Annotated in this window: 108 protein-coding genes and 1 tRNA gene (1 of these 109 running past the window's edge); 49 read left to right on the forward strand and 60 right to left on the reverse strand. The window is 34.9% G+C overall.

The annotated features are described in order from the left end of the window. Positions 1–237 precede the first annotated feature (237 nt). From H8B04_RS02170 to H8B04_RS02190, 5 genes are all read right to left on the reverse strand, one after another. Positions 238–1053 carry a TonB family protein gene (locus H8B04_RS02170; RefSeq protein WP_190301294.1) on the reverse strand — a complete coding sequence of 272 codons (816 nt, stop codon included), beginning with the start codon at positions 1051–1053 and terminating at the stop codon, positions 238–240. A gap of 179 nt (positions 1054–1232) precedes the next feature. Continuing rightward, entirely contained in the window at positions 1233–1640 is a 408-nt protein-coding gene (locus H8B04_RS02175) for an NUDIX hydrolase (protein ID WP_190301295.1), read from the reverse strand. Positions 1641–1656: 16 nt separating this feature from the next. Further along, positions 1657–2376 carry a ThuA domain-containing protein gene (locus H8B04_RS02180; RefSeq protein WP_190301296.1) on the reverse strand — a complete coding sequence of 240 codons (720 nt, stop codon included), beginning with the start codon at positions 2374–2376 and terminating at the stop codon, positions 1657–1659. 9 nt (positions 2377–2385) lie between these two features. Continuing rightward, a complete protein-coding gene (aroB, locus tag H8B04_RS02185) occupies positions 2386–3465 on the reverse strand; it encodes a 3-dehydroquinate synthase (RefSeq protein WP_190301297.1) in 1080 nt (359 codons plus the stop codon). A 48-nt stretch (positions 3466–3513) separates the two neighbouring features. Next, positions 3514–3720: an RNA-binding S4 domain-containing protein gene (locus H8B04_RS02190; protein ID WP_190301298.1), complete on the reverse strand. Its 207-nt coding sequence runs from the start codon at positions 3718–3720 to the stop codon at positions 3514–3516. 104 nt (positions 3721–3824) lie between these two features. On the opposite strand from H8B04_RS02190, the gene H8B04_RS02195 reads away from it, so the two are divergent. Continuing rightward, on the forward strand, positions 3825–5015 hold the full coding sequence (locus H8B04_RS02195; RefSeq protein WP_190301299.1) for a proline dehydrogenase family protein: 1191 nt from the start codon (positions 3825–3827) through the stop codon (positions 5013–5015). Positions 5016–5073: 58 nt separating this feature from the next. Then, on the forward strand, positions 5074–5679 hold the full coding sequence (locus H8B04_RS02200) for an HAD family hydrolase (RefSeq protein ID WP_190301300.1): 606 nt from the start codon (positions 5074–5076) through the stop codon (positions 5677–5679). A 13-nt stretch (positions 5680–5692) separates the two neighbouring features. On the opposite strand, the gene H8B04_RS02205 is transcribed toward H8B04_RS02200, so the two are convergent. Further along, positions 5693–7030, reverse strand: coding sequence for a hypothetical protein (locus H8B04_RS02205; RefSeq protein ID WP_190301301.1), 1338 nt, complete (start codon positions 7028–7030; stop codon positions 5693–5695). Between the two features lie 12 nt (positions 7031–7042). Continuing rightward, complete coding sequence (locus H8B04_RS02210; protein ID WP_190301302.1) at positions 7043–7657, reverse strand: RNA polymerase sigma factor; 615 nt, start codon at positions 7655–7657, stop codon at positions 7043–7045. A 196-nt stretch (positions 7658–7853) separates the two neighbouring features. Here H8B04_RS02210 and H8B04_RS02215 point away from each other — a divergent pair, with 196 nt between their 5' ends. From H8B04_RS02215 to H8B04_RS02230, 4 genes are all read left to right on the forward strand, one after another. After that, positions 7854–8705: a universal stress protein gene (locus H8B04_RS02215; RefSeq protein WP_190301303.1), complete on the forward strand. Its 852-nt coding sequence runs from the start codon at positions 7854–7856 to the stop codon at positions 8703–8705. An 8-nt stretch (positions 8706–8713) separates the two neighbouring features. Further along, positions 8714–8959: a hypothetical protein gene (locus H8B04_RS02220; protein ID WP_190301304.1), complete on the forward strand. Its 246-nt coding sequence runs from the start codon at positions 8714–8716 to the stop codon at positions 8957–8959. Between the two features lie 6 nt (positions 8960–8965). Further along, the gene (locus tag H8B04_RS02225) at positions 8966–9319 is read left to right on the forward strand and encodes a helix-turn-helix domain-containing protein (protein WP_190301305.1); all 354 of its coding nucleotides are present in this window, start codon (positions 8966–8968) and stop codon (positions 9317–9319) included. 104 nt (positions 9320–9423) lie between these two features. After that, positions 9424–10179 (forward strand): SDR family oxidoreductase, encoded by a 756-nt coding sequence (locus H8B04_RS02230; protein ID WP_190301306.1) that lies wholly within the window; start codon positions 9424–9426, stop codon positions 10177–10179. A gap of 347 nt (positions 10180–10526) precedes the next feature. On the opposite strand, the gene H8B04_RS02235 is transcribed toward H8B04_RS02230, so the two are convergent. The 4 genes from H8B04_RS02235 to H8B04_RS02250 all read right to left on the reverse strand — a co-directional run bounded on the left by H8B04_RS02235 (position 10527) and on the right by H8B04_RS02250 (position 15001). Next, positions 10527–11273 carry a menaquinone biosynthetic enzyme MqnA/MqnD family protein gene (locus tag H8B04_RS02235; protein ID WP_190301307.1) on the reverse strand — a complete coding sequence of 249 codons (747 nt, stop codon included), beginning with the start codon at positions 11271–11273 and terminating at the stop codon, positions 10527–10529. Then, positions 11261–11893, reverse strand: a complete 633-nt coding sequence (locus H8B04_RS02240) for a histidine phosphatase family protein (protein ID WP_190301308.1) — start codon at positions 11891–11893, stop codon at positions 11261–11263. The genes H8B04_RS02235 and H8B04_RS02240 overlap by 13 nt, the downstream gene beginning before the upstream one ends. A gap of 13 nt (positions 11894–11906) precedes the next feature. After that, positions 11907–13100 (reverse strand): aminofutalosine synthase MqnE, encoded by a 1194-nt coding sequence (mqnE, locus tag H8B04_RS02245; protein ID WP_190301309.1) that lies wholly within the window; start codon positions 13098–13100, stop codon positions 11907–11909. Between the two features lie 62 nt (positions 13101–13162). Beyond that, entirely contained in the window at positions 13163–15001 is a 1839-nt protein-coding gene (locus H8B04_RS02250) for an ABC transporter ATP-binding protein (RefSeq protein ID WP_190301310.1), read from the reverse strand. A 185-nt stretch (positions 15002–15186) separates the two neighbouring features. Between H8B04_RS02250 and H8B04_RS02255 the strand changes: the two genes are divergently transcribed. The 3 genes from H8B04_RS02255 (at position 15187) to H8B04_RS02265 (ending at position 18441) form a co-directional block, all read left to right on the forward strand. Continuing rightward, complete coding sequence (locus H8B04_RS02255) at positions 15187–16347, forward strand: pyridoxal phosphate-dependent aminotransferase (protein ID WP_190301311.1); 1161 nt, start codon at positions 15187–15189, stop codon at positions 16345–16347. A gap of 24 nt (positions 16348–16371) precedes the next feature. After that, positions 16372–17211, forward strand: a complete 840-nt coding sequence (locus H8B04_RS02260; protein ID WP_190301312.1) for a prephenate dehydrogenase — start codon at positions 16372–16374, stop codon at positions 17209–17211. Between the two features lie 378 nt (positions 17212–17589). After that, a complete protein-coding gene (locus tag H8B04_RS02265) occupies positions 17590–18441 on the forward strand; it encodes a hypothetical protein (protein WP_223815210.1) in 852 nt (283 codons plus the stop codon). Between the two features lie 231 nt (positions 18442–18672). Here the strand turns inward: H8B04_RS02265 and H8B04_RS02270 are convergent, their stop codons facing one another. Continuing rightward, complete coding sequence (locus H8B04_RS02270) at positions 18673–19266, reverse strand: LURP-one-related/scramblase family protein (protein ID WP_190301313.1); 594 nt, start codon at positions 19264–19266, stop codon at positions 18673–18675. An 81-nt stretch (positions 19267–19347) separates the two neighbouring features. Then, entirely contained in the window at positions 19348–19869 is a 522-nt protein-coding gene (locus tag H8B04_RS02275) for a hypothetical protein (protein ID WP_165289642.1), read from the reverse strand. 284 nt (positions 19870–20153) lie between these two features. Here H8B04_RS02275 and H8B04_RS02280 point away from each other — a divergent pair, with 284 nt between their 5' ends. Next, positions 20154–20852 carry a LuxR C-terminal-related transcriptional regulator gene (locus tag H8B04_RS02280; RefSeq protein ID WP_190301314.1) on the forward strand — a complete coding sequence of 233 codons (699 nt, stop codon included), beginning with the start codon at positions 20154–20156 and terminating at the stop codon, positions 20850–20852. Between the two features lie 69 nt (positions 20853–20921). On the opposite strand, the gene H8B04_RS02285 is transcribed toward H8B04_RS02280, so the two are convergent. Continuing rightward, positions 20922–21203, reverse strand: a complete 282-nt coding sequence (locus H8B04_RS02285; protein ID WP_165289640.1) for a GNAT family N-acetyltransferase — start codon at positions 21201–21203, stop codon at positions 20922–20924. Positions 21204–21341: 138 nt separating this feature from the next. Here H8B04_RS02285 and H8B04_RS02290 point away from each other — a divergent pair, with 138 nt between their 5' ends. From H8B04_RS02290 to H8B04_RS02315, 6 genes are all read left to right on the forward strand, one after another. Continuing rightward, the gene (locus H8B04_RS02290; RefSeq protein ID WP_190301315.1) at positions 21342–22658 is read left to right on the forward strand and encodes a BamA/TamA family outer membrane protein; all 1317 of its coding nucleotides are present in this window, start codon (positions 21342–21344) and stop codon (positions 22656–22658) included. A 13-nt stretch (positions 22659–22671) separates the two neighbouring features. Further along, complete coding sequence (locus H8B04_RS02295; protein ID WP_223815212.1) at positions 22672–24738, forward strand: TonB-dependent receptor; 2067 nt, start codon at positions 22672–22674, stop codon at positions 24736–24738. Positions 24739–24820: 82 nt separating this feature from the next. Further along, positions 24821–25606, forward strand: a complete 786-nt coding sequence (locus H8B04_RS02300) for an N-formylglutamate amidohydrolase (protein ID WP_165289637.1) — start codon at positions 24821–24823, stop codon at positions 25604–25606. Between the two features lie 6 nt (positions 25607–25612). Beyond that, a complete protein-coding gene (locus H8B04_RS02305) occupies positions 25613–27439 on the forward strand; it encodes a flavohemoglobin expression-modulating QEGLA motif protein (protein ID WP_317170631.1) in 1827 nt (608 codons plus the stop codon). 4 nt (positions 27440–27443) lie between these two features. Then, a complete protein-coding gene (locus tag H8B04_RS02310; protein ID WP_190301317.1) occupies positions 27444–28451 on the forward strand; it encodes an ATP-grasp domain-containing protein in 1008 nt (335 codons plus the stop codon). Positions 28452–28505: 54 nt separating this feature from the next. After that, on the forward strand, positions 28506–29342 hold the full coding sequence (locus H8B04_RS02315; RefSeq protein WP_190301318.1) for an MBL fold metallo-hydrolase: 837 nt from the start codon (positions 28506–28508) through the stop codon (positions 29340–29342). A 24-nt stretch (positions 29343–29366) separates the two neighbouring features. Here H8B04_RS02315 and H8B04_RS02320 read toward each other — a convergent pair whose 3' ends face one another. The 5 genes from H8B04_RS02320 to H8B04_RS02340 form a co-directional block, all read right to left on the reverse strand. Then, a complete protein-coding gene (locus tag H8B04_RS02320) occupies positions 29367–30434 on the reverse strand; it encodes a serine hydrolase domain-containing protein (RefSeq protein ID WP_190301319.1) in 1068 nt (355 codons plus the stop codon). 1 nt (position 30435) lies between these two features. Continuing rightward, positions 30436–30870: an FKBP-type peptidyl-prolyl cis-trans isomerase gene (locus H8B04_RS02325; protein WP_190301320.1), complete on the reverse strand. Its 435-nt coding sequence runs from the start codon at positions 30868–30870 to the stop codon at positions 30436–30438. Positions 30871–30934: 64 nt separating this feature from the next. Next, positions 30935–31294 carry a YkvA family protein gene (locus tag H8B04_RS02330; RefSeq protein WP_165289632.1) on the reverse strand — a complete coding sequence of 120 codons (360 nt, stop codon included), beginning with the start codon at positions 31292–31294 and terminating at the stop codon, positions 30935–30937. A 51-nt stretch (positions 31295–31345) separates the two neighbouring features. Further along, entirely contained in the window at positions 31346–32347 is a 1002-nt protein-coding gene (locus H8B04_RS02335) for a tetratricopeptide repeat protein (RefSeq protein ID WP_190301321.1), read from the reverse strand. A gap of 12 nt (positions 32348–32359) precedes the next feature. Continuing rightward, complete coding sequence (locus H8B04_RS02340) at positions 32360–33109, reverse strand: C40 family peptidase (RefSeq protein ID WP_190301322.1); 750 nt, start codon at positions 33107–33109, stop codon at positions 32360–32362. An 85-nt stretch (positions 33110–33194) separates the two neighbouring features. Between H8B04_RS02340 and H8B04_RS02345 the strand changes: the two genes are divergently transcribed. Then, on the forward strand, positions 33195–33656 hold the full coding sequence (locus H8B04_RS02345; RefSeq protein ID WP_165289629.1) for a universal stress protein: 462 nt from the start codon (positions 33195–33197) through the stop codon (positions 33654–33656). Here H8B04_RS02345 and H8B04_RS02350 read toward each other — a convergent pair. From H8B04_RS02350 to H8B04_RS02370, 5 genes are all read right to left on the reverse strand, one after another. Further along, on the reverse strand, positions 33653–34831 hold the full coding sequence (locus tag H8B04_RS02350) for an RsmB/NOP family class I SAM-dependent RNA methyltransferase (protein ID WP_190301323.1): 1179 nt from the start codon (positions 34829–34831) through the stop codon (positions 33653–33655). The two genes, H8B04_RS02345 and H8B04_RS02350, sit on opposite strands and share 4 nt — an antisense overlap. A gap of 5 nt (positions 34832–34836) precedes the next feature. Continuing rightward, positions 34837–36141 (reverse strand): ABC transporter substrate-binding protein, encoded by a 1305-nt coding sequence (locus H8B04_RS02355; protein ID WP_190301324.1) that lies wholly within the window; start codon positions 36139–36141, stop codon positions 34837–34839. Further along, complete coding sequence (gene guaA, locus H8B04_RS02360) at positions 36098–37648, reverse strand: glutamine-hydrolyzing GMP synthase (RefSeq protein WP_190301325.1); 1551 nt, start codon at positions 37646–37648, stop codon at positions 36098–36100. The genes H8B04_RS02355 and guaA overlap by 44 nt, the downstream gene beginning before the upstream one ends. 75 nt (positions 37649–37723) lie before the next feature. Further along, the gene (locus tag H8B04_RS02365; protein ID WP_165289625.1) at positions 37724–38527 is read right to left on the reverse strand and encodes a S1/P1 nuclease; all 804 of its coding nucleotides are present in this window, start codon (positions 38525–38527) and stop codon (positions 37724–37726) included. A 7-nt stretch (positions 38528–38534) separates the two neighbouring features. Then, positions 38535–38999 (reverse strand): DUF4268 domain-containing protein, encoded by a 465-nt coding sequence (locus tag H8B04_RS02370; protein ID WP_165289624.1) that lies wholly within the window; start codon positions 38997–38999, stop codon positions 38535–38537. Positions 39000–39080: 81 nt separating this feature from the next. Here H8B04_RS02370 and H8B04_RS02375 point away from each other — a divergent pair, with 81 nt between their 5' ends. Continuing rightward, positions 39081–39614 (forward strand): lipocalin family protein, encoded by a 534-nt coding sequence (locus tag H8B04_RS02375; protein WP_165289623.1) that lies wholly within the window; start codon positions 39081–39083, stop codon positions 39612–39614. On the opposite strand, the gene H8B04_RS02380 is transcribed toward H8B04_RS02375, so the two are convergent. Beyond that, positions 39615–39941, reverse strand: coding sequence for a hypothetical protein (locus H8B04_RS02380; protein WP_190301326.1), 327 nt, complete (start codon positions 39939–39941; stop codon positions 39615–39617). 41 nt (positions 39942–39982) lie between these two features. After that, on the reverse strand, positions 39983–41299 hold the full coding sequence (locus H8B04_RS02385; protein WP_190301327.1) for an OmpA family protein: 1317 nt from the start codon (positions 41297–41299) through the stop codon (positions 39983–39985). A gap of 132 nt (positions 41300–41431) precedes the next feature. On the opposite strand from H8B04_RS02385, the gene H8B04_RS02390 reads away from it, so the two are divergent. Continuing rightward, positions 41432–42841: an alkaline phosphatase gene (locus H8B04_RS02390; protein WP_190301328.1), complete on the forward strand. Its 1410-nt coding sequence runs from the start codon at positions 41432–41434 to the stop codon at positions 42839–42841. A 57-nt stretch (positions 42842–42898) separates the two neighbouring features. Here H8B04_RS02390 and H8B04_RS02395 read toward each other — a convergent pair whose 3' ends face one another. Both H8B04_RS02395 and H8B04_RS02400 read right to left on the reverse strand, forming a co-directional pair. Beyond that, on the reverse strand, positions 42899–43426 hold the full coding sequence (locus H8B04_RS02395; protein WP_165289619.1) for an adenine phosphoribosyltransferase: 528 nt from the start codon (positions 43424–43426) through the stop codon (positions 42899–42901). Next, entirely contained in the window at positions 43427–44344 is a 918-nt protein-coding gene (locus tag H8B04_RS02400) for a ComEA family DNA-binding protein (RefSeq protein ID WP_190301329.1), read from the reverse strand. A gap of 92 nt (positions 44345–44436) precedes the next feature. Here H8B04_RS02400 and H8B04_RS02405 point away from each other — a divergent pair, with 92 nt between their 5' ends. Then, the gene (locus H8B04_RS02405) at positions 44437–45045 is read left to right on the forward strand and encodes a polysaccharide deacetylase family protein (RefSeq protein ID WP_190301330.1); all 609 of its coding nucleotides are present in this window, start codon (positions 44437–44439) and stop codon (positions 45043–45045) included. Here H8B04_RS02405 and H8B04_RS02410 read toward each other — a convergent pair. The 10 genes from H8B04_RS02410 to H8B04_RS02455 form a co-directional block, all read right to left on the reverse strand. Further along, on the reverse strand, positions 45042–45833 hold the full coding sequence (locus H8B04_RS02410) for a DUF4249 family protein (protein WP_165289616.1): 792 nt from the start codon (positions 45831–45833) through the stop codon (positions 45042–45044). The genes H8B04_RS02405 and H8B04_RS02410 overlap by 4 nt on opposite strands. A 3-nt stretch (positions 45834–45836) precedes the next feature. Beyond that, complete coding sequence (locus H8B04_RS02415; protein WP_190301331.1) at positions 45837–48161, reverse strand: TonB-dependent receptor; 2325 nt, start codon at positions 48159–48161, stop codon at positions 45837–45839. Between the two features lie 18 nt (positions 48162–48179). Beyond that, positions 48180–48986: an alpha/beta hydrolase gene (locus H8B04_RS02420; protein WP_165289613.1), complete on the reverse strand. Its 807-nt coding sequence runs from the start codon at positions 48984–48986 to the stop codon at positions 48180–48182. 4 nt (positions 48987–48990) lie between these two features. Further along, a complete protein-coding gene (locus H8B04_RS02425; protein WP_190301332.1) occupies positions 48991–49863 on the reverse strand; it encodes a hypothetical protein in 873 nt (290 codons plus the stop codon). Between the two features lie 3 nt (positions 49864–49866). Continuing rightward, the gene (locus H8B04_RS02430; RefSeq protein ID WP_190301333.1) at positions 49867–51534 is read right to left on the reverse strand and encodes a PNGase F N-terminal domain-containing protein; all 1668 of its coding nucleotides are present in this window, start codon (positions 51532–51534) and stop codon (positions 49867–49869) included. Between the two features lie 21 nt (positions 51535–51555). After that, positions 51556–52602, reverse strand: coding sequence for a flavin reductase family protein (locus H8B04_RS02435; RefSeq protein WP_190301334.1), 1047 nt, complete (start codon positions 52600–52602; stop codon positions 51556–51558). Between the two features lie 86 nt (positions 52603–52688). Next, complete coding sequence (infB, locus tag H8B04_RS02440) at positions 52689–55724, reverse strand: translation initiation factor IF-2 (protein ID WP_165289605.1); 3036 nt, start codon at positions 55722–55724, stop codon at positions 52689–52691. Positions 55725–55830: 106 nt separating this feature from the next. Beyond that, positions 55831–57072, reverse strand: coding sequence for a transcription termination factor NusA (nusA, locus tag H8B04_RS02445; protein ID WP_165289603.1), 1242 nt, complete (start codon positions 57070–57072; stop codon positions 55831–55833). 1 nt (position 57073) lies between these two features. After that, positions 57074–57538 (reverse strand): ribosome assembly cofactor RimP, encoded by a 465-nt coding sequence (rimP, locus tag H8B04_RS02450; protein ID WP_165289601.1) that lies wholly within the window; start codon positions 57536–57538, stop codon positions 57074–57076. 101 nt (positions 57539–57639) lie between these two features. After that, complete coding sequence (locus H8B04_RS02455) at positions 57640–58416, reverse strand: XRE family transcriptional regulator (RefSeq protein ID WP_165289600.1); 777 nt, start codon at positions 58414–58416, stop codon at positions 57640–57642. A gap of 104 nt (positions 58417–58520) precedes the next feature. Here H8B04_RS02455 and H8B04_RS02460 point away from each other — a divergent pair, with 104 nt between their 5' ends. After that, the gene (locus tag H8B04_RS02460) at positions 58521–58838 is read left to right on the forward strand and encodes a GIY-YIG nuclease family protein (RefSeq protein WP_165289598.1); all 318 of its coding nucleotides are present in this window, start codon (positions 58521–58523) and stop codon (positions 58836–58838) included. Between the two features lie 56 nt (positions 58839–58894). On the opposite strand, the gene H8B04_RS02465 is transcribed toward H8B04_RS02460, so the two are convergent. Both H8B04_RS02465 and H8B04_RS02470 read right to left on the reverse strand, forming a co-directional pair. Beyond that, complete coding sequence (locus H8B04_RS02465) at positions 58895–62032, reverse strand: DPP IV N-terminal domain-containing protein (RefSeq protein ID WP_165289596.1); 3138 nt, start codon at positions 62030–62032, stop codon at positions 58895–58897. Positions 62033–62068: 36 nt separating this feature from the next. Beyond that, positions 62069–64363, reverse strand: a complete 2295-nt coding sequence (locus tag H8B04_RS02470) for a transglycosylase domain-containing protein (RefSeq protein ID WP_317170632.1) — start codon at positions 64361–64363, stop codon at positions 62069–62071. A gap of 252 nt (positions 64364–64615) precedes the next feature. Here H8B04_RS02470 and rpoN point away from each other — a divergent pair, with 252 nt between their 5' ends. Further along, a complete protein-coding gene (gene rpoN / locus H8B04_RS02475; protein ID WP_190301336.1) occupies positions 64616–66079 on the forward strand; it encodes an RNA polymerase factor sigma-54 in 1464 nt (487 codons plus the stop codon). A 101-nt stretch (positions 66080–66180) separates the two neighbouring features. Here rpoN and rpsU read toward each other — a convergent pair whose 3' ends face one another. Next, positions 66181–66375, reverse strand: a complete 195-nt coding sequence (gene rpsU / locus H8B04_RS02480; RefSeq protein ID WP_165289590.1) for a 30S ribosomal protein S21 — start codon at positions 66373–66375, stop codon at positions 66181–66183. Between the two features lie 151 nt (positions 66376–66526). Next, entirely contained in the window at positions 66527–67159 is a 633-nt protein-coding gene (locus H8B04_RS02485; RefSeq protein ID WP_190301337.1) for an HAD family hydrolase, read from the reverse strand. A gap of 85 nt (positions 67160–67244) precedes the next feature. Here H8B04_RS02485 and H8B04_RS02490 point away from each other — a divergent pair. The 4 genes from H8B04_RS02490 to H8B04_RS02505 all read left to right on the forward strand — a co-directional run bounded on the left by H8B04_RS02490 (position 67245) and on the right by H8B04_RS02505 (position 69916). Next, positions 67245–67318: transfer RNA gene (locus H8B04_RS02490), tRNA-Ile, on the forward strand. A gap of 445 nt (positions 67319–67763) precedes the next feature. Continuing rightward, the gene (locus H8B04_RS02495) at positions 67764–68273 is read left to right on the forward strand and encodes a hypothetical protein (protein ID WP_165289586.1); all 510 of its coding nucleotides are present in this window, start codon (positions 67764–67766) and stop codon (positions 68271–68273) included. Positions 68274–68432: 159 nt separating this feature from the next. Next, positions 68433–69176, forward strand: coding sequence for a nucleotidyltransferase (locus H8B04_RS02500; RefSeq protein ID WP_165289583.1), 744 nt, complete (start codon positions 68433–68435; stop codon positions 69174–69176). A gap of 2 nt (positions 69177–69178) precedes the next feature. Then, positions 69179–69916, forward strand: coding sequence for a metallophosphoesterase family protein (locus H8B04_RS02505; RefSeq protein ID WP_190301338.1), 738 nt, complete (start codon positions 69179–69181; stop codon positions 69914–69916). 33 nt (positions 69917–69949) lie between these two features. On the opposite strand, the gene H8B04_RS02510 is transcribed toward H8B04_RS02505, so the two are convergent. The 3 genes from H8B04_RS02510 to H8B04_RS02520 form a co-directional block, all read right to left on the reverse strand. After that, complete coding sequence (locus H8B04_RS02510) at positions 69950–70963, reverse strand: arabinan endo-1,5-alpha-L-arabinosidase (protein WP_190301339.1); 1014 nt, start codon at positions 70961–70963, stop codon at positions 69950–69952. A gap of 128 nt (positions 70964–71091) precedes the next feature. Further along, entirely contained in the window at positions 71092–73407 is a 2316-nt protein-coding gene (locus H8B04_RS02515) for an alpha-L-rhamnosidase-related protein (RefSeq protein WP_190301340.1), read from the reverse strand. 138 nt (positions 73408–73545) lie between these two features. Next, on the reverse strand, positions 73546–75015 hold the full coding sequence (locus H8B04_RS02520) for a glycoside hydrolase family 130 protein (protein WP_190301341.1): 1470 nt from the start codon (positions 75013–75015) through the stop codon (positions 73546–73548). Between the two features lie 239 nt (positions 75016–75254). Here H8B04_RS02520 and H8B04_RS02525 point away from each other — a divergent pair, with 239 nt between their 5' ends. From H8B04_RS02525 to H8B04_RS02550, 6 genes are all read left to right on the forward strand, one after another. Next, positions 75255–75968 (forward strand): hypothetical protein, encoded by a 714-nt coding sequence (locus H8B04_RS02525; RefSeq protein WP_165289573.1) that lies wholly within the window; start codon positions 75255–75257, stop codon positions 75966–75968. A gap of 13 nt (positions 75969–75981) precedes the next feature. Further along, complete coding sequence (locus tag H8B04_RS02530; RefSeq protein WP_165289571.1) at positions 75982–77631, forward strand: astroprincin family protein; 1650 nt, start codon at positions 75982–75984, stop codon at positions 77629–77631. Between the two features lie 521 nt (positions 77632–78152). Next, positions 78153–78479 carry a sensor histidine kinase gene (locus H8B04_RS02535; RefSeq protein ID WP_317170634.1) on the forward strand — a complete coding sequence of 109 codons (327 nt, stop codon included), beginning with the start codon at positions 78153–78155 and terminating at the stop codon, positions 78477–78479. Positions 78480–78782: 303 nt separating this feature from the next. Continuing rightward, complete coding sequence (locus H8B04_RS02540; protein WP_223815214.1) at positions 78783–79493, forward strand: COG1470 family protein; 711 nt, start codon at positions 78783–78785, stop codon at positions 79491–79493. 31 nt (positions 79494–79524) lie between these two features. Further along, entirely contained in the window at positions 79525–80481 is a 957-nt protein-coding gene (locus H8B04_RS02545) for an ABC transporter ATP-binding protein (RefSeq protein ID WP_165289569.1), read from the forward strand. A 1-nt stretch (position 80482) separates the two neighbouring features. Continuing rightward, positions 80483–81499: an ABC transporter permease gene (locus H8B04_RS02550; protein ID WP_223815215.1), complete on the forward strand. Its 1017-nt coding sequence runs from the start codon at positions 80483–80485 to the stop codon at positions 81497–81499. A 75-nt stretch (positions 81500–81574) separates the two neighbouring features. On the opposite strand, the gene H8B04_RS02555 is transcribed toward H8B04_RS02550, so the two are convergent. From H8B04_RS02555 to H8B04_RS02575, 5 genes are all read right to left on the reverse strand, one after another. After that, positions 81575–83872 carry a GH92 family glycosyl hydrolase gene (locus H8B04_RS02555; protein ID WP_190301342.1) on the reverse strand — a complete coding sequence of 766 codons (2298 nt, stop codon included), beginning with the start codon at positions 83870–83872 and terminating at the stop codon, positions 81575–81577. A gap of 75 nt (positions 83873–83947) precedes the next feature. Next, positions 83948–84919: an NAD(P)H-quinone oxidoreductase gene (locus tag H8B04_RS02560; protein ID WP_223815217.1), complete on the reverse strand. Its 972-nt coding sequence runs from the start codon at positions 84917–84919 to the stop codon at positions 83948–83950. Between the two features lie 3 nt (positions 84920–84922). Beyond that, entirely contained in the window at positions 84923–87604 is a 2682-nt protein-coding gene (locus tag H8B04_RS17315; RefSeq protein ID WP_190301343.1) for a TonB-dependent receptor, read from the reverse strand. Positions 87605–87815: 211 nt separating this feature from the next. Further along, positions 87816–88343, reverse strand: coding sequence for a ferritin (locus H8B04_RS02570; RefSeq protein WP_165289564.1), 528 nt, complete (start codon positions 88341–88343; stop codon positions 87816–87818). Between the two features lie 179 nt (positions 88344–88522). Beyond that, a complete protein-coding gene (locus tag H8B04_RS02575) occupies positions 88523–88885 on the reverse strand; it encodes a DUF6686 family protein (RefSeq protein ID WP_165289562.1) in 363 nt (120 codons plus the stop codon). A 134-nt stretch (positions 88886–89019) separates the two neighbouring features. Here H8B04_RS02575 and H8B04_RS16960 point away from each other — a divergent pair, with 134 nt between their 5' ends. The 4 genes from H8B04_RS16960 to H8B04_RS02595 all read left to right on the forward strand — a co-directional run bounded on the left by H8B04_RS16960 (position 89020) and on the right by H8B04_RS02595 (position 92223). Next, positions 89020–89391, forward strand: a complete 372-nt coding sequence (locus H8B04_RS16960) for a hypothetical protein (RefSeq protein WP_223815218.1) — start codon at positions 89020–89022, stop codon at positions 89389–89391. Between the two features lie 90 nt (positions 89392–89481). Continuing rightward, entirely contained in the window at positions 89482–90297 is an 816-nt protein-coding gene (locus H8B04_RS02585) for an MbnP family protein (protein WP_190301345.1), read from the forward strand. After that, the gene (locus H8B04_RS02590) at positions 90287–91318 is read left to right on the forward strand and encodes a cytochrome c peroxidase (RefSeq protein WP_165289557.1); all 1032 of its coding nucleotides are present in this window, start codon (positions 90287–90289) and stop codon (positions 91316–91318) included. The genes H8B04_RS02585 and H8B04_RS02590 overlap by 11 nt, the downstream gene beginning before the upstream one ends. Then, a complete protein-coding gene (locus H8B04_RS02595) occupies positions 91315–92223 on the forward strand; it encodes a transporter family protein (RefSeq protein ID WP_190301346.1) in 909 nt (302 codons plus the stop codon). Before H8B04_RS02590 ends, H8B04_RS02595 begins: the two co-directional genes overlap by 4 nt. Positions 92224–92292: 69 nt before the next feature. Here H8B04_RS02595 and H8B04_RS02600 read toward each other — a convergent pair whose 3' ends face one another. Beyond that, complete coding sequence (locus H8B04_RS02600; RefSeq protein WP_165289553.1) at positions 92293–92691, reverse strand: SRPBCC family protein; 399 nt, start codon at positions 92689–92691, stop codon at positions 92293–92295. A 16-nt stretch (positions 92692–92707) separates the two neighbouring features. Continuing rightward, positions 92708–93355, reverse strand: coding sequence for an orotate phosphoribosyltransferase (pyrE, locus tag H8B04_RS02605; protein WP_165289552.1), 648 nt, complete (start codon positions 93353–93355; stop codon positions 92708–92710). Between pyrE and H8B04_RS02610 the strand changes: the two genes are divergently transcribed. Together H8B04_RS02610 and H8B04_RS02615 are read left to right on the forward strand one after the other, a co-directional pair. Beyond that, entirely contained in the window at positions 93354–93959 is a 606-nt protein-coding gene (locus H8B04_RS02610; RefSeq protein WP_190301347.1) for an NUDIX hydrolase, read from the forward strand. The two genes, pyrE and H8B04_RS02610, sit on opposite strands and share 2 nt — an antisense overlap. A gap of 96 nt (positions 93960–94055) precedes the next feature. After that, a complete protein-coding gene (locus H8B04_RS02615) occupies positions 94056–94604 on the forward strand; it encodes an NADPH-dependent FMN reductase (protein WP_165289548.1) in 549 nt (182 codons plus the stop codon). A gap of 4 nt (positions 94605–94608) precedes the next feature. Here H8B04_RS02615 and H8B04_RS02620 read toward each other — a convergent pair whose 3' ends face one another. From H8B04_RS02620 to H8B04_RS02630, 3 genes are read right to left on the reverse strand one after another with little or no spacing between them, the layout of a single operon-like run. Next, a complete protein-coding gene (locus tag H8B04_RS02620; RefSeq protein ID WP_190301348.1) occupies positions 94609–95694 on the reverse strand; it encodes a DUF3810 domain-containing protein in 1086 nt (361 codons plus the stop codon). After that, positions 95678–96739, reverse strand: a complete 1062-nt coding sequence (locus tag H8B04_RS02625) for a nucleoid-associated protein (protein WP_165289545.1) — start codon at positions 96737–96739, stop codon at positions 95678–95680. Before H8B04_RS02625 ends, H8B04_RS02620 begins: the two co-directional genes overlap by 17 nt. Positions 96740–96779: 40 nt before the next feature. Next, a complete protein-coding gene (locus tag H8B04_RS02630) occupies positions 96780–97685 on the reverse strand; it encodes a histone deacetylase family protein (protein WP_190301349.1) in 906 nt (301 codons plus the stop codon). A gap of 80 nt (positions 97686–97765) precedes the next feature. Here H8B04_RS02630 and H8B04_RS02635 point away from each other — a divergent pair, with 80 nt between their 5' ends. From H8B04_RS02635 to H8B04_RS02645, 3 genes are all read left to right on the forward strand, one after another. After that, positions 97766–98425: a YceH family protein gene (locus tag H8B04_RS02635; RefSeq protein ID WP_190301350.1), complete on the forward strand. Its 660-nt coding sequence runs from the start codon at positions 97766–97768 to the stop codon at positions 98423–98425. A 10-nt stretch (positions 98426–98435) separates the two neighbouring features. After that, positions 98436–99446 carry a WD40/YVTN/BNR-like repeat-containing protein gene (locus H8B04_RS02640; RefSeq protein WP_223815220.1) on the forward strand — a complete coding sequence of 337 codons (1011 nt, stop codon included), beginning with the start codon at positions 98436–98438 and terminating at the stop codon, positions 99444–99446. Positions 99447–99579: 133 nt separating this feature from the next. Next, positions 99580–100110, forward strand: coding sequence for a hypothetical protein (locus H8B04_RS02645; RefSeq protein WP_165289541.1), 531 nt, complete (start codon positions 99580–99582; stop codon positions 100108–100110). A gap of 353 nt (positions 100111–100463) precedes the next feature. On the opposite strand, the gene pepF is transcribed toward H8B04_RS02645, so the two are convergent. Then, a complete protein-coding gene (pepF, locus tag H8B04_RS02650) occupies positions 100464–102338 on the reverse strand; it encodes an oligoendopeptidase F (RefSeq protein ID WP_165289539.1) in 1875 nt (624 codons plus the stop codon). A gap of 234 nt (positions 102339–102572) precedes the next feature. Here pepF and H8B04_RS02655 point away from each other — a divergent pair, with 234 nt between their 5' ends. After that, on the forward strand, positions 102573–104243 hold the full coding sequence (locus tag H8B04_RS02655) for a hypothetical protein (protein WP_165289537.1): 1671 nt from the start codon (positions 102573–102575) through the stop codon (positions 104241–104243). 7 nt (positions 104244–104250) lie between these two features. Then, positions 104251–105933, forward strand: coding sequence for an IPT/TIG domain-containing protein (locus tag H8B04_RS02660; protein ID WP_165289536.1), 1683 nt, complete (start codon positions 104251–104253; stop codon positions 105931–105933). Between the two features lie 52 nt (positions 105934–105985). On the opposite strand, the gene H8B04_RS02665 is transcribed toward H8B04_RS02660, so the two are convergent. Beyond that, complete coding sequence (locus tag H8B04_RS02665; RefSeq protein WP_165289534.1) at positions 105986–106399, reverse strand: OsmC family peroxiredoxin; 414 nt, start codon at positions 106397–106399, stop codon at positions 105986–105988. Positions 106400–106684: 285 nt separating this feature from the next. On the opposite strand from H8B04_RS02665, the gene H8B04_RS02670 reads away from it, so the two are divergent. Next, positions 106685–108202 (forward strand): GH3 family domain-containing protein, encoded by a 1518-nt coding sequence (locus H8B04_RS02670; RefSeq protein ID WP_165289532.1) that lies wholly within the window; start codon positions 106685–106687, stop codon positions 108200–108202. A gap of 22 nt (positions 108203–108224) precedes the next feature. Here H8B04_RS02670 and H8B04_RS02675 read toward each other — a convergent pair whose 3' ends face one another. Further along, a complete protein-coding gene (locus tag H8B04_RS02675) occupies positions 108225–108908 on the reverse strand; it encodes a hypothetical protein (protein ID WP_190301351.1) in 684 nt (227 codons plus the stop codon). Between the two features lie 123 nt (positions 108909–109031). Beyond that, positions 109032–109841, reverse strand: coding sequence for an alpha/beta hydrolase (locus tag H8B04_RS02680; protein ID WP_190301352.1), 810 nt, complete (start codon positions 109839–109841; stop codon positions 109032–109034). Between the two features lie 164 nt (positions 109842–110005). On the opposite strand from H8B04_RS02680, the gene H8B04_RS02685 reads away from it, so the two are divergent. The 5 genes from H8B04_RS02685 (at position 110006) to H8B04_RS02705 (ending at position 113779) form a co-directional block, all read left to right on the forward strand. After that, positions 110006–110566, forward strand: a complete 561-nt coding sequence (locus tag H8B04_RS02685; RefSeq protein ID WP_190301353.1) for a type 1 glutamine amidotransferase domain-containing protein — start codon at positions 110006–110008, stop codon at positions 110564–110566. Between the two features lie 137 nt (positions 110567–110703). Next, entirely contained in the window at positions 110704–111180 is a 477-nt protein-coding gene (locus H8B04_RS02690; protein ID WP_190301354.1) for an OsmC family protein, read from the forward strand. Positions 111181–111258: 78 nt separating this feature from the next. Next, positions 111259–112323: an NADH:flavin oxidoreductase/NADH oxidase gene (locus tag H8B04_RS02695; RefSeq protein ID WP_190301355.1), complete on the forward strand. Its 1065-nt coding sequence runs from the start codon at positions 111259–111261 to the stop codon at positions 112321–112323. Between the two features lie 116 nt (positions 112324–112439). Continuing rightward, a complete protein-coding gene (locus H8B04_RS02700) occupies positions 112440–113465 on the forward strand; it encodes a threonine aldolase family protein (RefSeq protein ID WP_190301356.1) in 1026 nt (341 codons plus the stop codon). Between the two features lie 56 nt (positions 113466–113521). Continuing rightward, positions 113522–113779 carry a hypothetical protein gene (locus H8B04_RS02705; RefSeq protein ID WP_190301357.1) on the forward strand — a complete coding sequence of 86 codons (258 nt, stop codon included), beginning with the start codon at positions 113522–113524 and terminating at the stop codon, positions 113777–113779. Between the two features lie 86 nt (positions 113780–113865). On the opposite strand, the gene H8B04_RS02710 is transcribed toward H8B04_RS02705, so the two are convergent. Continuing rightward, positions 113866–115343 carry the 3' portion of a glutaminase family protein gene (locus H8B04_RS02710; RefSeq protein ID WP_190301358.1) on the reverse strand. Its footprint extends 1024 nt past the window's final position, so the window shows 1478 of its 2502 coding nt (coding positions 1025–2502); the start codon falls outside the window, past its right edge — the gene reads right to left on this strand; the stop codon is at positions 113866–113868.

The raw sequence follows: 115343 nt of genomic DNA on the forward strand, positions 1-115343 counted from the left end.
CAAAATTGGGCAATTTAAACTATTCTAAAAGTAATATAGAGGGTATAATTTGACTTTAAAACAGAAAACTTATCTAGAAGCTAGATAAGGAGGTATATTATATGTCTAAAATTTTTATTTAGGACACCTGTGGTTGATTTTAATAAATTTCACTAACTAATGTAGAAAATATTCTACAATTTGAACTACAAAGAAATTTAAGTTCATATTTGGAAAATAAGATTTGAGTTTTTAAAATTATTTATTTTGAATTTCCAACTTGGCATTTATTTTAGATGCTTTTATATAAGAAGCGTCCATATAAAAATTTTTATGTTGATGAGATTTTAAAGCTTGTTTCCAAGTGTTTAAATCAACTTCTTGGTCATTGATATATAGGTTAAAGATGCTGGAGTCAATATTATTTAGCTTTGATATAATTTCTTCGGAATACATTCGATTACCTTCATTCTCTTTTATAATAATCGTGGGTTGTTTAGTGTCATTTCCTAATAAGGCTTGGGATTGTTTAAGATCCAAAATCATGATTTGATCCAAATAAATTCCATCTGCTATATACCAAATTTTATTTGTAGGAAGAATCTTACCTTCATGAATAACTTTTGCTTGTCTCAAATTAGCATTAGTAGCAATAGGAGCTTTAAAAGTTACCGTTAGCTTACATTTCATATTAGTAGTTATACCATCTCTCATCCCAGGATTCCACATTCCAGCTTCTCTCAGAATTTTAAAAGCCTCTTTCGTATATGATCTATCGGAACTGTAGACAACTTGCGCATCTTTTACTAGTCCAGCAGATGTTACGTTAAAACTAAGCGTTACTTTTCCTTCTTTTTTACCATATAAAAAAGGCTTTAGTGGAAATCGTTTACTTTCGTAAGCATATTCCGAAAAATTTGATTTCGAAAAATCACGATGTGAAGGTTCAATGATTTGAGAAATGTGTTTAGTAGAAGTCGATGCTTGTGCATGAGAATAATGGAAATGAGCACAAATTAAACTACAGCATAGTAATCCCAGCCTAAATTTCACTAAATGTTTAGCTAATAACATATATGGTAATAATTCTTGGTAGATATATAGCTACAAAAATGGTTATATTTTTTTCTTAGCCTAATACCTAAATATAGGTATTTTTAATTCTTGTTTTATGTTATCCAATAAAAAAACATCACATTCTTACTATTATGAGAATGTGATGCTTATCAAGATTTATTAAAGTATATGTAAATTTATAATTTCAACCAGATTGGTAAAGCAAATTCTTCCAGCAAATGTGCCAATTGCATTTCTTTATATTCTTCTTTCTTAACAAATCTTACTTCAGCAAGTTCTGCATGTGCGATTGGAAGCGATTCTAATGCTGTTTGCAATAAAAATATATTTCCTTGTACTATGGTGTTTTCTTCATTAACAGCCTCCGTTTCGTGCTGCCCCAAATACTTGAAGTCTGTTTCTTTAAACTCCAAATTAAGCTCCTCTTTTATTTCACGAAGTAAGGTCTGAATATAAGTCTCATTATGCTCTACCTTCCCTCCTGGCAACATATAAAATTTTGATTTGTGTTTACGTACTACTAATAATTCTTTATTCGCATTTAAAAGTAAAGCAGAAGCTATAATAATTTTTTTTGTAGACATTACAATAAGTCTGTGGTTATTTAATTTTCAAAGCGTATTTGATTCCGCCTATTATATGTTTTTGAAATAATTCAGAATCGTAGGATTCATTTGTATGGCCTAAACCGGTATAAAAAGCCCTTCCTCCATCATACTCCTGAAACCAAGCAATCGGATGGAATTTCCCCATTTTTCCACCTTTATAAGACGATTCATCCAAAGCCATTAATATATGAAGACCAGGTTTAACATCCTTGAAATCATACCATTCGTCGCGATGAATCCAGGTTTTTGGAAGATGTTTTGTAGAAATATGTTTTCGATTTTCCACCTGAATATGGGCTTCTTGAACAGCTGGGTGACTTACAAAATAGCCTCCAACTAATGCGCCATACCATGGCCAATTGTATTCTGTATCAGACGCTGCATGAATGCCAACATAGCCTTTGCCTGATTGAATAAAACGTTGAAAATTCTGTTTTTGTGTTTCATCCAGAACATCACCAGTCGTATTCAAAAAGATAACCGCATCATATTTTTTCAAACTGTCAGCATGAAAATGCACAGCGTCTTCAGTATGCAGATAATTAATGTTATTATCCGCTAATAACTTGGACACGGTTTTAACTCCTTTTGGAATACTTTCATGTCTAAAACCCGTGGTCTTTGAAAAGATTAATACAGATTTGCTCTTTTGAGCGGAAGCAAATGTCATAGTTGCCATCATAATTAGCACTAATGAATACAGTTTTCTCATTTTTATGGTTTATAATTTATAATATAATTGGGCTGCCTCAATATAATAATCTAGAGCAGATTTAATATCTTGTTCGTCTATATATACGTTATAAGTACAGTCACCTATTTCTTTTAATAAAGCAAAACCAATCTTATTGTCTTCATTCTTTTTATCATTTTTCATCAGTTCTAAGAATGAATCATAAAACTCTGCTGAATAAACGTATTGTGGATATTTAGAAAGAAATGTATTCGTTATATCATTTAATGATTCTTCCGATAAGCCTGTGAATTTATAAGACATCCAAGCCTCACAGATCATTCCAATAGCAATTGCTTCACCATGCAATAAGGGATTTGCATCGTTGTACAAAGAGTAACCTTCAATGGCATGACCAATAGTATGACCGAAGTTCAAAATCTTACGTAAACCTTTTTCTGTAGGATCCTGTGTGATTACATTATTCTTGATCTGAACAGATTTATAGATCAAATCTGCTGGTACATTATTTATATCAACAGATTTGCAAGTTTCATACAAATCTTTATCTTGAATCAATCCATGTTTAATGATTTCTGCAAAACCTGCAACTAACTGCCTTTCATCTAATGTCTTTAAGAATTCCGTACTTATAAATACAGCTTGGGGTTGGGTAAATGTTCCGATGATATTTTTAACGTTATCTAAATCTATTCCCGTCTTACCTCCAACAGAAGCATCAACTTGAGACAATAACGTAGTTGGGATTTGAATAAAATCGATACCTCTTTTGAATGTTGAAGCAGCAAACCCGCCCATATCAGTTACCACGCCGCCTCCAAGATTAATCATCAGAGCTTTGCGATCAGCGCCAAAATCCAACATTGTTTTCCATACTCCAATACAGAAATCAATATTTTTGTTTTCCTCTCCAGGATCGACTTCTATAATATCATAATGGATTAAATCAGGAATAGCATTTTGTAATACAGGTAAGCAATTATCATTGGTATTTCTGTCTACCAAAACCAAAATTTGCGAGTATCCGCGTGCTTCAATAAATGGTAAAAGTGATTCTAAATTTTCTTCGAAATATACGTTGTATCCTAAACTTTGGATTGGTTGCATGATCTTATTTTATGAGTTGATATTATACGGGTTAAAGATAGAAAAATATTAGATGATTTGGACTCTCATACCTTCAAATTCAACGATATCACCTTTGCGCACTTTTAATCTTTTACGATAATCTACTTCACCGTTGTATTTCACTAAACCTTCATCCACCATACGCTGAGCCATCCCGCCGTGCTCTACCCAATTCAAAGCTTTGAGCAATTGAATCATGGGAATAAATTCTCCTTCTAAATTGAATGTTTGCATAAACAAAAATACACCAAAAATATACCAATTCTATCCATATCGACTTAAAAAGTTCAAAATATATTAATTATAGTCTACTTTTGTTTGTATAAGAATTATAGAAGATGGCCTTGCAAAATACCTTATTGAATTTTGAAAATACAGAGATAGCATTTAAAAATAAAAGTGATAAAGACCTTGAAAGAGCATACTGGCTTTTTAAGATGGTCGCTTCCAATACACTCATCAAAATCGGAACACCTATCACTAATTTTTCCTTAAATATTGGTCTTCCTATTCAGGGAATTATTAGAAATACAATCTATAAACAATTTTGTGGTGGCGAAACGATTCAAGGCTGTGCTCCTGCTATTGCCGAACTAGGCAAAGGTAATGTCACGACTATTTTGGATTATTCTGTTGAAGGCGAAGAATCAGAAGAAAGTTTTGATGCGTGTTGTCAAGAAGTATTAGAAAGCGTGGCTTACGCTAAGACAAATAAATTAATTTCTTTCTGTGTATTTAAACCAACAGGTGTAGGGAGATTCGATTTATTAGCTAAAATTGATGCTAAAGAAACATTATCTGATGCGGAAAAAGCTGAATTTACAAAATTGTTAAAACGTTGTGATGCGATTTGTAAAGCTTGCTATGAAGCTGGAATTCCTGTTCTGGTAGATGCTGAACATTCTTGGATACAAGATACCATTGATGACATCGCAAGAGAATTAATGGAACGCTACAACAAAGAAAGACCTATAGTATATAACACGTATCAATTATACAGACACGATAAATTAGCTTCGCTAAAAGTGGATTTGGCATATGCTAAACAACAAGGTTTCTATTTAGGGGCTAAAATCGTACGCGGAGCTTATATGGAAATCGAGCGCGAGAGAGCTGCTGAAATGGGCTACCCTTCTCCTATTCAACCGAACAAACAATCGGCTGATATAGATTACAATGAAGCTATCTTATTCTGTCTGGAAAATATTGACCGTATAGGTTTTATGGCTGGCACCCATAATGATCAAAGCAGTATGCTATTGGCTACAGAAATGGACAAACGAGGTATTCCGCACAATCATCCGCACGTCTTCTTTGCACAATTGTTAGGTATGTCTGATAATTTATCTTTCAATCTAGGTGCAGCGGGATACAATGTGGCGAAATATATGCCATATGGTCCTGTAAAAGCTGTTATGCCTTATTTATTCCGAAGAGCCCAAGAAAACACTTCAGCTGCAGGACAAACTGGTAGAGAATTGAGCTTAATCATAAAGGAAAAACAACGACGTAAATTGTTAAAAAAATAAAATAATGGCTGTATATTTACAGCCATTATTTGTTTACAGCTATTACCTAAACTATTAAATGAGTATACAAGAAAAATTCCATAAACTACAAACTATTGCTGAACCTTATGAAGCTTTATTATTTGATGTAGATGGAACATTAGCAGACAATATACATGCACACAAAGCCGCTTATGTTGCGGTTTCAAAAGAATATGGTGTAGACCTAGATCCTGATTTAATTGATGAAACAGCGGGCTGGCCTACCGTAGCAGTTGCACGTGAGGTGTGCAAAAGATATAATGTGGAATTTGACGTGGAAGCCTATTCGAAACGTAAATCTCAGATTTTTATAGAAGAATTTATTCAACAAACAGAACCCGTAGAATACGTACGACAAGTTCTTTTTGAAAATGTTGGTAAAAAGAAAATTGGAATAGTATCAGGAGGAAGTCGTTCTACTCTAAACATTACTTTGCAGGTTATCGATGTCACGGGTAAATATGAAGCGATGGTATGTGCGGGTGATACCAAAAATGGTAAACCTTCACCAGAACCGTTTCTTCTGTGCGCTGAACAATTAGGTGTAGATCCGAAAAAATGCTTAGTTTTTGAAGATGGCGATCCAGGTGTCCAAGGTGCTATTGCTGCAGGTATGGGCTGGGTTCGTATTGATCAAATTTAATTGTTTATCTCTGCTAAAAAGTTGTAATAATCTTTATACCGCTATTGGTATAATCTAAATCGGATTTACGGAATTGTCCTAATGGTACTTTCACAAACGGTTCGAGTGATAAAGACATTTTATTGTTGATATTCACTTTTTTACCTATTGAAAAATTAGCAAAACCATTAAATCCATTTGGATTTACATTGTCTTGAACTGATTTTACCGTCTTCACTTCTGCTTTATTCAAACTTTGAGCAGCGCCTGGTATAAGTGAAGCTTTATCTTGAAGAGATATTATACCCGCATTTTCAATATATTGTGCTTCTCGTTGTTGATTAATAATAGCAGAATATGACACTCCTGCAGAAGAATAAAAGCCTTTATTGAAAGTATACGTAATATCTAACGGAATCTCTAAAGCTTCAACTTTTCCCATTACCGCGTTGACATTCGGCAAGATCATTTGTTGTTTGCTTGCATACGCATTCTCCGTAATGAGAGAGTTGTTTGGAGCACTTTCCATATTAATCATCTCCGCATTTGACATTTCCATTGGATCTTTCATCACGCCAACAGAATATGAATTATAAGATGTTCCAGTACGTAAACTTATTTTATTTGTTAATGCATAAGAAACTAAGAAGCCTGCACCTACATCAAATTTATCCGAAGTACGGTGAGGAGATACATATAAACCTAGTTGGAATTTATCCCCCAATGACATTTTGCTTGATGGCTTTAAGTTATCTCCATCTGAATTGAAGCCTAGATTTGCCGTCTGATGAGCCATGGCAGACACAGATGGATTCACAATTGTGGTAGATGGCGTTTGTTCAATAAACGGTTTATAAGGTAATACTTCTGTTGTGATAGTCTTCAATTGAGCTATTGAATTTTCATTCACGTCATTAGCTAATAAATCAGATTCATTTATTCCCTCTATAGTAGAAATGTGGGTTAGTTTGGCTTCTGTTGAATTATTTGAATTTGGTATGGATGTAAGAAGATTATTATCTAAGTGTGCAGACGCCTCAGCTAATCGTATTTCGAACTCATTTTGATTTTGTACATCTTCTCTAGGATCCGAATTTACATCCAAGCTATTCGAAGAAGCTATTTGTGTTTCAATCGAAGGATTCGAAGAAGTATTTTGCGTTTGATACAAATACAAAGAAACACCCAATACCATAATACCTGCGGCCGCTATAGAGGCAAGCCTTCTAAAAGGCAGAACCTTGACACCTGAAGCATTCGTAACATTCCCTTGCTGCGCCGCAAATCTTTCCCATGCTCCCTCACGATAAGGAAGTTCTTGAGAAGCTTTCAATTTAGCCTTAATATCTTCTATTAAATCTTTATTATTCATTATATGTAGATATTAACCAACTTTTATTTTGTTCAACATTTCAAATTGTTCTTGATACAACATTCTCAATCTTGCCTTTGCACGAGTGAGATAAGTTCTACATGTACTATCAGGAATGTTCAATTGCTTACTGATTTCATCGTGTGAATAACCTTCAATCTCATACAGATTAAAAATCATCCGTTGAATTTCAGGTAATTTATTCAGTAACTTCAGAATATCATTAACCTCCAAATTACTTGAGATAGCGACGCTATTATTTTCTATTTCTAGTTCATTGATATCATCAATATCTAATGTAACTTTTTGTGCACGAAGTTTATCGATAGATGTATTCACAGTAATCCGCGCTATCCAACCTTTAAAAGATTTCTCTAAGGCATTCTCATCTTCTAAAATTTCGAAATTAGATAACTTTCTGAAAATTTTAACGAAGCTCTCATTGACGATATCTTCAGCTTCCATTTCATTTTTGACATAGCGCAAAGACACAGCCATCATATATCCGTAGAAACGTTTATACAAAAATGATTGACTGCGTTCGGTTTTGTGTGCGAGACAATCCTCCAGAGCTGACTTCAAGGTCAGTGGACTATTTCTTTTGAAATATCTGGAAACTATACTCACTCTTGTATATGAACTTGGTCTATTTTCTAGTTCTAAAGTTAAAGAATTATTATTGATAACCACGAATCTATGTCATTATGTGGGTATAACGGTTAAAAAATTGAATATGCTACATCTTATTTAAAAATAAATTTTTAAAGTTTTGGGAGTTGATTTGAAGGCAATAAATGCTTAAATTTAATAGAAAGGAAGAGTTATGAAAAACATACTATTGCCTACAGATTATTCTGAACATGCAAACAATGCTTTCTTTTATGCATTGAACCTCGCCAATAAATTTGGAGTAAAACTTTATGTTTTATTTTCCTATATACCCCCTGTATTATCTTCTGTACACGCTGGCCAACCCGATATGCTGAGCACCGTATACCAAGAAATAGAAAAGTCACGGTATGAATATGGACAACGAAAAAACAAAGAATTATTTCAGCTCGCTGCCAACGAAAACATTCATACGGATAATGTACACTTTATATTTGAGCACGGAACAGTGTTGGGTAGTGTAAAAAAAGTTATTTCCGAGACTGAAATAAGTCTTATTGTAATGGGAGTTCACGGCGTTTCGGGATTCAATGGTGAATTTATGGGAAGCAATACCACTACAGTAATTCGTAATGTTACATTACCAGTTTTAGTTATACCATTACAAGCTAAATACAATCCTATTCGGAAAATTGGATTTACAACTTTATTTAAAGAAAAAGACTTACCTGCATTGACACAAATTGTAGAAATAAGTTCTTTAGTTAATGCTAAAGTTTATTGTGTAAACGTACAAAATGATTCTAATCATCCTTCTGATGTATTATTGAATGCTGAAAATTGGAACAAAATCTTTGAAGACAAAGAATTGGATTTTGTTTTCCTGGAAAAGGAAAATACAGTGGAGGAAACCATAACTCGGTTTATTTTGAATAACGATATTGATGTATTAGCCATAGTTCGTCGTAACCGAAACTTTTTCGATAGATTAATAAGTACCAGCTTATCTACAAAACTTACTTTTCACGCAGAAATACCTATATTCGTTTTTCATGAAGCGAAATAGGTAGAGATATGAATATTCAGATTATACAAGATAAACTGAAAGCACTAAAGCTTTTGGACAACAACATCACCAAATACACGCTCCTCATAGATGAAAAAATGATTGAGCAAGGTGCTTTATTTTTCATACCACTCGGTAATAAAGAAATCAAAGCGGTGATTCCTGCTCCTACACACAAAGATTTCTTGATGGATGAGGATAAAATAACCTATAAGAATTTGTTGGCACATAAAGATATTATTATTCTAAAATAGTTATTAATGTCAACATCAATTTCTAAATTATTAGTAAATCGATATTTAGATTTTTTGGATGAGCATATTCAAAATGTAGTTAACCATGTGGAAGAAGATTTTTTAGAAATTAATCAAATAGCCGATAGACTATACATTTCTCACACTCATTTGACAAATACAGTACAAAAAGAAACTGGACATCATCCCTGTCATTTCTATGATTTAAAAATAATTGAAGTGGCTAAATCTCTTCTTTCAGACCAGTCCAACACCATCGCAGGTGTGGCTAGAAAGCTAACTTATGATCCTTCCAATTTCTCCAAAATTTTCAAGAAATTTACAGGGTTAACTCCCGGCCAATTCAGAAGTCAATTTTAGATAACCTAAAATTACTATAAACTTTAAAATCCTAAAAGTTCACCATATTTCTTTTCTTTTAGAGCGTCATATTTGTCATAATATTTATCAAATTATAAAAGATTATGGCAAGAAATGCTTTAAAAGGAAAAGTAGTATTAATAGCTGGTGGTGCTAAAAATTTAGGAGGTTTATTAAGTCGAAATTTAGCAGCAAAAGGAGCTAAAATTGCAATACACTACAATAGCGATTCTAGTAAAGTGGATGCCGAACAAACTTTAGCTGACATTCAAGCTAGTGGTGGTGAAGCGTTCTTGTTCCAAGCTGATTTAACTAAAGTAGTGAACATCACCAAAATTTTTGCTGAGACGAAAGCGAAATTTGGTGGTATTGATATCGCAATTAATACGGTAGGTATGGTGTTGAAAAAGCCTTTTTTAGATACAACTGAGGCAGAGTATGACACAATGTTTGATATTAACTCTAAGGTAGCGTACTTCTTCATTCAAGAAGCAGGTAAAAATCTAAATGATAACGGTAAAATCTGTACCATAGTTACTTCACTATTAGCAGCTTATACTGGATTATACTCTATTTATGCCGGAGCAAAAGCTCCAGTAGAGCATTTTACCCGAATGGCATCAAAAGAGTTTGGGGAAAGAGGAATTTCAGTTACGGGCGTAGCTCCGGGACCAATGGATACGCCCTTCTTTTATGGACAAGAATCAGATGAGGCAGTAGCTTACCATAAATCAGCATCGGCTTTGGGTGGATTGACTGACATTAAAGACATTGCTCCTTTAGTAGAATTCTTAGTAACAGATGGTTGGTGGATCACTGGACAGACAATCTTCGCAAACGGAGGATATACGACGAGATAGCGTGTAACAAATTTTAGTTTAGCGTAAATTTATTTATTATTTTTACACTAAACTATTATTGCCAATTATTCTAATGATACTTAAATTAATAAATTCCGCTTTGATACTCGTTGCTGTATTTCTCGGAATAAAACATGGCTGGAACATGTTGATGGCAAAACCAGAAATGTTAAGCATGTTTGAAAAATGGAATTTTAGCAAAAACGCTGTGATCATAAATGGAGCCATTACGCTTTTGTCAATGGGGAACGTTTCGTGTGTTCTTCAAATTTACAGTAAATAGCGAAGGTAAAATTTCTAGATTAGATATTGGTCAAGCGAAATAAGATACAAGAAGATTTTAAAGGTTATACACCTTTAAAATCTATTTCTTCTAAGCCTTTATATAATTCCAAATATTTAGAAATTGCTTCTCTTTTGTCATCATCCAAATTGAAATCCAAATAAGCCGTAAGATATTCTTCATAGTCAAAGTTTGGATATACTTTTAAGCCAGGAATTACATCCTTAGGATGAGAAACTCCATCTTTTAATGCGGCATTAAAATCATGAACAAAGTCTTCGGAAAGCTTTTTGTTCGAAACCCAAACCGCATATGCAAAAGGTAATCCCGTAAATTGTTTCCAAATTTCACCTAAATCATACACATAAGGAACAGTTTCCTTTTGTCCAAACGTACGGTCTCCTATTAAAACATAGGCATCAGCCTCACCTTCCATGGTCACTGAGACTTCTCGCTTCCAATAATGTTTTAAAAGAATCCTTGCTAAACCATTAGACGTTCTTGACTGATAGTCTAATCGTAAGCTTTCAATTTCTTCAATAGGCTTACAAGAAAAGATAAATACAGAATCCACTGGACCGTCAGATCCTATACAAAAATCTGTTACAATGTGATATTCTGACATTCTGGATAATGCAGCAACCGGAATAATCCCTAAGTCAGCTTCGTGATGTATTACTTTTCTAGCACATTCTGCAGGAACATCTACACTTAAATCAATTTGTTCTAAAAGCTTTTGAGAAGCTTTTATTCCTTGTAAGAACGGTAAAGTATTGGTATAACTTACCGCTGAAACTTTTATTTTTCCCATTCCAACCCCTCTAAATGCGCTGTATTATAGTGATCTATGATTTTAAATTTTTTATTCTCGTATTCTAGTACATACAAAGAAGTATTAGTATGAGGAAAATCGTCCATCATCGTCACTGGCGTATCCGTCAAATGACATAACATGATGCGCAACGCTCTTCCATGCATACAAACCAATACCGTTCTTTCCTCCTTTTTACTCAACATATAATCAACGGCTTCCTTTTGACGTTTCACCAATTGATTTGGTGATTCGCCGTTTTCAATATGAACATCCAAATCATTATTTCGCCAAGAGCTCACAAGCTGCTCAAAACCTTTCATGATTGTTTCATCTTGCACCTGCCCTTCATATATTCCCCAGCTTATCTCATCCAAACCAGCCAACTGTTCCTTAGGAATGCCTAATTCCAATTCAAAACGTTCGATAGTTTGATGTGTACGAACTAATGTAGAAGTATATATTTTATCAAAAGGAATGTGTTTGTAAGCATTAAAAAAAGCATCCGCCTGCTTTCTGCCATTCTCATTTAAAGAAGTATTAACTCCTCTTCCCTGAACAATCCCTTTGAGGTTAAGATCTGTCTGCCCGTGTCTTATAAAGTAAAAAGTCTTCTTCACTAGAATAGTTTGTTTAGTTTACGACAGGCAAAGCGTAATATTTCTTTGACTTGTCTTCTTCAAAAACAACATCCTTATAATCCGTAACCACATTATACAAGGTGTCACGTTCAATAGGATGTCTTCCTACATTTTTAATTAATTCAACCAATTCTTGTGTACTCATTGCGGGAGTTTGTTCTTCTGCACCAGCCATCGAATAAATCTTAGTAGTATCATCCAATGTACCGTCAATATCATCCACTCCATACGCTAAAGACAATTGTGCGGTATCGCGCGATATCATCGCCCAATACGCTTTAATATGGGGGAAGTTATCCATGTAGATACGAGCTACAGCATAATTTCTTAAATCTTCTATAACTGTAACCTCAGGCACATGTGCCATTTGATTGTCTTTATTTCTGAATTTTAATGGAATAAAAGTTTGAAAACCTCCTGTTTTGTCCTGTAATTGACGCAAACGTTCCATATGATCTACACGATGCCAATATTGCTCAATATGGCCATAAAGCATGGTTGCATTGGTATGCATACCCAATTTGTGCGCTTGCTCATGAATATCCAACCATTGTTCCGCAGTACATTTATCATGTGCTATCTGCTCACGGATTTCGGGATGAAATATCTCTGCACCACCGCCTGGCATAGAATCCAAACCACATTCTTTCAAATATTTCAAACCATCATAATGCGAAAGTTTAGCTTTTTTGAAAATGTAATAATATTCGACAGGTGTTAATCCTTTGATATGTAAATCAGAGCGGTGTTCCTTGCAACGCTTGAAAAATTCTGCATAGAACTCCAAGTTTTGCTTAGGTACTACACCTCCCGTGATATGAACTTCCGTTACAGGTTCATTATCATACTTCTTAACCACATCCAACATCGCGTCTACATCCATTTCCCATCCTTCTTCACGTTGCTTAATCATTCGCGAATACGAACAGAATTTACAATCGTATACACATACGTTAGTAGGTTCGATATGAAAATTGCGGTTAAAATATGTATAGTCGCCGTGCTTTTTCTCACGTATATAGTTAGCGAGAACACCTAGGTAATTCAGGTCTCCCTTTTCGTATAAAATTACGCCTTCGTCAAATGTGATACGCTCTTCTGCTAGTACCTTCTCAGCTATCCTTTTCAAATCAACATCCAAATTCGGATTATTTATTAAAAAGGTTAGCTTTTTCTCAGCATTCATATATTACTCCCTTCTTACTCAAATATATTAAAAACAATACAATTTTATTGCCAAACGCTTTATTAAGCTTCAACAAATTGTTGCATGTCGATTAATCGTTTATATAGTCCATTTTGATTAACTAATTCAGCGTGCGAACCTACTTCTACAATTCTTCCTGCTTCCAACACCACAATTTTATCTGCATTCTGAATCGTACTCAAACGGTGTGCAATCACTACAGTAGTTCTATTCTCCATTAACTTGTACAACGCATCCTGAACCAATCTTTCGGATTCCGTATCTAAAGCCGAAGTAGCTTCATCCAACAACATAATTGGAGGATTTTTCAATACGGCACGTGCAATACAAATACGCTGACGCTGACCACCCGAAAGTTTGGCACCGCGATCACCAATATTAGTTTGATAACCTTCTGGAGTTTGCAAGATAAATTCGTGCGCATTTGCAATTTTTGCAGCCGCTTCTACTTCTTCTTGTGTTGCACCTACATTTGCAAAAGCAATATTATTGAAAATAGTATCGTTAAAGAGAATAGATTCTTGATTAACCGTACCAATCAAAGCACGCAAAGAATCTTGATTCAAGGTCTTAATATTCTTGCCATCAAAAAGAATCTCACCTCCCGTCACGTCCATAAAACGCGGAATCAAATCCACCAAAGTAGATTTACCACCACCTGAAGGACCAACTAGGGCTACTGTCTGACCTTTTTTAATCTCTATATTAATATTCTTTAATATCTCTTTTTCGCCATAGGAGAATTGTACATCATCAAATACCACACTTGATTCGAACGACGAAATCACTGCTGCATTTGGAGCATCTTCCACTTTATTTTGTTCATCGATAAGCTCTAACACGCGTTCACCTGCTGCAATACCATTATGGACATTGGAAAACGAATCTGTCAATGCTTTTGCAGGACGCATCACCTGAGAGAATATCGCTATATAACCGATAAATTGTGAAGCTGTCAAATCACCTTCACCACTCAATACCAAACTACCACCGTACAACAATATGATAGCGACCATTACAACACCCAAAAGCTCTGAAACTGGTGAGCCCATTTGTTGACGGCGAACCATTCTTCGCATTATCTTAGAATAGTTTTCACTTTCTCTGTTAAATCTATTTTTGATGAAATTGGATGCATTGAATGCCTTAATGATTTTGACACCAGATAAAGCTTCATCCAAATTTGATATCATTTTACCGTAAGATTCTTGTCCTTCCTTAGCTTGTGATTTTAGTTTTTTCACAATTCTTGAAATCACAAAAGCCGACACCGGAATCACTAACATCGAGAATAAAGTCAGTTTTGTCGATAAGGAAAACAAAACAACAACATAAGCAATTAACTGAAGCGGCTCTTTAAAAACAACCTGCAAAGTTCCTGTAACTGAGAATTGTACAACCTGCACATCTGATGCGATTTTGGAAATAATATCACCCTTACGTTGATTAGAAAAATAACCTACATGCAGATTCATCACATTATCAAACACTGCTTTGCGAAGATTCAGCAAAGTATGAATGCGTAAGTTTTCCATGATACGCTGCGAAAGGTAACGGAATAAATTACTAATGAAAACCGAAACAATAATTACTACACAGACATATTTCAACGCCTCGTAAGGTCCTAAATCGTAATACAATCTATCAGCATAATAGGTAAACCAATCCCCAAAATCTAACCAACTTCCTGGTTTCTCTACAATACTTTGTGCTTGGATGTTTATATCCCCTGTGCCTTTAAATAAGACTTGTAATAATGGTACTAATAAGGCTAAGTTTAATGTCCCGAAAACAACAGTTATTAATGTACAAATAATATAAGGTATAGCATATTTCTCAATAGGCTTTGCAAAGGATAATAATCTAAAATATGTTTTCATTCAATAATTCTCAATAAGCAAAAGTAGTAAAAATGACGGTCAATTAATTGCATATCGGAATTTACGTTCAAATTGTTGCATAGCAGTGATAAAATGAAAGTATACAAAAAATATAGACTTTTATGCTTTAATAGTTCAACAAACCGATTAAGTTTTTATAAATTTAGCACCAAATATTTATTTTGATGGAAATTCAAGTAGCGAAAAGATTACAACATACCGAAGAATACTACTTTTCAAAGAAATTAAGAGAGATTGATGAGATGAACAAAGCGGGTGCTGAGGTTATAAATCTGGGAATTGGAAGCCCTGATTTGCCACCTCACCCTGAAGTAGTAAAAGTTTTGAGCGAGCAAGCTGCGCTTAGTAATACACATGGTTACCAAAATTACAAAGGTGCTCCTGCCCTTCGACAATCCATGGCAGATTGGTATGCGCGATATTACGCGGTAAATCTAGACGCAAATACAGAAATTTTGCCATTAATAGGTTCTAAAGAAGGAATTGTACACATCTGCATGACGTATTTGCAAGAAGGCGATGAAGTATTGATCCCAAACCCAGGCTATCCAGCTTATACGAGTGCAGTGCGCATCACAGGAGCTACTCCTGTTCCTTATACATTGACACAAGAAAGCAATTGGCTGGTGGATTTTGAAGCTTTGGACCAATCGGATTTATCCAAAGTTAAAATGATGTGGATTAACTACCCACATATGCCTACCGGTGCTTTAGCAAATAAAGAATTTTTTGAGAAAGTCATTGCTTTTGGTAAAAAGCACAATATCCTCATCTGTCACGATAACCCGTATAGCTTTATCCTGAATGACTCGCCAGAAAGTATTATGGCTGTTGAAGGTGCCAAAGAGGTGGCGATAGAATTAAATTCTTTGAGTAAATCTTCGAATATGGCAGGTTGGCGTGTGGGGATGCTTGTGGCTAATGAAACACGTATTGGTGAGATTTTGCGTTTCAAAAGCAATATGGACTCGGGTATGTTTTTACCTTTGCAATTAGCTGCCGCAAAAGCTTTGAGTTTGGATAAATCTTGGTACACACAATTGAACGAAGCATACACTGAACGTCGCAAGAAGGTTTTTGAAATCATGGATTTATTAAATTGCCAATACGATTTAAATCAAGTAGGTTTATTCGTTTGGGCAAAAGTTCCATCAAATTATAAGGATTCGTACGAGCTAAGTGATAAGATCTTGTACGATGCTAAAGTTTTCATTACTCCTGGTGGGATTTTTGGTTCTGCTGGCGAACAGTTTATCCGTATCAGTTTATGTGCTAATAAGGATACTCTAGAAAAAGCAATCATACGCATTAAAGAAAATATTTAGGTAGAAAATAGTAAAATACAATATATGAACGTAGCTATTGTCGGAATAGGTTTGATAGGTGGTTCTGTAGCTATCCGACTAAAAGAAACTAAATTCGCTGATAAAATCATTGGCGTAGATAAGAATGAAGCCAACCAAAAGAAAGCTATTCAATTAGGATTGGTGGATGAGATTCAAGATTTGGATGAAGCTATTGCTTCTTGTAAAATCATTGTGTTAACCGTTCCGGTAGATGCGATTATGCAATTGACACCATATATCTTGAACAAAATCGCGGACCAAGTAGTTATCGACATGGGGTCAACGAAGATTAATATCTTACAAAAAATTGCGGAACATCCTAAACGTGGACGCTACGTGGCAGCCCATCCGATGGCAGGTACTGAATATTCGGGTCCTGAAGCAGCTGTGGCAGGATTGTTCAAAGACAAGAACATGGTTTATGTAGAAGCTTTCAAATCGGACGAAGATGCATTTGATTTGGCTGACGCCTTGACTGATGCGCTAGAGATGAAGACTTTGTTTATGAATGCAGAAGAGCACGATATGCATACCGCTTATGTGTCGCATATCTCGCACTTAACTTCATTTGCTTTGGCTTTGACAGTTTTGGAAAAAGAAAAATCACAAGGACGTATTTTCGAATTGGCGGGTTCGGGTTTTGAATCTACGGTTCGTCTAGCGAAATCTTCTCCGGATATGTGGACACCAATTTTTAAACAAAACCGTGAAAATGTATTGGAGGTATTGGAAGAACATATCAAACAATTGCAAAAACTGCACAATAAACTAGAAAAAGAAGATTACGAAGGCTTGCATAAGCTCATCAAGAAATCCAATAAGATTAAACGAATTATAAAATAACCAAAAGAGCGATTAGTCGCTCTTTTGATTTTATGCTTCACTTGATGATTCTAATTTTATCGACCGCATTGATGGTGCTTTATTATCTTTTTTAATACGTTAATAAAATTCTTCTTACCTCTATTCTGAGAAAATATTTTGTAGACAAAAGCATCCTTGTATCAACTGAGCCTATTAGTAGGTATAAGATTCATGTTATCTCTAAGCTTCTTATGGACAAATGAAAAGAAATAGCATCTAATTGTATCAGACTGTAGCTAAACAACAATTTTTTTCTTTAAATTTAACCTACACAAGTTTTGGCTTATCCTGCTGGACCTCAGTCATGACGAAAACTTTACGGTTATTAAACAGCATCTCTCAATCCTAATACTTTTATTGCTTGTCAACACAACATTTGGTCAAACCTATGCGAACCTTCATCAGCTAGATCATACAAAAGTATATTATAGTTCCGACGCCAAAGAAAGGGCTATTAAGATTTTAGATAATGTCGCTAAAGCTGAACATTTTTTTCAAAGCGAATTTAACGTGAAAGCCGATTACACGTTATTAGTTCTGTCTCCTGCGGATTGGAAAACATATGCTCATCCAAATGCTATTTATGGAATTCCACACTTTCTTCCCGATGGAAGACTAGTCGTAGCTGCAGAAAATAACGACTTTTGGAAAAGGAACACTCCTTTTATTGATAAAATCCCGAACGAACTTGCGACCATATTGAAAGAAACTTACACAGATAAAAATGGAGAAATAGCGCTCACCGATTTTTTTGATTTACTTGCTGTACATGAGCTAGGCCACGCTTTTCAACATGCCGCAGGAATGCTCAAACAACGTACTTGGCTCTATGAAACCTTCTGCAATGTTTTGCTTCACACTTATTTTGCCGAGAAAAATCCCGCCCAACTTCCATATCTCACTGTATTTCCACAGGTTGCGATACAATCATTTCCTGCGGAAAGACTAAAATACAACACACTCGAAGATTTTGAAAAGTATTATAACGAAATAGCCACAAAACATCCTGACAATTACGGTTGGTATCAGTGTTGTTTCCATGTTTTAGCAGCAGAAATTTATGATTTGGGTGGTAAAGATGTGATGAAAAAAATGTGGGATATACTAATGAATCAAAATGAAAAGCTAAATGATGATGATTTGACAGACTTATTGATTAAAGCTCACCCTGCATTAGAGCAAGCTATAACAAATTGGAATAACCAATAATCTTCCCTAATTCGCATAAATAATATTCTTCTAGTCGCACTTTAGGTGCTAATTAGTATTATTCACGAAATGAAGATTTCACTAAAGTAAATAACAGTGATGCGTTGTTTCGGAAAGAAGTCATAATAGATGAGATTTCTCATTTCGTTCTTCTTCATTAGAAATGACGTAATTATTAACCTCTAATTTTTTGATTCCTCCTATCGTCGAAATAACAATTTATATAATTCGCTATCCCCTACTTCGTTCATTTAATACCATCAATGCTAAGCTTAATACCATTCTTTCTTCGTTGACTTCTTTTTCTGTGATCTTATGTACGGTAAACTTTCTCCCGAAAAAAGAAGGTTCTTTGTTTAACTCAAAAAGCTCTTCCCCTTCGTTTGCAGAAAGTATATAGGATGGATTAAAGACATAACCAGAAAGCATTCCTATAATTGGAATTTCGCCAAAAATCCCATCCCATAGTTTTACGAAGGCATTCTTCTCTTGTATAGTATGATCATGGTTGTCGTAAGTATCCATTAATTTGAACGTGGATTTCCATAAAGAATGAATGCTTTTGCGTCTTACTTTTCCTATTATATTTCCTTGTGGATTGGTAATAGTAAATGTCTGCTGAAAATCAATAAGTTTATTAGACTTGATCTCATAGAGCAATTCTGATTTTGAAGAATCACTATACACTTTCATTTGATCTCTCCAAGTCAATATCTTTTCCCGAACATAAAAAATAGTATTTCCTAAAGCATCTGTTGCTTCGAAATCGTTCGAGAAGGTGGTGATTTTAAATTTAAAATGAAGTGGATAATTATATAAACTCATTATTTTTCTAGTTTTACTTATCACAAAATATAAAAAATCCCGAATATTTTGCTTTTCGGGATTACAATGTTTATATAAAGATTAATATTTTAGCTTAAGTTTATCAAAAACTTTTGACCATAACCAAATCGGACCGAGCGTTAAAAGTTGCCAAAACATCTTCCCTGAAAATTCTTTTTCTTTTTTGCCCATAAACCACAAACCTAACAATCCTACAAAAGCTATGATTGCGCTAACCAAATACACCGCAGGACCTCCATCTTTTTCTACATATTCTAACTGTACGATAAAAAAGCTCATAATTCCAATGCTAAACAACATGGCATAGGATAAGGTTGGAGCCAATTTGAGATAGAGATAAATAATGATTGCAATATAAAAAGATCCCCAGTTTAAAAATGTTTGCGCATTCATCTTTTGTAAGAAATCTAACTGTGGAAACGGTATCATCCACACCAATCCCATAACTCCAAAAAATGCCAACGTCATAAAAAAGGTATAGCCTAGCTTTGATCCTAAAATTTGCTTATCCAATTCTTCGAAATATACTTCAACTGGTCTTTTCGGCTCAGTTTTAACGCTTTTCTTACTCGATTTATTCATGCTGCAAATCTAAGGAATATATTCAAATTTCTATTGTATGCAAATTTTTACAAAAGCGACTTCTAACCGATGTAAAATAATTTTTAAAAATACTATAGAGTCTAAATTACTATTTAAAAACATGAAAAAGCAATGAAACTATTATCCTAATAAAATATTTTATACATGATCAAAATATTACATTTACCTAATGTTAATTTTATTTTTATCCAGCAAATATCAATTCCAAATTCGGACAAAATGCGATAACATTAGGTATATTTGCGTACCAAACACTACCAAATATGTCTATTGAAATTAAAAATGAAAGATGGAAGGATTTATTCCATAAACAGAATTCTATTACAACAAAAGAACAAGAAAATAAATCCCTAGTTGATAGCTACTATTTTATATTCGACTGCGATTTAAATGTAATTTCATTTATGAATGCTGCATTTAATACTATAACTGGCTACGACGAGAAAACTTTTACCGTGGAAGATCTTATTGAGATTATTCACCCTGATGACAAAGATTATTTCTTTGAATGTGAAGAGAAAGATTTACTATTTAAGAACAAATTAAGATTCAACGAACACTTTAATTATCTCTACTCTTATACTTATAAAATAAGAACAAAAGAAGGAAATTATATTACTATAAAACAAACTTGCCAGGCTTTAGAAGTTAGTAATACAGGCGATTTAACCAAGACTTTAGTCATTCACCAACGAATAAATGATTATCAGGAGCGTCCTATAAATGACCGTCGATTATACGATAAGACGCGTAACATTTATTTAGATATGGAAAACTGTTATAAACTAACAAAGCGAGAGCTTGAAATTTTGAAATTGGTACAAGAAGGATTGAACAGTACAGAAATTGCAAATAAACTTTGTACAAGCAAGTATACAGTGGATACGCATAGAAAAAATATTTTGAACAAAACGAACTCAAACAATTTTATTGATTTGATTCGTAAACTGTCTCAAGCGTAAGAAGGTGAAAATAAAAAGAGTTCTTGAAATTTCTTTCAAGAACTCCACTAACCCCAAATTACATAAATTTTATGCCCTAACATCACGAATATCGATGTCCTTATCGAATACCGATTTTGCAAATGGACATAACGGAACTATCTTAATATTACCTTCTCGAGCGAAATCTACCGCTTTCGACAAAAGTATTTTTCCTACGCCCTTACCTTTTTGATTCTCATCTACTTCGGTGTGGTCTATTATTATTTTATCTGTTCCCGCCTTTGAATAGGTCATCTCTCCTATCTTTACTCCGTCTTCCAACGCAATAAATGCACCTTTGTAACCACTATCTTCATGTTTTACTATCATATCTTATTACCTAAATATAGATAGGTAACAATTTAGTATTTTGAATTGTTTTATTAAACTATATAATCGTGATTATCATTTGTTTATTCTATTTTTACAGATTGAATAAACATGCACAACGCTTATAATTTAATGTACTTGGAAAATCTACTTAAATATTTTATCTGCTTACTTATATTTTTTTTAATTGGTTTTAATACGTCAGTAGGGCAAATTAATGGTACTCATCATCATTTAGATTCCTTAAAAAACACTTCTGACACAAAATCATCAACCTCACAACACACTGACTCTCTTTATGATATAGTCGATCTTTTAAAGGATATAAATCCGTTTAAGAATAAAAGTAAAGAAAATTTTGCAAAAAAACGTTCTCCAATTTCATATTTACCAAATATTAATTATAATCCTAGCATAGGTTTCCAGATTGGGCTTAAAGCTGTAGGCGGTGTTCACTTCGGAGAAAAAGAAAACACGAGCATGTCTGTGTTTGCAACAGCGCTAAATTATACAACTAAAGGAATTATTATAGGCTATCTTTTTCACGACACTTATACCAAAGAAAATAATTGGAATCTCAAAGGAAGTCTTCATATTGCCAAAATGGTCGGCTTGGATTATGGATTAGGAATCGGTGTTCCATTGGAAAATCCTTCTCCAGAAGAATACATTTTGAATAATCCCGACAGAATAAGATATGTAAATAATTATACCGTCTATGGATTGAGTGAACGAATTTATCGCCAGCTTTCAGAAAACTTATTTTTAGGTGCTGGGGTATACTTTGATTTGAAAAGAAATATTACCACACTTGGTTCGGATGAAAATAATCCATTAGAAATCTACAGCCAACAAAAAGGTTACAGTTCTACCATGAACAACAATAATGGATTGATGTTCAATGTGCAATATATGACACGAGATAATCCAAATAGCGCATACAAAGGAACTTACACTGATATCGTACTACGAGCTAACCAAACCTGGCTGGGAAGTTCTCAAGAAGGTTTTCAATTGCTTACTGACTTTCGTAAATACTGGCAGTTATCAACCATGAGGCCTAATCATGTACTTGCTTTTTGGTATTACGGTTCTTATAACGTGGGCGGTGATTTAGGATATTTAGATTTACCTGGAACAGGAAAAGATCCATACGCGCGATCTGGAAGAGGTTATACGAATGGTTATTTTCGTGGTAAGTCCTATGCTTATGGTGAGATAGAATATAGATTTCCTATTCTCCGCAACCAATTTTTAAGTGGTGTTGTATTTGGAAATTTACAAACTATCGATGACGAAATCGGAAGTAAAATGTTCAGGCAATGGCAGCCTGCTGGAGGTGCTGGATTACGTATATTGTTTAATAAACTGACACGAACAAATTTATGTGTGGATTACGCCTTTGGTAAATTTGGCCAAAGAGGTTTATTTTTAGGTTTAAACGAAGCTTTTTAATTCTTATTTATTTATGAAATATTGTTTTTTGTTAGGACTCATTTCCTTTTCAAATGGATTATTTGCACAATCTGATACCACTTCTACATCTCAAATTAGTTTGCAACCCGTCGAGGTTAAACAATATTTTACCAATCAATCTATTCTAGAATTAACAAGTAGCGCGCATACTGTTTCTTCCACTATTATCCAATCACAAAGTCCCACTACACTTACTTCGGCTATGAATAGTGTTCCAGGAATTCGTATGGAAGAACGCTCGCCTGGCTCTTATAGACTGGCTATGCGTGGAAGTTTAATTCGCTCTCCCTTCGGAATACGTAATACAAAAGTTTATATAGATGAATTACTTTTTACCGATGCAGGAGGTAATACCTATTTTAATATTTTGGATCCGCTAGCTATTTCGCAAGTACAAGTAATAAAAGGTCCAGATGGTTCTCTTTTTGGGGCAAATTCAGGAGGGGTGATCCGTATTCAGCCATTAGGCCTTACGAATGCACCTAATGATATTTCATTACAGATAACAGCTGGTTCTTTTGGTTTGTTTAATCAAAATTTAGGGATTACAAGAAAGGTTTCCGATAAATATCAATTTGCGTTCAATCAATCGCTGTTATCTTCGGACGGATACCGTGAGAATTCTGCTTTTAATCGGAAAACATTTCAAACGGCTCATCAAATAAATTATAATTCGAAAGGCGTCTTAAAAGTTTTTGTATTGTACACTGATTTAGACTATCAAACACCAGGAGGATTGACCTTAGCACAATATGAAGAAAATCCTCAATCCGCACGACCTGCCGCAGGACCAAATTCGAGTGCTACAGACCAAAAAGCAGCCATTTATAACAAGACTTTTTACACTGGTATAGGACACGACTATCAAATTTCACAAAAACTCTCTCACTTCTTGGGCATTTTTGGTTCGTATACGGATTTCGAAAATCCCTTTATTACGAATTATGAGTTCAGAACAGAAAAGAATATTGGATTAAGAACATTTTTATCTTATCAAGAATCAAATGCAATAATACCTTTTCAAATACAAGTTGGCGTAGAAGGAACGAAAGGCTGGAATAAAATTGACAATTTTGATAATAATAAGGGAACAGTTGGCGATCCGCAGGCTAATGATTTACTAGACAATGATCAACTCAATTTCTTTTCTCGTATTCAGCTTAATTTATCTAAAAACTGGCTGCTGGAAGGTTCTCTTGGTTTGAACAAAAACAGTATTCACTTCGAAACACTATTTCCAGAAGATGCTGCCAGTAAAGGTGATATCGATTTTGAAGATGTGTGGATGCCTCGCGTAGCCACATCCTATCAAATCGGAAATCAAATGGCTTTTCGGGCGTCTGTATCCAAGGGCTACTCCACACCTACACTAGCAGAAGTGCGATCATCTGATAATATGATTAATCTATCCCTGCTAGCAGAAAGTGGAATTAATTATGAACTCGGTTATAAATTAACGCCTACAAATAAAAGTTGGCTAATCGACTTGGCTATCTATAACTATAATATGGATAATGGTATTGTACGAAGATTGAATGAAACTGGTGTAGAATATTATGCAAATGCTGGTGAAATGCATCAAAAAGGCGTAGAATTATCATTTTGGTCATATTGGAATATAAGTGATAATTTCCTGAAATCCATCCAGTTCAATACAGCCTTTTCCTACAATCATTATAGATTTGGAAACTATAGTAACGGAACGAATGATTATTCCAACAATAAAATAACTTCGGTTCCGGATTGGACGCTTACAAATTCCTTAATTTTCAATTTTGACAAACAGATTCAATTAAACGTATATCATAATCATACAGCAGAAATTCCTTTAGATGATGCAAATATCGTATTTGCGGATAAATATGATTTGGTTCAAGCAAAATTAAATTGGACAACACCACTCTCTAAGTTGGCCACAACGCTTAAACTCTTCGTGGGAGTTGACAATTTATTAAATCAAATATACAGTTTAGGAAATGATATAAACGCATTCGGAGGAAGGTATTTTAATGCCGCTTCTCCACGAAATATGTATTTTGGTGTAAAACTTTCATTTTGAAATAATTAATTAATTTTAAATACAGATTATTTCAAACCTTTTCATTGGTCGTTTGTTCTTAAATTAATCAACTAACGGTCCAATGTCTTTAGAAATTCTATATCAAATTAAAAATGAAGAAAGCCCATTTTGGGCATTTGCAATTCATGATGGTCACCAAATCTGCGAAGAACTGATTCCCTACATCGCTCTTACGGATACGGAGCGTTTACGCGAGGAAGACCCTTATACTGCCGCCATTGCAGATTTACCTATCAATCAATTTATAGTGGACACCTCACGGTTTCAATTAGATTTGAACCGTGATCTGGAAAATGCAGTATATTTACATCCTGACCAAGCGTGGGGATTAAATGTATTTCGGGCAAACCTTCCCTCTAATTATTTGTTAGAATTATACAGAGAGCATCAATCTATTTATTATATCATTGAAAGACATTTATCGACAACGATTAAAAAATTCGGGTATTTTATAATTTTTGATATTCACAGTTACAATGCAAAAAGAAAAAGTACTTCAGAAGAAGTCGACGAACAGGCGAATCCTCAAATTAATCTGGGCACCTATTACAACCATGAAAAATGGAGAGGATTAATTGACGAAATGAGTGCTTCTTTCCAAAAATTGAAACTTGATAATAAAAAAATTGATGTGCGTGAAAATGTAAAATTCAAAGGAGGTAATCTTGCTCAACACATCATCAACCAATATGGCGAGTTGGGATGTGTTATCTCAATTGAATTTCGTAAAGATTTCATGGATGAGTGGACTGGAAAAGTTTATCCAGGAAAAGTTGAGGTTTACAACCAACTTTTGAAAAATGTCTTGCAATCCATGAATTTGTACCTACAAAAAATTCAAGTGTAAGCACGAGTGGAAGAAAAATTATTAAAACATATCAAAACATCGATCCGCAATAGGGAATCTTTCCATGAACAGATTCCCCATGTGGGCAAAGTAGTATTCAACAAAGTAGTTCCTTATTTCTTTTTATATCGTATTCCATATTCTGAAACTAAGCAAAGCATGATTTCAGATCTTGCAAAATCGCAGCTTTCCAGCATTATTTTTAAATATGAGTCCGATGCGGTAGATCAATGGATTAAGGATATTGCACTTACAATAAAAGAAGAGTTCGGGAGCTGCCTGATTGTGGAGATTTGGACAGAAACAACAAATAATGATGATATATCTATCTACGTAGCCCAAAAGGTCGCTTTGCCTTTAGTGGAATACATCCATAAAAATATCAAGCTCGAAGCCCCAGACCTGTCCTCAAATATTATTAAACAAAGAAAAACACCGAATAATCCGCACTACAAACCCTTATTTTCACTTAATCAATTACAAGAGGATAATATTTACCTCATTGGATTAGGAGTTAAAAATTCATTTATCAATGCCGCTGGAGATATTTTTCCGTTATTGGAAAGACATTTTCGAGAGTCTATGAGTAAGACTCTTTCACGGACATTTTTCGAATATCTCCGCTTGTACACTAATTTGAATCCAGCAAAGTTCAAATTAAATGTTCATAAGGAAATAACACCTAATATTTTTGAGATTGACAAAGCACTATTAGTGGAAAGTCAGCGTTTTGATTTCTTAATGTTGGTTACACCTACGAATGTGCAGGAAGCTTGGCAAACTTTCAAAAACAATCGATATGCTAAAGCTCCTGTATTTCAATATAGGCCAATGCCTATTGATCCAGATCTTGTGAAAAGAAATCTATATAATCTACCTATTGAAGATATTCACGATCCGAATATAGCATACTTATTTAGAGATAAACGAAGAGAATTGGATGAAATGATGAGTATGCTGGATGACAGAAATACTCCTGATTTTGTTCATGGAAGTTTACAAGTTTTTGGAAACGTGAGTGACAAATTAATGCATGTTGCGGAGGCTCTCATCACTGTCATAGAAAATAACAATGTAAAATCTATCAAAAGTGAAGATAAAATCAATGCGCAACAGTTCGCGCAAATGGCGACGGCAGAAATTGAATATTTAAAATCACAACATCCTGAACTAAATACCTCCGTACGTGTTCGTAATGATGTATCAGGTGTAATGGTAAATCGCGGGGTGCTTAATATAAGTTCCAATTATAAAATCACCAAAGAAAGAGCCGAAGCACTGATACAGCATGAGGTAGGAACACATATTGCAACTTATTTTAACGGAAAATCACAATCCCTACAGTTATTTAGTTTGGGAGTGCCTGGATATGAAAAATTGCAAGAAGGTTTAGCTGTATTTGCCGAGTATATGGTCAATGGATTGAACAATGAAAGATTAAAAATCCTGGCTGCTCGAGTAATTTGTGTGCGACATATGTTGATGGGAAATACCTTCATCGATACATTTTCGATGTTAGTTGAACAATACTGTTTTACTGAAGATGTAGCTTTTCTGATTGCTATGCGCGTATATCGCGGAGGAGGATTGACCAAAGATGCTGTGTATTTACAGGGATTAATAGAGCTTATTGAATATATACGTGAGGGACATGATATTAATATTTTGACAATTGGGAAAATCCGAAAAGATTACATTCCAATTATCCAGGATTTGATACAGAGAGGATATTTGAGACAGCCAGCTGTCACCCCGCGTTACTTATCAAAAGCTTACGCCTCACGCTTAGACATGATAAAAAAAGAAGGATCTATATTTAAACTTATTAAATAATTATATGAAAATAGCATTTCTAATAAATCAAACGCATAAAGAAGAATCTTATTTTTCGACAACATGGATGGCGTTACATGCCCTAAAACGTGGTCATATAATTATGTATATAGGTTTAGCAGATTTTGTTTACGTTGATGATACGCACATTGATGCCCATGTTCGTCAAATAGGGCCTGAGGTAACTGTATCGGATAATGAAGAACTTTTAGAAAAATTGAAAAAACAACCTAAAGAAAGAATTTCTATGATGGATGTGGATATATTGTGGTTACGATTTGATCCTGTCATGGATATGCTGAACAGGCCGTGGGCAGCATCTATGGGACTACAGTTTGCACAATTGCTTAAAAAATTAGGAAGATTAGTTATTAATGATCCTGATGAATTGATTCAAGCGAGCAATAAATTGTATTTGGAAAATTTCCCGAGAGAAATTCGACCAAAAACTGTCGTAACACGCAATTACAGTGATATTTTAGATTTCATGAATAGTCAGAATGATAAAATAATTCTAAAACCTTTAAAAGGATCTGGCGGTAAAAATGTGTTTATGATAAGTCCTAATGAACTACATAATCTAAAACAAACTGTAGAAGTAATTGCAAGAGATGGTTATGTTATCGGTCAAGAATATTTGCCAGAAGCGACCAAAGGAGACATGCGCTTTTTCTTGTTAGATGGGGAACCGATTGTTATTGATGGAAAATATGCGGCATTGCAGCGCGTACAACCACAAGGTGAAATTCGCAGCAATATTCATCAAGGAGCTACAGCAGAGGTTGCTACTGTGACGGAAGAAACTTTAACTTTGGTCAAAAAAGTAAGCGATAAACTTCGTTCTGATGGTATGTATCTGGTGGGATTAGATATTGTTGGAGATAAAATCATGGAGATTAATGTTTTTAGTCCTGGCGCTTTAAGTGCAGCAGGACAACTAAATGGAGTTGATTATATGGAATACTTGATAACCCATTTAGAACAAAAGGCAAAAACCTTCTACGGTAGTTAACATCACACCTATTATTTTGATACCTTTGGAATAAGTATTATTCGAAAATCTAAGATGAAATTATATACTATTGACACAGGTTTCTTTAAACTGGATGGTGGGGCGATGTTTGGTGTAGTACCCAAATCATTGTGGCAACGTACAAATCCTGCTGATGCCAACAACCTTTGTACATGGGCAAATAGACTGTTGCTAATTGAAGATGGGAACAGACTAACACTAGTCGATACCGCATTGGGTGATAAGCAAGACGCCAAATTTTTCGGTCATTATTATCTGCATGGAGACGATACATTAGATAAGTCATTAGCTAAATTTGGTTTTCATCGGGACGATATAACGGATGTATTTTTGACCCATCTTCACTTTGATCATTGTGGTGGAGCTATCAAAATGCAAGGTGAACGTTTTATTCCAGCTTTTAAAAATGCCAAATTTTGGAGTAATGAAAAGCATTGGAATTGGGCAACAATAGATCCTAATCCAAGAGAAAAAGCTTCTTTTCTAAAAGAAAACATTCTTCCAATTCAAGAATCGGGTCAACTTAATTTCATCCAGGAAGGTCAATCGTATGCCGATGATATTCAAGTTCGTTATGCATACGGACATACAGAAGCCATGATGTTACCGCAAATTCAATATAAAGGGAAAACAATTCTCTATATGGCAGATCTATTGCCTTCAGTGGGTCACATTCCCCTTCCCTATGTGATGAGTTATGATGTGCGCCCTTTAGTCACGATGGAAGAAAGAAAATCCTATTGGCAAGAAGCGGTCGATAATGAATATATATTGTTTTTTGAGCATGATCCTGTAAATGAATGCTGTACTTTACAACAAACCGAAAAAGGAATTCGCGTAAAAGATATTTTTAAATTATCTGACATATAAAAGGGAGCTAGATCTAGCTTCCTTTTATATATCTCCATTATACACTTTATTCAACCATAAAAATAAAGACTCCTTAATATTTGGGATTATTATATTCTCGTCCTTCATTGCTATTTCCCATACTTTCACAATATACTTATCATCACGATTTGTAAATAAAGCTATAATTAAATCATGCTGCGGTTGAAAAAGCATAATATTATGAAAGCCAATACTTTCACCAGAATGAAATAAAGTTAAATTTCCATCTTCAGATTTGGTAAAGAAAAACCCTAAACTATAATATACCTCATCTTTTACTGGAACTTTGTATGTTTCTAAGTCCTTAAAGAACCTTGCACTCAAAAGCGGATTTTTCTTACCAAGCCATTTCCCAAAATCATCTGCAGAAATGTATACGCCTCCATCCCCACGCGTTGCAGAAGTAATGCTTTGGTCCGCAAATTGAAAAACAGAATCTTTAGGATGATATCCAAATGCTCTTCGTTCGAAACCATGTGAAGCAGATATTTGAGCATCTTGCATTCCTAAATAGTTAAAAATTCGTGTTCGACAAAAGTCTTCAAAAGGTTGTTTGCTCACTCTTTCAACGACTAGAGATAATAGACAATATGCCGTATTACTATATTGAAATTGAGTTCCAGGCTCAAAATATACCGTATCCAAATTTTGAATCAATTTTAACACATCTGCATCAGATAATTGCATCTTTTGCGAAGTAGGGATTACATTTTCATAATCGACCAACCCCGAGGTATGGTTTAGTAAATGTTGTATTTGAATCTTTTTACAGGAGACTGGAAGTTCTGGAAAAATATTTCTAATTGGAGTATCAAAGTTTAATTTTTCATCTTGAATCAAAAGATACACGGCCATTGCCGTGAATTGCTTGCTGACAGAAGCCATTCGAAATCGAGTTTCGTTCGTAATAAGAATACTTTTTTCAAGATGAGCATAGCCTTGTGCTATTGTCCTGAATTCTTGGCCTTTCTTAATGGATAGAATTCCTCCAGGACTTTCATTCAATGATGTTTGTCCGAACAGCATGCTAGACAATACGAAACTCATTGCGGTAGCTATAATTCTTCTCATACTAAAGAATAGAAATTAACTCCATTTCGAATATAAGTGTACAATTTCCTCCATTTGTAGGAGTCAAAGCCTCAAAACCATATGCTAAATGAGCAGGTATAAATAATTTCCATTTACTTCCAACGGGCATTAAAGTCAAAGCTTCTTGCCATCCTCTAATGAGTTCATGTACAAAAAAAGATTCTGGACGTTTTCTTTTGTAAGAACTATCAAATACTTCACCATTCAGCAATTGACCTTTGTAATGACATAATACTTTATCTTTTTTGGTTGGAATTTTTCCAGTTCCTTCTTGTAAAATTTCATATTGCAGTCCTGATGGCAAACTAATTACGGTTTCTTTTTCCGCATTCTGATTTAAAAACAGTTCACCTTCAGCTAGATTTTTAGCAGCTAGATCTTTTATTTTCTTAAGGTAGGCATTTGACTTTGACATACTGTAAAAATAAAAGAAAAAGCCGTATAGTGTAATATACGGCTCTAAATTTTAAGTTTTATTATTAAATACTTGCTGTCTCGATTTTGTAGCGTTTGAGCTCCTCAGATAATTTGCTCAACGCATATCCGACAATTGTCACATCATCCAACCAGCCTAATACAGGTATAATATCTGGAATCGCGTCTATTGGTGAAACCACATAAATAATGGTTGCGACGATAATAGAAGCATTCCAAGCATTGACTTTATATTTACCAGCCATGATATCTTTGGCCATATTGACCAAAACCTTGAAATCATTCATCTTATCATTCAAGTGCAGAGCTTTAGCGTCTGCCTTGTTCAAATCGTCTGAAGTCAATTGATGTGCTTTGTAAGCACTGAATAACTTAAACGCTTTTTTTAAATAAGTTTGTTTCATTTACAGATTTGTTTTCGATTAGACAGCAGGGATAACCAATAGTTTAAATTACTAATCTTCCTCCTCTAATTCTTCAAATTTAGCGAAGTCTGCCTCCGCTCCTGCTCTATCCCCAACTTTTTCGAGCAATGTCCCACGATATTGGTACAAATCTGAATAATAAGGATTTAATTGAATAGCAGAAGTGTAATCAGCTATGGCTTCTTCCCAATTTTCTGTTTTTTCGTAAATATCGGCACGCAAAACATAGGCATAAAAGTCATCTGCATTTTGTGAAATAATTTGCGAATAATCCGCTATAGCTTTATCAAACTGTTCCAATTGTTCGAACAATTGAGCTCGCTCTTCATAAATTGCTGTATTTTGATTATCCACTTGCAACGCTGCATCAAAATCTTTTAAGGCCGCATCATATTCCTTAATAGCAGCATATAATTTTGCACGATATAAATAAGCATCTAATGAGGGGTTCGTCTCCAAAACTAAATTCAAATCTGATAGTGCTTTATCATACTGCAACACATACATATATATAGCTGCTCGTGATATTAGAATCGTCGTATCATTATTCAAAACAAACCCTTTAGAATAATCGCTTATTGCTTCGGCATAATTAAAATGTTGCACCTGTAGCATAGCCCGATTAATAAGTAGTTGGGCATTATCAGGCTGTACTACCAAACTTTTTGTAATCTCCAAAAGTTCTTCTGATTCCAACATCTCACCTTGGTTTTCTAACCATTCTAAATAATGATGATAATTGAAGTCCATTCTTTTAGCGACTTGATAATCGTAAAAAGAACTTTCGTCATCGCCATTGAATCGATGTAAAATAGAACGACAAGCGTAGAAGAAAGGTTGTTCTGGGAATAAGGAAATAGCTTTGCTATAGCTTTGTAAAGCCTCGGTATATTGTTTGTTTAAGACAAAGTCATACGCCTCTTTCGCGATTTTAATAACATCCGATTCTTCAGTTGAAGGATTTACAGCTGCGCTGAAAGGAAATAATTGTGAACTTGCTAGTATATAATAGTTATTCGCTTGTAAAGTCATGGAAATATAAATTTAAAAGTAACGTTTTACAATGCGTAGGTTGTGTGTATAACGATTCAATTCAGCATTGAATATACCTTGGCTATCCATTTTGTCAATTCTGACACGTCCTGAAGCATGAATAATAGTTTCGCTGTCAATCATAACACCGACATGAGTTATTTTACCAGCTTCATTATCAAAGAATGCTAAATCTCCAGCCTTAATTTCTGTCAAAAAATCAACTGTTATTCCGCTTTCAGCTTGCTGATAAGCATCCCGAAGCAACGATACTCCAAAATGTCTATAAACAACCTGACTAAATCCTGAACAATCAATTCCGAAAATAGATCTTCCACCCCACATATAAGGTGTATTTACGTAGTACTGAATAAGTTTTGGAAATTCCGTTTCAAAATCAGCTAAGGTAGTTTCGCGCAATGCACCTACAATAGTATAATGTTCTTCACCAATATTAAGGGTATTGCCGGTAATTGCCGTTCCATGCAGTAGATTTACTGTTCTGGAATCGCTTGTTGCTTTAGCGCCATAGATGTCTACAATCACATTTTTATTGACTCCAGCTAATATTACTGGTGCAAATTGATGCTTTTGAATCCATCCTTCATATTTTGATTCCAAAAGCCGAATGCGTGTAAAGTCTATTCCCTCTTCTAGTATTTCAAAATTCTCTCCAAATAATACCTGACTAACTATTTCACTTCGATGCGAAGATTCAGCTCTTAATGGCACTATACTGAGGTTGCATGCGTAAATACTCATGTGCGTTTATTGTTTAAAACATTAAGACGTTTTCAATTGTTTTGATACTACGAAGATACTTTTAAATCAATTAAATATTACAGATATGAAAAAATTTCGTCGAATATTGTTGGCAGTTGATGAATCACCTTGTACAGATAAAATTGTTAATTACACAAAAGATTTGATTGCTAATGAAGAAGTTTCTATTGCTCTTCTTACCGTTATACCCCCAACTAGTCCTTCCACATACGGTGCTGACCCGCTATTGGGACAGCAACCTATATTAGTGCCAGAAATTACCGAGATTCAACAAAATACAGCGGAACAGTACGTTGCTAAAGTGGCTAATGAATTCCAATCTATTGCTGAAGTATTTACTTACACTCGCATTGGGAATATAAAAGAGGAAATACTTCTTTTAGCAAGCGAATGGTCTGCTGACCTTATTGTCATGGGAACTAATGGCAGATCAGGTTTCGATCACTTTATATCGGGTAGTGTTTCAGAGTCTGTAATCCGAAAAGCTAATGTCCCAGTACTAGTAGTTCCGATCAATTGCAGTTAACGCATACGAATTAAGCGTGCAGCAAACATACTATCGGCTTTATTTTCATATCCTTTTATCAATTCCATTTTTTCAATTTTGAAACCAAATTGATCGACTAAATAGTTCACGACTTGTTCATTTTCATCTGCATAAACGGAGCAAGTCATATAAATTAATGGTTTGCCTATTTTCAGATGTTTTACCACATTAGAAGCTATTTTCTTTTGTAAATCAGAAAATTCTTGCAGTTTTTGTTTAGAAAATTGCTGAATCATTTCGGGAGTACGCCCCCAGGTCCCTGAACCAGAACAAGGTACATCTAAAATAATTCCGTCAAATTCCTCTTTACCTAATATAGTTGTAGTATCTAATGTTAAGTCTAATACTTTTTGACGTTTCGGTGAAGCGAGTTTAGCTTTATCAAAACGATCATTTAGATTTCTTAAAATGGAGAGTCTAATATCAGATACCAAAAGGTCTACTTTAGGGTATTTATCTAAAAACATCAACGCTTTACCTCCTGATGCAGCGCAGGCATCCCACCATTTTTCAGCAGAAGAGGCTTCCATGAAAGATATAGTTTTTTGTGAAGACAAATCTTGAACTTCATGTTTTCCTTCCAACTTCGAAAAATCTTGCAAACGAAATCCATTGGGAAGAGCTAGTGTATTAGGATTAAGCTCTTTGAAAGCTATCCCTTTTTCTTTCAAAGAAGAAGAAACTAAGAGTTCATTTCCGCGCTTAATTCGAATAAATAAATCAGGCTGTACAAAATGACTCCTCACAAAACTTTCTTTTTCTACACTTTCTGATAAATGGTCTAACAGCGGAAAAACTTCTTTCCAATCCAAATTGATTTTAGATTGAAGATGGTTTAATTTATATTCCAGGGATTCTGAACTGAATTCAGCCAAGCCTGGATAATGTAATGCCAATAACGAAGACTCTACTTCGCAAAGATATTCTGCAAAGCATAATTTATCTAAAAGATTAGCATCTTTTAATGCATTTCCAAGACGAAAATAATTGTAAATAAAACGAGAGGTCATCTTTCTATCAGATGACCCCATTTGTTTATTTTCTTTAAAAAATCGTGTCAGATATCGAGATAAGGGCTCGTTGTAGTTATATCCACTCAGTGCTCTTTCGAAATTGCGAAAATGTTGAGCTACACGTTTTTCATTTATTGCCATAGAATTTATTGTAATTGGAATGTACCGTGCATGTATTCTTTATAGTTTACAGCTTCGTTGGTAAATCCCCAATTGTCGTGATATTCGAATTTATACGTATTGAACAATCCGTTATAAGATTCTCCAGTTAATTTTGACTTCAAATTGTTTACACCATATCTGTCAATAAGTTTACCGAAGTAGACTGCGACATCATATCCTTTATATGATTGATCAGATGGCAATACACCAAATTTTTGTCTGTAAGATTCTCTAAAGTTACGCGCTGTATTCGTCCACGCTTTAAAATTACTTTCTGTCGTAATAATAGGATGCAAACTATAGAAATTGCTGTGATTACTGAAATCAAAACGATCCCAAAGCGGATGACCGTACAACTTAATTGAATAAAAAGATTCAGCATTTTTTCTAGAAAGATTACTGATTAAATTATTCAACTGCGTTTTGTCCGTAGTACCACTTACCACCAAATTAGAGCCTGTTTGTGAAAGTTTCTCATTCAGCTGCGCTAATGTAGAAACAGAAATAATATTTACATTCGGCTTTTGCTCTTTAATTGCAGACAACATACCGTTCAAAAATTGTCTGCTATCATTGTCTGGTGTGTTGTAAATAATAATAATATCGCCCGTCATAAAATCATTTGCCACGCGTTTGGCTATTCCATTGGTATGTGATTTTATCGATGGTGTGATGGTCACCAGATTTTGCAACCCAAACTCGGAAGCGGGTGATGCCGCCAAAGGATTGATAATTAGCTTGTCCTTATTTATTAAATTATTACCAAAAGCTTTGATTTCTATTGGATAAACAGGGCCAACAATAATACCCGATTGTTCAATTTCTTCAGATGTAGCTAAAGTTGAATTGAAATAAGCATTATCCTTTGAATCAATAACTTTTAATTTATAAGGCTTAGAGTTTTTAGAGATTTCTTGAAGCCCCAATTGAAAACCTTGATAGAAATCTAAGGCTAAAGCAGATCTTTTTACATCATTCTCTTGAACGCCTAGAGCATTGATATTATCAAGCTGAAAAGGCAACAATAAAGCGATGCTTCTTTCAGCTGCAATTTTCTTTTCTTTCTCGGAAGCTGCTTTTTCTTCTGCTGCAGATTTCTCTTCCGCAACTTTAGCTGCATTAGTATCCGCACTACTTACCTGACCTGTATTAGAAGGCGCACGCAATACAGTACTTTTAGGAGCACACGCAGACACTCCTAAAAGTAAAGAAACAGCATATATAAAATAAGATTTTCTCAATTTCTTATTCCCACTCAATTGTTGCTGGTGGTTTTGAACTGATGTCATATACAACTCTGTTGATTCCTTTAACATGATTTATTATTTCATTCGAAATCTTAGCTAATAACTCATATGGTAAGTGAATCCAATCTGCTGTCATTCCGTCCAATGATCCTACAGCTCTCAACGCTACTACGTGTTCGTAAGTACGTTCATCGCCCATTACACCAACTGATTGTACAGGTAAAAAGATTGTTCCTGCTTGCCATACTTTATCGTACCAACCTGATTCCTTCAGATTACGGATATAAATATCATCAGCATCTTGCAAAATTCGTACCTTTTCTTCTGTGATATCACCTAAAATACGAATTCCTAGACCTGGACCTGGGAATGGATGTCTATTTAAGATATTAGGATCTACTTCCAAAGTTTTACCTACACGACGAACTTCATCTTTAAACAAGGTCTTTAAAGGCTCTATTACCTTCAATTTCATGTAGTCTGGTAAACCTCCTACGTTGTGATGAGATTTGATTGTAGCAGAAGGACCTTTGACAGAGATGGATTCAATAATATCAGGATAGATAGTACCTTGACCTAACCATTTCGCTTCAGCACCTTCTGGTAATTCTTTTTGAATATCTTTTGATGCCTGATCGAATACATCGATGAAAGCAGCACCAATAATTTTACGTTTAGCTTCTGGTTCTTTAACACCCTCAAGTTTGCTATAGAATAATTCTTTAGCATTCACACCTTTGATGTTTAAGCCCATATTTTTGTAAGAATCCAATACCTGTTCGTATTCATTCTTACGCAACAAACCGTGATCTACAAAGAAACAGTGTAATCTCTCACCTATTGCATGATGTAATAATACAGCAGCAACTGTTGAATCCACACCACCAGATAATGCCATGATAACATGATCATTACCTAATTGCTCTTTAAGTTCTGCTACAGTTGTCTCTACAAATGATTCAGAAGTCCAATCTTGCGAACAACGACATATATTTACTACGAAATTTTTGATTAATATCTGACCATCTGTACTATGAGTTACTTCTGGGTGAAATTGAATACCATAAGTTTTAGTACCTTCTACGTGGTAAGCTGCTACACGTACTTTGTCTGTACTTGCTATTACCTTGAAAGTGGCAGGAACTTCTTTAATAGTGTCTCCATGAGACATCCAAACTTGTGATTGTGCTGGAATACCTTTCAACAATTCATTAGAATCATCGACAAACTGTAAGTTTGCTCTACCATACTCACGAATTTCAGATGGCAAAACTTCGCCGCCCGATTGCTGTGCTAAATATTGTGCACCATAACAAACACCTAATAAAGGGAAACGTGATTGAATAGATTTATAGTCAATTTGAGGAGCATCCTCTTGACGTACGGAGTAAGGACTTCCAGAGAAAATAACGCCTTTTACGTTATCATCAAAATCAGGAACATTATTAAAAGGATGAATCTCACAATAAACATTCAGTTCTCTCACACGACGTGCAATCAACTGCGTGTATTGCGATCCAAAATCAAGGATAATAATTTTTTCAGACATAGTGCAAAGTTACAATTTAGATATTAATATTCGGAAAGCTATTTTTTACTAATTCCAATAAAGAATCGAGCTATATTATCCGTAAATTTCATTTAATTCTTTAGCAAGACGAATACCTGCTTTCAACAAAGCTTCTTCCATCGGATATTTGAAATCGTATATGTATTTATAGCTTAAGTTTGCATTATTCTCTACGTCAGCATAGATTTTATTAGATAATTCGTGGGTTTCGAATAAGGCTTGCTCAAAAGATACATCGTATTTTTTGTAGTAATCTTTAGCATAAACATCTAATACCGAAGCATACTCTGTAAAGCTGTATTTTTCATTATCTACTAAATCCGAATCCCAAACGCGGTGAATATTAGTTTTTCTACCAAAAAACATCACTTCAATCTTATTACCGCCTAAGTCTTCTGCTCTACCAACATGCATTGGCTGATGTGCGTCCGCGAATAAGTGAATGATATAGTAGAAATTATGCTGTTGTTGTTTCAATGGTAATTCTCTAGCATTTTTAGCTTCAGCTTTTACACGTAAATAAGACTTGTATAAGTTGTTTTCTGGTGAATTTTGCAATTCTTGGTTGAATTGTTCGAAAGTCAAATTACCTGGTGTATTAACAAAATGCCATGAACCTGTCGTATTCAAAGCGGGATCTGGATCTGACTTAATAAAATCTCCCCAGTTAGACCAATATGCAATCTTTTGATTACCTATTATTTTTTGAATATTCTTTTTAGCTTTTTTTGTTAAATGCTTTTCCGCAATTTCAGAAATAACACGGTGACCAGTCATACCCCATGCGCTTGCTTTTTCAATTTGACCGAAAATCAAACTTGCTGCTACGAGTAAAACTGCATTTATTTTGTTTTTCATATGATTATTATTTAAAAATTTCGAATGAATATTTTGCCATGGACCAAAACTCGTCCAATGCTATAAGACGCGGTTTGAAAAAACTAATCAAATCTGGCCATTGATCTTTATTAAAAATAGATATTTTCTGATTGTAGGAAGTTGAAATTCGTGCCGTTTGCTTTCCGCTTTCATCATAATACACTTCGTCCCACTCCCATTCCTCTTGAAGCGTATCGTGTAATATATGGCTCAATTCTTTAAATTGATCGAATATAAGTTGTCGTATGCTAGAATCAGGATGTGTGATTTCAATAAAGATATGCGCTGATTTATTGGTAGCATCCATACGAAAGTATAGATCTTTAACTCCAGTTTTGTAATTCACCCAGTTCACCTTATCGCCATCAGCTGAGGGCACTGCTGACATATATTGACCAAAGGTAGTCCAGAAATTTTCTTTTAAACGCTTAGCTTCTTCTTTTGAATACAAAACTTAAAATTTTTACAAAATTATAAAAATGGTTAAACTTTTGCAGTCACTATTTTGTTAAACTTAAAAGCTTACAAATTCATGGACAAGAAAAAATCATTGCTATTACTCACAGCAGCCGCCGCCGGCACAGTTATATACAACATTTGGAAACCCGTAAAATCAACTCTACCAGTTATTAAAGATTTTGAATTGGAAAAATATCTGGGAGAATGGTATGAAATTGCTCGTTTAGATTTCTTTTGGGAAAAAGGTTTGAAAAATGTGAAGGCTAACTATTCTTTGAACGAAGATGGAAGCATTAAAGTGATTAATTCAGGAGTGAAGATAAAGGATAATAAACTTAAACAAAGTGTTGGAAAAGCTAAATTTTTAGGGGAACCTAACGAAGGTGCTTTGAAAGTATCTTTTTTCGGTCCATTTTATTCAGGTTATAATATTATGCATATTGGGGGAAATTACGAATACGCATTGGTTTTCGGGGAAAATCTAGATTATATGTGGATTCTTTCTCGCACTAAAACGATTACACCTGAACTGCAAGCTAAATATTTAGAATATGCTAGAACAGCAGGTTATGCTGTAGAAGAATTAGTTTGGACAATTCAAGAATAATTAACTAAATATCTCTTGTACAATATTAAAATCCACTGAAGAATCTGAAGCTATTGCTTGGGAAATAAATTGAAGATGTTCTTCAGTAATTCTGTTACCAATTCCTTTGTTGTACAATGAAGTTAGAAAATAAGCATATTCTTGCTTTGTCTTTGCATCTATTAAATGGTTTTGAACATTGTAATTAATTAGTGTAGCTGCAAAAGCACCAAAATCTTCTATAGAGAATCGCTTAAATTTAGCATAGAATTTAAACATATACTTCTCAAAATCATTTTCTAACTGTTTACTTACTTCAAAATCCATCATATAAAAAAGGCATATCATTTTTGATGATATGCCTCAAAAGTAGTAAAAATTATACTATTTTATTTTCGAACGCTTACCGCTACTCTTCTATCTTTAGCTCTTTCGGCATCTGATGCACTAGCTGGGACAGATGCAAATTCCGAACCGTAACCTTCAGCATCATCTACTTGACTACCCAAACCTTTACTTTCCAAAAACGTTTTTACGGCTTCCGCTCTTTCTTCGGAGATTCTTTCATTGACCTCTTCATCACCAGTCTTATCCGTATAGCCTCCTATTTTTATTTTTGCGTCAGGAAATAAACGTAAAATAGCCGCAAGATTTTCTAATTGTTGTTGGCTTTCTGGTAGAACATTCGCGGTTCCAGTTTCAAAATTTAAATTATCAAAATCAAACCATTTTTCTTTTAGCTCATCCTCTGACAACGACTTATAGCCTGACTGTAGGAAAGCAATTAAATTCTCTTCTATTCCAGCTGGATATGCTTTCAACGAAGCTCCATCAGGAAGTTTAACATCTACATACGTACGACCTTCCTGAGCAAGAGGCTCATTAATAGCTGAAGTAGTATCCACATTATCGATAGAATCTCTTAAAATAGTCTCTCGTGTATCACCATCACAGCTTTTTCCAAAAAGCAACCACAATGCAATTATAATTATGGGAATTAATAGCCACCAATATCCTGCGCCTTTTTTCTCTTCTTCAATTCGTTCGGGTGTATGCACCACATCGGGTTGGCGAGGAGGAAGATTCACCGGTTCCCTAGGTATTGGTTCTGCAAGAACTGTTTCGTCTGACTTATCTGTTTCTTTTGGAATCTCCGTAGGTTTATCTGCTTGCGCAAATAAAGATCCAAATGCACCTAATCCTAATCCTGTAGGTAATGCAGCTGCAAATGCGGATTTATTTGCATTAAGAAGACTGCCTATAGAACTAGCATTCCAGTCCGACCCTTTATGTGTTAATCCCGAGATAACCGCAGGGAGGCTGGCTCCTAATAAACCGCTTACAGACTCACTTCGCAATCCAATATAAGATGCTATGGATTCTACAACCGTAGTCAATCGATCTCCAAATATAGAGGACAAAAGATTTTGTGTTTCAAACTTAGAGTTATCCGTACCAGAAGGTGTTCCAAAATAGTTTCCAAATAAATTATTAACATCGAAAGAACTAAACAGATGTTTAGCTGATGTTAAAATACTAGTTAATCCATCTCCTCCTTTACCTTGTAATCCTAAAAGTAAAGAGGGAACGGTCAATTCAACACCCTTTTCGACTTTTTCCGGCGATTCACCTAAGTTTGCACTTAGTTTGTTAATTACTTCAGATGTGAAGTATGACTTAACATTACTCAATAAATTACTTTCCATTTCGATTTAAATAGTTAACAGAGTAAACAACAAGTTAACTGAGCATTTGTTTGTTTTTAATATTTCTGTTACTTAACTTCTTATTAATATTACATCGCTTATATTTGGTTTATACAATTCAATTATTTAGTTATGAACTACAAATCTACATTTGCCTCTATCTTTCTCTTTTTATTTGTTATTGCATCTGGTTTTGCTCAGCCTAAGTACATTTTTTATCTTATAGGTGATGGAATGGGCCTTAATCATGTGAATTTGGCTGAAATTTATACAGCTGAAACTCAAGGTCGCATAGGCTACCAACCTTTAGTTCTTACACAATTTCCTCATGTGGGATTTGCATCCTCTAACTCCCTTACTCATGGCGTGACAGACTCTGGCGCAGGTGGTACTGCTTTGGCAGTGGGAAGAAAGACTAGAAATGGAAATATTGGTACGGACAGTCTTGGCATGACGCCTTATAAAAGTATTGCATTTGCGGCAAAAGAAAAAGGGCTTAAAGTTGGAATTACAACAAGTGTTAGTGTGGATCATGCTACGCCAGCTGCTTTTTATGCCCATCAGCCCAGCAGAAACAATTATTATGAAATCGCCTCAGAAATACCAAAGTCTGGGTTTGACCTATTTGCTGGAGCAGGTTTCTTAAAACCAACCACAACTCATGATAAAAATGAAGTCACTGATATTCATACTCAACTTGAAAAACAAGGGTATAAAATTGTACGAGGTAAAGATGCTTTATCAAAAGATATCTATGAAGGGAAAAATATTGTTTGGTTGAATAAAGAGTCTGAAGCCAAGGACGCGTTAAAATTTGCTATTGATCAAAAAGAAGACGATATGTCTTTAGAAGATATAACACGTGGTGCAATTAAGAAATTAAGCTATAAAAATGACAAAGGCTTTTTCTTAATGGTGGAAGGTGGTAAAATCGACTGGTCCGCGCATTCTAATGATGGCGCTACCACTTTGAAAGAGGTATTGGATTTTCATAAAACTATCAAAGCAGCCTATGAATTTTATTTAAAACACCCCAAAGAAACGCTGATTGTTGTTACTGCAGATCATGAAACAGGTGGGCTCTCTTTAGGAAATGGTTCATCTACTCTAAATACCATAGCATTAGGATACCAAAAAGTTTCACAAGGTACACTATCAACTTTAATTGGAAAACTACGTGAGACAAACTCTAATGCAACATGGGAAGATGTTAAAAATTTAATAGCAGAAAATACGGGATTATGGACAAAACTTAAGGTTCCAAGTTCAGATGAAAAGGAGATTAAAGAAGCTTATGAAAAAAGTTTTATCAATCATGAAAATGAAACTTCTAAAAGCTTATATGCCAATGATGATAAAATTGCATCACTTAGCGTAAAAGCATTAAATAAAATTGCAAGCTTAGGTTGGTCTTCTACAAATCATACGGCAGCATACGTACCAGTATTTGCGATTGGAGTAGGCGCTGAAATATTTAATTCCAAAATGGATAATACAGATATCCCTAAGAAAATAGCACAAGCGGCGAAATTGAATTTCTAAGGAATCTTTAATGCAATAAGAAAGGCAATGGTTTTAAATACAATTGCCTTTCTTATTTTAATATTTTACCAAAGATATTACATTCTCGCTAAATCGATGTAATCTTCCCTCTCCCTTCAAGAATTCTAAATTGATTACAAACGAAAATCCAGCAACTTTCCCCCCTAATTTCTCAATCAATTTTGAAGCGGCTACAACAGTTCCACCAGTAGCTAATAAATCATCATGAATCAAAACATGGGTTCCCTCTGCAAATGCATCATCGTGAATTTCAATAGTAGCTTGACCATACTCTAATTTATACGATTCTGAAATCGTTTTTGCAGGCAACTTACCTTGTTTACGAATCGGAACAAAAGGAATGTTTAATTTGTTGGCAAGCATTAGCCCAAATAGAAAACCTCTACTTTCTATACCTGCAACAACATCAATTTTTAAATCCTTGACTTGTTCAGCGAAAGCCTCTACTATTTCTGTACACAAATGAGCGTCTTTAAGAATGGGTGTAATATCTTTGAAGATGATTCCAGGCTGAGGAAAATCTGGTACGTCGCGAATTACCTCTTTTAACTTCTGTTCTAACATTTATTTAAACTCTAAATATGGCTCAATTTTACGCAAAAAATCTTTATCCAAGGCTTTGTTTTGTGTTAAATTGTCAAAATCTCTGAATGGACCGTGTTCATTTCTAAAATTTACTATTACTTGAGCCTGTTTTTTAGATATGTAAGGATGTTTTGCCAATTCCTCCGCGTTTAAATTATTGACATCGAGTTTTCTGACTTGGGCGTTGGACAATTTAAGATTACCTTTTATTAAATCAAATGTTTCTTCATTCAAGCCATACACTTCTTTTAATTGTTCTAACTGGTGAAATCCACCCAAAGCATCGCGAAATTTTATAATACGCGCAGACAAAACTATTCCAATACCTTTTAACCTTTTTAATTGTGTAGTATCTGTTGAATTCAGTTCTACCACCAATACTTTATCATTTGCGATTTTATCAGTTTTCGGAATGGTCCTTTCAGGAAATTTGGGATACTCATTAGCTTTACCCTCAATGACGATATACGGATACAATCTATCATAATCTTTTTCATAAATAGAATAGATTTTTTTCAAATCCTCTTTCTTGTAAAACTTTCCTCCTTTTGATATATAATTCTGAATTACTTTTATTTGCTTAGCAGAAAGTCCTAAGCGCTCCCATTCTTCTGGACCAATTGTATTTGGATTGAATTTGAAATAATGAATAGTTCTACTTGCAGCAGATCTTCTGGAATAATCTGGTTTTGAAAAATCAAATTCAGATTCCTTATCGTTTTCAATTTTTGTGTTATTCTCCTCTAACGTATAAAGTCGATGTTCAATTGGCTCCTCGGATTTAAAAGATCGGAAAAGAAATAATGTCACATTTACGAAAAGAACGAGCAAGCTTAACAATATAAAACCATTACGTTCTACTGTGGTAAATTGGAAATATTTGAAAAACTTAGCCATTAAAGTTAGAGTTGATTTTGCTAAAGCTTCAATTGATTGCCCTATTTTAGAATGATTACCTTAAATTTGCAAAATATTAATGTGATTTAAAAATGTATTTTGTCAACGCACCTTTTTTCCTAAGATGGTATTATCCGCAAGTAACTTGGAACAAATCAAGGGCATACAAAAAGCTTTTTCTCACTTTTGATGATGGTCCTATTCCCGAAATCACACCGTGGATTTTAGACACATTAGCCCAATATCAAATTAAAGCGACATTTTTTTGTGTTGGGGAAAATATTACGAAGCATCCTGAAATCTTCCAAAGATTGCTCGATGAAGGACATCGAATTGGTAATCATACCTACAACCACCTGAAAGGCTGGAAACACAGTGATGATGAATATGTAGACAATGTATACAAATGTCATCAGCTCACGCAATCCAATTTATTTCGTCCTCCTTATGCACGTGCTAAGAAGTCTCAATTGAACTTATTGTCCAAAGATTTTGAATTTATCTATTGGGATGTCTTGTCTGGAGATTTTGATCAAAGCATTACGCCTGAACAATGTTTTAGAAACATTATAAATTATAGTAAAAATGGCTCTATTATTGTTTTTCACGACAATATTAAAGCCATTCCTCGCGTGCAATACGCCTTACCTAAATCTATTGAATATTTTTTGGAAAGGGGCTATACGTTCGATATCCTTTAGTTTCCCTCTTCTTTAAACTTAATTCTAAATCCATATCGCTTTGCACTGCTGACGCTGAAATATCCTAAGGCGCCATTTGTTATATTGGATGTAGGATTTGCTGGAGCAGCACTTCCAGGATTAATAGAAAGCACTTCATTCCAATAATTGAAAACAGGTTTATCGATTATTTGTCTTTCGACAACTACCGTGTCACCCAAGAGAATCTCACTTTTGCTATCCGAAACTTGGTGTGTAACATACAAACCGTCATTGAATTTATCACTAAAAACACGACTAAATTCAAAATCCTTACCGTTTACAGAAATGTTGTACTTGTAATAATTAGGTGTATTTCTTGGATCTTCAAACTTTAATGTAACCGAATAAACTGTGTCAGAGAAGATTACATCTTCCATTATTCCTAAAGAGTCTACATCTACGTACGAATTCATATAAGATGACGATTCAAAAACCTCACCCTCAACCGAAACCTTTAGATTATACCTAGTTTTTGCTTTAGGCTGAAATGATGATTTATACAAACCATTTCCTACAGAGTTAAAAGTATACACTTTTCCTTTATCATCACTAACAGTTACGGTAGCGTTATCGATCGGCTTACTACGCACTGGCGCATCAAAAGCTACAGTTTGACTTACTCTAATGAATTGTTCAGAAGAAAGATCATTGAGATCCCCTTCTATTACATATTTTGGATTAGCTTCATTCAAATTCACTTGAATCAATTCCTCACACGAACTAAGTACAAAGAGTGTTAAAAGGGAATATATATAGAGAAATCTCATTTTTTAAAATTTAAAGTTCCAAGTTACCGACGGAATAATACCAAATAAAGCGATTTTGTAAGCTTCTGTAATATTGGCATTATTTTCATTTTCTCTAAAATCTATGATATAAGCATTTTTGCGGTTATACACGTTATACAAACCAAAAGACCAGCTCGACTTAAAGCGTTTATTTTCTTTCAAAGGTTCATATGTGGCGGACAAGTCTAACCTATGGTAGTCTGGCATACGATAACCATTTCGTTCGGTATAATAAAATAAAGTGCGACCATCTACGGTGTATTTGCCACTTGGAAAAGTGATAGCATTTCCTGTATAATACACAAAATTAGCCCCTAAGTTCCATTTATCGGTCAATTTGTATAATCCTACGACCGAAATATCATGTGTCCGGTCTTGTCTGGCATTAAACCATTCGCCATTGTTGATTTGATCAAATTGTCTTTCACTTTTTCCCAAAGTATAGCTCACCCATCCACTCATTCTGCCTTTGGTTTTACGTACATAAAGCTCCAAACCATACGCTCTACCTTTACCGAATAAAAGTTCGCCTTCTAAGTATTCATTTGCTTGCAAATCTGCTCCATTCCTGAAATCTATCTGATTTCCCATGTGTTTGTAGAAACTTTCTACAGAAAACTCATAGGTATTGTTAGCAAAATTTCTGAAATAACCTGCTGCCACTTGATCTGCAAATTGGGGCTTTATATTTTTACTGCTTAATACATATTGATCAGTTGGTAAAGATGAAGTCGTATTTGTCAATTGATGCAAGTTTTGTACGATACGGTTATACGAAGTCTTGATACTTTGTTTATCATCTAAAATAAAGGACGCCGACAGACGCGGCTCTAAATTTAAATGATGTTTGATGACTTTAGAACCACTAAATTTCTCAATAGAAATTGCTTCACCATCGGCATCAAAAGTATAAAATGTCCCAGGACCTTGCACCATAAAATCTGTAGCGCGTATTCCATACAATACCGATAACCAATAAGTAGGATTCCATTCATGAGAAAGATAAGCCGCTAATTCGACCCCATAACGTTTTTCAATATTAATAGAGTTAACGGCAGAATTTTCTTGCGCATTGAGACTAGCTGGTGATATTTTTTGTTTTAATGCATTTAAACCAAATCTCCATGTACTTTTATTATTTGCGTAATAGGAGAAATCTTGTTTAAGGCTAATATTTTCAATTTTGGACGCAATTACAAAATCACTATTTTCATTGCTCACATTTACATTGTAAGTAAAATCGCTATAAATTAAAGATGTATTGCTAAATAACTTTTCACTGAAAATATGATTCCAACGGACAGTAGCTGTGGCATTTCCCCAATCAAAACTAAATAGATCTCCATACCCTAAGTCGTCTTTTCCGAAGTAGCCAGAAGCATATAATGTGTTTTTATCGTTAAATCTATAGTTTAACTTAGCATTCAAATCATAGAAATATAACTTACTGTCATTAACTGTTTTATCATTCGAAGCCTTAAGAAACAAATCAGCATATGTTCTACGACCACTAATCATAAAAGAGCTTTTATCTTTTTGCAAAGGACCTTCCAATTTCAACCTAGAAGCTATCAGCCCAATACCGCCTTCACCAGCAAATTTCTTGTTATTGCCATCAATCATATGGATATCCATAACAGAAGAAATTCTTCCACCATATTGCGCGGGAATGCCTCCTTTGAAAAGTTCTACATCTTTGATAGCATCCGAATTAAAAGTCGAAAAGAATCCAAGCAAGTGAGAAGCGTTGTAGACTGTCGCCTCATCCAACAAAATCAAATTCTGATCACCACCACCACCACGCACAAAGAAATTAGATGAACCTTCCCCTCCCTTGCCTACACCAGGTAGCATTTGAATAGTTTTCAGAATATCACGCTCACCAAAAAGCACAGGTACATTCTTAATCTCTTCAATCGTAAAATTTATTGCGCCCATTTGGGGACTAGTCACATTTTTATTTTGCTTTTTACCCGAAATTACAACTTCTTCTATCTCTCTTCCAATTGGCGATAGTTCAAAATTGAATCTTTTCTGTGTAGTTGTGTTTATTTGTTCTTCGATTGGCTGATAGCCTACATAAGAAATAAGTACGGTAGATTCACCTGCATCTAATTCTAATGAGAAAAATCCATAACTATTTGTCCTTACAGTCCGATTGGTTTCCTTAGATTGCACCGTAGCACCTATCAAAACCTCTCCTGAAGAACCATCTTTTACATATCCACTGATATTGACTTTAGTTTGTGCAAAAAGACTAGCATGAAACAATAAAGCAACAACTAATAAAGCGTACTGTCGAAACATATTTTACGAATAAATCTCCTAATTTCTAAAAAACTGATCAAAAAATGCCATCTGGAATGCAATAGATTGCGCCCAATAATTCCAGTCGTGTTTCCCTGGCATGTTTAAATAGGAATGTTGAATGTTAAGATAAGACAATTTTTTATGCAATTCTTCATTTACTCCAAAGAAAAAGTCGTCATAGCCACAGTCTATAAATATTTTCAGGCTATTAGGTTTGATTAGATGCAATTGCTCCATTACCGTATGCTCGCTCCATTTTTCTTTGTTGGCTGCATATTCACCAAGACGTTTGCTCATATCCCAATTATTTGGAAACGGGCGAATGTCAACGCCTCCAGCTGTACTACCAACAGCTCCATAAACATCTTGATGACGAATAGCCAAATATAAAGCGCCATGACCGCCCATACTTAATCCTGTAATGGCTCTGCCTGTACGATGTTTACATACATTGTAATTTGATTCTATATACTCCACTAATTCATTACTCACAAAAGTCTCATATTGAAAATCTGGCGTAGTATCCCAATACCAGCTTCCATGTCCACCATCAGGACAAACTACCATATAATTGTAGCGATCCACCAAAGCTTTGATATACGGGACCTTTTCTACCCAATTCGAATAATTTCCACCGTACCCATGAAGCAAATAAAGAGTGGGTATGACTTTTGATTTTTGATCATCTGGGCGAATTACCACCGTTTTAATTTTTTTATTCATGCTTGCAGAAAACACTTCAACAGTATCTACTCGCGAAGCAAAAGCCTGATTTGAGCTAATAAAAATAAATAGTAATAGTAATGAATATAGGTTTTTCATAGTTTTAAAAATCGTATCTGTAAAGATAGGAATCCAATCCAAAAGGACGCTCAGAAATTGTATAGAAAAAACGTTTTTTTAGATCAAAACAAATAGCCTCACCTTGTGGTTCGATCTGGTATGGAATTATTTTTGGTTCGCTTTGGAATGTTTCAATTATTGACTCTTTATTTTTTCTTTCCCAAAAATAAATATGCGTCAAATTTTTGGCTAAAATATACTTCCCATCAGAAGAAATATCAGCTGCTGTAGTAAATGTAAATGGCAATGTTTGCAAAGGTTTTACAACATTAACCTGATCACTTTTCAAATCTATAGGAAAGCTAAAAACTGTAGATTCAAAATCTCTTTTCGATAAAATATAAACCTGAAGATCTAACGGATCCACAAATAAAGCTTCTGCATCTCTTCTCTTGTCGATGTATCGGAATTTTAATTCTTTAACTAAGGGAACTTTGATTGAAGATACATTGAAATTTACTTTTGGTTCTTCAATGATATACAAGGATAGAATTTCCCTATCTCTCAAATTATTTCCCATATCTGCAAGCAAAAGATATTTTTTATCATTCAATTGAAATCTGCCAATATCTTCAATATCTAGAGCTTTAACACCCTCTATCTCTACTCTTACTTTAAGTGATGCTTTAGAATCTATCAGATAAATATTTGGGCCATCACCGCTATCATTATGAACCCAAAAATATCCTTCTTCATAACCGTAAGGTACAATTCCAGAAATTTCTGTAATCGCAGCACTTGTCACTTTTCCTAATCTTTGAGGATTTTGACCATATAGTTCAGTAGAGCCCACTGTACCTAGAATAAGAATAATGATAGTGAAAATGGTAATTAAGTTATTTCTAAATCTGATCATAATTTATTTCTCAAACAATAAAGCTCCACTTACGTTCCAAAAACTTTGACTATCTCCTTCCGCAGGCCCCTGTGGAATATGAACCCGAATTTTATGCTTCCCAGCTTTTAAATTTCCTAAATCAATATAATTTGGATAAGTAATAGTTCCGGGACACCAGTTTGAACGACTTAAATCGGAAGAGGACAAACCGCTATCAAAATTTCCAGATACAGGATTATACAGCCGATAACTACCACAATCCACGCGCCATGGTGTAAATTGAAATTTCAACTCTCCGTCTAAATAAATAGAATTTAATTTCGGCACAAATTCGTCACCATTCCACCAGCCGCCATGTCCAGTAGTAATATAACGTAATCTTGCCTTTGAAATATCTTCTTTAAGTTCAAATTCCACTTCCAATCCTTTTTCTGAACCAAATAAAGTCGGATAAGTTTGGCCTCCCATCTCCATTACATTAGTTGTATTAAATAAGGAAAGGGCTTCTGTCTTGTGTGCGTAGTTTGAATTTCCTGGATGGATAGTCAATTCCAAATTCACCATATGTCCACCTTTGTCATAATTACCTATATACGTTCCAATGTAAATTTCCTTTCCAGACATTACACTTAAAAACTCAGAAACATCTTGTCTATAAGTCACAGAATCTTGCCAAGTTTTGCCTTTTAAAGTCAATCTATCATTGAAATGTGAGACTCCAAATGGTGTGAAAAATCGCATTAATTCAAATATGGGTGAATAACCATTTGTTCGAACCATGCCCAAATAATCTTTCCCATCGCCAACATCATACTTAGGTAAAGTTGACATCCCTTTATTCATCCCGTCTAAAAAAGTTAACGGTTGATCGTCTGTAATTAAAAAAACGGATCCTGTTCTATCGTATGCATCACCATTTGATTTTTCAATCAATTCTATAAAAGCCTGACTATCCTCCAATAAAGCTGGCACTTTAACTTTTTTTAGTAGGACTGTTCCAGCAGCAAATCGTAATATAGAATCTGATTTAACATTATCAGGGTCAAAACATATTTTCTCATTATTGAAAATAGGAATCTGGATAAATTTGCTTTTCCAAACTTCATCACGATACGTTAATATATCTAGGACATTTTCTTCTTTTGGAATGGAATATCCCGCAGGAAAATCATTAATTTTTTCAATTTTGGTGGCAACTAATCCACTATTTACATTCCGCACATATTCCAAAACCACTCCTTTTGCCAAACCAACTTCATTAGGAGCGGCTTTTAAAGGCAATTCATTTGTATAGTAAATATCAATCGTATTAGAATTAACGGAAGTAGTCGATTTTTTGACCTTTTTTGCTAAAATAGTTTTTTGTTCATCCTTGTCAATGAATCTGTAGCGATTATAGGAGGCCGAATCTGCCGAAAAGATATTCCTTTTATTCTGAAATGTAGATTTTTTATAAATAATTTTGGATCGATGATCTACAATACTTTCTTCGGCAGTTTGCTTGAATGTATTGTCCAGAATACTTTGCTTTGTAATGATGGTTTTGTTTTGATCGGCAAAAACAATAACCGGATCACTATTATTTAAAACTTGATTGTTGCGCGTGACATGATAGGTAATTTTATACACTTGCCCATATCCAAAATACACTGCAAATGCAAAAATGAAAAGCAATAGATATTTTTTCATCAAAATAGATTTAAATTCGTTTTACATTACTTCAATTATTGTCCCATCCTCTGTTGGGTGAGATACACAGATAAGACATTTTCCTCTTTCCACTTCGCTGTCTGTCAATACTTCATTATAATCCATTTTCACTGCGCCTTTCACTACTTGAGAAATACAGGTACTACACATACCTGATTTGCAAGAATATGGAAGCTTGATTTTTTGCGATAGTCCAACATTTAATACAGTATCATTGCCAGGAACCAATAAATGATGCTCCTGTCCATTGAATCGCAAGATGACATTATATTCGTTGGTGTCCACTTCCTCCTCTTCATATTCATCATCATCCTCTTCCTCTTCAGGAAAATGAAATGTTTCTTTTCGCACATTCTCATCAGGAAATCCCATCCCTAAAAGGGTAAACCGTACTAAATCCATATAAAACAATGGACCACAGGTATAGAATAAGGCTTCGCTAGAACTCTCCTCTAAATAATGATTGACCAATGAAATCAGATATTCCCTATTCAAACGAGCTTTAGCAAGATTTTTAGAGTTTGACCAAATAAATTCAATATGCAGCCTTGTCGGATAACGTTGTTGCCAAGCTAATAATTCTTCATAGAAAGCGGTTTTCTCTTTGGAACTATTGCTATATATTAAGACAATTTGTGTGTTTTTCTCTTTTAATAAAGCTGTTTTGAGAATTGAATATAAGGGGGTAATTCCCACTCCAGCCGCAAAAAGGAATACAGTTCTTTCTGAATCTATTTCAGGGTCATAAGTAAATAATCCTTGCGGTTCAAGAACATTAATCCTATCTCCAATATTCAACCTATGATGTAGTAATCGAGAAATTTCGCCATTTTCTACACGTTTTACTGTAATCTCAAGAGGCTCATTTACCGATGGTGAGCTACTAAACGAATAAGAACGTCTTACTTCACGTTCCCCAAATTGAAAATGTAAGGTTAGAAATTGACCTGCTTTATATGTTGGAAATTTTCCTGATATATCTTCAAAACGAATGGATATAATATCATTCGGACGCTTTATTATTTCGGAAACCTTGAATTCATACATAGACTTAAAGATAAAAATAAAAAGCAGGACAAATAAAAAATCCTGACTTTGGAGGTCAGGATTTTACAATAATATTATGTGTAAGATTATAACTTACGTTTAACTTCTACTTGTTCGTAAGCTTCTACGATATCACCTACTTGGATGTCATTAAACTTGTCGATGTTCAATCCACATTCGTAACCGAATGATACTTCCTTCACATCATCTTTGAAACGTTTTAACGAAGCTAATTTACCAGTATGGATTACTACGCCATCACGAATAATTCTAATATCATTGCTACGAGAGATCTTACCACTTGTAACCATACAACCTGCGATCGTACCCACTTTAGAGATTTTGAAAGTCTCACGAATCTCAACCTCTGCAACGATTTTCTCTTCGAACTTAGGCGCCAACATACCTTCCATTGCCGATTTAAGTTCATCGATAGCATCATAGATGATAGAGTATAGACGTACATCTATTTGCTCTGTTTCAGCTAATTTACGTGCATTTTGCGTAGGTCTCACTTGGAAACCGATGATAATCGCATCAGATGCTGAAGCTAACAAAACGTCTGATTCAGAAATAGCACCCACTGATTTGTGAATAATATTTACCTGAATTTCGTCTGTTGACAATTTCAACAAGGAGTCTGATAACGCTTCGATAGAACCATCCACGTCACCTTTCACGATTACATTCAATTCTTTGAAGTTACCGATAGCCAAACGACGACCGATTTCATCCAATGTAATGTGTTTAGTAGCACGCATACCTTGTTCACGTTGTAATTGTAAACGTTTATTTGCTACTTGACGAGCTTCAGATTCACTCTCTAGGACGTACAATTTATCACCTGCTGTTGGTGCACCTGACATACCTAAGATCTGAACTGGTGTCGAAGGTCCAGCTTCTTTCACCCGTTCACCACGTTCATTTGTTAAAGCTTTTACTTTACCTGAGTGTGAACCTGCTAAGATCGCATCTCCTACTCGCAATGTACCACCTTGTACTAATACCGTAGTTACAATACCACGACCTTTATCTAAAGCTGATTCAATTACAGAACCTACAGCACGTTTTTTAGGATCGGCTTTCAATTCTAACAATTCAGCTTCTAATAATACTTTTTCTAATAATAAATCAACGTTCTCACCTGTTTTAGCAGAAATCTCTTGTGCTTGGTATTTACCACCCCAATCTTCCACTAAAATGTTCATTGCTGATAATTGCTCACGGATTCTATCCGCATTCGCTCCTGGTTTATCCACTTTAGTAAAAGCGAATACAATTGGAGATCCTGCTGCTTGTGCGTGATTAATAGCTTCTCTAGTTTGAGGCATCACGGCATCATCGGCAGCGATAACAATAATAACGATATCCGTTACTTTAGCACCACGAGCACGCATCGCAGTGAAGGCTTCGTGACCTGGAGTATCTAAGAATGTAATCTTACGACCATCATCCAATTTCACGGCATACGCACCGATGTGTTGGGTAATACCACCTGCTTCACCTTTAGTTACGTTAGCTTTACGGATATAATCCAATAATGAAGTTTTACCGTGATCGACGTGTCCCATTACTGTTACGATAGGTGCACGAGGAACTAAGTTCGCTTCGTTGTCAGCTTCTTCTAATTCAGCAACTTCCTCATCTTCAGGTTTGATAAATTCAACTTGGTAACCAAACTCATCCGCTACGATAGTTAAAGTCTCCGCGTCTAAACGTTGGTTGATAGACACGAACATACCTAAACTCATACACGTAGCAATAATTTGAGTTACAGGAACATCCATCAAGTTTGCTAACTCATTTGCTGTAACGAATTCAGTTACACGCAAGATTTTAGCTTGCAATTCTTGTTCCAATGCTGCCTCTTCTGCTGAATGTGCTATATCATCACGTTTTTGACGACGTAATTTCGCACGTTGAGCAAACTTACCTGATTTACCAGCACCACTTAAGCGAGCAAGTGTTGCTTTGATTTGATCTTGAATTTCTTTTTCTGATAATTCTTCTTTAGGAGCTTCATTTCTTCCGCCTTTACCTTTATGATCAAATCTACCTCTTCCTCCAGTGTTGTTATTACCTCCTGGACGATTATTGTTATTTCCTCCAGGTCTGTTTTGGCCTTGACCGTGTTGACCTGCTGGTCTATTTTGGTTTTGACCGTGCTGACCACCACCTTGTCGATTTTGACCATGTTGACCACCACCTTGTTGATTGTTTTGGTCATTTGGAGACACAGGAGTGCCTGGTTTATTCGTACGCTTACGCTTACGTTTATTATCTTGATTCGAATTAGAAGATGAAGCTACAGGCTTTTCTTTCGGTTTGAAAGTTGGTAATTCAATCTTACCAATTACCTTAGGTCCTTCTAATTTTTCCGAACGTGCGCGGATAACATCATCAACCGGCTCTTCTTTTGCTTTTGGAGCTACTGGTTTTTGCTCTTGTTTCTCTACTGGTTTAGGGTCGATTTTAGGAGCAACTACTTGTACAGGTTTAGCTTCCTCTTTAACTGGAGCAGCCTCTACTTTTTCTACTTGTACAGGCTTAACCTCTACTTTTGGTTCTTCTTTCACCTCTTCTTTAATAGGTTCTGGTTTAGGTTCTTCCTTTTTCTCGACTACCGGAGTTACTGGAGCCTGTTGTACTGGCTTTCGTTCGACAGGCTGTTCCTCTACCTTTTTAGGTTTTGGTTTATTTAAACTATCTAAATCAATTTTACCAACTACTTTTAAAGAACCTGTATTTGATTCCTCTTTCTCTTGTTTTGCAGGTTCTTCTTTTGCTGCAGGCGGAGTTACTAAAGGATTCTTAATTAAAATTTCATTCTCAATATCTTCATTTTTAGAAGAAGATGACTCTGGAGAAGGAGCAGAACTTCCTGATGAAGGAGCTTCTTCACGACGAATCTTGCCAATTACAATTTGTTTAGCTTCATCTTTTGCGATTTTATCCCCTTGAAATTTACGCAAAAGAACATCGTACATATCTGCAGATAATTTTGTCGTAGGCTTAGCTTCGACATCGAAACCTTTATCCTTTAAAAAATCTACTGCAGTACCAATACCAATATTAAGCTCTTTTGCTGCTTTAAGTAAGTTTATGCTTTTACCTTCTGTCATCTAATATTAACCTCTAAAAATTCTGTTCTTTACAAAAATATGATTTTTTCGCACGCATTTAACAAATATTTACATTTTATATGTAAGATATTTTAGCATCTGAATTTTATTCAAATTCAGATGCTAAGATGCGCACGATTTCTTGAATTGTATCTTCTTCTAAATCTGTACGACGTACCAACTCTTCTTGTGACAACGCTAACACGGATTTCGCACTATCCAAACCAACACGTTTTAATTCGTCAATGATCCAGCTGTCGATTTCGTCTGCGAATTCTTCGATATCCACATCCTCCTCTACTTCGTCATTTTCGCGATATACGTCGATTTCATAACCTGTCAATTTACCTGCCAATTTGATGTTGTGACCACCACGACCAATAGCTAATGACACTTGATCAGGTTTCAAATACACCGCTGCAGTTTTATTTTCATCATCAATTTTGATGGATGAAATACGTGCTGGACTCAATGCACGTGTGATATATAATGAAGCATTTGTTGTAAAATTGATCACGTCAATGTTTTCATTACGCAATTCACGAACGATACCGTGAATACGAGAACCTTTCATACCCACACATGCTCCTACTGGATCAATACGATCATCGTACGATTCTACAGCAACTTTAGCACGTTCTCCTGGTTCACGAACGATTTTCTTAATCGTAATCAAACCGTCAAAGATCTCAGGAACTTCTAATTCAAATAAACGTTGCAAGAATTCTGGTGCAGTACGTGAGATAATGATTTTAGGATTACTATTCATCATATCTACCTTGTGTACTACCGCGCGAATGCTATCACCTTTTTTGAAATAATCCGCAGGGATTTGCTCTGTTTTAGGTAATAACAATTCATTGCCATCTTCGTCTAAAACTAAAATCTCTTTTTTCCAAATTTGGTAAACTTCTCCGATTACCAATTCACCTTCGCGATCTTTATATTTTTTGAAAACTTCATCTTTCTCTAGTTCTAAAATTTTAGATACTAAAGTTTGACGAGCAGCCAAAATAGCACGACGTCCAAAGCTTTCTAGGGTAATCTGCTCGATGTACTCATCACCTACTTCTAGGTCTGGATCATATTGATGTGCTTCAGCCAATTCGATTTCTAAATCGTCATCTTCTGAGAAGCCATCTTCCATGACAACGCGAGTTCTCCAGATTTCTAAGTCACCGTTATCTGGATTCACGATTACGTCAACATTTTCGTCTGTACCGAAACGTTTACGAATCATACTACGAAATACTTCTTCAAGTACTGTGATTACCGTTGGACGGTCAATATTTTTGAACTCTTTAAACTCCTGAAAAGAGTCAATCAAATTAATATTGGTACTGCTCATTTTATTTAAATGAAATTAACACTCTTGTTTCCTTTATTTGATCTACTGGTATTGAAGCTTCTTTTAATTCAGCCTTTTTACCTTTTTCTTTTACTTTTTCTTCAATAGTAACTTCGCTTTCTGTAGCAGCAAGAAGTTTACCTTCTTTTTTGTCACCATTTGCTAGTTTAACACGAACGTCTCTACCAATGTTTTTGGTATACTGACGTAAAAGTGTCAAAGGAGAATCTATTCCCGGAGAAGAAACTTCCAAACGGTACGCATGTTCGATTACATTTTCTTCTTCTAGATGAAATCCCACATGTCTACTTACACCCACACAGTCATCAATCGAAATCCCTTGATCACCATCTAATAAAATGGATAAAATTCCATTTTTAAGCATAGTAATATTAACGATAAAAAGGTCGGGACGATCGGCGATTTTTTCTTCTACTAATTCTCTAACTCGTTTTTCAATCTGCATAATTTTCAAAATTGAATTAAAAAAGGGGGCATTCCATGCCCCCTTCCTTTCAGATAATGCAAATATACACAATAATTATATAAGCAAGAAATTTTGTCATACTATTTTTTCGTTTCTACTACAGAATTTATAGTTTTTTGCATTTGAGCCATCATCGTAGTTAACGATTCAATAGTTGGCTCTGCGCTAGGCTCAGGGAATTCCGTAGAGATATAGGCTTTTGCTTTCCATACTTCTAAGATATCCTCAGGTTGCACCCAATAGGGCTCATAAACTTTATTATCTGACACCAATTTTAATCCTTTGTCGTCTTTATATTTGAAAGCTATACGTTTGTACACCACTCCATCATCTTTAGAAATTACCACGTATGTCTGACCAGCTTTGATATCATGCCAATCATCTACGTATTCGCCTATCACAATCGAACCGCTTGGAAGTGGCAACATTGAATCACCTTTAATCTCAAATGCACGATAAGTTCCTTGATTAAACATTGGCAACGAAAATCTCGGTAATTCTTTTACATACTCTGGATCTCCATAACCGTTCAAATATCCAGCACTAGCTTTTACGGGTACTAGTTCGATATTTTCTTTATCCTCCTTATCTACCGTAACCGAAAGCACTCGAAGATTAGAAGAATTACTTTTTGCAACAGGTTTCCACTTCTCATCGATCACATCATTTGCTAATTCATCCATACTTAACCCATAATGTTCTGCTATTTTTTTTAGCAATTCATATTTAGGCTCAGCACGATCTTCTTCATACGCACCTACAGAAGCACGTTTAATCCCCATTAAATCAGCAAATTGCTGCTGTGTTAAGTTATGTTTCTTACGCAGAAACTTCAAATTGGAAGCAATATTTGACATTATATTTTTTTCAAAATTATTTGTTAATACTAAAATTATTAGTAATATTGTGCCAATAAAATTAGTAAACATATTTTGTAAACCCAAATATTTTAGTAAAAACTATGCAAAAGCACATCGTATATATCACTACAGACGCAAACAGAGTTTATGTTGAGGCTGGTTATTGTCAAGACATTACCCTAAAATTATTTGAATTACAAAATTCGGCTACCTCTTTTATGTTGCGTGGACCAAAATTTTCACGGATAGTACACACGGAAGAGTTTGATAGTTTTGAAGCGGCAGAACGCAGAAAAAATGAATTGAATAGTTTTACACGTATGCAAAAAGAAAAATTAATTCGTAAATACAATCCGAATTGGTTAGGAATCCACAACATGGACACCTCTATAATGAAGAAAGCTGCTGCTTATGCCTAGACATAAACAACAGCTTTTTACAACCTTAACATATATCGCAATGTATGGTATATAGACTACCAGCCAGGCGTGAAGTTTAATCCAAATGTTCCAATTTTTGATTTCGTTTTTTGGAATGGAATTGCATAATAAGGTTCTAATATCATAGCGCCAAACAAATTAACACGTAGCGAAACCCCTGCACTAAATACTGGAACACGCACATTTTGGTTATAGATCATTACAGGTTGATTGTTTCCATCAACTACTGGCTGACCATCTTTATCTACGGCTTGAACTAAATCCGCATCTGTACGATTCATTTTAATGGTATTGCCACCATACCACGCCAAACCACCATCAACAAAGAAATTCAAGTCAGAGAATAATAATCCTGATTTGACTAGAGCTAATTTTTCAGGACCTGTAAAAGGTATACGCACTTCAAAATTACCAATTGCCATTCTTGAACCAGAAAGTTCGGAGAATCCTATATTACCCGTCACATCTACATTACCACTTTCATATCCACGAATCAAATATGGATAACCAATATATAATGGATATAATGCACTTTCATCTTTTCCTACACGCATATATGAATACAAACGAGCAGCAATTGTCACCGGCTTATAACGATTATATTTTCGAAGATCCACATTAAGTGCTGTAAAGTTATAATCACCGAAATATTGTTCTGCACCTAAACGGTATCTAAAACCCTGCAAGGGTGCAGTAATTCCAAATACAGCATTATCTCCTACAAAACCAGAATTTACTTGTTGGATAACGAAAGGTTTAAAATTACCACCTAACAATTGAGAAGCTTCTTCATTTGTAATTTTTTGTCTATCACCATAGCCGTACCAATAACTTTGTCTCCATTTATCCACACGGTAACCATATCTAGAAATTGCAGCTCCCACTTCAAAACGATGATGACGATTAAATGGATAGGCTACAAAAGCTTCAGCCTGTGTTTGAAAAGTCCGTATAATATAAGTGCTCACCGCTAGCTCTGGCTGTCCTTGATAAAATTCTTCGTAACCATATTGTGAAAAACCGGTCATATAAGGAATATGGGATAATGCACCTCCCCAATTCCAACGACTACGCTGATTAATATAAGCAACCTGACCTCCAAAATCATAAATTTCACCATTAATATTCAAAGCAGCGAAGATTTGATTATATCCAAGAATATCTGAAAATTGACCTTGCACGCCTGAATTGATACCAGCACCATAGCGCGATCCAACAGACATTCCAACACCAGAATTAGCTAGATAATCTAACTTGAATTTTGGTGTATAAGCTATATTGCTAATCTGCGCATCGTTGATACGTTCAAAAACATTGAAATTACTTAAGTTACGATTTACAACATTCACTCCACGATCTACATTTGGTGGCAAAATAGCTGCAGTCATATCTATTTCCTGTGCTGAAACTTGTACAGGTTCGAATTCAGAAACATTTGCTTTATAAATGTTATACTTTTTCTTTTTAAAGAAGGAGTACACTATTTCATCATTTGCCGAAACGGATATAGCAGGAGAATATTCTGTAATACCTGATATACCCGTGAAGTAATCGGTCAAACGTTCTACCGTACCTGAATTTAAATGATAACGATATAGGTTACGGAATCCGTCACTATTGGATAAGAAAAAGATCGATGTTCCATCACCTGAAAATTGTGGATTTAAATTGTTAGCTCCTGGGAATACATCAATATTTGTGATTTTTCCTGTAGCAATTTCATACAGCGCCAAGTTCATTGGAATACTTACCGAACGGCTATTGCTTTCTAATGCCACACGATCGGTACTGAATACTATATATTTTCCGTCACGCGAATAGTTTGGTTGATAATCCGAATAATGGTCGTCAGTTAATTGCGTAAGTTTTTTAGTTTTTATATTATAGGTATATAAATCCGATCTTCCTTCCTCTAATCCTGAAAATGCCACTGTTTCACCATCTGGGGACCATGCTATATTCGCAAATTCTACAATATTACCCATAGCTTCTGTCAAGATAGGATTACCACTTTCGACATCCACAATCATCAGCTTGTTCTTACCTTGCGAAAACACAGAAAAAGCAAATTTTTTAGAATCTGGAGAAAAAGAACCCGCGGATTCTAAGAAACTAAATTCGTCAATATCCTTATTTGTCAACTTACTTCCCAGCTTTCGTATTCGCTTGCCTGTTTTGGCATCAGCGAGAAATAAATCTATACTAAATAAATCTTGTTCGGATAAGTAAACGAGATATTTTCCATCTGGTGAGATGGTAGGCGAAAGGTTCATTTCTCCCGCATTTGTTTGATTGATTAGATTAATACCTATGGGACGCGTAGTCGTATCCTTTCCTAAATTACGATACGCTTGCTCCATACTATTTTTCCATAAAGTAGACATGGTTTGCGCGTCATAACCAAACACTCTGCGCATCGCAAATTCATACCCATATTTGGCTGTTTCGATGAACAGCGGCATGATAACTGTATCCCCATAAGTGGAACCGATAAATGACCAAAAAGCCTGCCCATAACGATAAGGAAAATAATTGTAAGACTGCTCCGTCATTTGTTTTAATGAAGGAATATCTTTGTGTAAATAAGCATCACGCATCCACATAGAAGTAAAAGCATCTTTCTTACCGATAGAAAAATATTCCGCCATTCCCTCAATCATCCATAATGGAATATTTCCGATATTTTCCAGACGCGTAGAATCCCCTCCTTCCATGATCACACGATATTGGAAAGCGTGAACCATCTCGTGGCCTAACACGTGTCGGGTTTGTTGATTAATCTGCATAATAGGCATAACGACACGCTGTTTAAACGCTTCAGTTACACCTCCGGTCCCAACGGATATTTCGCCTGAAATGGCAGTTGTTTGTTGAAATTCAGGATGGTTATTGTAGATAATAATTGGATTTTTGCGCGAAAAAGTATCTTGAAAAACCTGTTGATGCATATCATACCAGATTTCGGACTCTTTGGCTAACCAACGCATCATGGAATCATTTTGCAGGTAATAGTAAATATTGAAATGCGGAGTGTCGTACACTTTAAAATTCAACTTTTTGTACCGCATTTTATTCTGCCCAAAATACTGCGCATTTACCGATCCCCCAAAGACAAGCATTAATGCTAAGCAGCACAAAATCTTATTAAAACACTTTTTTGCCAACAAACTCATAATTAAATAGTTAATACTATAAATTTTGTAATTTTCTTATTGTTCTTCAGTTGTAGATTCTTCCGTTGAATTTTGATTTTCTTGCAAAGGATCTAATTCTACATCCGTATCTAAATCAGTATTTGTACTGTCCACCGGAGCTACATACTGTGCTCTTGGCGTTGGACATTGATATGTTTTGGTGATCTCCACCGTCGGTTCAGGGAATTTACCAAATGTAACGCCTAATTCCGGATGTTTGTAAACTTCTTCCATAAACATGGCATATATTGGCAAAGCTGTTTTTGAACCTTCACCAGAAGCTGAATTCTTAAAGTGAATACTTTGTTCATCACAACCAACCCAAACACCTGCAATTAAGTCTTTTGTTACGCCCATGTACCATGCATCTACATAATCAGATGAAGTACCCGTTTTACCACCAATTTGATTATTCTCTTTAAACAAGTCCCACTCCCATAATGCCTGTGAAGTACCTCTTGGTTCTTCAATAGTACCTCGCAACATATAGGTCATCAGCCATGCATTTTCAGGACTGATTACTTGTTTGTGTTCTGTTTCAAAAGAAGCAATAACATGTCCTTCTTGATCTACAATTTTAGACACTAAAATAGGTTCTGTGGTTTTACCCGCATTCATAAAAGTTGCATAGGCTTTCACCATTTCATATACAGACACATCATTTGGCCCTAACCCCACAGAAGGCACAGCTTGCAATTTACTATCAATACCACATTTATGCGCGGTCTCTACAACTTTGTTTGGACCTACCGCTTCAGTTACTTGCGCCGTGATGGTATTCAATGATCTGGCCATTGCGTGACGTAGTGTCATATCACTATATGATACTGACCAGTCCGCATTTTTTGGTTCCCAAGCTTCCATCCCATCCTTACCCATAAACTCAATTTTCACAGGCTTATCGGTAAATTTATCACAAGGTGACATTCCCGATTCTAAAGCCGCTAAGTAAGCGAAAGGTTTGAATGTTGAACCCGCTTGTCTTTTGGCCTGGCTTACATGGTCAAACTTATAGAACTTGTGATTGATACCTCCCACCCAAACTTTAATTTCACCATTATATGGATTCATTGCCATCATACCCGTATTCAACATCATTACATAATGCTTTAAAGAATCCATCGTAGAATAGTTTACTTTTTCCATACCATCCCAGGTAAACACTTCCATCTCTTTCTTTTCATTCAGCACTTGAAAAACACTATCCTCATTGTTATTGAAACGCTGCATTAAGCTAGAGTAAGCAGGCAATTTGCGTGCTTGATTTTCCAAAAACTCAGGAATCACATTTCCTTCCTTGTCACGCCAAGGCTCACTACTTCCCCAAGTATTTTTCAATCTACGTTGCAATTCTTCCATTTTCTTAGCTACAACATTTTCTGCAATTTTTTGCATGCGCGAATCAATTGTAGTGTATATTTTCAAACCAGCTTTATTGATATCAATCTCATTGTCCTGACTCCATTTGTCTAACCAGCGATACACAGCAGATCTCAAATATGAATCATTCGCATCCGTATTATCGTGAAAGCTTAAGTCTAATTTTAACGAGTCTTGAGCTAATTTCGCTACCTGTTCATTATCCAAATAACCAGCTTTTTCCATTTGAGATAATACCACATTACGTCTTTGCAAGGCATTTTTCGGATTACGAATTGGGTTATAAATGGTCGTTCCTTTCAACATACCTACTAACAAAGCACTTTCATTTGTGTTTAGCGCTGAAGGTAATTTATTAAAATAGCGTAAAGATGCAGATTTAATTCCATATGCATTATTACTAAATGATACGGTATTCAGGTACATTGTAATAATGGATTGCTTCGAATATTTGCTTTCCAACTTGTAAGCAGTCATCCATTCTTTGTATTTAGTAATCAAAATACGGACACCAGGAATTTTACTTAGATAACCTTGAGAATGTGCATATCGCGTTTTGAAAAGGTTTTTTGCTAGCTGTTGTGTAATGGTACTTCCTCCACGTTGATCGCCTTTAAGCGTGGAAACAATACCAGAAGCCAAACCAAGAAAGTCTACTCCATTGTGTTTGTAAAAACGAATATCCTCAGTAGCAATCAAGGCTTCAATAACTTCGGGAGCAATACTATCAAAAGAAACTGGATCGCGATCTTCGTCGAAATAACGACCAATCAACACGGAATCAGCGGTATATAATTCTGAGGCTACATTAAGGGTTGGCAATAAGATGTCTTTCTGTGTCGGGGAATATCCAAATAGACCCAAAAAATTTAGTTGAACGGCACATGTGAGCAATACAATAGAATATATTCCTATAATAATGTATCGCAAGAATCGATTTTTAACACGTCTAAACATAGAGTAAATATGACAAAAATGTTTGGTAAAAATCGCATAGAAAACGATTTTTAAAATATCCTCCGCTATAAAATTAACGAATTTTAACAATTGTTTGTTTTACCCTAAATAAATCGCTTACAAATACTTCAGTAGTGAACTATTTACAACATAAAAACATCTGTATAGAGACACTAATAAAATTCATATTATTTGACTAAATTTACCAGGCATTTAACTTACGATATGTTAAAACAGACACTACAACAAAAGTTATTACAAAAACTATCCCCGCAGCAGATACAATTTATTAAGCTTCTGCAGGTTCCTACAGCTTCTTTGGACACACGTATCAAAGAAGAGCTGGAGGAAAATCCTGCATTAGAAGATGGCAGCTTGGCCAATATGAACGATTCCATCGAAGATTATCCAGATAAAGATCCGGATGATTATGAAAATAAAAATGACGATGGTTTTGAGGAAGAGTTTTCTCTTGAAGAATATATTCAAGAAGATGACTACAAAGATTACGGTGGTAATTACAATAGTGAGGATGACGAGGATCATAAAGAAATTCCTATTGCCATTCAAGATTCTTTTTTCGAAAAGCTGCAAAATCAACTTGACTTATTAGCACTTACGGATAAACAATATCTAATTGGCAATCAAATTATCGGTAGTTTGGATGATGATGGGTATTTAAGACGTCCTATCCTATCGTTGATTGATGATTTGGCTTTTTCCCAAAATGTAATGGCTGAAGAATCCGAAGTCGAGGAAATGCTAGCTGTGATACAAGAGTTTGAACCAGCTGGTATTGGCGCACGTGATCTGCAGGAATGTCTGTTAATTCAACTTCGTAAGAAAGACCAAGATAATACAATAGTAAAAAAGGCTATTGAAGTAGTTCGTAACTACTTGGATGAATTCACTAAGAAACATTACGATAAAATCGAGAAGCAACTGAATGTAAATTCAGACGAGCTTAAAGATATTATCAATGAAATTTTGAAGTTAAATCCCAAACCTGGTGATTCAGCAGCTGTAGCTGGAAAACAATTGCAGATTATACCAGATTTTCATATTTCAAACAATGATGGCGTTCTTCATTTAACCTTAAATGGTCGTAATGCTCCAGAACTGCGTGTATCCAGAACCTATCAAGATATGTTTGAGCATTATGAAAAAGCCGAAAAGAACGACAAAAAAATGAAAGAAGCCGTTCAATTCGTCAAATCCAAATTGGATTCGGCAAAGTGGTTTATCGACGCCATCAAACAAAGACAGCAAACGCTCCTTAAAACAATGAACGCCATTATGAAATACCAATACGAGTACTTCTTAACTGGTGACGACCGTATGTTGAAGCCCATGATCCTAAAAGATATTGCCGAAGAAATTGATATGGATATTTCTACAGTTTCTCGCGTAGCTAATTCAAAATATGTACAGACAGAATTTGGGACTTTTCTATTAAAATCTTTCTTCTCCGAAGCTATTCAAACGGATTCGGGTGAGGAAGTTTCGAACAAAGAGGTGAAGAAAATCTTAGAAGAATGTATTGCCAACGAAGATAAACGCAAACCTTTGGCAGACGAAAAATTAACAGAAATACTAAAAGAAAAAGGCTATACGATAGCGCGACGAACTGTAGCAAAATATCGGGAATCCATGAATATTCCTGTAGCGAGATTAAGAAAGGAATTATAGCAATATAATTCCTTTTCTTTTTTAGCTTGGGATCAAATATCCTATACACAAAAAAGTCAATCCAAATGGATTGACTTTTTATATTGTGCACTACACAATAATTACGCAGTAGTTTCTTGCTGTAATCCTTGTTTGTAGATAGCTTTCTTAATTTGTGTACGACGAGTTACAGACTTCTTCTCGTATGCTTGACGAGAACGTAATTCACGTAAAACCCCAGTCTTCTCAAATTTCTTTTTGAAGCGTTTTAATGCTCTATCTAGAGATTCTCCTTCTTTAACATTTACGATAATCATAATTCCTGTATACCTCCTTTCGTTTGTAAAATTCTTTGTGGTGCAAAGGTAGAAATAAAACTTAATTATGCAAACTCTAATTACAATAAATCTGAATTATTTTCCTTTGGGAATGATACTACAAATAATCGATCAATTTGTTTGCTCGAAATTATAGTAAATTCCATTTTTCTATAAGTTTTTCTAGAGGTTCCTCTTTCGTGCATAAAGCTGTATGCAAACCCAAAGCAGCTGCTGTACGCAAATGTTGAGGACTGTCGTCAATAAATAATGTCTTATCAGGCTCCAAATTGTGCTTTTCCAAGACGTATTCAAAAATATCAGCATTTGGCTTACGCATACCCATCAGATGCGAATAGTACGCCTGTTCAAAAAATCCAGTATTATCCTCTACTCCATATTTATCGTAAATATGCTTCATACAATAATCGTAATGAATAGCATTATTATTACTTAGCAAAAATGTTCTGTATTTATTATTCAACTGAATCAATAATTCATGTTTACCTTCTGGCACTCCAAGCAACAAAGCATTCCATGCTTGATCAATTTGTTCGTCTGTAAGGTTGTTGTTTTTCGTTAAATCCCGAATTCCATCGCGAAATTGTGCGGGGCTAATAATTCCTTTGTCAAAATCATCAAAAAGTTCGATTTGGCCTGAATGTGCAAATATTTCATCTACATTTGATATACCTAATTGAGTAAAAGCTTGTTGCGATTTCTGGAAGTCAATCATAAAAATCACGTTGCCATAATCGAGGATAATATTTTCAATTTTTTGCATTATAAATTTGGTTTTTTCAGTACAAATATCAATATTTGCATCGTCAAAACGGAATAAAGTTCACTTTTGACACCAACAAAAAATCGCTCCTATAGCTCAGTTGGTTAGAGTAGAAGACTCATAATCTTTTGGTCACTGGTTCGAGCCCAGTTGGGAGCACTGAAATCCTCACAGAAATGTGGGGATTTTTTGTTTGTAAAACACTCCAAATACTGTCTAATCACCAATTTTTAATCTTTTCTTCTTACGAGTGATTAAAAAACTTGTTAATAATATCTATATCAAGTATACAGTAAAAGCGGCACTTTTTGATGAATTTTATCTCGCTAGTGTCTCGCTGTTGTCTCGCAAATCATTAAGAAATTTATTGTCTAAAAATTATTATACAGCTTCACTCCTATTCGCTCGCCGACCCGCGAGTTGAGCGAAGGTCGTTGAAGAGGAATGCGCAAGCATGATTTAATGACATATTTGAAGTACATAAAAGCTACCTGTGAGGATTTTATTTGTCCTCTTCTCAACAAAATCTTTCTGACTCTTGTTCATCCTGAGGTTATCTCATCCATGGATGAGCTTAAAACATTCAAGACTTACCGGAAATACTATGAAAAATTTAGCACATCGATTAGAAGAAATAAAAACAGAACTAAAAGATAATTTGGGAAGAATATTTTGGTCTATGAAGAATAATCCTGTTTATCGGGTATATTTGCATCATGCCATTGTTGACGATAAACCCGAAGAATTTGAACAATTTGTACAAGAATATTATCCTGAAAATCGGAATGCTGCCTTAGATGAACTGCATGCTTTAAAAGAGAAAATTCGAAAGGTGAGTTCAGATGAAGCGAGGGAAATTTTCGAGAAAAATGGTGTAAATCTATTGCGCTCTGATATTCATTTTATGGAAGAAGATGCCATCTTCACTATGTATAAATTAGATGCGTATACGAATAGGGAAAAATATATCCAAGAAGAGTCTGTGGACTATGTAGATACTTTCACAGATACCGATTACATCTTACAAACTAAAAAAGATATATATCTAAACACTGTAGAGGTGTATCAAGAAAAGATAGAAACTATCTTTGTAGTGGATAAATCTAAACAGTAAGATTTCAATTTGTTTAAAATTCATATTTACTATACGATTAGGGGATTTGTCCCCTTTTCTTATGTAAGTCACATTCTATAAGCAATAAATACTTTATCATCAACTTTCTTCATGCTCTGATGGTTCAATATTCGCTAGATTAACTTAGATCACAACAATATGCTAAGCACAGAAAAGGAAAAACAAGAATCGACAGCATTTTACAAAGAAGCGTTGGAAATGCTTCATGCTAGTGGTTGCCAATTTATGTTAGGAGGCGCTTTCGCGATGTTTCATTATACGGGAATTTTTAGGGACACGAAAGATTTAGATATATTCTGCAAAAGCAGTGAATACCCAAAAATTCTTAAATACTTTGCCGAGCAAGGATACCGCACCGAAGTGACTGACGCGCGTTGGCTTGCTAAGGTATTCCATGGAGACTATTTCATCGATATTATTTTCGACACAGTCAGCAATATATGTACGGTGGATGAAAGTTGGTACGAACGCGCCAGTGATGGCTATTTTGCGGATGTACCCGTAAAATTTATTCCTGTTGAAGAACTTATCTGGTGCAAAATATATGTGCAGAATAGAGAAAGAAATGACAATGCAGATATAAATCACATCTTGTTGAAATACGGCAAGGAAGTGAATTGGGAAATCCTCTTGTACAGATTAGACACGCATTGGCATTTACTGTTGGCACAGATTCTAATTTTCCAATTTGTGTACCCTTCAGAATATAGAGAAATCATTCCAAAATGGCTTTTTGATGAATTGATGCGTAGGGCTAATGAACAATATGATCTCCCCTCACCTGTTGAAAGAGTTTGTAGAGGTCCTTTGATTGATCAAACTCAATATCAAGTGGATGTGAAAGAATGGAATTATAAAAGTTATACGATCACAACCGTTTAATTATGGCGAATAGAAAGAAAATAAGAATAGCCGCTATGGCGGATATACATACTAAAAGTAGCGACAAAGGGATTTTGAGAAGTACGTTTAAAGAGATTAATGAGAAGGCAGATATTTTGCTGATTTGTGGTGATCTAACCGATACGGGCGATGAAGAAGAAGCTCGCATTTTAGGTGAAGGATTGGATGTGTTACAAGTGCCCGTGATTGGTGTTTTGGGAAATCATGATTATGAAAAAGGTCGTCAAAAGATGATTAAACAAATTTTAGCGGAGCATGATATGACTATCCTTGATGGAGAATCCATTGTTATTCACGATGTAGCTTTTGCTGGGGTGAAAGGTTTTGGTGGAGGATTTGAACAATATATGCTTTCTCTTTTTGGGGAAGAAATGATGAAGCAATTTGTTCATGAAGCCGTAGATGAGGCATTACAATTGGACCGTGCACTGACAAGATTGGAACAAGATAATCCGCAGATGCCTAAAGTAGTATTGCTGCACTATTCGCCCATCAAAGAAACCATTATCGGAGAACCCGAACAGCTTTATCCTTTCTTGGGGTCATCACATTTGGCGGATACTATAAGCCGTAGACAGGTTACGGTAGCTTTTCATGGGCACGCACACGCGGGTTCTCCTAAAGGTCAGACTTCCACAAAAATTCCTGTTTATAATGTTGCTATACCCGTACTAAGAAGAGAGAAAAAAGACCAATCCTTTATTATAGTGGAAGTATAATAAAGGATTGACAATATAAACTGTGGTCAGGAATTAATTTAATTTAACGGTAGGCCATCCCTGCTTATCCCAAGTAATTTTTTTGATAAGCAATTTTGATCTTCCTGCGTCTTTAGCATCATAACCATGAAATAGAATATAATCTTGGTTTTCTGTATGGACGACAGCATTATGTCCTACTCCATGCCAATTTTCGTTTCCCGCCAGAACCAACTTTCCCCCTGCCTGCGCTAAATCAATTCCTTTTTCATCCAGATATGGACCTTTTATATTTTTTGATCTTCCTACAATCATTTTATATGTGCTATTTACACCTTTACAACAGTAATCTATGGAAACAAAAAGATAATAATAGTCTTTATGCTTAAAAATAAATGGTGCTTCTATAGCATTTCCTCCCGCATCTTTTGGATTGTCATCCACAGAAGGCGGATTCGGATCTTTGGAGGACTTTTTTCGACTTGCTATAGTTGGAATATTTGTAATGTCATCTTCTACACGAAGACCATCTTTAGACAATTTCACTAATTTGATTCCATCCCAAAAAGAACCAAAACTCATATACGGCGTTCCTTTTTTATCTAAAATAATGTTGGGGTCAATAGCATTCCAATTCGTCTGCCCTGGAATAGATTGAATAACTAAACCATGATCTTGCCATTTGAAATTAGGATCATCCTTGTCCAAAGTCACATTGGTTGCTACGCCGATGCCAGAAGTATTTTTTCCAAAAGCAGAAACGCTATAGTACAAATAGTATCTACCATTAAAGAAAGCGATGTCTGGTGCCCAAATGTGCCCTTTGAACGTCGGCACTTTTTCAACAGTCCATTGCGGAGGTACACTAAAAACTGGTTTTTCTCTTTTCCAATTTATCATATCTCTAGAACTTGAAACCGCAATTCCATGCCCCGTGGAGAATAAATAATAAGTATCCTGATGCTTAATCATAACGGGATCATGCACTGCTAATTTACCCGTGGGTTGCGCAAAAACCGAAATGGAAATAAAGAAAGAAAAGAGTAGATTAATTAGTTTAAGTCTCATAATTTGTTATTCAAGTAGGTTGATGTATTGCTCTACCTTACATAGCACAATCCCATAAAGATAAGCATCTTACTTATAAAACAAATTGATTTAGAGTCTTAAAAATAAACTTCTATTAGCTCACTGTATTAGTTTTTCTTTTTAGCTTGAATAGACCATTTACCACCCTCCAATAGTATTTCTTTTCCTTCTTTCACAAAATCTTTTAGTGACTTTCCATTTCTTTTTATCACCAGATTATCCATATCATATTCCTTTGGCAGACTAAATCGAGCTTTTGTCGAGTTTGGAACATGAAGTTTTAAAGAAAGCAGATTATTTGTATTCCTAATATCCAAGATAATGTTTCCTTTAATAGATGGCACCAAAGTGTGCAGATTTTTTATCCCTTCGACGTTTGGACTTACTATGAATTCATCGTACCCTGGTTTATAGGGGCGGATACCAGCCATATATCCATGTAAAATACTTAGCCCTCCTCCACTCCAGGCATGATTAACCGTACCACCACCAAAACCTTCTTTGCCAATCCCCCATCCCTCAAATAAAGTCGAAAAATAATTGTTATTGACCATCTTTTCAAAACGTTGTTTATGTCTTTGATTTGCTTTTGCAGGGATTCCCATTATATACATCGCTTCAAAAACATATTTTTCCATGTACGGACTTGCATGATGTTGTGTTTCAAAAACCTTTTCTATCTCTGCATATTTTTCTGGCTCTGCTATGCCAGAAACGACGGCTAAGGCATGTGCTCTATCATCTGTCAATCCTTCATACTCTGTAGATCTATATTGACCATCTTTCCAAAACACTTGATTGAACGCAGCTTTTAATTTAGCCATTTTAGAGGCAAGAATTTCCTGATCTTTTGAATATCCTAATTCTATAGCAATGGCATGCTGACTTTTTAAAGCTAGATAATACCACAAATTATAGAGCAATGTTATATCTCTATTCTCCCCCCAGTCTCCCCAATTCCATTCGCCTTTACGAACTTTTACTAATCCATTGTCCTGAAATTCCCACAAATCCAAATATTTTTGGCTTTTTGGATAAGCAAATTCAATCATTTCCTTATCTCCAGTATGAAGATAATAGTTCCAAACACCATAATGTCCGATAGTGGCCAGAATCTGACCGGGTAATTCTCTACCCCAAATCACACTGGGGATGGGAGAATGTAAACTTCCATCCTCTCTTTGCCAACCAAACATTTCTAAAAGCCATTTTTTTGATAATTCATGTGAAGATGGAGATAATGCATAAAAAGATTCTTCACTCTCCAAAACAGCATCCCCCGTCCAAAGTGAACGTTCACGATCTGGACAATCCATATAATTGTCGCGCATGGTGACATACAGCGTTCTTCGTGCCTTCTGCCATAGCTTATTGAAAAACTCGTCCGAACAGTGAAATTCTCCAGCAAATTCTGTATTATATCCTGTCTCTCGATATCCAATAAAATCGAATTCAATATCATTAGAAGCCACTACATACATGTAATGCCCATTCATCCAGCCTGGACTTTCATACTGCTGTTTACCCTCTTTGGTGATATATTCAGCACGAATTATATCATCATCGCCATCATAATGGTAGAAATTATCTGTAGCCAAAGTTATTTTTTGACCTGCTGGAGCCTTTTTTAAAGCAATCACCGGTGTGAATTGCATATTATAGGGTAGTTTACATTTTAATGTATCCCCATCACGTATTATATCTTTTTTGTGGATTTTTTTTATTCCAAAGTCTTTCCATTGGGGAATGGATCTTTTCACGAGTTTATTCCATGGTGCATCTCCTGCTTTTGCCACCACAATAGCATGTTGAGAAGCTTGTGATTCATCATTAATATGCATTGATCTTTTATCAACTTCTCTCGCATCGAACAATAAACTTGATTCAGGTAGTCTAAAATTAGCGTGCGGTTTATCTGCCATTTTATAGGATAAAATTCGATTAACGTTCCAGGTCTCGTCAGACAAAATTGTTAAACCATTGCTTTGAAGATCGAATAACAAACCAGCTTTTCCGCTGTCGTGATGTGAAAATCCTTGCTTGCCAAAATACCACAGATCCACTGCTATGATATTTTTTCCTGTTTTTAAATAGGGAGCTATATTTACTTCATCATAATAGGTATCATTAATATTTGGCCCGCGTTTTACACCTCCTTCAAATACGACCAATTTTCCATTGATATATAGCCAGTATTTACTATCCACAGCAATTTTAGCAAGAGCCGATTTTGGAACATTTTTTACGTTTACTTCTTTTACAAAACCAATCCAGACATTTATTTTATCTGTTTCAGGTAAGTCCATTGAAATCCATTTGGCTTTCCATTCTTGTGCAAAAGCAGGATGAGTAAATCCTATAAAAAATAAAAATACAACAGATAAATTCTGAATAAGTCTAAATGGTCTTATTGATTTCATCATAGATAATTGGTAAAAATATTACTCTTTCGAGTAATGCTGTTTATAATAGGTGATATAATTGACCGAATATAAACTAATTTTCCAAAACGAATCTATGGAATAATCTCAATTATAGATCATTTTGAATCATACTATACATTAAGGATTTGATAGCAACTCATTCAATAAATCATCTAAGTTAATGATGGCATAAGTAGACGCGTAATCAGACATTGCATATGGAATTATTAAATGACCATTATGAATGATTTGCCCACATGAATAAACTACATTCGGAACATATCCCTCACGTTCTTCTTGATTGGGGTAAATGAGCGGTTCTTTTAACCTTCCGATAATTTTAGTAGGATCATTTAAATCCAACAAACTTACACTTATACTGTATTGACGCATAGGTCCTACACTATGTGTCAGTAATAACCAGCCTTTTTCCGTTTCGATAGGTGAACCACAATTTCCTATTTGGATAAATTCACAAGGATATTTTGGCTCCCGAAGCAAAATTACATCCTGATGCCAATTAATTAAATCATCTGAAAAACAGATATAGTTATTTTCTCCATCGACCCGGCACAGCATAGCGTATTTTCCATTAATTTTTTTGGGGAAAATAGCAGCTCCTTTATTGGCGACTTTACCATTAATAGGCTGAATTTTGAAGGTGACAAAATCCTTGGTAGAAAGTAATTTGGGCATGATAGTTATTCCATCATAAGCAGTATAGGTAGCATAATAAATAAAAGAACCATTTCCTTGATCAAATTTCAGAAACCGTGCATCTTCAATGCCATTTCTTTCGGTATCGCTAATAGGAAAGATTACGCGTTCGGAAATAGAGGTATTCAATGAATAAGAAATCTGATAATGCGAAGAGGCTAGCCAAAGTATATGATTCAAAAACTGGTTATAAATAGGATTGGAGCCATATTCAGCATTCAATTCTTTTATGAAACGTCTGAGTTCTTCATATACAAATGTTTCTGGAAATTTATTATATACAATAGTATTGAATGCATCATCCACCGAATCGATATTGGAAAGCTTCTCAAAAAATTCGTGCTTAATGTATATATGATTCTTAAAATTCTTAGGTTTTTCTAAAAGACGTCCGACTTCATCCAATTGAATATTTAGATCTTTATCGATAATACCAGAACGAAAAACAATGGATGATACATGACCTTCTCCTGTAGCTCTAAAACTTAAAATAATTCGTTTTTGACCATCCTCTAGCTGCGTTTGATCGGGCGATTCCACGATAGAAGGATTGAAAAAAGCGGCCGACTCTACGGAATATTCCATCGTAAAATAGGCTCCTATTAACAACTTATCCTTGTAAGTATAGGGGTATTCTAAAGTTTCTTTACTTAGAGGTGCTTCCATTGCTCGCTTAAAATTTCTTTCCCATATCTCAACAACACTTCTATGTCTATTAGAAAAATTACGAAGTATCTGATTTAAAAGCACTTCTTTTTCACTTTTGGACAAAGAAATAACTCGTTTAATAACTTTTTCTTTTCGTTCATTACTTAAATTAAAAAACCGAGCTAAGACACGAGTGGTATCAGGTTTAAAATATATATTCTTGCGAGTTAGTACTATTCCCATTTTTCTTAGATTTTAATTAGCTTATTAACAAAAAAACTCTATTTTTGTTGACCTCAAAGCTCGCTTAACGTGGGTTATCTCTTTTAAATAACAATAAAGTACTAACATTCTACTTCTTAAGTACTGAAATATCTCTCAATAAAATTTAATATTCGTAAAAAATTGAATTAATACAATATTTAATTGTGATTTACAATCTTTTATTGGTACATTTGAAATACAAATACATTTTTTAACCTATGAAAAAAAGACTTCTACTGTTCAGTTGCCAAATTGTGGCAGCCGGATGCTTGATGGCACAAACGGACACTCTATCCTACCCATCAGGATTTCAAACCAATAAAATGTCAATTCAATTGCAAGGAGGAACTAACGGATTTGGAGCAGGTGTACGCTATCAGGTCTTAGAAAAATTAGCAGTTCGTTTGAATGGTACATTTTTCTCTTACAAAATGAATGATCCATTAAAAGGTCGTAATATTAATCTTGCAGCTTTAGGCGATTATAAAGATGATGTTAAATATGTACAAGGTAGTGTAAGCCAAGTTGGATTACTAGGCGAATACAGTCTTTTACCTGTTTTAAGAGTTGTTGCAGGTGGTGCTGTATTAAACAACACAGAAGTGGATGGTTATTTGAAACCTTCAAAAGGCATTGATGTTGGCAATTTATCTATCACTCCGGAGCAAATTGGAGATTTAAAAGCTCAGGTAAGTTATAATGGTTTTGCTCCTTATATTGGTTTAGGTCTTGGAAGAAGTACTCCATCTAAAAGATTTGGTGTAAATGTTGACTTAGGATCATACTACATGAGTCCAGCAAAAGTTAATATTGATGCGACTAAAATGTTAGCTCCAAATAAGCAACAAGAATCAACTTTAGAAAATAATTTATCTTCTTTTAGATGGATGCCTACTATTCAACTAAATTTAAACTTTAGAATTGCAAAATAAACCCAAACCAATCATGAAAATTTCAACTAAATACATATTATTAACGCTAATAACTATTGCCTCGGCAGTATTTTATACGTGTAATAATCCATTCAACGGTATTGAGATTATTACAGATGGAAATTTATATGGAAACACCCCTACAGGTGTTATTTTTATAAATGCCAACGATAAAAATCCTACTCCAGTTGGAGATTTTACAGTCACGATTTCAGGTTCTAATGCGGATAAAGTAATCAACGATATTGGTAAAAAAGAATTTAAAGTCGTAGGTGGTATGTTGAGTTTAGCTCTTGAAGAAGGAGTAAAACCCACAAAATCGAATCCAATTCAGTTTCATATTAACGGTGAATTAAACGGATATGTACCTGTCTCACAAACAATCACGTTGGATAAAGATTCAGCATCTGTTTATGTGGTGAAAATGGTACAATATAAAAACTTACCTGAAGGTACAGCTGCTGTGGTAGGTAAAAATACAACTTTAACTTCGGGTGCAACAACTGCTCCAACGACAATTGCATTACCAAGTAGCGCATCAAAGCCAGAGCAAACAAATATTCTTGTTGAAACTGGTACACAATTCTTAAATGCTAATGGAGCTCCTATTACTGGTGGTACTTTAACAAGTAACATTGTACAGTACAGCCCTTCTTCTGAGAAAGCGTTGGAAGCATTTCCAGGTGGATTATCAGCTCAAAATTTAGTAGATGCTAGTGGAAATAAACTAAATGCTGGATCATTCGTAACAGCTGGTTTTGTTGCTATTGATATGAAAGTGGGCAATCAAGCTGTGAAACAATTCTCGAAACCATTAAAAGTGGATATGGAAGTGAGCAATCAAATTGTAAATCCAAATACGGGTTCAACAATAAAAGCTGGTGATCAGATCGCAGTATGGAGTTTGGACGAATCAAAAGGTGTTTGGAAAAGAGAAGGTAACACTACAATTGCGAATAACGGAGGTAAATTAATCGCATCTTTTGATATTCCTCACTTATCCTACTGGAGTTTGAATTTCTATTCCGAAAACTGTACGCAATCTACTAAAATCACTGTTAATGCTAATGCTGGTGCGGCAAATAGAACTTATACTATCAACTTATTAAATGAAAGTGGCCAACCTGTATCAACATCAGCGGATATTTCTCATACTATGACTTCTGGAGCTAATACAATTACGTTGGACAAACTACCAAGTTACAAATTAAAAGTGGTATTAGTGGATAAAGCTACAGGTGAAAAAGCAGCGGAATCAGCATATTTTGATCCTTGTTCTAACCAAGGTGTAAGTGTAACATTAAATGCAGCAACTATTGATCTCGTAAATGTTAATCTAGATCTTACAGGAAAATGTCCAGCTAAGAAAACAACTGTTTTACCGAGTGCTAATGCATCTCTTTATAGAAATGTTAATAATAGTAAAGTATTTGTACAATCGATACGTGTAGAAAATGGCACAGGTTCATTAAAATTAATTAACAATACGAAATACTATATTGAAATCGTATATGATGGAAGAAAATACTCTACAGAGTTTGACTTCAATAAATCAGATACTTCATTACCAGCAAAAGATGGTCTGAAAGGAAAAATAACTTACAATTCAGCAACGAATTCCTCCGTATTGACAGCAGAATTCAACATTCCAAATTGTAAATAATTATTTAATAAATAATAAAATAATGCTCTTATGTTCACGCATAAGAGCTTCTTAGTTTTTATAGGGAACTACACCTTACAAAAATCGAAACATCAATATGATAATAATAAGTTAAAGAGATATAAATATTTATATAATTTATATATTAGTATTATTAATTATTTCCAATGCATACTGCCTTTATTAAGAAAATAATTTTTACCCTAATCATTTGCCAATTATTTTTACTTCTTGGTGTCAATATTTCCTGTTATGCGGGCGAAACTACAGACAGCTTAATCTCAGTTTTAAAGAAGGAACTTAAAAAGAAAGATCAATACGATATCGCATCAAGATGCTTTAAAAACTATTTCTGATCTATTACAGATTAAAACTGGCAAGATAGTATCAACAAGATTGATACAGAATTAGACAAGCTTATTCTTGAATCTGTTACATTACTACAATATAAAGCGAATGAAAAAAGTCAACAACTCATAACAGATCTTAAATCTGTCCCAATTCCTATTAGCCGCGAAAAAATTCGGCGAGTCTTAGACAATTTATTAAGCAATGCTATCAAATTTAGTTCACCGGCTAGCGAAATATCTATACAACTGTTGGACTCTGATGAAAATACCATTCAAATTAGAATAGCAGATAATGGGATTGGTATTCCTGAAGAGTTTAAAGCTAAATTATTTGACCTTAATCCACAAATTAGACGTGAAGGAACTTTCGGAGAAGAATCTTTTGGATTAGGATTGTATATCTGTAAACAAATCATCGATCAACATATAGGAAAAATATGGATTGAAAATAATATCAATCAAGGAACAATATTTATCATAGAATTACCTAAAAAATAATTTTTACACTATTTAACATTTTTTATCCTTTATAATAAATCTCAGCTATTGACAGGAATAGCTGAGATTAGTATTTTGGCGCATTATTTTTTAATAAAAATTGGTAGCGATAACCAATTGACATTCTTTGAACACTATCATTCATTAATTATAAATTTTAGTATTTAGATTATGTTAAAACAATTATTAAACTCTAAAAAGTGCCTAATATTAACCAAAGGACTACTGCTTTATTTATTTTTATTAACAACCTCATCTTTTGCGCAAAGCAATTCTGTCAAAACTAGTTTCACTGCTAGGCTATTGAATGTAGAAGCCCCTACGAATGAAACTTTTCGCTATAATAGCTTACTCACAAACGGAAAATCCGAAACTGTAGACTATAAATTATCAACCAAATTGCCTGCAGGCTGGCAAGTTACGTATCGTGTAGAAGGTATTTCTGTAACTTCCTTACAAGTCGAATCAGGAAGCACCAAAGATATCAGTATAGAAATCACCTGTCCTATTACCACCAAACCAGACACATACAAAATTCCAGTTCAGGCTATTTCATCTTTTGATACGCTTAAATTAGATCTTGAAGCTGTAGTGCGAGGCTCCTACGCTGTAGAACTTACCACTCCTACGGGCAGATTAAGTGATGAGATTGTCGCTGGAAATAGCAAAGAGATTCTATTAGTGGTAAAGAATACAGGAACATTACCCTTAAACGCTTTAGAATTATCTTCTCAACTGCCAAGCAAATGGGAAACTAGCTTCTCGCCTTCTAATATCGAACAATTACAACCTGGTCAAAGTGCTGATATCAAAGTAACTTTAAAAGTTCCTGAGAAAACAATTGCTGGAGATTATGTAACTAAAATGACTGTAAGGTCGAATAATGGAACCTCCGAAGCGACTATCCGTATGATGGTAAAAACTTCCATTTTATCAGGTTGGGTTGGAATAGTAATTATTGCTGCAGCTGCAGGTTTAATCTATTATTTAATTCGCAAATACGGAAGAAGATAATCGATAAACTAAATCAGAAATAACATTACACATGAATAATCCAATCATACAACTGAAGGATTTAAGTAAATGTTATGGCACAAAAAAGGCTGTTGATAAATTAAATCTTCATATAGCTTCAGGAGAAATATTTGGTCTATTGGGTCCAAATGGGGCTGGAAAAACAACCAGTATTCTTATGATGTTGGGTTTGACGGAACCCACGGAAGGGACAGCAACTGTTTGTGGATATGACGCAACTAGAAATCCTTTAGAAGTCAAAAAACTTGTCGGGTATTTGCCCGATAATGTAGGCTTCTATCCAGACATGACAGCGCTAGAAAATCTATGTTTTATCGCGCAGATAAATGGTATTGAAGAACAAGAAGCTAAAAAATCGGCTATAGAATTATTACAGACTGTAGGTTTAACTCATGCTACCAACAACAAAACAAACACTTTCTCTCGAGGAATGAAACAACGTCTTGGCTTAGCTGAAGTACTAATTAAAAAACCACAGGTTGTAATTCTGGATGAGCCCACCCTTGGAATTGACCCAAGTGGAGTTAATGAGTTTTTAGAACTCATTCAAAAATTGAGTAGAGAGCAAAATTTGACGGTGTTGATGTCATCACATCATTTACATCAAGTACAACGGGTGTGTGATCGTGTAGGAATTTTTGTGGACGGTAAGATGATTGTTGAAGGGCCTATTGAAACACTAGCTCACCAACTCCAATTGAACGAAGGATTTAAAACAATCATTCAGCTTGATAACAATAAATTATCATCATCAGATATTACAGCAGTATTATCTGAAATAAGTGGCTATAAATCTTGTGAATTGCAAAATGACATATTAAGTATCTATTCCGATCTTGATATCACGGCCGATGCTGTAAAACTATTGGTGCATAAAAATGCCAATATTATATCTGTACAACGAAATGGCTATTCGCTTGATGATATATATGCCAAATATTTTGAAAATCAAACAGTAAAGATGTAAAATGGAAAAAAAAATAAGCATCTTCAAAAGTAATAATACGACAAATAAAGAGAGTAACTCGAGCTTTATCCCTATTGCGATGAAAGTGTTGATCAAAAAAGAAATTACATCGCACATACGAAGCTGGCGCTTTATCATCTTGCTTGCTTTAATCGTATTGACTTTTGGAGCTTCTCTATTTGTGTCTTTTTCGGGGCTAAAAGACACAATTAATAATGCACAGGATCCTGATAGTACATTTGTCTATTTAAAATTACTTACCACCAGTGACAATTCAATTCCTCCTTTTCATGTATTTTTGAATTTCTTAGCACCTTTATTGGGGATAGCTTTAGGTTTCGATGCGATTAATTCAGAGCACAATGGAGGAACTTTAACTCGGCTTGTCGCACAGCCTATTTATCGGGACAATCTATTACTTGCAAAATTCTTTGCACCGCTAATCATAGTAAGCGTGTTATTTACTTCCTTAGTTATGCTTATGATTGGAGCTGGCATAATGTCCACAGGCATTCACATTGAATTTCAAGAGGTCGTAAGGATTATTGGATTCATTGCTGTTAGTATTATCTATGTAGCTTTCTGGTTAAGCTTAGCCATATTACTATCGATAATATTTCGTCAAGGAGCAACATCAGCTATGACAGCAATTGGTATATGGCTTTTCTTTACCATTTTCTTTCCAATAGTCATTAATTTTATAGTTAGACCATTTATTCCCAATCCGAATTATATTTCAGAACAGGAATACTTAGCTTGGCATGAACTGATACTAAATTTGATGCGATTATCGCCTAGCCAATTATATACGGATGCGACTACAAGCATTTTAATGCCGTCAGTACGCAGTCTTGGACCTGTTTCTATGGAACAAATGGTCGCAGCAATTCCTTCTCCGCTATCATTCAAAGATAGCTTGATGATTGTATGGCCACAGCTTACAGGAATCACCGCTGCAATGATGGTATGTTTCGCACTGTCCTATTTCGTTTTCATGCGTCGAGAGATAAGATGCTAATTTCTGACATGTATAAAATAAGAAAACGCTACCTAATCAGGTAGCGTTTATTGTTTGTGTTATAGAATATGCTATTTAATTTTTTGAAGTACTAATTGAATATGGAAAATCAGCGGCAGAAGTTCCTCTCGATTTATTAGGAACCTTATCCATAGTAAAATTTAATTTTGCACCTTTTATTAATTCACTGTGTTTTAAATAATTTTTGCTGTAATTCTTTCCATTCAATTGAAGGGATTTAATATATCTATTTTCTGAATCATTATTAACAGATTGAATTTGAATAGTATTACCATTTTCCAAATGAAGAATTACTTTATCAAATAATGGCGAGCCTATTACATATTCATCAACAGCAGGAGTCACAGGATAAAATCCAAGAGCAGAAAATACATACCACGCCGAAGTTTGTCCATTATCCTCATCACCACAATAGCCATCAGGATTTGGCGAATACATCTTGTCCATAGTTTCGCGTACCCAATATTGTGATTTCCATGGTGCTCCAGCATAATTATACAAATAAGTCATGTGTTGAATAGGCTGGTTTCCATGCGCGTATTGTCCCATATTGACAATTTGCATTTCTCTAATCTCATGAATGGGAAATCCATAATAGCTATCATCAAAAATAGGCGGAAGAATAAACACAGAATCCAGTTTATTTTCGAATGCTTTATTGCCCCCTAATAATTTAGATAAGCCTGCGAAATCTTGAAAAACAGACCAGCTGTAATGCCAACTATTACCTTCTGTAAAAGCATCGCCCCATTTGAATGGATTAAAAGGAGACTGAAAAGTCCCATTCTGCAATTTACCACGCATCAATCCATTTTGAGCATCAAATAGCTTTTGATAGTTGTAGGCTCTATTTTTATAAAATTCTATATCCTCCTTACCTTTTCCTATCGACTTTGCTAACTGATAAATAGCAAAATCATCATAAGCATATTCCAAACTACGTGCTACATTTTCATGTATATTCACATCATATGGTACATATCCTAGTTCATTGTAATAATTTGCTCCTGCTCTACCAACAGCTCTTAATGGACCTGCATTTTTGGAACCTTTTACGACGGCTTCATAAAGCGTTTCAATATCTTTTGAACGCACGCCTTTAATCCAAGCATCAGCAACTACCGAAGCTGAATTGTTACCGACCATAATGTCACGATAGCCAGGACTTGCCCATTCAGGCAACCAACCACCTTCGCGATACGCATTGGCCAATCCTTCCTGCATCTTAAGATTCATCTCAGGATACATCAAATTCAGAAATGGAAATAAACATCTGAAAGTATCCCAAAACCCCGTGTCAGTAAACATATAGCCTGGAAGAACTTTTCCATTATAAGGTGAATAATGTACAACTTGATTATTTGCATCATATTCATAGAACATGCGAGGGAACAACAACGAGCGATATAAGCAAGAATAGAAAGTACGAATTTGATCTATTGTTCCTCCTTCCACCTCAATTTTGCCTAATTCCTTATTCCAAATATCTTCACCTTTTTGTTTTACCTGATCAAAAGTCAAATTATTCAATTCGCGAAGATTCAAACTTGCCTGATTATGAGAAATAAATGAAGAAGCAACTTTTAGCAATACTGGATCATTCTTACCGGAAGTTTTAAATTCTAAAATAGCACCGACATGATCTGCTTTTACCATAAAGCGACCATCCTGTAAAACTGAATCAGAGAAAGTAGAAACATTCTGAAATGGCTTATTAAATTCCAGCACAAAGTAGTTTTTGAAATTTTCAGGTACACCGCCACTGTTTTTAGTCGTATAGCCAATAATTTTATTCTCCTTTGGAATTATTTCTACATAAGAACCTTTATCAAAAGCATCAATTAACACATATGCTTTATCTGTTTTTGGGAAAGAAAATCTAAAATAAGCGGCTCTTTCGGTTGGCGTGACTTCTACATTGGTATCATAATCTGCTAAATAAACCGAATAATAATGAGGTTTTGCAACTTCAGCTTTATGTGAAAAGTAACTTGCTCGTTTGTCTTGATCAAAAGTTTTATTATCAACCATTGCCATGATGCTGAATTGACCGTAATCATTCATCCAAGGGGAAGGTTGATGGGTTTGTTTTATTCCTCTAATCTTCTCTGCCGTGTAAGAATACATCCAACCATCTCCCATTTTTCCAGTCTGCGGACTCCAAAAGTTCATCCCCCAAGGCACGGCCACTGCGGGATAAGTATTTCCGCTAGAAAGAAAATAAGTCGATTGTGTACCTACTAATGTACTGACGTAATCAACAGGTTTTCCTACATTCTGAATGCGCTGGGCAAACGAAGCGGAAACAAAAGAAACAAATGTTATTAACGTGAAAATAAACTTTGGTTTCATCTTGGTTATAATTTTTGTTGAATTTAAAGATGACAATAAATTACGATATAACCAAAGCTAAATTATTTTAGCACACTAAAAAACCAACACTAATTTTCCTAAGAAAGCTCCACTTTCCATTAAAGAATGTGCCTTGGAGGCTTCATAATAGTTGAATTTTTTGAAAATAGGAATATGAAATTTATTATCCTCAAACAATGGTAAAACTTTCTTTACAATCTCTTGCATTAAAGATTGTTTGAACGAAGCTGATCTATTTCTCAATGTACTTCCCGAAAGTGAAATGCGCTTTTGCATTAATTTGAAGAGATTCAATTCCACCTTTGCTCCTTTCATTGCATTGATGTAAATAAGCCTTCCTTCCTCTCTCAACACATTTATATTTTTATTGAAGTATTCTCCTCCAATATAATCCAGGATTACATCGACCTTTGAAGAAGATAATACCTCTTCAAAATCTTCATTCTTATAATTAATGACTTTATCCGCTCCTAAACTTAATACAAAATTCTCTTTTTCTTCAGAACTAACCGTTGTCACGACTTTAGCTCCAAACAATTTGGCTAATTGAATAACCGTTGAACCAATTCCTCCAGCCCCTCCATGAATCAATACAGTTTCGTCCTTTTGGAGATTGCCTCGCTGAAATAAATTATGCCAAACTGTATACAATGTTTCTGGCAATGCAGCAGCATTTTCAAAACTTAACTGAACTGGAATTTGTATAGCAGCACCGTAATGAACTTTGACATATTCCGCATAACCAGCACCAGGAACTAAAGCCATTACACGATTTCCCACTTGGAATCCTTCTACATCTGCTCCAATATTCTCTATAACACCTGAGACTTCCAAGCCAGGAATATCTTGCACTACCCCTTCAGGTGCAGGATACTTACCTTGTCTTTGAAAAATATCTGGTCTATTAATTCCTGCAGCTTTTACCTTTATTAATATTTCATCGGCATCTATTTTTGGAATAGGTCTTTCCTGTACTTCTAAAACTTCCGGTCCTCCAAATTCTGTAATCACTACGGTTTTCATCATCTTCTATTTCTGCATTCTAATATTTAGGGATAACATAAAATATCTTCCCAATCGATTTTTTCTTTCTTCAAACACATCATTTCCAATGTATTCGGAATACATACCCATTTGCGTATTTTGATCAAATAAATCATACGCTTGCAACCGCAATAGCGCAGTGCGATTATGTAAAAACGTATATTCTAGAAAGGCATTCATCAAGGTTTGGTTTACATTCATAAACTTATTAATGTAACCATCATTATATCGTTGGGACATTTCAAATCCCATAGAAAAATTATCGTTCAAATAGCCTTTAGCCCCTAAACCCATAAATAAAGTTTCTACGTTAATTTTTGTGCGAAACGGAATATCATAACTCGCTTTATTACGAGAATAATTCGCATTAAACATGCTTTCTAAATAATTCCCTAACGAATATTTTAGTTGTAGAGTTTGCGCTAAAATAAATTGCTTTGTGGTACGTTCTCTATCTTCAATGTAGGACAAATTATTGTAATAATCCAATCCACCAGTCATTTCAAGCATCCAATCATCATTTTCGAAAGGCGTATTGAAAACATAATTCCATCTCCAATCATAATAGCCTTTTGCATTTCGGAAAGTCGTTTGTTGAATCGTACTATTTTCTACTGGTTTTTTGTCTGTTACGATCTTATCCTTTACATAATTATAGGCAAAATTAGTCTCTATATATTGCACGCGTGAAGGTATAAAAGCCCTCATTGTAGTGACGAAACCGTGTGAGAATTCAGACTTTAATTCGGGATTACCGAGTATAATATTTCTGGAATTCGTATTATTAAATACAGGAACAATTTGGAAGAAACTTGGCTGATTATTCCTTCCTCTATAACTGATTTGAAAATCAACGTTATTAGATAACTTATAACTAAAGTTTGTCGTAGGTACTAAGTTGATATTGTCATAGTTATACTCCAGCGTATCATTCAAAACTTTACCATTCATAAAGATGGGCTGAACGGCAAATCCTACATTAAACTTTAGTTTTTTATTCGGTGTAAATTGATAGATGATACCGACTTTATTACTATTAAATTTATAACCATAATCTACTGTCAACGAATCTACGGTATTGGATGCACGAGCATCTAACCAATTGTATACATAACGTCTAGCATCAATATTGCTATGATCATATTCATATTTAAATTCAAAAACACTATGGTTCAAAAATGGTTCTACAAAAGATAAAGAGAGGTTTGCAGAGCCATTTTTATTTCTTTGATCGATGAATTGATTATTTAGTTCATCCGAATAATCTATTACATTTTTGCTATAAACGGAATACTCTTCATTTACGAATTGATTATTCTTTAATGTATGTGACCTTGCATTAAATTTTCCCACCAACTTCCGATCTTTCTTATTGAAATATTTAGAATAAAGGATATCGATATCTGCAATAGGAATTTTATGAATAGCAGAATCTCTATTTGTACCTTTATTTATTTCTTGGTAATTACTAACATTGGATACCTTATTATTAAAGATTGATTTTAAATTATAAGTCAGATTCCCTTCTACCTTCAGAATATCCTTGTTATCCAATTTTCCATCCAGAAACAATCTTAATTTATGATTATCGTCCTCTTGTTCTTCATCATAATCTTCATCTTTGGTAATGGTATTGCCAATATAAGTAGACTTCATCCGGGAATATCCACTAATCGACGTATTCTTTTTGACATAGTTATATGAGGAATTCAGACGAGATTGCTTCCCAACTTTTTTGGCTATATTAATTCCAACCGATGAAGTAGTATTAATACCATCAATAGGATCTATAAATTCATCAATATCCAATGTGGTTTGGCTCCTTTTTCCTCCCGAAATATCACCATAGGAAAACAAATTTGTATTAGTATTATTGAAGGAACCTAATATGGATAATTCATTTCCATCGTTAAACCTGTTAATACCAAAACTCCCCAAATATCGGCCATTAGTTCCCGAACCGATAGTCAATTGACCAAAATGTAAAATCTTCTTATCTTCCTTCAAGTTGATGTTCAATAACTTTTCTTTCTCTTGGTAATCAGCAATACCTGTTTCGGTATTTTCACTTTTATTATTCAGTTCAATGAGTTGAATATTATTGATATAATCCACAGGAAGATTTTTCGTCGCTGTAATAATGTCACCTCCAAAAAATTCATTGTTGTTTACTTTTACTTTCTTGATATGATATCCGTTAAAATAAACTGAACCATCACGCGTTATCTGAAAGCCAGGTATTTTTTTCAAACCATCTTCTAGCAAAGTTTGTTTTCGGAAGGAAAAAGCGCCCAAATTATACTGTATAGTATCTCCATTTATGACCATCGGAATCACTCGAGTCACTGAAACGTCCTGAATAGCATAAGTACCACGGCGGAGAACAACTTCTGGTAATAGCACATAATCATCTCCATTTTCTTTGACATAATTATTAGATTCAACCAAATAACCTAACATATTATAGGTAATCTGAAATTGTCGAGCTTCCACATTTTTAAAATAATAAATTCCTAAGGAATTGGTAATACTGATAGAAGTATCATGATCAGTATGTAGGCGAACAATAACATCTTTAATGGGATTTCCGATTGTGTCTTTGACCACGCCGCTTAGTTGAGTCTGTGCATATGAAGAATGTGCTGTTATGAAGATAACAAACCACACAAAAACGATTATGTTTCGCTTAAAATAAGACACAGTGTAAACCTGAAATACCGTTTCTCAATATAGTAAATAAAATACATTCAAAGAATGTTTACGGCTACTTTTATATAAAACGATAAATTTAATTTTATAGTATAAACAAAAAGGAAGATATTGCAATTCAATATCTTCCTTTTGATTTTTATTTGTTTGTCTGAACTTTTGTTTCTAATTATTCACCGTCAAAACAAACTTTTACCAAATGTCTATCAATTTCCCAACGACCTGTTCCTTCTTCACCGATTACATCGAATAATTCAAGAATTCTACGTGCTACATATTCTTCTTCAACTTGCTCTTCTAAGAACCAGCCTAAAAAGTTAAAAGTCACGTAATCTTTCACTTGTTGACATTTTGCAGCAATATTATTGAATTGCTCAGTAACGAACATTTCTTGTTCCAATGTTTGTTCAAATACACCACGGAAAGACTCGAAATCTTGAGGAATATTTGTCACTTCTGGTGAAATCGGTTTACCACCACGGCTGCTAATATAATTGAAGATTTTAAGCATGTGCTCACGCTCTTCGTTCGATTGTTTAGCAAAAAATTTGGAAGCGTTGTCTAAGCCCTGATCATCACACCACGCAGACATTGCTAAATATAATGCTGATGAATGAGCTTCTACTTTAATTTGTGCGTTTAATATATTTTCGATCTCTTCTGACAAAGATGATTTTAATTTCAATAAATCTTTCATATGTATAAAGTTTAATTGTTACAATTACCGTTAATAATTAATAAGCAATAGTTATACCACTTACTAACTAGAACAAAGATAAGTGCAAGAAAGATGAATTGGATAAAAAAAGTGTAATACAAATTAAGTCTAAATTAGACTTGGAATTTGTAAGTTATTTAGAATCAGTACAATTAAAATTAAAAGGCAAAAACCGCTCCGCGACGTAAAAAGCTCTTCATTTGGCCATTAAACTCGATCATAAATTTAGCGCCATCTAAAATCTCGCGAAGATTGAGAATATCTTCTACGGAAAGAAGAAAACAACGTTCAGTACGGAAAGGCATTACAATTTCAAAATCCGAACTTCTGGAAGAATCACACAGCATATTTTCGATGTCAATGCTATCAATACGCTTTTTGAATAAAAGGAAGTCACTAACACTAAAAGATGTCGTTGTATCCTGGAATTCCAACCAATAGCAATTTTTTCTGCTACATTGGTAAACCGCTCCTACTTCTGTTTTGAATACCTCTTCTACGTTAGCTAATGGACAAATCATGTTTAATACTACCTCTGTTCAAGTTGACAGGACAAATATATACGTTATTAAGAATTAATCCAAATAAATTTATCACATAAAAAATTGTAATTAATAATTTTATTTCCTCATACAATATTGTAGATTTGCCACGAATGAAAACTTGGCTGTTATATATCCTAATCCCTATCATGTTAATACAATGCAACATGACTTTAGTGATATGTACTTCATTCTATTATAATCAGAATTATATCGAGAAATATTTGTGTGTACAGCGCAGTATGGAAAATAATACTTGTCATGGGCAGTGTTATTTGATGAAGAAATTAAAAAGCCAACAAGAAAATGAACAGCAAAGCTTCAAAATTAATTTTCAAGAAGGCCTAGCTGTAAACACTGATTTCTTTTCGTTTGAATTGACCTCATTGTTACCAATCCAAAACAAAATTTACAGTTTATATACTTCTAATCTGAATCCTAAGGATTATTCCTTTACTTTGGATCGCCCGCCGCTCTTTGGATAATAACATTCTTTTCTTTTAAAAAAAATCATTCTGCCAAGCCATTAATGTGCATTAGACAGAATACAGTGTTATTTATCTAATTAATATTTCATGAAAAAAATTTTAATGGGTGTACTATGCTTGAGCACCCTATTGTGCGGTTGTACAAAAAATAAGGATATCCAAATTGATGACAAAAAAGTCGGACAAGTAAAACTAAAGTTCGACCATATTGTCGGCGCAAAAAAACTAGTATTGAATGATGGCACCTATTCGAATAATAGTAATGAAACCTTCAATATTAATATTCTTAAATATTTTGTCAGCAATATCAAATTCACCAAAACTAACGGCGAAGTATTTACTATTCCTAAAGAAGAGTCATTCTTTTTAATAAATGCCAGTCAATCGGAATCTTTACAACCTACACTAAACATTCCTGAAGGCGAATACCAAACTTTAGAATTTAATTTGGGAGTAGATAGCCTCACCAATACATTACCTGTTGAAAAGAGAGCTGGTGTATTGGATGTAGCTACCAATGGAATGTATTGGGATTGGAACTCGGGTTATATCCACTTCAAAATAGAGGGCACTTCTGCTGCCTCTCCGAATGCTTCCAAAAGTTATAAATATCACATTGGATTTTTTGGAGGGTATGAAACTCGAACCGTCAATAATAACCGTGTTATTAAAATTGATTTAACAAAAGCTGGAATCAGCAAAGTACAAGAAAACCTTTCTTCAGACATTCATTTAATGGTGGATATCGGTAAAGTCTTTGATGGTCCGAACAGTATGTCAATTGCAACTACCCCTATGGTCATGCATTCGGGACCGCACTCAGACATAGCAGATAATTATGCTACAATGTTTACGCATGATCATACGCACAATTTTCAAAAGATAGCAAATAATGAAAAATAAGCAAAAGCTATTGGTATTGCTTTTCGTGTTTTGTGGGATTTGGGCTTGTAAAAAGGTGGAAGATTTGAATCTTAGCACATTTATAGGATTTCAAAAACCGATACATTTTCCGGAGCCCACTTATAGTTTTGCTATTACTCCATTGAGTAAAGAGACTTTTGAATTGGGAAAGAAACTCTTTCATGATGGTATTTTATCACGTGACAATACTATTTCCTGCGCAAGCTGTCATGTTAGTCAAAATGCTTTTACTCATCACGGACACGATGTGAGCCATGGAATTGATGACCAATTGGGAATTCGCAATTCCAGTGCGCTAATTAATTTAGCTTGGTCAAATTCGTTTTTCTGGGATGGTGGTGTACAGCAATTGGATCTGGCGCCAATGGTTCCCATTCACAATCCTATAGAAATGGATGAAACAATGGAAAATGTGGTGAAGAAACTGCAGGCGCATCAGCAATATCCAGCTTTGTTTCAAAAAGCGTTTGGAACATCAACAATAAATTCTACACAAGTATTCAAAGCACTCTCACATTTTATGGTAATGCTCGTTTCAGTTAATTCGAAATACGATAAAGTACAAAGAAAAGAGGCGTCTTTTACTACAGCGGAAGAAAATGGATACAAAATCTTTCAGTCCAAATGTAATTCCTGCCATCGTGAACCATTATTTACAGATCACAGCTTTCGAGATAATGGATTAGGGATCAATATCGTAAAAGATTTGGGCAGATATGAAATTACACTGCGCGAGGAAGATAAATTAAAATTTAAGGTGCCGACGTTGCGGAATTTAAAATATACTGCTCCATACATGCACGATGGGAGCATTTATACATTGGAAGGTGTGTTAAAACATTATGCAAAAGAGGTACAACAAACAGCCAACCTCGATCCTATTTTGAAAGAAAACAACGGAATTCCACTTGATCAAAAGGAAATGCAAGACTTGCTCGCTTTCCTCAATACGTTGAATGATGAATCATTCGTCAACAATAAACTATTTATGCAGCCATGAGAAAAATTATACTATTAACAGCGATTGCAGGAATGAATTTCACGAGTCTTTTCGCTTGTGAAATTTGCGGTGGCGGATTAGGAAGCAATTACACGGGATTACTTCCCAATTTTAATAAACGTTTTGTGGGAATACGTTATCATTTTAACTACGTCAATACGCAATTGGACGTTGATGGCAAAACCACAGCATTAAGCAACAAAGAAAAATACCATACCGCAGAATTATGGTCTGCTTGGAACATTGGTTCGCGTTGGCGTGTAATGGCGATTGTTCCTTACAGCCATATCGAAAAGTTTAATTATGGAACTGACTCGAAGTCTAAAAAAGATGGCTTAGGCGATATTAATCTGAGCGGTTATTTCAATTTACTGAATAAAGAAAGTGTATTTACACAATCGATTTGGGTTGGCGTGGGCGCAAAATTACCTACTGGTCAATATAATAAAGATGAGTTTACCAATATGAACTCCCCTAATATCTATCAATTGGGAACAGGAAGTGTAGATTTTACAGGTTCAGTAAACTACGACATTCGATTGAATAATATAGGTTTGAACACAAATGCAAGCTATAAGGTCAACACAAAAAACAAAGATGACTACCAATATGGCAACAAATTAACACTTAATGGAAGTGTGTATTATAATACCGCACTAAGCAGCGATATAAAGCTTCGTCCGAACGTGGGCCTGCAATATGAAAATCAAGCCAAAGATCATACTATGGATTATCAAATCGATGAGACTGGAGGATATAACACGAATACAAATTTAGGATTAGAAGCAACGTTACGTGGTGTAGCTTTTGGGTTTTCTTATCAAACGCCCATTGCACAAAATATCAGTAAAGGCCGAACAGAGCTAGTGAATAAATTTTTAACGCATCTCACCTTTACGTTCTAAAAAAACAAAGGCTTCAAAATTAGAGTTTGAAGCCTTTGTTTTAATATGTTAAGTAATCAAAGATTAAGATTACCCTAGTTTTTCTTTTAATTGACCCGTTTGATGATCCACTAACTTTTTCAATGGTCCTGAAGCCATCATCTTCATCATCATATTCAATTGAGCTTCGATGATAAAAGTAGCTTTTGTTTCATTCGCTGAAACTTCCTCTACTTGCCAAGCTAATTTCACTTCAAATGGAGCCTCTTCTGAGGGAACACAAACTATTTCTTTATTCTCTACACGTTCACTAATTTTAAGTGCCAATTTAGCCATGTTTTTGATTGTAAAACGAGCTTCATCAGCTGTTGAAGACCAGTTATAGATATTTTCAGGCATTAATTGTTCGTGATTATTTAAATCACTTAAAAAATCATAAACTTCCTTAATAGGCTTGTTTATTACAACACTGTTTTGAATAATAGTCATAGTTAGTATATATTGATTATTGTGCTGGAGACCAGTTTGCTGGATCTTTTCTCCAAGATTGTAAAAATTCTACATCAGAATCCAATACATAACTATTATCTACCGCTACTTTAATCAATGCATCATAGTTACATAATGAAAACAAAGGACATTTCGCATCAGCAAAGTTTTTAGCTGCTTCGTCAAATCCATAAGTAAATATCGACACTAATCCTACCACATTACATCCTGCATCGCGCAATGCTTGTACAGCTTGTAATGAGCTTTTGCCAGTAGAAACTAAATCTTCTACAACAACTACACGTTGTCCTTCGACTACTTCACCTTCAATCAAATTTTGACGGCCATGATCTTTTGCACTGCTACGTACATACGTGAATGGTAAACCTAAATCTTGTGCTACTAATACACCTTGTGGAATACCTGCTGTAGCAACACCAGAAATCATTTCTACAGAACCAAATTCTTCTTGGATAAGTTTTGCTAATTTCTGACGAATGTAAGTACGGATAGCTGGATGGGAAAGTGTGATACGATTATCACAATAAATTGGAGACTTCCAACCCGAAGCCCATGTAAAAGGACTTTTAGGTTGTAATTTTATTGCTTTAATTTGCAATAAGGATTCAGCAACTTTTTGTTCAACCTCATTTAAATTATTCATGGCACAAATTTATAAAATTTATATGAACCAAAGCCTGCTAATTTTAGCAGATTTTGCTCCTAAGATCAAAAAAAATGTACAAACGATTGGATTACAAGAAATTGACTTAGAAAAACTTTTTAACATATCCACTAAAAACCAACAAATTACCTATTTGTTTGTACATCCTGAAATTACCTCTTTTTTTAAGAAAATTATCTCTGACATTAAAATTATTTACGCAGCAGGTGGTTTGGTGAGAAATGGAGAAGGTGACTACTTATTTATTCATCGTCTAGGTAAATGGGATCTGCCAAAAGGGAAAGTAGACGAAGGTGAAAAAATGCGTGAAGCTGCTGTCCGTGAGGTAGAAGAAGAATGCGGTATTAAGGTGGATTATTTAGGCGACAGAATTGCGACCACTTACCATACTTACATCATGCGTGGCAAATTTGTCCTTAAGCAAACCAAATGGTACGATATGGGCGTAAACAAAGTCCCTAAATTGGTTCCACAGACCGAAGAAGATATCACTGAAGCCGTATGGTTAAACAAAAAGGATCTGAAAAAAGTAAAAGAAAATACTTATCCTTTAATCTTAGATATTTTGGAAACGATATCCTAACACTTTAAAAAAGCGAACTACGAATCCTAGTTCGCTTTTTTTGAAACTTTTGATGGCATCTAATTGTTTGCTTCATACAATTAAAACAAAAACGTTATGAGCAAAAGAATTGGAATACTAGTAGGAAGCTTGCGCAAGGAATCCTTCAACAAGAAAATTGCTAAAAATCTAGTTGAAATATTAGATAAAAAATACAGCTACGAATTCATAGAAATTGGCGACTTACCTTTGTACAACGAAGATATTGACCAAGGAAATCCACCAGAAAGCTACGCCAACTTTCGAAATACCCTTTCCTCTTTTGATGCCTTTTTATTTTTTACACCAGAATACAACAGATCCATTCCGGCAGTATTAAAAAATGCCTTGGATGTAGGTTCTAGACCTTATGGCAAAAGTCAATGGGATGGCAGACCTGCGGCTATTGTTTCAGTTTCTCCGGGAGCTATCAGTGCTTTTGGAGCCAATCACCATTTGCGTCAATGTCTTACTTTCCTCAATATGCCTTGTCTACAGCAACCTGAAATGTATATTGGAAATGTAACCAAAATATTGGACGAGAATGGAAATATTAACTCAGATGGAACCAATGAGTTATGCAAGAAATTCGTGCAAGCTTTTGAAAATTGGATAGAGAAGTTTTAAAAACTTACGGCAATTCTTCTTGTTGTTTTTCCCAAGCGACAAGAAGAGTTGCCATCATACTGTAACGATCCAATCCTTCGAGTTGATTATTATGTTTTAAAAATTGGTTGTAAAACACGCCTGAAATCTTATCTATCCAACCGCGATACGATTGCCAAAACTCTCTTTCTTGACGAAAATCAGCTAAAACCTTAGAAGATAATTTAGCTTTATAGGTTTCAAATAACTCTTTATTACCATACAGAGGTTGCAGCAAATATTCAACAGCGGAGTAATAAGCCGAATATTTATACCACAAATCTTCATTATCCTTCAACGTCAGGAAAGCAACAAAATTACATTCGTCCTCGAAGCCCACACCCATTTGATGTGCCATCTCATGCACATTCACAAAAGGATAAGAAGCATTTGGAATCAATTGATTCACCTGAACTTCTAAGGTAAACGGATTGAAATAGCCTGAAACCGTAAAATAAGATGACAGTTCACTTGAAATTGGGGTTTTCACACAAACTTGAGTTTTACAGAGATAATCATTTAATAAGGTGTCTTGCAGAACTATTTCTGTCAAATCTCCTTTCACTCCTTTTTTTGTTTTAATATCTACATCTATTTGCTCGCGTAAATCATTAGCAATAGTGATGTATTTATTCAATACTTTAAGATGCTCTTCTTTGGTTATTTTATACCCATCAAGATCTAATTTATTCGCTATAGGAACTCTGTAATAACTCAAGCCCCAGTTGACATAAAATAATGTATAAATACCTGAAATAATTGTTATTACGTAAATAAGATGACTTCTTAATTTAAGTATATTCCATTTAATTAAACTTCTTAAGATTTGAATAATCTGATAAAAAATAGTTATCCCTGCGATAGCATAAAAGAGGTCGCCTACACTAAATGGAATCCATGAAAATAAAATAATGTAGAGGTAAGAAATGGCTGGATAGAATAGTTGCGAATAATATTTTTCTATCCATAAAGTGTTTGGTTTTAACACTTCCATCAGAAGAATCAAAACCAAACAAATGCCTATGGTGTAATAGTATTTTTTGAACTTGCTATTTCTAGCTTTGTGTCTCATTTTCGTAATACAGCTTATAATAGTTCATACCTTTATCCTCATCAAATCCCTGTTCCAGGTATTCACGTTTTCCATGAACGTAAATATGGAAATTTTTATCCAATTTAATGACAGACTTGTACGAACTAGCCATTTTTTTGACAGCAGGAGTCGCTATCTCAAAATTTACTTGAAAAGGCATATCAAATTCATCTTCAAAGTTCTGTTTGTAATCGTTGAATAATGAAACCGCCTGTGGATTACCAATCACCTCTTCTTCAAATTCGGCACTATCAAAAGTTTCCTTGCTTTTGAAATAATTCATTGAACGATTCAACAAATCGATTTTATCCGCCGTTTCCAACTCAAAAACTTCATCTAATTTTTCGTTCACGAAGTTTTTGTACACTTTCATTAGATTTCCCGTCTGCTGATAAGCGTCATTACGCGATTTCAATTTCAAGAAATTGTCCTTCCAATACACAGCCTCTGACTGATTGGTCTGATCGACCACCAACACTTTAAATCCTTCCTCTTCCTCGGTATTGACAATGACAACACCCTTATCCAGTTTATTGATATTAATTGCTTCCTGCTCATAATTCAATTGAAAACCACCTTGCTCTGGATAAACTTTTAGATATGCCTCTTTATTTTCAGACTTAAAAATTCCCACTGCCGCATGGTCCTCTCCTTCCATTTGTACGTTCTTCAGTGCCACCACATACACCTCACCAGATTTGATTTTTGGGTGATCCGACACTTCATACAAATGCTTCGTTACCTGTTGCGAAAACTCATGAAAACTCAAATCTCCCGAGAAGAATTTCTTAGCAAAATGGTAAACTTCGTTTAATTCTAATTCCTCATTGGGATGAAAAAAACGATAAACCTCCGTGATCTTCGCAAAAGGCTTCATAAAATATTGCATCAATAAATCGGGCAATATTTCATCTTGAGATAAATCAATAGGATTTTCGGATAGTATATAAAACTCATCATTGGCTTTGTTGCCCACATGATGAATCGACAAATTCTCGAATGTTGCGTCTTGATGAAAAAACATAGATTAAAGTTAAAGAAACAAAAATATAAAAGTATTTCGGCTAAAAATCAAAAATATCAATTGCCGTTTTATAAGTCGATACGTGCGCATCCACAATATCCTTAATATGAATGGAATAGCCTCCACCCATCGATATTTGCACGGGTATACCAAGTTCAAAACATTTATTAATTACCAGAAAATCACGATGTTTACAGCCTTCTTTCGAAACTTTTAGTTTACCTAATTTATCTGAAGATAGAATATCTACTCCAGCTTGGTAAAATACAAAATCGGGTTTTACTACAGCAAACAATTCTTCCAAATTACTGATTAATAAGCGCAAATATTCTTCATCTGAAATTCCATCAGGCATTTCTACATCCTTATCTGATTTTTCTTTTATAAAAGGAAAATTTTTCGCGCCATGCATAGAGAACGTAAATACGTTCGGATTATCTAGAAAAATATGAGCCGTTCCATTTCCTTGATGCACATCCAAATCAATAATCAAGATTTTCTTTGCATGACCGTTTGCCAAAAGATAATTTGTAGCTACCGCTTGATCATTCATCAAGCAAAATCCTTCGCCATAATCGAATCCTGCATGATGCGTGCCTCCTGCCGTATTAAAGGAAATACCATATTTCAACGCATAAAGCGCAGAGTGAATCGTTCCATCCAAAATATATCGTTCCCGATCTACCAAAGATTGGGATAATGGAAACCCTATGCGTCGCACCATCTTGGCATCCAAAGTCAAATCGAAAAGCTGTTGCACATAGTCTTTATCGTGAGCCAAACAGCAAGTTTCAAAATCAGCTAACTGTGGTGCAAAGAAATTCTCAGGCTGAACAATCCCTTCGTACAGCAATTGTTCGGGAATCAGTTCGTACTTGATCATCGGAAAACGATGTCCTTCACGCAAAGGATGAATATAAGCGGTATGATGAGCGATCTTAAGCAATGTATTTTTTTATTAGCACACGAAAATACGAAGAACTAAATAATTCTTATCTTCGAAAAGTACTAACCTTTAATTTGAATATGGAAACACAGAAACCAATACCAACCTTAAATGCAGAACAAATTCGTGTTTTAGGATCCTTATTAGAAAAATCCAAAACCACGCCTGAATATTATCCCATGACTATTAATGGATTACAAACCGCATGTAATCAAAAAACTTCACGTAAGCCAGTGGTAAACTACGATGAGAGTACCGTAATCCATACGTTGGATACGTTAAAAAAGCTAGGTCTTATTTCTACAGTTGTAGGCGGAGGTTCGCGAGTAACCAAATACAAACACAATATTGCTATCCACTACCCTTTGGTGCCAGCTGAATTGGCGATTCTGTGTCTTCTATTTTTGCGTGGCCCATTGACTGCAGGAGAAATCAACTCCAATTCGGGCAGGTTATACGAATTCGAAGATATGGAAGAAGTACAATCTTATCTCAACAAACTTACTGATGGCGAACAACCTTATATCAAGCTTCTGCCAAAACTTCCAGGACAAAAAGAAGCACGTTATGTGCATTTGTTTACAGAATTTAATGAAGCAGATTATGAAAATTCAGTAGCTGTAGCATCATCAAACAGTAGCGGTCAAGTGCAACAACTGGAGGAGCGCGTAGGAACTTTGGAAGCGGAGCTTTCGAAATTACGCCAAGAGTTTGATAACTTGCTTGCACAATTAACATAAAAACTTCATAATGCTATCGAAAATCGTATTTACCCTTTCCTGTTTACTAATCAGTTTGAGTCTTTATGCGCAGACTTTTGTTCCTCTGGTAGAAAATATTCCGGCAAGCTTTCGTGGCATGTCGACAGTTGGAAAAAATACCGTTTGGATTAGCGGCAGCAAAGGAACAGTAGGTTATTCCAAAGATCAAGGCAAAACCTGGAATTGGGTAAATCCTGCGGGATATGAAACATACGATTTTCGGGATATTTACGCCTTTTCGGATAAGGAAGCTGTTATTGTCAACGCTGGTTCACCAGCCGTCGTACTTCGCACCAACAATGCAGGAAAAACTTGGCAAATGGTGTACGAAAATAGCCATCCCGACATTTTCTTAGATGATTTGGATTTTGTAGGCAAAGTTGGGTACATCTTAGGTGATCCCATCGAAGGAAAATTTCAATTACTAAAGACGAGCAATAAAGGAAAAACGTGGACGGATGTAAGCAACGATTATTACTTAATAGCGGACGAAGGAGAAGCTGCTTTTGCCGCTTCGGGATCTTCCATGAAACTATTCAAAGATCGTTTGTATATCGGAACAGGTGGAAAATATTCCAGCTTCTTCAATTACAATCCAAAGGGATTGAAAATAGATAAATATGATGTTCCTATTTGGTCGGGTGAATCGTCCACAGGAGTTTTTGCTATTGATTTTTGGAATTTAAATACAGGAATTGCTGTGGGTGGAAATTACTTAGAAGACAAAAATAACCAAAATAATATCTTGCTTACCAAAGATGCAGGTCTAAGTTGGACTAAACCAAATTCTCCAGTCCTAGGTTTCCGATCAGATGTATTATATATTTCCGAAAATATAGTTTTAGCAACTGGTACTTCAGGTACGGATATTTCTTACGATGGTGGAGAAAATTGGAAAAATATTTCTACACTTAGTTTTAATACGCTTGTTAAAAGTTCTGATGGTCAAGTGATTTATTTGACAGGATCTAAAGGAAATGTGTATAAATTGGAGTTGTAAATCTGATAATACATTGATAAATTATTATTATTTTGCAAGCCGCTATTTAACAATAGCGTATTTTCGGTTCTCTAATTAGCCGCTATCCAATACTCAGTCCGCTGGCCATAACTATTGCAAAAAAACTAAACACATGAGACCAATCGAAACTGATAAAATATTCTATCTAGCAATTGACACATACACTTGCTTATGGGGCGGTATCATTGCTCCAAGACTTTGTCTAAATGAATTAAATTCGAAGATTGGAGATACTGATCTTTTACTATCTATGGAATCTTCATGTAAGGAAGATACTCACCTATCAAAAAGTAATTACTTTAATATAAGTTTATCGGATGATAGATCAGCTGAAGTTGCAAGTATTGCATCATGCATGTTAATATTGTTTGCCTATGAAAACATTAAAGATCTTCCGATTTATCATGAAATTAGGAATATTGATGACATTAAATTCCTAAGGCATCTTAGAAATGCGGCTGCTCATGGAAACAGGTTCCATTTCATAGATAGCAAATTAAAGAGATTTATCGATCCAGGAATTGTAAGCTGGCGAAACAAAACCATAGACAAAAATTTACAAGATCAAAAGGCTTTTCCAAACTTTATACCCCATGGTGATTTGCCATATTTGCTCGAGGATATAGCAAAAATAATTAAATAATACTGCTAACTAACATAGTTATAGACCTTTCCATACCATCTTGCTACTAACGTAAACTCGTTGTCATTATTGCTATGTAACCCGAAAGGCAAATCCCTGACCAGATACAAAGCATACAGGCGAAATTGATATGCAATTTTATTGAATTGTTATAATAATAGAATATTGATAAAATCATCTCATAAATTTCAAATAATCTTTAATCACAAAGTTAGAAGTATGATAGATGTTCATTATATGAGATATTTCACTACGTTCAATATGACGAAATAAAATAGGTAAGACACGCCCTTAAACAAAAAAAGCCGTAACAACTCAATGCTACGGCTTCTCTTCATATTTCTAAAAAAGGATTACTTTCCTAATCTTGTTAAGATAGCTTCCATTTCGGTTATTACCTTATTGATTTTTGAAATTGTCAAATCAAAAGGTTCTTTTGAATTCATATCTACCCCAGCATCAACCAATAATTCTACAGGGTATTTTGTACTTCCTGAAGACAAGAAATCCAAATACTTTTTACGATCATTATCCGAACCATTCAACACTTTCTCTGATAATGCTGCAGAAGCAGTGTAAGAAGTTGCGTATTGATACACGTAGAAATTGTAGTAGAAATGTGGAATGTAAGACCATTCGGATTTTACATTTTCATCAACAATACAGATGCCTTTATCGTGACCGTAATATTTGCGCGTCAAGTCCAAATACATCTTATCAAAGTCTTCTCCTGTCAACGCCTCTCCTTTTGCTACTTTGTCGTGAATCATCAATTCAAATTCAGCAAACTGCGTCTGACGGTACAATGTACCTTTAGCACCTTCCAAATAATTACCTAGAATCGCTAAACGTGTTTTATCGTCTTTGATTTGTTTCAACATGTAGTCATTCAACAATTCTTCATTCAACGTAGAAGCCACTTCAGCCACGAAAATGGAATAGTCTGCATTCGCTACATGTTGCTTTTTGTTTGTCAAATAAGAGTGCATTGTATGACCCAACTCATGCGTCAACGTCGACATATCGTTGTACTTACCGTTGTAATTCATCAAAATATACGGATGTACATCGTAAGCTGAACCATTCGAATACGCACCAGAACGTTTACCTTCATTTGGATACATATCAATCCAACGCTCGTTGAATGCTTTTTTCGACACATCCACATACTCTTTACCAAGCGGTTTCAAAGATTTTAAGATATTGTCGATAGATTCTTCTACCGTATAGGACAAATCTACTTTATCCACTAATGGCGCATACAAATCGTAATAATGCAATTGGTCAACCCCCATCATGCGTTTACGCAGATTCAAATAGCGGTGGAAAGTTTCCAAATTGCTATTTACGTTCTTCACCAAATTATGGTACACATCCGTAGGAATATTTCCAGCATCCAACGCTGCTTCTAATGTGCTGTTGTAATTACGCGCTTTAGCATAGAACAAAGCGGAATTCAAATTGCCATACAATGTAGAACCTAAGGTACGTTGAAATTCATTTAATTTTCCGAAATAAATATCAAATGCTTTTTTACGAATATCACGGTTTTCACTAGCGCGGTACAAAGAGAAATTAGAAGCATTTAATTTCACTGTTTTACCATCTACTTCGATATCGCCATATGGAAATTCGGCATTCGAGAATGTACTGTAAATATTAGCCGCATTTCCCGACATCAGCGAGGAATATGCCAATACTTTTTCTACATCTTCCGAACCTTTGTGTGCTCTTTTGCGCAAAAGATCAGTTAAATAGAATTTATAGGTAGCCAAACCTTTCTCTTGGTTCAAGAAACTGTTTAGTTGCTCATCTTTCAAAGTCAGCAATTCTGGCTCCATATAAGAAACTAAGGCTCCATATTGAGAGAATAATTGACCCAACTCTTGTTTCATTCCTGCGTATTTGGTTACGCGTGTATCTTGATCCGATTTCATAGAAGCATACGAATACAATCTTGTCATTTCTTTACCTAGATTCGCATTGAATTCCAAAGCTTCCAATAACGTTGCAGGAGATTGCGTTAACTTACCTTTATACTGCGCGACCTTTTGCATTTCTGTCTGAAGGCGGTCTTTCTCTTGCTTCCAAGCCTCATCTGTCGCATACAAATCTGTCAAATTCCATTTGTATTTGTCCGGCAACTCATCTCTTACCTTCATTTGGCTCATAGCCATACTAGAAGAAAACAATAGCATAGCTGTCATCAATTTAGTTTTATTAAGCATAATTCATAAGAATAAATATCTAGACGAAATTAAAAAAAAGTTATTGGGTATTGAAGTCTTCCTATAAACTTATATTTTAAAGGCAAATTCTAGATAAATGTTTATATTTTAGATAAAATATTATCTGTGTGTTAGGAAAGTTCTTACTACTTGAAAATTACAATTTTGTTAGTATGACGAATCTCTAATGGCATTTAAATAATTACAGCAATTGATTTAATTTTTAATCCAAATATGAAAAGACTTTTCTTTTTGTTTGTTTTATTATGGACTGGATATTCATGTACTAAAACAGAAGAAGTTTACCAGGAAGATAAAACTCCATTAAATATAAAAATAGAGAATGAATTAACTATCCTAGCTAATAATAAGGAGATTATATTAGCTGCGACGGTATCTTACCTACCAGAAGGTCTGGAAATTGTAGAGCATGGTTTTGCAATCTCTAAAAATGGTCAAGCTTTTGATTTTTCTTTAATGGAAAAATATCCAATTAAAGAAGCTCCAAAACCAGGAAAAATAGAATACAAATTACCAGATATAAGTTTTGCTAAGTTCAATGAAACCTATAGCTACTGTTATTACATTACGACCAAAGACAAAAACTATGCGACAAATATTAAGTCTTTTCAGTTGTCGAAATTCATTGTAAATTATAAAAACCTACAAGCGACTGCTGACGAAGAAATCAATTTGACGGGGGATTTTTCACAACTGAATAATGAGTACGGTTTGGTAGATAGTAAAGAGAGAGATATTTCATTCACAAAGAAGGATAATTACACGCTAACATTTAAAATGCCTGACTATTATTCACATGGCGACAACATAAATTTTTATTTTAAAAATCTAAAGGATAATAGTGAACCTTTGCATTATTGCACTGCAGTTGAAGTGCTTGGTTCAATCTTCGCGCCTGCTAACACTATCTATAAGCTTTCTGATAATCTAAAATTACAAGGTAAAAATCTTGGCAGAGGTGTTAGAGTTATTGTAGGAAATCGAGAGATGAATTATTACAATGAACTTTCACTACATGATTTTATATATGATCAATATGGAGATAATTTTTCCATAGGTTATGATAATGGAAGAGATCGTGTTATTTTTCCGAAAAAAATCGAATTGCAAAAAATACCAAATGATGCAATCATTTTTGCAGAACAAATAGCACATCCAAATTCTTATGTGAAGATAAAACCTAGTACAGTTTACGAGTATGTTTCCTATCCAGATTGCTTATTAGGTGGCAAACGTTGTGTGGTAACTACAACGTGGGATGCTCAAGATAATGTACTAATCGGTGATATTGAAGAAGATGGAGAATACCCGATCATATTACAAAGTCCCCATCTTAAGTATCAAAGTAATTCACGTTTAAAAGTAGAAACTTTAAAATTTAAGGAAGTAAGCGCATCGGAAGTGTATAATAATGAAAAAATAATGGTAAAAGCTAACTTCATACCGAATAAGGAGTACTTTGCTTTAGTTGGAGATTTTCATGCTGATATTACTGTAACCAAGCCAGGAGAAGGATATTTCAATAATCCACAAATATCTGCAGGCACAAAACCACTGTATATAGGCTATAATTTGAATAACTTTTTAAAACAAGTTAAAATACCAACTGGGGTTTCCATAGTTACAAAAGAACAGCAAGCAAAAATAGAATTTAATCCCAAACGTGCTACCGCAAATGATAGAGTTAAAGTGAATATAACAGGAATTAATAGCAGCATTCTTTTTATAGGTAGTGTGTCGGTTTTAGCGACTCTTGAAGGTAATAGTCTTTACTTCTACATTCCACCATCCCTTCCTAAGGGTAAGTATAAATTGAGTATGATATCCTCCTTAGGTTATGAATTAAAATTAGCAGAATCAGATGATTATATTGAAATATATTAAGAGTTTTATGAGACAATATTTAAACTTTTGTGTGCTATTCTGCTTATCGATCGTAGTATTGCTTTCTTGTAAAAAAGAAACTGTGGTAATAGAAAGAAATTATGCTGCGCCATTAGTTATGACACAAAACGCATCCATTGCGGGAGACGATACTTTTATATTAAAAGGCGAAATCAAAAAATTAAATGATATTGAAGTTATAGAACATGGATTTGTGTTCCAGAAGAAGTTGAGCAATAACGCTTATGAGCGTGAACAAACTATTATTCTTACGGATAAAGTGGATATAGGAAGTTTTAGCAAAACGTATAAGCTAACGAGCAAACCGAAAGAGGGTGATAATTATCGGTATTATTATTATCTAAAAACAAAATTAGGAGTTTATAAAGGTGAGTATACGAGCATAATTATAAACAATATAACTCTACCCTATTTAAACACTGCTGCAACGGTTGGTGAGGTAATTTCCTTAGAAGGTGATTTTTCTAAAATTAATACGGATTACATCTTAGTGACCGAAGAGCACCAAGCGGTGATTCCTTATACCATTTCTGCGGACAAGAAGAAGTTAGATATTAAAATAGCTAATTTAAAAAATGCATACCACGGCAGAGTAATTCAATTCACACTGAAGTCTAAAATTGATGCATTCGGACAAACCGAAAGAAGAATAGCATCTGTAAAAATTTTAGGTAAACTAGATAATCCTAAAAAATTAAGCTACCAGCTTAAGGATCAATTGGTTATTTCAGGGGAAGCTCTTCCTGAAGATGATAATAGTGACTTTCTAATTTTAATTAATGATCATCAAATTCCTTATAAAAAAGTGATTAAGCTTATGGAAATTGGAGGTTTGGATTCAAAACCGTTTAAATTAGGGTACAATAACGGAAGAGATATAGTTCGTTTTCCGGAAGAAATAAGTATTGATAAACCATTAGCAAGCCAAATTGTATTCGATAAAAAAGCAATACATCCTAGATCAACATTCTCAATCAAAGGTTATGATTTTGAATACAAGGATTTTGAATATCATTATTTGGGAACATTTTCAATTATCCCAAACTATAAATATGGTGACCAGTATACTTTTCGCATAGCAGATTTCAAAGATGGCCATTATTCATATAAATATGTATCAGAATTTTATGAAATTGAAACTCCGACAACTATAGAAGTTCGCAGTCTCAAAATGAATAAACCTACTCAAGAAGAGTTCTACATAGGTGAAAAAATTCATCTAACAGGAAGTTTTATCAAAGGTGAAAAATACTATATCAATTTAAATGACGGGGATCTAATGCAAGAGTATGCTTGTGAAGAGGAAGGAAAATTGACCGTTGAAAATTTAGCAGGGAAAAAGGGAAGATATAAAATCGGTGTTGGGTATGAAGGTATTGGAGGTGCATACTTTCCGCAATCTTTTGAAATTACAAGTTTAGGCTATACTATATATGACTTTTTTCCGAAGATGGGATATCAAGGTCAACTTATTACCATAAAAGGAAAAGGTGTACATCAAGCAAGTAGTGTGCACGTCGGAGAAATATCCATTAATTACAATATCCAAAGAGAACAAGATTTAATAAAATTTATTATTCCAAATACCTTTCAGAAAGGTAAAGTAACAATTGGTGTTACCTTGAATAATGAATATTATCAATTTGATGAGAAATTCGAAATTCTATAAGTTAATTAGCAACATACAACTGACCTTAGCTTGTATGTTGCTAATAGCATATTTAAACGAGCTGAGATTCCGAAGTTATCGGAATACTCAGGATTTTAGAGACAAAACAGTTTTGTTCTGCATTCTTAACAATACTGTCAAACTCTTCAGATTCTAAATTAGACACATCCCCTACTATAGATAGATGAACTGCCGTAATTCCTTTGTTATCCATAGAAACTGTTGCTTCCGTATCCAAAGAAGTTGGATTAAAACCTTTTTCGGTAAGAGCCAAACTGATTGCCATAGTAAAACATCCTGCATGCGCTGCCGCTAATAACTCTTCTGGATTGGTTCCTGCTTCTCCGCCATCGAAACGTGTTTTGAAGCTATAATTGGTTTGATTTAAAATTTCACTTGCGGTGGTCAGGTTTCCCTTTCCTTCTTTGAGTGTACCTGACCAATGTGCTTTTGCTGTTCTATTCATTTTAAATGTATTAAAAGTTTAAGAATTCCATTTTTAAAAGAACAGCATGACGGTTGTTTTGTTCAGTTAGTAAGAATCAACAAGATGAGAAAACCCAAGTTTTTACATTGGATGACTAAGAGACAATACGAAGCTTTGATTTGGTTCTTTGTCTTACCCTTGAGTATAATTCTATTGGGTAGGCTGATCATGCTTATTGTACTCTTGTTTTTTTAGCTTCTCAATAATGTTATAGAATTCAACCGAGCTCAGATTTGATTGTTCTACGGTAAAAACAAACTATTTATGGCAATCATTGGTGAGATTATAAAACGAGCAATTGGTGTTACTGGGATTATTAGTTCAGATCCAGAACCTATTAAAGCACAACAAGAAGTTTTAATTTCTTTGCTGCAAAAGGCAAAAAACACAGCTTTCGGCAGAAAATACAATTTTGAGAATATTCTTTTGGAAGCGGATCCCATCAAAGCATTCCAGGAGCAAGTTCCAATCTATGATTATGACAAGATTCACGAAGAATGGTGGCATTATCTACACGAAGGACATGAAAATATTACTTGGCCTGGTGGACAGCGATATTTTGCATTAAGTAGCGGAACGACAAGTAACAGCAAGGCTATTCCCGTGACTGATGATATGCTGGAATCAATTAAAAAATCTGGTATCCAGCAGATTCTCTCGCTGAAAAACTTTGATTTACCCGCAGATTTCTTCGAAAAAGATATTATGATGTTGGGAAGCAGCACCCAATTGCGTCAAAACAATGGATTTTTAGAAGGAGAGATCAGTGGTATTTCTGCCGCTAATATTCCGTTGTGGTTTAGAAAATTTTATAAGCCTGGACGGCAAATTGCGAACAGCAAAGAATGGGATGAACGTGTAAGCAAAATAGTTAGAGCCGCTAAAAATTGGGACATTGGCAGCATGACTGGAATTCCTTCTTGGTCAGAAATTCTACTGAAAGAAATTATAAAATTCAACAAAGTAGAAACGATTCATGATATTTGGCCGAATCTTCGTGTGTACACCACAGGTGGTGTTGCCTTTGGGCCTTATCGCAAAAGTTTTGAAAAACTCTTTGCACAACCTATGATTTACATCGATACTTATTTGGCTTCCGAAGGATATCTAGCTACTCAAAAAAGACCCGATACGAGTGGGATGGCACTCATCGTGGACAATGGTGTGTTCTTTGAGTTCGTTCCTTTCTCGGAAGACAACATGGATGATAATGGTTGTGTAAAACAGAATGCCCAGGTGCTTACTGTCGATCAAGTGGAAGAAGGTGTGGAATATGTCCTTTTGATCTCAACGGTATCGGGAGCTTGGCGTTATATGATTGGCGATACGGTCATGTTTACGGACAAAGAACGCGCAGAAATCATTATCAGCGGACGTACCAAGCATTTTCTAAATGTGGTGGGTGAACAGCTTTCTGTACATCAAATGAATAATGCTATCCAAAAGCTAGAAGAAAAATTCAACCTGCATATCAGTGAATTTACGGTGGCATCGATAAAAGACGGCGATAAGAATATTAATCGTTGGTACTTAGGAGCAGATCAAGTTCAAAATTCTGCTGAAATAAAAGAGTTTTTAGATCTAGAACTACAGGAAAACAATAAAAATTATAAGGTGGCTAGACATCAAGCGTTGGATGATGTGCAGGTCAACGTTATTCCTGTCACACACTTCTACAGTTGGAGTGAAAATTTCAAAAAATTAGGTGGGCAAACAAAAATTCCTCGCGTAATGAAAGAAGAAGACTTCGAGGAATTCGAAAATTATATTAAAACTCTATAATGAGCTACAAGCCGATATAGTGCTAGGAATTACTTTCGGTATTGATTTCTTCCACTATATCGGTTTCTTCTTTAATAAGCTCTTCTTGTTTCTCTGTGGAGTTTTTCTCTTCCAATTTAGCAACCAATTCCACTATATCATCGGGAGATAAATATAATCTTGCTATTTTGTCTTTGTATTTCTGAGGCAATTCGGCATGACTCAAAATGTAATCCTTGGTAGCCAGAATGTATGACCCCATTCCACGATTCACTGCAAAGGTATCTGCTACACGTTCCGCCTTGCGGATATATCGTTTGGAAAGCCAATATAATAAGCCAAATTTCGCTACTCTTAATGTAGTTCTTTGTTCATAGTCCATGATATGTCCCAGTTCATGACCTATCCATCCAATCAAGACTTCATCGGAAACCCGATGTATTGGTTGTATACTATGTCTCAATTTAAAGACAGGCTTAATCAGAATCTCGTAAGTTCTTTGATGTCGTGGACCAAGCAAAGTCTGGACTACAGGCCGTGCAGCCATAATAGAAGATTTCAACTTTCGGGTAAAGACAAATCGGATATTGGTATTTTTTAATTCTGGATAATGCGCTAAAGCCGTTAGAATTTGATTTTCCAGAATTTTAGGTATTCGCTTATTTCTCGATAAATGCTTAGGAGCTGAAAGTAATGTGTTGTTTGTAGTTGATTGTTGTATTCCCATTCTCAATCCTTTCTGTTTTAAGAATCTAACAATTGCTTACGAAAAATGTTCCTTTTTAAAGCTTGGAATAATAGTAAAAGCCGAATATTACTATTCGACTTTTAAATAAATTTTTTAAAATAACTACTTAGACCACTTATCTAGCACATTAATTAGTAGTGGATAGGCTGGATAATCCATGTTATGCCCATAACCTTCCAATTCATATAATTCCACATCTGTATTCCCATGTAATTTGAGCATTCTCAACAAGTAGGCATTCTCTTCATAACGTCCCATCATTTCCAAATCGCGACCACCTGTCAACAACAATAATCTGGGAATATCTTTTCTCACCCAATATAGCGGAGCTAGTTCGTCTATCGTAGGATGTAATTCTTCTAGACCTTTTTCCTTTCGCGCTGTAAAATGTGTAATAGTCTGCGCGCTAAACGATACCAAACCAAATAAATCTTTTGGATCTAAACCTCTTTTATTCAAATATTGTTGATTTAATCCCAGCATTAAAGTAAGATAAGCTCCTGCAGAATAACCTGCCACAACAACCTTCTTTTTACTTCCTCCCATTTGCTGTATATTATCAAAAGTCCATATGACCGCATCAGCAGCATCTTCAATAATATCCGCGACTTTAGCTTGAGGTGAAAAGCGATAGCCCACACCCACCACAGCAATATTTTTCTCTTTTAAATAATTCGGTATCTCTTTATTTCCACCAGTCAAGCCCCCCCCATGAAACCATATTACAGTAATGAAATCTTTTTTATTTTCTGGATAATACACATCTAATTTACACCGCTCTTTGCTGTAGCTATCAGTTTGTTTAGTATAACTAATGTTCGAAAGTGTTTTATACTTAGTTTCTTGAGCCTGGCTAAGGAAAGAGCAAGCTAAAAAGGCCAGTAAAATAGATAGAATTTTTAAATTTTGCATAGATAGAATTGTGAATATATGTTATAATCGATATAACTTAAAAATACAATTTATATTACTCAAATACAGGAATTTTCCTATAAACTTACGCTTGCATAACGAACTATTTACATTGTCTATTGTTCTATTTTAACAACAATCAAAAACATTATAAATAAAAAGTTATGGGAAAACTAGAAGGAAAACGAATTGCGATACTAACAGAAGATGGTTTTGAACAAATTGAGTTAACGAGTCCTAAAGAAGCTTTAGAAGAAGCTGGGGCACAAGTTGACATTATTTCACCAAAAGAAAATACCGTGCGTTCTAAAAAAGGTGATGATTGGGATCAAGATTATCCTGTAGATATCAATTTATCAGAAGCTCAAGTTACCAATTATGACGGTTTATTAATTCCAGGAGGTGTTATCAACCCTGACAAATTACGTGTCAATGATAAAGCTTTAAGCTTTGTACGTGAGTTTTTTTCAGCAGGCAAACCTGTAGCAGCTATTTGTCATGGTCCTCAAGTATTAATTGACGCTGAAGTAGTTGAAGGCAGAAAAATTACTTCTGTTGCCGCTATCAAAAAAGATCTAATCAATGCACAAGCCTTATGGGAAGATAGTGAAGTGGTAACTGATCAAGGTTTAGTTACAAGTAGAACACCTGATGATTTACCTGCTTTTAATAGAAAAATAGTCGAAGAATTTGCGGAAGGAAAACATGATGGTCAACATACCTAATGAGTAGTTGGAAACTTCATCCTAACGTCTTTCATTTTTTTAAATAGCTGGTTTTTCCTTGTGGAAGTCCAGCTATATTTTTTTGACATAAAATTTATCTATTCCTTACACTGCTAGAAGATTATTACTTTTAGGTTATGATTCATAAGCATACATTTAAAGCTACACTCTCTTGGGAAAAAATAGATTCTGCACTAGTAGATACTAAAAGTATTTATCGTAAATCGCATACCATTTCGATTGAAGGAAAAGAAGTACTTTCTGTATCTGCAGCAAAAGTTTTCAAAGGGGATCCTGAACTACATAATCCAGAAGACCTGCTGTTGAGCAGTTTGATGTCTTGCCATATGATGTCCTATCTTTATGTTTGTGCTAAAAATAATGTTGAAGTTTTGCAGTATAATGATCAAGCTCAAGCTATATTAGAAACTTACGCTGATGGTTCTGGAAAGATTGTTGAAGTACAAATAAATCCTCAAGTAATTATCCAAGATGCGTCACAGCTAGAACTAGCTTTATCTTTACATAAGGAAGCGAATAAACTATGTTTTATAGCGAATTCATGTAATTTTCCAGTCCTTCATGCACCCCATTGTAAAGTGAATGTAGAATAAAGTCATTTAGAGGTAAAGGAACTAGGAACACTTCTTGTCCTAATTTGTATTCCCTTAAATTCGTAAAAAAAGAAAACTATGAGTATTGTATTTAATCCTTTACAATTAGAAAAACATACTTTAAATAATAGATTGGTAGTCTCTCCGATGTGCCAATATAGTGCTGAAGATGGCTTTGCTAATCATTGGCATTTAGTTCATCTGGGACAGTTTGCTATTGGACAAGTGGGCACCATAATTCAAGAAGCTACTGCTGTTGTTCCTGAAGGTAGAATATCTTACGGTGATCTGGGCATTTGGAAAGATGAACATATACCCGCACTGAAGCAAATAGTGGATTTTGTACATGAACAGGGATCAGCTATTGGAGTCCAACTCGCTCATGCAGGGCGTAAAGCATCGACAGATAAGCCTTGGTTCTCGAGAAGCCAGTTTCCTCCTATTCATCCCAATGGATGGCAGACGGTTGCGCCATCTCCTATTCCATTTAATGAATCAGATGTTCCTCCAGTTGAATTATCTATTAGCGAGATAAAACAGCTCGTCGAAGCTTTTAAAGAAGCGGCAAAAAGAGCAGTAGAAGCTGGATATGATATTATAGAAATTCATGCGGCACACGGCTACTTAATCCATCAATTTCTGTCTCCATTGTCTAATCAGCGAACCGATGCATATGGGGGTTCTTTCGAAAATCGAATTCGTTTCCTAATCGAAATTATTGAAGCTATAAATTCGGTATTGGTGAATCAATCGCTTTGGCTGCGTATATCTGCCACAGACTGGGCTGAAGGAGGATGGGATATTGAAGAATCCGTACGTTTAGCGCATTTGGTTAAAAATTTAGGTGTCGAAGTAATGGATGTTTCAAGCGGCGGCTGTGTACGTCATCAGCAAATACCCGTGATGGAAAATTATCAAGTCCCTTTTGCTGAAAGAATCAAAAAGGAGACGGGTATAATCACAGGAGCGGTAGGATTAATTAAAAAAGCTACACAAGCCGAACTAATATTAGAAGAAGGAAAAGCGGATTTGATATTTATAGCGAGAGGATTTCTACAGAATCCGCATTTGACTAAGCAATTTGCTAAAGATTTAGGAGCAGATATCAAATGGCTACCGCAATATGAAAGAGCCAAAGAATAAAAGTAGAAAGCAGAATCATAAAATTCTGCTTTTTTTGTTCATTTTATCAAATAAATACCAGCTTTAAATAGAATGAAAATGTAAATTAGCGCTGACAACTCTACTTGAAAAGAAAAATGTATAGTTTTAAAAACGATTATGCCGAAGGAGCACATCCTAATATCCTACAGAAACTCATCGAAACGAATCTCATCCAACAAAATGGGTACGGTGAGGATGAATATTCTATTCAAGCGAAAGAGCTATTAAGGTCAAAACTTCTTAATCCCAAAGCGTCAATTTTCTTTCTTTCTGGCGGAACCCAGTCTAATCTTATTGTGATATCTTCTTTGTTGCGTGGTCACGAAGCCGTTATTAGCGCACAGACTGGTCATATTTTCGCCAATGAAACGGGTGCGATTGAGGCTACAGGGCATCGTGTTATTACTGTTGATACTGCAGATGGAAAACTCAGTCCAGATTCTATTACTACAGTATTGAATGGTTATACATTGCGTCCTCATGTTGTAAAACCTCGTATTGTATATATTTCTAATTCTACAGAAATAGGTACTATCTACCAAAAAGAAGAATTAGAAGAACTGTATACTTTTTGTCAACAACATAATCTCTTGCTTTATATGGATGGAGCACGCTTAGGTCATGCTCTTACTGCAGCCAATAATGACCTTACTTTAGCTGATATAGCATCTCATACGGATGTTTTTTATATCGGGGGTACTAAAAATGGAGCATTATTAGGGGAAGCAGTGGTTTTTAATAAACCACCACTAGCAGATGACTTTGATTATGTGTTAAAACAAAAAGGAGCACTCTTGGCAAAAGGCAGACTTCTAGGAATTCAATTTTTAGAATTATTTACAGACGATCTGTATTTCAAATTAGCTAAACATGCCAATTCCATGGCGCAGAAAATTGCTTCGGCTTTTTCTAAGAGAAGATTCTCCTTTCTTACTGAATCCACAACAAATCAGATTTTCCCTATACTTCCTTTAGCAGTAATTGAAAAATTCTCTAAGCGCTATGATTTTTACGTTTGGAAAAATATAGACGACAATAATTCCGCTATTCGAATTATCACTTCTTGGGCTACACCAGAAGATATTGTAGAGGAATTTATTAAAGAGATTGATGGATTATAATCAAGAATTATTATTTTTTTTACATAAACCCAAATTAAAACCTAAAAACACGAACGATGAGCAAAAACATTTATAAGGATTTGTCCAATGAAGATTTACTTAAGAAGAAAGCACAATTTAAAGGATTAAGTATTGCCTTTGGCATTGGGTTTATAGTGATTGCAGCTGTATTGATCTACATTTTAGTCAATAAGTCAACTACAAAAGTATCTTTTGCCACACTTTTACCTATGTTTACTCTACCTATAACTTTTCTTCCTGTTCTTATTAATATAAGTCTTTTGAACAAAGAACTGAAATCAAGAAATATCTAAGAAAAAATGAAAAGAGCTTGATATACATCAAGCTCTTTTACACAAACATTTACATTTATTATATATTTAAACAACCATTATAAATCTCACTTATTTTTCATTCGCTCAGCTAGCGTTTTCATAAAAAATCCGCCCACTACGCTCCTTGCTTTAAAATTTTCTCGCACACCAGTCTCACCGTTATAAAAATCATTTAGCGGAACCCTAGTAGGTCCATTCATTGCATGGAAATACACGCTATCAACTAATGCGTCAAACTGTTCTTTTTGTGGAGCGAATGCCGCTGTCCACATGATCCAATCATTCTTCGTAAAAGCACTTCTATTATCCAGTGGCACACCAAACTTCATTTGTTTGGTCAAATAATACTTCATCTCTTTGTCGTAAACTTCTTGTGGAAACAAATCCAAACTTAACACTTTATCCCACACCAAATTGTATTTCAAGCTCCAGGTATTTTTGTTGTCAAAAGTCAAAGCATAATGATCTCCAGCATTCGCCATTTTGACCCAATTCTGAACCATCTCTTTGGCTATAGCTTTATATTTTCGAGCCGTCTCTTTCTCTCCTAACGCTTCGGCCATCTGCGCATAACAGGCTATTCCAACGATGGCTTTCACTGATAAATTTACATTACGTGCAAGATGACCCGCAAAATCATCCGTACACAATTGTGTTTTCGGATCAAAACCTTCTTTTACCAGATAGTCTGTCCACATGGTCAACGTCTTCCAGTGCTTTTTGGCATAACTTAAATCGTTTTGCACTTTGCTGATTGCTGCTGTCAGAATGACCATATTACCAGATTCTTCTACAGGCATGGGTTCACCGTAAGTCTGTCCATTCGCTAAAGGATATGTTCCTAAATCATGTGCAGCCCAAGGATAAGGATATTGACCACTTTCCGTGAAATAAAAAATACCAGTGAGCATGCCTTTTAATAGTTCTGGATTATACAACAAGTACAAAGGTGCCGAAGGATAAGTCACATCCACGGTATTGATAAACCCACCGCTATTGTTTTCTTTGGACAACCATAGCAATTCATTGTCAGGACTTTTCACCAATGTATGTGCAGCAATACTTTGTCGATAAGACAGGACATTAAGGTGGGCATATTTTTCTCCACCAGCTTTCAAAGCTTCAACGTACATTTCTTTATCAAAAGCAGCACATCTGGCCATTACGGATTTGTACTCTTGTGCAGCTTTCTCCAATTGTGTATCGAACACTTCATTTCCCGCATTATTCCAATACGGTCTAAGATTTTGTTTAAAATATTGAATTGCCCAGATCTCATCATAACCCAACTTGATGAACTTGCTGGTTTCACTCTTTGTTACCTGATCAAAAGGTAACACTGTATTCAATGCTAACGTTTTTCCTTTTAATACCGAAGCACTCTTCGTATTTCCCTGACGGAAATCAGCTAAAGCCTCTGCACCTGAAGAAATATATTGTATAGCTTTATCCCTCTTTTGAGTAGCCACATAGAAATACCCCCAATCAATACGCATATCATCTGCAGCTTTTTGTAAGAAGGGCTGTTCTACTGTCCCTACCT

This window comes from Sphingobacterium litopenaei, assembly GCF_014692495.1.
GTDB lineage: Bacteria > Bacteroidota > Bacteroidia > Sphingobacteriales > Sphingobacteriaceae > Sphingobacterium > Sphingobacterium litopenaei.

Excerpts from the sequence above, each read along its gene's own strand:
- H8B04_RS02500 (WP_165289583.1), top strand. The coding sequence starts at position 68,433 with ATGCTAAGCACAGAAAAGGAAAAACAAGAATCGACAGCATTTTACAAA.
- H8B04_RS02585 (WP_190301345.1), top strand. The coding sequence starts at position 89,482 with ATGAAAAAAATTTTAATGGGTGTACTATGCTTGAGCACCCTATTGTGC.
- H8B04_RS02600 (WP_165289553.1), bottom strand. The coding sequence starts at position 92,691 with ATGACTATTATTCAAAACAGTGTTGTAATAAACAAGCCTATTAAGGAA.
- H8B04_RS02300 (WP_165289637.1), top strand. The coding sequence starts at position 24,821 with ATGTCTTTAGAAATTCTATATCAAATTAAAAATGAAGAAAGCCCATTT.
- H8B04_RS02365 (WP_165289625.1), bottom strand. The coding sequence starts at position 38,527 with ATGAAAAACAAAATAAATGCAGTTTTACTCGTAGCAGCAAGTTTGATT.
- H8B04_RS02685 (WP_190301353.1), top strand. The coding sequence starts at position 110,006 with ATGGGAAAACTAGAAGGAAAACGAATTGCGATACTAACAGAAGATGGT.
- H8B04_RS02645 (WP_165289541.1), top strand. The coding sequence starts at position 99,580 with ATGAGACCAATCGAAACTGATAAAATATTCTATCTAGCAATTGACACA.
- H8B04_RS02235 (WP_190301307.1), bottom strand. The coding sequence starts at position 11,273 with ATGGGAAAAATAAAAGTTTCAGCGGTAAGTTATACCAATACTTTACCG.
- H8B04_RS02575 (WP_165289562.1), bottom strand. The coding sequence starts at position 88,885 with ATGATTTGTCCATTAGCTAACGTAGAAGAGGTATTCAAAACAGAAGTA.
- H8B04_RS02665 (WP_165289534.1), bottom strand. The coding sequence starts at position 106,399 with ATGAATAGAACAGCAAAAGCACATTGGTCAGGTACACTCAAAGAAGGA.
- H8B04_RS02310 (WP_190301317.1), top strand. The coding sequence starts at position 27,444 with ATGAAAATAGCATTTCTAATAAATCAAACGCATAAAGAAGAATCTTAT.
- H8B04_RS02405 (WP_190301330.1), top strand. The coding sequence starts at position 44,437 with ATGTATTTTGTCAACGCACCTTTTTTCCTAAGATGGTATTATCCGCAA.
- H8B04_RS02505 (WP_190301338.1), top strand. The coding sequence starts at position 69,179 with ATGGCGAATAGAAAGAAAATAAGAATAGCCGCTATGGCGGATATACAT.
- H8B04_RS02520 (WP_190301341.1), bottom strand. The coding sequence starts at position 75,015 with ATGGGAATAGTACTAACTCGCAAGAATATATATTTTAAACCTGATACC.
- H8B04_RS02320 (WP_190301319.1), bottom strand. The coding sequence starts at position 30,434 with ATGAGAAGAATTATAGCTACCGCAATGAGTTTCGTATTGTCTAGCATG.
- H8B04_RS02615 (WP_165289548.1), top strand. The coding sequence starts at position 94,056 with ATGAGCAAAAGAATTGGAATACTAGTAGGAAGCTTGCGCAAGGAATCC.
- H8B04_RS02315 (WP_190301318.1), top strand. The coding sequence starts at position 28,506 with ATGAAATTATATACTATTGACACAGGTTTCTTTAAACTGGATGGTGGG.
- H8B04_RS02560 (WP_223815217.1), bottom strand. The coding sequence starts at position 84,919 with ATGATGAAAACCGTAGTGATTACAGAATTTGGAGGACCGGAAGTTTTA.
- pepF (WP_165289539.1), bottom strand. The coding sequence starts at position 102,338 with ATGCTTAATAAAACTAAATTGATGACAGCTATGCTATTGTTTTCTTCT.
- H8B04_RS02375 (WP_165289623.1), top strand. The coding sequence starts at position 39,081 with ATGGACAAGAAAAAATCATTGCTATTACTCACAGCAGCCGCCGCCGGC.
- H8B04_RS02545 (WP_165289569.1), top strand. The coding sequence starts at position 79,525 with ATGAATAATCCAATCATACAACTGAAGGATTTAAGTAAATGTTATGGC.
- H8B04_RS02260 (WP_190301312.1), top strand. The coding sequence starts at position 16,372 with ATGAACGTAGCTATTGTCGGAATAGGTTTGATAGGTGGTTCTGTAGCT.
- H8B04_RS02175 (WP_190301295.1), bottom strand. The coding sequence starts at position 1,640 with ATGTCTACAAAAAAAATTATTATAGCTTCTGCTTTACTTTTAAATGCG.
- aroB (WP_190301297.1), bottom strand. The coding sequence starts at position 3,465 with ATGCAACCAATCCAAAGTTTAGGATACAACGTATATTTCGAAGAAAAT.
- H8B04_RS02225 (WP_190301305.1), top strand. The coding sequence starts at position 8,966 with ATGTCAACATCAATTTCTAAATTATTAGTAAATCGATATTTAGATTTT.
- H8B04_RS02230 (WP_190301306.1), top strand. The coding sequence starts at position 9,424 with ATGGCAAGAAATGCTTTAAAAGGAAAAGTAGTATTAATAGCTGGTGGT.
- pyrE (WP_165289552.1), bottom strand. The coding sequence starts at position 93,355 with ATGAATAATTTAAATGAGGTTGAACAAAAAGTTGCTGAATCCTTATTG.
- H8B04_RS02350 (WP_190301323.1), bottom strand. The coding sequence starts at position 34,831 with ATGGCAATAAATGAAAAACGTGTAGCTCAACATTTTCGCAATTTCGAA.
- H8B04_RS02485 (WP_190301337.1), bottom strand. The coding sequence starts at position 67,159 with ATGCAAAAAATTGAAAATATTATCCTCGATTATGGCAACGTGATTTTT.
- H8B04_RS02570 (WP_165289564.1), bottom strand. The coding sequence starts at position 88,343 with ATGAAAGATTTATTGAAATTAAAATCATCTTTGTCAGAAGAGATCGAA.
- H8B04_RS02660 (WP_165289536.1), top strand. The coding sequence starts at position 104,251 with ATGAGACAATATTTAAACTTTTGTGTGCTATTCTGCTTATCGATCGTA.
- H8B04_RS02695 (WP_190301355.1), top strand. The coding sequence starts at position 111,259 with ATGAGTATTGTATTTAATCCTTTACAATTAGAAAAACATACTTTAAAT.
- H8B04_RS02275 (WP_165289642.1), bottom strand. The coding sequence starts at position 19,869 with ATGAATAAATCGAGTAAGAAAAGCGTTAAAACTGAGCCGAAAAGACCA.
- H8B04_RS02680 (WP_190301352.1), bottom strand. The coding sequence starts at position 109,841 with ATGCAAAATTTAAAAATTCTATCTATTTTACTGGCCTTTTTAGCTTGC.
- H8B04_RS02215 (WP_190301303.1), top strand. The coding sequence starts at position 7,854 with ATGAAAAACATACTATTGCCTACAGATTATTCTGAACATGCAAACAAT.
- H8B04_RS02385 (WP_190301327.1), bottom strand. The coding sequence starts at position 41,299 with ATGGAAAGTAATTTATTGAGTAATGTTAAGTCATACTTCACATCTGAA.
- H8B04_RS02435 (WP_190301334.1), bottom strand. The coding sequence starts at position 52,602 with ATGTATGAATTCAAGGTTTCCGAAATAATAAAGCGTCCGAATGATATT.
- H8B04_RS02295 (WP_223815212.1), top strand. The coding sequence starts at position 22,672 with ATGAAATATTGTTTTTTGTTAGGACTCATTTCCTTTTCAAATGGATTA.
- H8B04_RS02395 (WP_165289619.1), bottom strand. The coding sequence starts at position 43,426 with ATGTTAGAACAGAAGTTAAAAGAGGTAATTCGCGACGTACCAGATTTT.
- H8B04_RS02525 (WP_165289573.1), top strand. The coding sequence starts at position 75,255 with ATGAAAAAAAGACTTCTACTGTTCAGTTGCCAAATTGTGGCAGCCGGA.
- H8B04_RS02510 (WP_190301339.1), bottom strand. The coding sequence starts at position 70,963 with ATGAGACTTAAACTAATTAATCTACTCTTTTCTTTCTTTATTTCCATT.
- H8B04_RS02425 (WP_190301332.1), bottom strand. The coding sequence starts at position 49,863 with ATGATCAGATTTAGAAATAACTTAATTACCATTTTCACTATCATTATT.
- H8B04_RS02610 (WP_190301347.1), top strand. The coding sequence starts at position 93,354 with ATGGCACAAATTTATAAAATTTATATGAACCAAAGCCTGCTAATTTTA.
- mqnE (WP_190301309.1), bottom strand. The coding sequence starts at position 13,100 with ATGAATGCTGAGAAAAAGCTAACCTTTTTAATAAATAATCCGAATTTG.
- H8B04_RS02345 (WP_165289629.1), top strand. The coding sequence starts at position 33,195 with ATGAAAAAATTTCGTCGAATATTGTTGGCAGTTGATGAATCACCTTGT.
- H8B04_RS02330 (WP_165289632.1), bottom strand. The coding sequence starts at position 31,294 with ATGAAACAAACTTATTTAAAAAAAGCGTTTAAGTTATTCAGTGCTTAC.
- H8B04_RS02180 (WP_190301296.1), bottom strand. The coding sequence starts at position 2,376 with ATGAGAAAACTGTATTCATTAGTGCTAATTATGATGGCAACTATGACA.
- H8B04_RS02410 (WP_165289616.1), bottom strand. The coding sequence starts at position 45,833 with ATGAGATTTCTCTATATATATTCCCTTTTAACACTCTTTGTACTTAGT.
- H8B04_RS02675 (WP_190301351.1), bottom strand. The coding sequence starts at position 108,908 with ATGGGAATACAACAATCAACTACAAACAACACATTACTTTCAGCTCCT.
- H8B04_RS16960 (WP_223815218.1), top strand. The coding sequence starts at position 89,020 with ATGAAAACTTGGCTGTTATATATCCTAATCCCTATCATGTTAATACAA.
- guaA (WP_190301325.1), bottom strand. The coding sequence starts at position 37,648 with ATGTCTGAAAAAATTATTATCCTTGATTTTGGATCGCAATACACGCAG.
- H8B04_RS02655 (WP_165289537.1), top strand. The coding sequence starts at position 102,573 with ATGAAAAGACTTTTCTTTTTGTTTGTTTTATTATGGACTGGATATTCA.
- H8B04_RS02515 (WP_190301340.1), bottom strand. The coding sequence starts at position 73,407 with ATGATGAAATCAATAAGACCATTTAGACTTATTCAGAATTTATCTGTT.
- infB (WP_165289605.1), bottom strand. The coding sequence starts at position 55,724 with ATGACAGAAGGTAAAAGCATAAACTTACTTAAAGCAGCAAAAGAGCTT.
- H8B04_RS02430 (WP_190301333.1), bottom strand. The coding sequence starts at position 51,534 with ATGAAAAAATATCTATTGCTTTTCATTTTTGCATTTGCAGTGTATTTT.
- H8B04_RS02335 (WP_190301321.1), bottom strand. The coding sequence starts at position 32,347 with ATGACTTTACAAGCGAATAACTATTATATACTAGCAAGTTCACAATTA.
- H8B04_RS02590 (WP_165289557.1), top strand. The coding sequence starts at position 90,287 with ATGAAAAATAAGCAAAAGCTATTGGTATTGCTTTTCGTGTTTTGTGGG.
- H8B04_RS02640 (WP_223815220.1), top strand. The coding sequence starts at position 98,436 with ATGCTATCGAAAATCGTATTTACCCTTTCCTGTTTACTAATCAGTTTG.
- H8B04_RS02205 (WP_190301301.1), bottom strand. The coding sequence starts at position 7,030 with ATGAATAATAAAGATTTAATAGAAGATATTAAGGCTAAATTGAAAGCT.
- H8B04_RS02705 (WP_190301357.1), top strand. The coding sequence starts at position 113,522 with ATGAGCAAAAACATTTATAAGGATTTGTCCAATGAAGATTTACTTAAG.
- H8B04_RS02220 (WP_190301304.1), top strand. The coding sequence starts at position 8,714 with ATGAATATTCAGATTATACAAGATAAACTGAAAGCACTAAAGCTTTTG.
- H8B04_RS02595 (WP_190301346.1), top strand. The coding sequence starts at position 91,315 with ATGAGAAAAATTATACTATTAACAGCGATTGCAGGAATGAATTTCACG.
- H8B04_RS02420 (WP_165289613.1), bottom strand. The coding sequence starts at position 48,986 with ATGAAAAACCTATATTCATTACTATTACTATTTATTTTTATTAGCTCA.
- H8B04_RS02635 (WP_190301350.1), top strand. The coding sequence starts at position 97,766 with ATGGAAACACAGAAACCAATACCAACCTTAAATGCAGAACAAATTCGT.
- H8B04_RS02380 (WP_190301326.1), bottom strand. The coding sequence starts at position 39,941 with ATGATATGCCTTTTTTATATGATGGATTTTGAAGTAAGTAAACAGTTA.
- H8B04_RS02170 (WP_190301294.1), bottom strand. The coding sequence starts at position 1,053 with ATGTTATTAGCTAAACATTTAGTGAAATTTAGGCTGGGATTACTATGC.
- H8B04_RS02390 (WP_190301328.1), top strand. The coding sequence starts at position 41,432 with ATGAACTACAAATCTACATTTGCCTCTATCTTTCTCTTTTTATTTGTT.
- H8B04_RS02195 (WP_190301299.1), top strand. The coding sequence starts at position 3,825 with ATGGCCTTGCAAAATACCTTATTGAATTTTGAAAATACAGAGATAGCA.
- H8B04_RS02325 (WP_190301320.1), bottom strand. The coding sequence starts at position 30,870 with ATGTCAAAGTCAAATGCCTACCTTAAGAAAATAAAAGATCTAGCTGCT.
- H8B04_RS02460 (WP_165289598.1), top strand. The coding sequence starts at position 58,521 with ATGCAAAAGCACATCGTATATATCACTACAGACGCAAACAGAGTTTAT.
- H8B04_RS02255 (WP_190301311.1), top strand. The coding sequence starts at position 15,187 with ATGGAAATTCAAGTAGCGAAAAGATTACAACATACCGAAGAATACTAC.
- rpoN (WP_190301336.1), top strand. The coding sequence starts at position 64,616 with ATGTTAAAACAGACACTACAACAAAAGTTATTACAAAAACTATCCCCG.
- H8B04_RS02700 (WP_190301356.1), top strand. The coding sequence starts at position 112,440 with ATGTATAGTTTTAAAAACGATTATGCCGAAGGAGCACATCCTAATATC.
- H8B04_RS02620 (WP_190301348.1), bottom strand. The coding sequence starts at position 95,694 with ATGAGACACAAAGCTAGAAATAGCAAGTTCAAAAAATACTATTACACC.
- H8B04_RS02530 (WP_165289571.1), top strand. The coding sequence starts at position 75,982 with ATGAAAATTTCAACTAAATACATATTATTAACGCTAATAACTATTGCC.
- H8B04_RS02250 (WP_190301310.1), bottom strand. The coding sequence starts at position 15,001 with ATGAAAACATATTTTAGATTATTATCCTTTGCAAAGCCTATTGAGAAA.
- H8B04_RS02555 (WP_190301342.1), bottom strand. The coding sequence starts at position 83,872 with ATGAAACCAAAGTTTATTTTCACGTTAATAACATTTGTTTCTTTTGTT.
- H8B04_RS02340 (WP_190301322.1), bottom strand. The coding sequence starts at position 33,109 with ATGAGTATTTACGCATGCAACCTCAGTATAGTGCCATTAAGAGCTGAA.
- H8B04_RS02270 (WP_190301313.1), bottom strand. The coding sequence starts at position 19,266 with ATGAGTTTATATAATTATCCACTTCATTTTAAATTTAAAATCACCACC.
- H8B04_RS02690 (WP_190301354.1), top strand. The coding sequence starts at position 110,704 with ATGATTCATAAGCATACATTTAAAGCTACACTCTCTTGGGAAAAAATA.
- H8B04_RS02285 (WP_165289640.1), bottom strand. The coding sequence starts at position 21,203 with ATGATAGTAAAACATGAAGATAGTGGTTACAAAGGTGCATTTATTGCG.
- H8B04_RS02625 (WP_165289545.1), bottom strand. The coding sequence starts at position 96,739 with ATGTTTTTTCATCAAGACGCAACATTCGAGAATTTGTCGATTCATCAT.
- H8B04_RS02670 (WP_165289532.1), top strand. The coding sequence starts at position 106,685 with ATGGCAATCATTGGTGAGATTATAAAACGAGCAATTGGTGTTACTGGG.
- H8B04_RS02190 (WP_190301298.1), bottom strand. The coding sequence starts at position 3,720 with ATGCAAACATTCAATTTAGAAGGAGAATTTATTCCCATGATTCAATTG.
- H8B04_RS02495 (WP_165289586.1), top strand. The coding sequence starts at position 67,764 with ATGAAAAATTTAGCACATCGATTAGAAGAAATAAAAACAGAACTAAAA.
- rimP (WP_165289601.1), bottom strand. The coding sequence starts at position 57,538 with ATGCAGATTGAAAAACGAGTTAGAGAATTAGTAGAAGAAAAAATCGCC.
- H8B04_RS02415 (WP_190301331.1), bottom strand. The coding sequence starts at position 48,161 with ATGTTTCGACAGTACGCTTTATTAGTTGTTGCTTTATTGTTTCATGCT.
- H8B04_RS02280 (WP_190301314.1), top strand. The coding sequence starts at position 20,154 with ATGTCTATTGAAATTAAAAATGAAAGATGGAAGGATTTATTCCATAAA.
- H8B04_RS02455 (WP_165289600.1), bottom strand. The coding sequence starts at position 58,416 with ATGTCAAATATTGCTTCCAATTTGAAGTTTCTGCGTAAGAAACATAAC.
- H8B04_RS02200 (WP_190301300.1), top strand. The coding sequence starts at position 5,074 with ATGAGTATACAAGAAAAATTCCATAAACTACAAACTATTGCTGAACCT.
- H8B04_RS02355 (WP_190301324.1), bottom strand. The coding sequence starts at position 36,141 with ATGACATCAGTTCAAAACCACCAGCAACAATTGAGTGGGAATAAGAAA.
- rpsU (WP_165289590.1), bottom strand. The coding sequence starts at position 66,375 with ATGATTATCGTAAATGTTAAAGAAGGAGAATCTCTAGATAGAGCATTA.
- H8B04_RS02465 (WP_165289596.1), bottom strand. The coding sequence starts at position 62,032 with ATGAGTTTGTTGGCAAAAAAGTGTTTTAATAAGATTTTGTGCTGCTTA.
- H8B04_RS02550 (WP_223815215.1), top strand. The coding sequence starts at position 80,483 with ATGGAAAAAAAAATAAGCATCTTCAAAAGTAATAATACGACAAATAAA.
- H8B04_RS02400 (WP_190301329.1), bottom strand. The coding sequence starts at position 44,344 with ATGGCTAAGTTTTTCAAATATTTCCAATTTACCACAGTAGAACGTAAT.
- nusA (WP_165289603.1), bottom strand. The coding sequence starts at position 57,072 with ATGAGCAGTACCAATATTAATTTGATTGACTCTTTTCAGGAGTTTAAA.